This window comes from Paenibacillus sp. AGC31, from assembly GCF_057334655.1.
This window is the reverse complement of sequence record NZ_JBHFJH010000033.1, coordinates 1-115343: the sequence shown is the minus strand read 5'-3', so window position 1 is coordinate 115343 and position 115343 is coordinate 1. Positions and strand designations below refer to the sequence as shown.

The following is a 115343-nucleotide window of genomic DNA, read 5'->3' as shown; positions in this document are numbered from 1 at the left end:
GGGTTGTCTTCCGAAGTTCAAGAAAACATGGCTTTACAGAAAAAGTTTGAAAACGATGTCCGTAATAACGTAAAGCAATTCCTTTCCCAGATTGTAGGGGAAGACAAAGTTAATGTTTTGGTAGCCTCCAAGCTTAATTTTGACAAAGAAACACGTAAGGAAAATCTGGTCACACCTGTTGATGTAGATAATATGAAAGGCATCGAGATCAGTGTGCAGGAGATTCAAAAGAGCTACACTGGCGCAAGCAACCCAACAGGTGGTGTTGCTGGCACAGGACAAGAGGAAGTTCCGGGTTACCCATCATCTGATGCAACCGGTAATTCTACCTCTGAAGAATCATCAAGCACTATAAACTACGATGTTAATCGAATCGCCAAGGATATCATTTCCAGTCCATATACTGTAAAAGACTTAACCATTAACGTTGCAGTTGAACCACCAAATGGAGAAACAGAATTACAGGGACCGGTTCAGGACGCAATTGAAAACATTTTGGTTAACATTGTTCGTGCTTCACTGGCAGACTCAGGCACTGTAATAAGTGACGCCGATCTGACAAAGAAAGTTTCAGTCATGTCACAAGGATTCCAGTCTGCCTCTGCAGACAATACAGGTTTCCAGCTTTCCTCAACGATGATGTGGGGTGGAGGCGCACTCATAGCGGCATTGATCGCAGCGGTAGTTATTTTGTTAGTACGCCGTCGCCGCAAACAAAACGAAGTCGAAGAAGAAGAGATTCCTCTTCCAATAGCAACAGAGTTCCCGTCCATTACGCTGGACAGTGTAACGAACGAAAGTCAGGTGCGCAAACAATTGGAGAGTTTGGCCAAGAAAAAGCCAGACGAATTCGTCAATCTGCTGCGTACATGGCTGGCTGACGAATAGAGGTGAACGCATTGGCGAAGGCAAGCAGTCAAGGTTTGACTGGAAGACAAAAAGCAGCAATTTTGTTGATTACATTAGGTCCGGAAGTATCGGCTCAGATCTTCAAACATCTGCGTGATGAGGAGATTGAGCAACTTACGTTGGAGATTGCCAACGTTCGCAAGGTTGATTCTTCCGAAAAGGACATGATCATGGCCGAGTTTCACCAGATCTGTCTGGCGCAGGAATATATCTCTCAGGGCGGTATCAACTATGCGAGAGAAATCCTGGAGAAAGCTCTGGGTTCATCAAAAGCACTTGAAGTCATTAATCGTTTGACAGCTACGCTGCAAGTTAGACCATTTGACTTTGCGCGCAAAGCAGATCCGAATCAAATTTTGAACTTTATTCAGAATGAAAGCCCGCAAACGATTGCCCTGGTTCTGTCTTACCTGCAATTCGAACAGGCAGCAGCGATTCTATCATCCTTGCCACAAGAGAAACAGGCAGATGTCGCTCGCCGGGTGGCTGTTATGGATAGTACTTCGCCAGAAGTTATCTCTCAAGTGGAGCGGGTTCTGGAACAGAAGTTATCTTCTACCGTAACACAGGATTACACCAATGCGGGTGGTATCGAATCGATCGTTCAGATTCTGAACGGAGTCGATCGGGGTACAGAGCGTACCATTTTGGACTCGCTTGAAATTCAGGATCCAGAGCTTGCAGAGGAAATCAAAAAACGTATGTTTGTATTCGAAGATATCGTCAATGTGGATGATCGTTCGATCCAGCGTATTATCCGGGATATCGACAACGCAGATCTGCAACTCGCACTCAAGGTGGCAAGCGAAGAGGTTCGGGATGCTGTGTTCCGGAACATGTCGAAGCGGATGTCCGAAACATTCAAAGAAGAGATGGAGTTCATGGGGCCTGTGCGATTGCGTGATGTTGAGGAAGCTCAGACACGCATTGTAGGAACGATACGGAGATTGGAAGAAGCCGGTGAGATCATTATCGCACGCGGTGGAGGAGATGATATCATTGTCTAATTTGATTAAATCTTTCCAGTATGTACCGGTTGATGACCGCAAAAAACTTGAAAATCACCATCATTATGGTGGTGCTGAGGAGTCTGAAACGGAATTATACGGTGATAGTGCTGAAGGTTCTGAGGCAGAAACGCTTCAAGCACGCGTGGACGAAGAAACACAACGTCTTACCGCAGAAATGCTGGAAGATGCCAAGGAGTTTGCAGAAAAGCAAGTACGTGAAGCTTCAGAAGAGGCAGAACGCATGCTTCAAGAGGCCCGTGAACAGATCGACAGCTGGTGGCAGGAACAACGACAACAGGATGAACATCTGACCGAAGCGCTACGTTCACAAGGTTTTCAACAGGGTTTTGATGAAGGCAAAGTACAAGCTGAACTGGATCTCCAGGTGCAGATCGAAAAGATGATGATTGAAGCCCAGGAAGTGCTCAAGGAAGCTTATGTAGCTAAAGATCAGATCATTCAGGAAGCCGAACCGTTCCTCGTGGAGCTCGCTTGCGGGATCGCTGAGAAAGTCATTGATAAGCAACTTACCATTGAACCCGATCATACATTGGAACTGATTCGTCAGAGTTTGTCACGTAAACGGGAGCAGGGTTTGATCACACTCTGTGTGGCACCTGATCAGTTTACATTTGTACAGGCAGCTCGTGAAGAATTGTCTCTGTCTATTGACTCTCAGGCAGAATTGCAGATTTTGCCTGATTCAACGGTCAAAGATAAGGGATGTGTCATTCGTTCTTCGTTTGGAAGTGTAGATGCGAGAATTGATACACAGCTTGCTGAGATTAAAAAAGAACTGGTCCGCATAGCACTTGAGGATGAGGAGCGAAGAAATCAACATGAAGGTTCTTAGTTCACAGCGATATATGGAACATTTGCGCCAATTCGATCCTGTTCGTATTAACGGTAAAGTTACTCAGGTCATTGGTCTTATGGTGGAGTCAGAAGGGCCAGATGCAAGTATCGGTGACGTATGTTATATCTATCCTGGTAAATCGGCCAAGCCTCTTCAAGCCGAAGTTGTTGGGTTTCGAGATAACAAAGTGCTGCTTATGCCACTGGGTGAACTTCAATCCATCGGCCCTGGTTGTGATGTAGTAGGTACGGGTAAGCCACTTGGTGTTCAGGTAGGCTCCGAATTGCTCGGTAAAGTATTGGACGGACTTGGACAGCCGCTGGACGGTTCCCTCCTTCCATCCAGAATGCCGATGTATTCTACCTCCAATACTCCGGTCAATCCAATGGATCGTCCACGTGTACTTGAAACGATGGGTGTTGGTGTAAGGGCTATCGATGGATTGCTGACCGTAGGTAAGGGACAGCGTGTGGGTATTTTTGCCGGTTCTGGTGTTGGTAAGAGTACTTTGATGGGCATGATCGCTCGTAATACCGCGGCGGATGTCAATGTCATCGCGCTTGTAGGTGAGCGTGGACGTGAGGTTCGCGACTTTATTGAACGGGATCTGGGTCCGGAAGGATTGGAACGTTCCGTAGTCATTGTTGCAACATCAGATCAGCCTGCTCTGATTCGGATTAAGGGAGCAGTTATTGCAACTACCATTGCAGAGTATTTCCGAGATCGTGGAATGAACGTGATGCTTATGATGGATTCGGTTACTCGATATGCGATGGCTCAAAGGGAAGTCGGTTTGGCTGTAGGTGAACCTCCGGCAATGAGAGGATATACGCCATCGGTATTTGCGAGTTTACCCAAACTGCTTGAACGGGCAGGCACAGGGCCTACGGGTTCGATTACAGCCTTTTATACCGTTCTGGTTGATGGGGATGACATGAACGAACCGATCGCCGATGCGGTGAGGGGTATATTGGATGGCCACATTGTGTTAAACCGATCCATTGCGAATAAAGGTCATTTTCCAGCGATCGATGTACTAGCCAGTATAAGTCGTGTCATGAAGGATATTGCTCCGGAAGAGCAGCTGGAAGCCGTTAATAATATGAAACGTTTGATGGCTGTGTACAAAGAGTCGGAGGATTTGATCAATATTGGAGCTTACCAGCGGGGATCAAATGCAGCGATTGATGAATCCATAGACCAGATTGATAGTATATGGAACTTTACCAAGCAGAAAGTTGACGAGAAAGTCACCTTAAATGAAGTGCAGGAACGTTTGATTCTTGAATTTGCAAGGAGATGAATGGTTAAGCGATGAAATTTCGATATCATTTCCAGAAAGTTGTTGACCTGAAGAGTAATGAAAAAACACAGGCAGAGTGGATGTTATCCACAGCGATCGGTAAACTTCAGACGGAGGAAGAGCATCTGATACAACTTCTGAACGATAGAAATAATCTGGTCGGGATTATCCAATCTGCTACGGAAAATACAGCGTCTGTAAACAGTCTGCAGGAGATGCAGCGATATGTACATCATCTTGACGAGTGCATTTCACGTAAAAACAATGATGTTAAACATGCTCAGGTCAATGTGCAGCGGAATCAGACGTTTCTGAACGGTAAGATGGTTGATGAAAAAGTATGGCTTGGAGCGAGAGACAAGGCCAAGATCAAATTTCAGCAGGATATGCTCCTCCGGGAACAGAACGATCTGGACGAGATGGCTACTGTACGCTTCGCTGCCAAAGCCGGACGCGCGAATTGATGTGAGCCGGACGCGAAGTTGTCTCGTGAAGGAGGAATGAACGATGGCTGTTAAAGACGATAGCGACATGGAAAAAGAATCGGGAGGCGGCTGGGAAAAATTTCTCATGATTTCCATCCCGATTGTATTCACCGTAGTATTGCTGGGCGTATTGCTTACGCTTTTTAATGTAGATATTCGTAATAATTTGTTCGAATTCGCCAACAAGATCCCGGTAGTTAAGGAATGGGTACCTGATCCTGTGCTGGACCCTGAGAAAGATAAGCTGGAGAAAAGTGAGCAGCAGGTTGAAAGTGCTGAAGCCACAATCGAAAAGCTGAAATCCCAAGTAACTGCCAAAGAAACAGAACTTAAGGCAGCACAGGAAGCGACAACAACTGAAGCGAAGAAGGCCACGGACCTTCAGAAGAAGTTGGATGATGCGGAAAAAGCGGCTGAAACAGCTACGGCAGCAACGCCAGAAACGGAATCCGATTATCAAAAGCAAATCAAAGATTTAGCTAAAATGTATGCGGACATGAGCCCAAGCAAAGCTGCACCGATTTTGCAAAATATGACGAATGAGGAAATGGTATTGTTGTTGAATGCCATGCAGTCATCTGCTCGGACCAAGGTGCTTGAAAAGATGGACCCGAAAACAGCAGCCGATGTCACCATGATGATGAAGGATGCCAAACCGTCTGGGGATCTGGCGCTGGATGCGCTGCAATCCAGATTGAAGAAAGAAACCGCAGCAACTTCAACCGCATCCACAACCACAAGCAAAAACCTGGATAAAAACCAGCTTAGTCAAACATTTGCTTCGATGTCTGCTTCAAGTGGTGCCAAGCTATTATTGGAAACATACAAGCTAAGTCCTGACAAAACATTGACCATCCTGAATTCAGTAGATGATGCAACACGCTCTCAATTGCTTGAGAACATGTCTTCAGAGGACTCGGTTGAAACTGCAAAAATTTTGAACAAATTAATGGGCAACAAGTAGAACTGATTACACTGTAGAACCGAGAGGAGGTGAAAATAAATGTCGATTGTATATCAAATGGCATCCACAGCATCTGCAAAAGCAACAGGGGCAGTTCAGACAACCGGAGCACAATCGAAAGGTTCAGCTGCAGGTGCTAGCGGTGAATTTCTCCAAACTCTTGCACAATCGTTATCTGGAGGAAACACAGAAGGTGATAGTTCAAGCGCTACTGGAAGCTTAACTGCCAATCCGTTGGTCTTTTCCTTTGCTACAAGTGAAGAAGGAGAAGCGGCATCAATCACAGCTATACTGAATTCGTTGTTCACGGACTTGGATTCACTTGACGAAGCTTTGGAAAATGACCCAGCTCTACTTGCAGGTTTGCAAACTCTGATTCAACAGATGTATACACAATTAAGTAAACCTTCAGGTACTGATGCAGAAGGTTCCGACGAGTCTTCGAACGGAGCGGAAAGCGCAAAAACAGTACCCGCAATTGAACTGTCGCAGCATCCGGCAGCAGTACGTTTTGTTCTGCAAGATATGCTTACACAATTAGTAGCTGGAATGAATGATCCTGAGAGTAATGTTGCGAAGAACGCTCCTGAATTCAAACATCTGTTACAATCTCTGCAGAGTCAGCTTCAAGAGGCTGGAGTGGATACCACTAGTAACAAAGGATGGACTGAACTGAAATCCATACTGGATACATTGACTGCAGTTAAGGATCAGACTGCACAAGTCGCTACAAGTACTTCGCTTCAAACATCTAAACAGGATTCTGTTGTGCCACAAGTTATTGTTGCGGCAGTGGCGAATTCTGGAACCCAGGTGAAAGCTGAGGCTGAGACAACATCTGCTTCAAATGCAGGTGGAGAAGCGGAACACTCAACCATCATTACTGCAGGAGAGCTGTCTTTGCGTTCATCAGGTACAACAGCAGGAAAGCCGGCTGAACCTGTAATGCAAACATCACAGTTTGCCAAGGAAATGACACAGTTTGTTGTTAACAAGCTGGATATTGTCCAGCAAAAAGGATTTTCCGAGGCGACCATCTCACTTCGGCCTGAGCATTTAGGTAAGTTGGACGTTCAAATTACCATGCAGAACGGGCAGTTGGTTGCACGGTTTATGACTGAACATACGATGGCTAAAGACATGCTTGAACAACAAATGACGCAGCTACGTTCTTCACTTCAAGCCCAGGGAATTCAAGTGGAACGACTTGAGGTTACTCAGAACAGTTCAATCGGATCACAGATGTATCAGGACGGAGGCCGTCAGCCGGGAAGTAATTCTCAGCAACAACGCCGTTCGCGTGAGCGTGAGGAACAATCGGATGATGCTATAGCTACAGCAGGAATTCAAGAAGAATTGCGTAACTGGCGTAGCGAGCAAGTCGAAGGAAATGAATTACAGAGAGATACATTTAGTGCTAAGGCTTAAACAGAAATGAGGTGAGCAAATGGCTAATGAAATTGTTTCAACGAATAATACCTGGCCGAACTATTCGGCAGCCAATAAAGCAACTACAAGTGCTGCAACAAAAGAATTGGGTAAAGATCAGTTTCTAAAAATCCTGATTACCCAGCTGCAAAATCAAGACCCGATGCAGCCGATGGAGGATAAGGAATTTATCGCTCAAATGGCACAGTTCAGCTCAGTGGAACAACTGGTCAATATTTCTACCCAGCTCAAAACATTGAACCAGTCACTTGGTGCTGTATCCGGCATGATTGGCATGGAGGTAAGTTGGCTTTCTTCTAATAAAGATGATAACGGAACTCTTCGCCAGGGTATTGTAGATTCCATCATTGTAAGAGATAGCGTTCAATACGCAAAAGTGGGCAAAGACGAGATTAAGCTGGATGAGATCATTCAGGTGAATTATCCAAAACAGGCAGAAGAGAGTCAAACTCCGGTACAGAACGTTCAGGACGTAACCCCTGAAACGAACGAGAGCCAGCCAGTTGAATCATCCACTGAAACGGGTGACACGGAAGATAGCGGGAAAACGATATGAGTGATCGCATAACGGTTGGACAATTATACGCAGGCCCGATTACACCGAATATGCTTCAAAGACCCAAAACGGGAGAAGCTTCGGTCATACCCGAAAAACCTTTTGCAAAGGTGCTGGAAGATAATCTTCTGAAATTGAGCAATCATGCTGCCAAACGATTGGAACAGCGTGGTATTGAACTCAAGACCGAGCAAATGGAACAGATTGGTTCTGCTTTGGACAAAGCTGCTGCTAAAGGAGCCAAAGAGTCATTGATTTTAATGCAGGATATGGCTTTTATCGTCAATGTCAAAAATCGTACTGTGGTTACAGCTATGGATAGTGAGAGCATGAAGGATAATGTGTTCACTCAGATTGATAGTGCCGTAATCATTTCTTAACCGGCTGGCCCTTCTCGGGAGCCGGAATGCCGCTGACCGACTGATGCGGTAACCAAATGAAGACTGGGAGGATTTTTTAAAATGATAAAATCAATGTACTCAGGCGTTTCCGGGATGCGGGGTTTCCAAACAAAACTCGACGTAATAGGTAACAATATTGCGAACGTAAACACGGTTGGCTTCAAAGGCAGTCGGGTTATGTTCAAAGATATTATGAGCCAAACAACGGCAGGGGTAACTGCCCCTGGCGATGCAAGTGGTGGTGTCAATGCGAAACAAATCGGTCTTGGTGTAACGGTAGGTTCAATTGATACGCTGCATCTGGCAGGTAGCCCAATGACAACGAATAATCCAACAGATCTTCGGATTAATGGAGATGGATTCTTCTTGGTACGTTTGAGTGAAGATCAGGAAATACCTTACCTGACTCGTGCAGGGGATTTCCATGTGGATGCTGCACGTAACCTTTTGACTTCGGATGGATTGTTTGTTCTGGATAATGGTGGTGGAAATATTACGATACCGGATGATGTGGTTTCCTTCACGATAGGTCAGGATGGAACAATTAACCAAACCATGGCAGACGGAACCATCGAAGCAGGTCCACAGCTTGGAATAGGTAAAGTTGTCAATCCAGAAGGCCTTGAGAAAATTGGGGGCAACTTGTACCGTATGACAGCAAACGCGAATCCGGATGGGGCGCTGGAACCATTAACAGCGAACAGTGCTGAGGACGGAACAGGAGCAATCATTGCTGGACAGCTCGAGATGTCTAACGTGGATCTGACTGGAGAGTTTACTGAGATGATTGTAGCTCAACGTGGATTCCAGGCAAACTCCCGGATCATTACAACGTCGGATGAAATACTTCAGGAAGTTGTTAACCTGAAACGTTAATAGCTGATTAATGAATTTTTAAAACGTGGGGGAGCTTGCTCCTCCCACTCTGATCAAGGGGGCTTAGCATGATTTCGGTTACGCGGTTAAATGGTTCTCCCATGTGGTTAAATGCGCTGATGGTTGAAATTGTGGAAGAGACGCCGGATACGTATATTACTCTGGTAACTGGAAAGAGACTGATTGTGCTTGAAAAAGCCGATGACGTTATTTCCAAGATTAAAGATTACAACCGTGAAATCGGGGTTCAGGCAGCCACTATTAAAGTGCAGCAAACGGAGGAATCCTGATGAAAAAAATGATGCCCTGGCTTGCAACAATGTTGCTGGCGATAACACTCATTGTGGTGGTTGTGTTTGTATTTATGCAAGGACAGAACGGAAATAAGGACGACACACATACGGCGGCGGCTTCAGAAGCCAAGAAGATGACTGCGGATGAGATTGTAGAGGTTTCCTCTGAGCTTGGAGAAATTAAAACCAATTTGGCTGATACGGATCATGTTGTAGTTGTCAGCTTCTCATTCAAGTTGTCAGACAAAACAGCCAAAGAAGATTTCGAGAAAATCAAAGAAATTACAGTGAAGCCAATTATCATTCAGACGTTTGCGGATACAAAGTCTGAGGAGCTGGCTACAGCGAAGGGCCGCGTACAATTTAATGAGAGATTGACGGGACTAATTAATGAAGCTTTACCTGAAGGTAAGTTGAGCAGCACCAGTTTTTCAGCTTTTGTAATGGCGCCAATGTAATGAACAGAACACGCTGTAGACCTGTAAGGGGGTGAGAACATGGTGGATGTATTATCACAAAATGAGATTGACGCCCTATTAGCAGCCCTTTCTTCTGGTGAAATGGACGCAGAAGAATTGAAGAAGGAAGAAACTCAGAAGAAAATTAGATCGTACGATTTTAAGCGGGCAGTGCGTTTTTCCAAGGACCATATCAGAAGCTTGACTCGTATTCACGAAAACTTTGCACGCTTTCTCACCACTTATTTTTCAGCCCAACTGCGGACGTTCGTTCAAATCAATGTCGTTCAGGTCGAACAGTTGCCTTATGATGAGTTTATCCGTTCTATTCCTAAGATGACGATATTGAACATTTTTGAAGCGGAGCCACTACAGGGACGAATGGTGATGGAAGTCCATCCAAACGTGGGATATGCGATGTTGGATCGCCTGCTTGGTGGAACCGGAATTGCTCCAACCAAGATCGCATCCATGACGGAGATTGAGACGACCATCATGGAGCGGATATTCAGCCGAGCATTTGAAAGTTTGCAGGAAGCATGGAAGACTGTGTTGGATATTTCCCCAAGGATGGAAGCGCTCGAGACCAATCCGCAATTTATGCAGATTGTATCTCCCAATGAGACCATTGCTCTGATCTCGCTCAGTACCAAAATTGGTGACACGACAGGCATGATCAATCTATGTATACCGCATGTCGTTCTTGAACCTATTATGTCACGGTTGTCAACTCATCAGTGGTTTGTTTCGGAGAAGAAAACGAGAGCTCCGGAGGAGTATGATGCTCTAAAAGAGCGTGTAAACAAAGCCAAGTTACCAATCGTTGCGGAATTGGGAGAATCGAGAATTTCAATTGCAGAATTTCTGGGTCTGTCCGTTGGCGATGTCATTACGTTGAACAAACCAGTTGATGAGGGACTTTCCATAAAAGTGGGTGACAAACTGAAATACATGGGCAGTCCGGGGACAATCAAAGACCGTGTGGCTGTGCAAATAGACAAGATTGTCACCGAAGGAGTTGAAGAATTTGACGAGTAAGGATTATTTATCCCAAGAAGAAATCGATGCTTTGCTCAGGCAATCGGAATCGATAAACAGCTCGGAACCCGCTGAAAAGACGGTTGATGATTTTTTGACCGAGCTGGAGCAGGATGCCTTGGGGGAGATTGGTAACATTACATTTGGTAGCGCGGCAACAGCCTTATCCACGCTATTAGGCCTCAAAGTAGATATTACAACACCTAAAGTTTCTATCATTAGTCGAACGCAGTTTGAAGAAGCTTTTCCTAAGCCGCATGTTGCCGTTCATGTGAATTACGTGGATGGATTTGAAGGCATTAACTCACTTGTTATCAAGAAGAGAGATGCTCAAGTCATCGCTGATTTGATGCTGGGTGGCGAAGGAAATCCGGTCGATGAAGAACTGAATGAAATCCATATTAGTGCAGTACAGGAAGCGATGAACCAGATGATGGGTTCCTCTGCAACCTCAATGTCCACCATTTTTAATCGTTTTGTGAATATTTCCCCTCCGGGAATCGATATTCTCAATCTGGAGAGTGGAGAGGGTGTAAGTAATCTTCCAGCAGATGAGACACTTATCCAAGTTTCATTTCGTTTGTTAATCGGGGATCTGATCGATTCCAATCTGATGCAGTTGCTTCCAGTACATTTTGCCAAAAGCATGGTAGATATGCTGATTGGAGGCGCTCAGGAGTCAACTGCCAGCGCACCAGTGGCATCAACACCTGAACCTGCGCCAGCAGCTGTACCAGCAACGCCACCACCGATTGCGGAGCAGCCGCCCGTTCAGCACCAACAGGCTCCACAGGCTCCACAACAGCCTGCTCAGGACTATAACGGATATGGACAGGCCCCGATGGGTATGCCTCAAGGAATGCCGCCACAGCAGCCGTATGGCATGCCACCGCAGCAACCTTATGGTGCACCTCAGCATTACGGTGGAATGCCAAATAGGAATGTTAACGTACAACCAGTTCAATTCGCCAATTTGCAAAATGGGGCGTATGGTCAGGTAGACGAAAACAATTTGAATTTATTGATGGACATTCCCCTTAAGGTCACCGTAGAATTAGGAAGGACCCAGAAGCAAATTAAAGATATTTTGGAACTGTCACAGGGTTCGATTGTCGAACTGGATAAGTTAGCCGGGGAACCTGTCGATATTTTGGTGAATAACAAACTGATCGCCAAGGGAGAAGTTGTCGTTATTGACGAAAACTTTGGTGTTCGTGTTATAGATATCGTTAGCCAATGGGACCGAATTCAGAAATTACAATAAGCACAATTTAGGGAGGACTTGAATCAAGATGGCAAACCGAATTTTAGTCGTAGACGACGCTGCATTTATGAGAATGATGATCCGGGACATTTTGTCCAAAAATGGATATGAGGTTGTTGGTGAGGCACAGGATGGCTCACAAGCAATTGAGAAATTTAAAGAGCTTCGTCCGGATCTGATCACAATGGATATTACGATGCCTGAGATGGATGGCATTGCAGCTTTGAAAGAAATCAAGAAGATTGATGCTAACGCTAAAGTAATTATGTGCTCCGCGATGGGGCAACAAGCGATGGTAATCGACGCTATTCAAGCAGGTGCCAAAGACTTTATCGTTAAACCTTTCCAATCTGACCGGGTTATCGAAGCGATCAGCAAGACACTGGGCGTTTAAGAGACATGATGATGGCTCAGGGTGATATTCCAGGAGGAGCTGGCGTGGGAACCAATTATTATTTACAGCTTGTATGGGTGATTGTTGTCCTGGCCGTCATCCTGGCCCTTATTGTTTATCTGATCCGGTTCTTAAACAAACGGAATCAGCAAATGTTCCGGCACGGCACAATTCGTACCCTGGGCGGGGTTGGACTGGGGCAAAACAAGTCGCTGCAAATTATTGAAATTGGTGGAAGTGTATATCTGCTTGGTGTAGGTGAAGACATTCAGTTGGTAGATAAGGTTTCAGATCTGGAAGAGGCGCAAAGAATCATTGATTCCTTCGAAAGAGATGCTGCTGCACAACAAGGGAATCTCTCACCTCTCATTGCCAAGCTCACAAAACGTTTCCGTAGAGAAGAACCGCCGCGGGAAATGGAACTAGAGGACACAACTTCTTTTCACGAAATGTTTGAATCCAAACTTCGGCAGATGCCTAACCGTAAAGAGAAGATGGAAAAGCTCCTGGATAAAGACAATACTACAGATCGGTCGAGGGATTCATGAAGAAAAAGATTTGGTTAGCGTGTTGTTTATTAGGACTTATCAGTCTGGCATCTGTAACGGTTGCCTTTGCCGAACCCATTCCGAATATTGATATTCAGATTGGAAACGGTGATGGAGGGACACCAAGCACGAGTTCACTGTCCATCATTCTGTTAATTACGGTGCTTAGTATTGCTCCAGCAATGCTTGTACTGATGACCAGTTTTACTCGGATTGTAATTGTGCTCGGTTTTATACGTACATCTTTGGGTACACAACAAATGCCACCCAATCAGGTGCTGGTCGGTTTGGCGCTATTTCTGACACTTTTCATTATGTCGCCGACGTTGTCTTCCATAAATCAGGTAGCGCTTCAGCCCTATCTCCAGGGAGAGCTTACGCAAACAGAGGCACTTGAAAAAGCAGCTGATCCGATAAAGAAATTTATGTTTAGTCACACCAGAGAAAAAGATCTGTTGCTGTTTATGAAGTACAATCAGACTGAACAACCAAAGACCTACCAGGATATTCCAATCACTGTAATGGTACCGGCATATGTAATCAGTGAGTTGAAGACAGCATTCCAGATGGGGTTTATGATTTTTATTCCGTTTCTGGTTATAGACATTGTTGTCGCGAGTACACTCATGGCAATGGGGATGATGATGCTTCCGCCGGTCATGATCTCATTACCTTTCAAAATACTGCTCTTTGTCCTTGTAGACGGGTGGTATCTGGTTGTCAAGTCACTGTTACTGAGTTTTAATACTTGATCCGGAAAGTTAAAGGAGGACGGTCATGACTTCGGAATTTATTATCGGTCTGGCCGGGAAAGCGGTATACACGTCATTGCTGGCCAGCGCACCCATGCTTATACTAGCTCTGGTTGTAGGACTTGCAATCAGTATTTTTCAAGCGACAACTCAAATTCAGGAACAAACATTAGCTTTTGTACCCAAGATTGTTGCCGTACTTCTGGCAGTACTTTTGTTTGGACCTTGGATCTTAAATATCTTGGTCGATTTTACGTTTAACATTCTCGATAATCTATACAGATATATAGGGTAGGCTTTAGCAGATGGAGACATTATTGCAAAGTTTCCCTGTCGCTCTGCTTATGTTTTGTCGAATCACATCATTTTTTGTAACTGCACCAGTTTTTTCGGCTCGAAATGTGCCGGCTTCAGTTAAAATTGGTATCTCTGCATTTGTCACATTGTCTGTCTATCTGATCTATGGAATAGACCAGACCGTGCCTACAGATCTGAGCTATGTCTTATTGATCATCAGAGAGATTTTAATTGGCCTGCTTTTAGGTTTTGTGGCTTATCTGTTGATGACGGCTGTTCAGACTGCGGGGACCTTTATCGATCTACAGATCGGTTTTGGTATGGCTAATGTATATGATCCAATGACAGGTGCTTCAGCTCCACTTACAGGTAACTTGAAGTATGCATTTGCAATGCTTCTGTTTCTGACGATGAATGGACACCATTATTTGCTGGATGCGATAGTTTACAGTTACCGGTGGGTACCATTATCGAATGTGTTTTTCCTACGGTTGGCAGATGGAAGTATTGCTGAATTTTTGATTCAGACCTTAGGTCAATCATTTATGCTCGCTTTTCAGATGTCGGCTCCAATTGTAGTTGCGTTGTTTTTGACGGATGTTGGATTGGGTTTTTTGGCCAAAACTGCTCCTCAATTTAATGTATTTGCAGTTGGGTTGCCGCTTAAGTTACTCGTTGGTCTTGCTATTTTGCTTTTGCTGGTTCCCAGTTTCTCCTTTGTATTCAGTCAATTGTTCGAAGCGATATTCAGATCGATGGAAAAATTGCTTGGAACCATTGGACAAAGGCCCGGCTGAGTGAAACGGAGGAAAAGACACGGATGAAACTTCAACTCGACCTCCAGTTGTTTTCAGGGGAGAAGACGGAGAAAGCTACCCCGAAAAAGAGACAGGATACACGAAAAAAAGGACAGGTTGTAAAAAGCGCTGAACTATCTGGCGCCTCCATTCTCCTAATCGTGTTTTTGATCATGATGGTATTCAGCAATTTTTATAAAGAACGTATAGTTCGTCTGTTTACAGATATCTTCATCAATCGATTGAGTATGGATATCACCGGAGAGAATGTGATGGCGCTTATGATGCGCTATGGCATTGAAGTTTTGTTATTGATCGCTCCCGTTTTGCTGGGTGCGTTACTGGTTGCTTTGATCGTTAACTACATGCAAGTTGGTTTTCTTCTTGTAGGGGAAGGATTGAAGCCAAAACTTGAGAAACTGGACCCGATTAAAGGTTTCAAAAATATATTCTCTCTCCGCTCATTAGTGGAATTTGCTAAATCCATTTTGAAAATGTCGATTATCGGTTATCTCGTTTACAGTACAATTAAAGGCTACCAGTCAGATATTGCTTCACTTTCTCATTTTTCATTGGATGCTATTTTACATTTCGCTGCGTCGATCACTTTAAGTCTTGGTATCAAGATTGCAGTGGCATTAATGATACTTGCGATATTTGATTACATGTATCAGAAGTATGACCATGAGAAGAAGATTCGCATGTCCAAGCAGGACATTAAGGATGAGTACAAGAAAATGGAAGGCGATCCGCTGATCAAAGGTAAAATCCGGGAACGTCAGCGTCGTATGGCTATGCAGCGTATGATGCAGGAAGTGCCGAATGCGGATGTAATCATCACGAACCCGACCCACTTCGCGGTTGCGCTAAAGTATGAAGGTTCCGAGATGGAGGCACCGCAGATTATTGCCAAAGGTCAGGATTATGTCGCCTTGCGTATTAAGGAAATTGCCAAAGAAAACGGTGTTATTACGATGGAAAACAAGCCGTTAGCACGAGCATTGTTCCAGAGAGCCGAGATTGGTGACGCTATACCGGCCGATTTGTTTCAAGCGGTAGCCGAAGTGCTGGCTTATGTATATAAACTAAAGGGCAGAACGAAATAAAAGGGGATCGGAGGCCGTACATTCATTGAAGATTAAAGATATAGCTGTCCTTGCGGGTATCATTGGCATTGTGTTGATGATGATTCTCCCGATCCCGCCCTGGCTGTTGGACTTGTTGCTGGTCGTGAATATTTCAATTGCTCTGATGATACTCCTTGTTGCCATGAACAGCAAGGAAGCGTTGCAGTTTTCTATTTTTCCAGCTTTGCTGTTGATCACTACACTATTCCGACTGGCACTGAACATTTCGACAACCAAGCTAATCCTTGGTGATGGGGATGCCGGAGCTGTAGTTGCTACCTTTGGTAGCTGGATTGCTGGTGGGCAAATTGCGATTGGATTTATCGTGTTTTTGATCCTCGTTGTGGTTCAGTTTATCGTTATTACAAAGGGGTCTGAGCGCGTAGCTGAAGTTGCTGCCCGATTCACTCTCGATGCGATGCCTGGTAAACAAATGAGTATTGATGCGGATCTGAATGCGGGTTTGATCAACGAGCAACAAGCTCGTGAGCGTCGTTCCAAAATTGAACGTGAAGCCGATTTCTATGGAGCGATGGATGGAGCAAGTAAATTCGTAAAAGGTGACGCAATTGCAAGTATTATCATCCTCCTGATCAATCTCATTGGTGGATTTATAATCGGTATGACTGTGCATGGGATGGCTTTCGCAGATGCAATGTCAACATACTCTGTACTGACGATCGGAGATGGATTGGTAAGCCAAATCCCTGCTCTGCTTATTTCCACAGCAGCAGGCCTTATCGTCACAAGAGCGTCATCCGAAGGAAACCTGGCAGATGATATTACAGGGCAACTGTTTACATATCCAATACTTATTTATATCGTAGCTTTCGTTATCGCCATGCTCGGTTTCTTCACACCTATTCATGTTATTACTACGCTTCCGTTGGCAGGTGTGTTGGCATATGCCGCGTGGCGTATGCAGAATAATCTGAATTTGAAACAAGTAGCGGAAGAACAGTTGGAAGAAGAACAGCAGATTGAAGAGGTTAGAAGTCCTGAAAGTGTAATTAACCTGCTTCAGGTGGACCCTATTGAGTTTGAATTTGGTTATGGTTTAATCCCGCTTGCTGATAATCAGCAGGGTGGGGACTTATTGGATCGGATCATTATGATTCGGAGGCAGTGTGCTCTTGAACTGGGGTTGGTCGTACCGGTCATACGGATTCGAGATAATATCCAGCTTAGACCCAATGAGTATGTTATCAAAATCAAGGGTAATGTGGTAGGCGGAGGAGAACTGTTGCTGAATCATTACCTTGCCATGAGTCCTGGCTATGATGAGGAGTCTGTGACAGGTATTGAAACGACGGAGCCTGCTTTTGGACTTCCAGCACTATGGATTGATGAAGTAACCAAAGACAGAGCGGAACTTGCAGGATATACGGTCGTTGATCCGCCTTCCGTTGTGGCTACACATCTGACTGAACTGATTAAGAAACATGCGCATGAGTTACTTGGAAGACAAGAGACAAAAGCACTTGTGGATAATCTCAGAGAGAACTATTCTGCCCTTGTGGATGAACTGATCCCTTCGCTACTTTCGATTGGTGATGTACAGAAAGTTCTTGCCAAGTTATTGCGTGAGAAAATATCTATTCGGGATATGGTTACCATCTTCGAGACACTGGCGGACTATGGTACGTATACGAAGGATCCTGATGTGCTGACTGAATACGTCAGACAATCCCTCTCACGTCAGATTACTCAGCAGTTCTCTCAAAAAGGTGAGACACTTCGAGTGATCACGGTTGGACCTGGTCTTGAGAAGAAAATTGCTGAAAGTGTGCAACAATCGGATCAAGGCAGTTATCTTGCGCTGGACCCTGTATCTACACAAAGTGTATATCAGAAGCTCAGTGAACAAGTGAACCGTTTGATTCAATCAGGTCAGCAACCTGTTGTATTAACTTCTCCAACCATTCGGATGTATCTGCGTCAGGTTATTGAACGTACAATGCAGGACATTCCTGTGCTTTCCTACAGCGAGTTGGAGCCGAATGTTGAAATTCAAAGTATCGGGGTGGTGAACTTATGAGAGTAAAACAATACGTTGTTGAGACCATGCCCGAAGCTATGCTTCAAATTCGCAAAGACCTGGGAAGTGATGCCGTTATTCTGTCCACCAAAGAGATTAAGGTGGGCGGTGTAATGGGAATGTTTCGCAAAAAACGGATCGAAGTTGTAGCTGCAGTGGATAAGGAAGAAAACAAGCAAACAACAAAGCCAGTACAAAATCAATTCACACCTGTACCTCGTGCATTTGTACCTGAGGCTTATCGGCAAACAGCTCGTTCGTTTGTTGCGGCTTCTGATGAGTCGGCGACAATGAGTACAGGTGATCAAAGTGCACAGGACCAATCTGCGGCTGCGCCGTCTGTGTTTGAATCGCGTAATATCGGTTCAGACATAGACAGCGGCTCTGGTTCTTCGAGCACGGATCATAAACCGCGACCGCAAGGGGCGGATTTTTCGGGTTCAGCAACTGGTCCGAAGTCAACAGGTTCAGACCTGCAGCAGGATAAGTTGATGACTGAGTTGCAGGATCTTAAACAGATGGTAACCAGGCTTTCAAAGCAAGGTACTTCTGCGGATCCTGTGCCAGAGGAACTGCATACGATCCGAGAACGTTTGACAGAACAAGATGTTTGGCCTGAAGTATGGGAATCCTGGTTTGATTCAATTCAAGCAAAATGGTCTGAGGATGGATTGAAAGAACAGGATGTAGAGCAAATAGTGAAGCTTGAGGTTATGCACTTTTTGGAGCAACGTATTGAAGAAGGCATTCTTCCTACCACGCGAATCGTCTATGTAGCTGGACCAACTGGTGTAGGGAAAACAACGACAATTGCAAAATTAGCTGCTGAACAAATGTTCAAAAAACAGCGTAAAGTTGGATTCATTACATCAGATACGTATCGGATCTCGGCGGTAGAACAGCTTAGAACATATGCATCTATACTGAATGTTCCACTTGAGGTGGTGCAATCACCCGGTGATACACAACGTGCCATTTCTCGATTAGAGAATTGTGATTTGATCTTTATGGATACAGCGGGTAGAAACTACAGAAATGAATTACTTGTTTCGGAACTGCAAAGTTTGCTTGCTCCTGTAGAGAATAGCGAAACCTTTCTGGTCATGAGTATGACTTCCAAAAGTGCTGATATGGTTCAGATCACGGAACATTTCAGTAAATATGGTCTGGATAAGGTGATTTTCACCAAAATGGATGAGACTGGGAGTTGCGGTCCGCTATTTAACTTGTTACACCGTTTTCCACTCAAGCTCGCATATGTGGCAAATGGACAAAATGTTCCGGACGATTTGTTGAAGCCGGATGCAGATTCGTTGTCTAAACAGTTGCTGGGAGAATGGTCACAATGAAGGATCAGGCAGCTGCACTTCGAAGTATGGTCTCCGCGCCATTGGAATTGGAAGGCATTGAGCGAGATATTCGATCCTCGAAAATCATTACTGTGGCCAGTGGTAAGGGAGGTGTTGGTAAATCCAATTTTACACTGAACTTTGCCTTGGCATTGCAGGCTTTGGGGCAAAAGGTACTAGTATTTGATGCTGATATTGGAATGGCTAATATTGATGTTCTTATGGGTACGTCTTCTTCCTATAATCTTTACCACCTGTTATACCGACAAAAATCCATAAGGGAAATCATACAACTGGGTGCCAGTGGCTTGCCTTACATTGCTGGAGGATCGGGCATGAAAGAGTTGTTCTCATTGTCGGATCGTGATCTGGAGTTCTTCGCCAGTCAAGTCGAGGATATTGCCCAGGAAATGGATTATGTCATCTTTGACACTGGGGCAGGGCTTTCCAGAGAGAATATGAAGTTCATCGGTGCTGCCGATGAATGCCTGATTATAACCACACCTGAACCGACTTCTATAACCGATGCTTATGCTTTAGTCAAAGTTATGCACGGCCAGGAAAATGCTACGCCCTTTCGGATGATCGTTAACCGGGTGGAGGACGAACGAGAAGCGGAACGGGTGGCAGATAAAATAGCTGGAGTGGCGAGGCGGTTTTTGCAGACGGATATTCCGCTGCTTGGGTATATTTCAGAAGACGCCCAGGTAGTCAAGGCGGTTAAAAGGCAAATGCCCTATAGTCTGGCTTATCCCAATGCCAAAGCCTCCAAAGATATAGAGAAACTTGCTCTTCGTTATCTGGCTGTACCTGCAACTCCGGGATCCGGAACCTTGACAGGAATCAGGGGATTTATGAATAAGTGGCTTAAACGGACAACATGATTTCTGAATAAAGGAAACAGGGGTGACACAACATGGCGGCGTATCAAGTATTGGTTGTCGATGATTCCGCTTTTATGCGTAAGATTGTTACGGATTTGATCCAAGCGGATCCGGAATTCAAGGTAACGGCAACGGCATCAAACGGTAGAGAAGCGATTCAAAAATCACTGGAATTGAAACCCGATATTATTACAATGGACGTTGAGATGCCCGAAATGAATGGGTTGGATGCATTAAAATCAATTATGAAGGAATCTTTCGTTCCTGTAATTATGCTCTCTGGTATCAATGAACAAGGCATGAAAGAAACCATTATGGCGCTTGAAGCCGGGGCATTTGACTTCATTCGCAAACCATCTATTTCACATGACCAGGATATTGCTCAAGTTGGTAAAGCCTTGGTTGAGCGCATGCGTGCTGCGATGAATGAGATCAAAAGAAAAGCTGATCGTGAGTTATCCATGAAAAATAGAGACATGTTGCGAGGAGCAGTTGCTCCCCCAACTCAGCCAGTACAGAAAGAACTGCCGGCTAGGGATCGAGCGGAGCCTGTGAAAAAAACGATCGAACCTGTCGAGACGAGTCAACGCTCTCTTCGAGAACGGACTGAAGCCTTTCAGGCCAAATCAAAGAAACCAATTGAACCATTGTCACCTTCAAAACCAGGTCGCGTAGAGAATAAACCGGAGCCTTTGCCAAAGGCTGAGCGTATTTTGGGAACGAAGGCAGAAAAAGCAGTGAGGTCAGCTAATCCAGTACAGACTCCAAAGGAAGTTCGACTACCTAATGCAGCTAGAGTGGCAGCTGATCAAATAGCGGCAACCTCTGCCTCTGCAAAAGCCAAGGATGTAATCAAGCCCATTCCTGTCCCCAAAGGTGGAGGGGGGCTGGAAGGACCATTCAACAAACTTGTGGCAATAGGTTGTTCTACGGGTGGACCGAGGGCTCTCAAGACATTGCTTGAGCAGTTGCCTGCTGATTTGCCTGCACCGGTCATTATTGTGCAGCATATGCCGCCCAATTTCACACGTTCTCTGGCTCAACGATTGAATACATTCAGTCCACTGCATGTGGTTGAAGCTGAAGAGGGCATGGTTCTGAAAAAAGGAACCGCCTATATAGCACCCGGCGGATTCCATGTGAAAGTTAACAAAACAGCAGACGGGAAGTTTATCGTGAAGCTGACTGAAGATCAACCAGTGAATGGACATAGACCTTCAGTGGATACGATGTTTGAGTCACTTCTGCCGTTTACATCTTTACAAAGGCATCTTGTTTTGCTGACGGGAATGGGAAGTGATGGAGCACGTATGATGAAGAGATTATACGAAGCTGGAGTTACATCAACCTTTGCCGAGAATGAAGAAACATGTGTTGTATATGGTATGCCGCGTTCTGCTGTAGAGCTGCAATGCGTTCGTCATCTTCTGCCATTGCAGGAGATTGCGTCTAAACTTGTTCAAGCAGTGAAATAACGGAGTGTAACTCACGGAGGAGGTGCCTCACAATGGACATGAACCAATATTTATCCATGTTTATTGATGAGTCTAATGATCATCTGCAATCGCTTAACGAAAATATGCTTCAACTTGAAGGCAATCCGGAAGACCTGGGCATAGTTCAGGTTATATTCCGCTCTGCTCATACCTTGAAGGGTATGGCAGCAACTATGGGCTTTGAAGATTTGGCATCACTGACACATAAAATGGAAAATGTGTTGGATCTGGTTCGTAATGAGAAGTTGAAAATGCAGGATTACATTTTTGATACCATGTTCAAGAGTCTGGACGCTTTGGAAACTATGGTTCAGGATATTACCGAAGGTGGACAAGGTAAAGCAGATGTGTCGTCAATCGTAGCTTCACTTCAGGCCATTGAAAATGGTGAAATGACAAACGGAAAGGAACCTGCTACAGAAACAAACAAGCCGGCTAACGCTTCAATCTCTTCGGCTGTGGAGCTGGATGAATTCCAATATTCAGTGCTGGATCAGTCGATCGCCGAAGGTCATCGTGTGTTCTACGTGGATGTGCTTGTTAGCGAGCATAGCCAGTTAAAAGGTGTACGGGCTTATATGGTCTTTGATATGCTGGAACGTTCAGGTGAAGTCGTTAAGGCTTACCCATCCGTTCAGGATATTGAGCAGGAGAAGTTTGAGCGCAGTTTCTCGTTGTATTACATAACAACTAAAGAGGCGCACGAACTGGAAGAAGGCATCATGAGTATCTCTGAAATTGAAAGTGCGAAGCTCATTCAACTGGATCAGGAGACTCTTCAGCAGATGGCCAATCAGGTAGCAGCTACAGTTGAAGCGCCACCCGCACCAACAGCTGTAGCTGAGGTTGCTTCGCCGGATAAGAATTCTGTACCGAAAGAAGAAGCCACAACGGTACCAGCTAAAACAGCTGCACCGAAGCAAGCTGCTGCACCTTCACGTACCATTCGTGTGGATATTGAACGTCTCGACGTATTGATGAACCTGTTCAGCGAATTGTTGATTGACCGTTCACGTCTGGAGCAACTGGCCAGTGAAACAGGCAACAATGATTTATCCGATACAGTAGCTCATTTAAGTCGAGTTAGCACAGATTTGCAAAATATTGTACTGAAATTGCGGATGGTTCCGGTAGATACTGTATTTAATCGATTCCCGCGCATGATCCGTGATCTGGCTAAGACACTTGATAAAAAAATCGATCTGGTGATTACAGGTGCTGAGACGGAACTGGATCGTACGGTAATTGATGAGATTGGTGATCCGCTTGTGCATTTACTGCGTAACGCGGTTGACCATGGTGTGGAATCCATTGCAGAGCGTGTAGCTGCAGGTAAACCAGAGATGGGAACAGTAAACCTGCGTGCCTTCCACAGTGGGAATCACGTATTTATCGAGATTGAAGATGATGGTAAAGGTATCTATCGCGACAAGCTTTTGAAAACCGCGATCAAACGTGGTGTTGTAACCGAAGAACAAGGTGCCAAGATGAGTGACGATGAAGTAAATCAACTGTTGTTCGCACCTGGTTTTAGTACTGCTGATATTATCTCGGATATCTCTGGCCGTGGCGTTGGCTTGGATGTAGTAAAATCGAAGATCACTTCGCTTGGCGGTAATGTAACCATTCATTCAACTCCAGGCAAAGGCACGAACTTCTCTGTTCAGCTTCCATTGACTCTATCCATTATTGCTGCAATGCTTGTACGACTTGGTTCAGAGAAATACGCTGTTCCGTTGTCCTCCATTGTAGAGACGGCCATTGTACAACGTGAGCAAGTTCGTAATATTCACGGCAATAAAATGATCACGTTCCGTGAGTCACTGATTCCGTACTTGTCCTTGAGCGAAGTTTTCTCCGTACCGGATTTCAATGACGCTGATGAGCCGGAAACAGAAATTGTCGTGATTCGCAAAGGCGACCGTCTTGCAGCCGTAGCTGTTGAAGAATTTATTGGACAGAGTGAGATTGTTCTCAAATCAATGGGAACCTATCTTCCTGCTATTGAAGGAATCTCTGGAGCAACCATTCTCGGAGATGGACAAGTAGCCCTGATTCTTGATCCTAATGCATTTATTAAATAAGCATAGAGCTAAGTCTTACATTTAATAGGGAGGTTTTTTACATGGAAGAAGAGTTGAAAGTCATCGTCTTTAAATTGGGTTCCGAAGAGTATGGTATTGAGGTAGATAAGGTTCAGACGATTGAGCGCATGATGCCAATTACCCGTGTTCCCAAGACACTTTCCTTTGTAAAAGGAGTTATTAATCTACGCGGTGTTGTAATTCCGGTCATTGATCTACGCGGTCGTTTCTCCCTTCCGGAAACGGAATACACGGATCAGACTCGTATTGTTATCGTAGGTGTAGACGACATGCAAGTTGGCTTTATCGTAGATTCTGCCAATGATGTTATTGATATCAAGAGCAGTGCAATCGATAGCCCACCAGAAGTGGTTGGCGGCGTCAAAGCAAGATACCTGCGAGGTGTTGCTAAATTGGAGGATTCACGCTTGTTGATTATGCTCAACCTAAACGAAGTATTAAATAAAAGCGAGATTGTACAGCTGGAAAGTGTTGAGGGCTAGTACCGTGGAGATGTTCAACCGATTTGAGGTATTCCAGATGGATGTGCTCAAAGAGGTCGGTAACATTGGAGCAGGCAACGCCGCAACGGCGTTGTCTCAACTCCTCAACAGACCGATTGACATGGGTGTACCTACAGTACAAATGCTCCCTTTTGAAGAAGTTGCCGAAAAAGTGGGCGGAGATGAACGCATCGTGGTTACCGTGTTTCTTCGTGTAGAAGGCGAAGCACCGGGAAATCTTTTCTTTATGATGACACCAGAGGCTGCTAAAATGTTGTTGAATAGACTTGCCGGGTTTGATCTAAAAGAAGGACTCGCTTTTACAGATATGGAACAATCAGCGCTTTCCGAAATTGGAAATATTTTGGCTGGATCCTATCTTTCTTCTTTGGCAGATTTCACGAAGTTGTCTATGTATCCAACTGTTCCTGGACTTGCCATCGACATGGCGGGTGCCATTCTAAGTTATGGCTTGCTGCAATTTGGCGAGATGGGTGACGCTGCATTGTTGATTGACACATCTTTCTTTGAAGGTGAAGATCAAGTTGAGGGTCAGTTTTTCCTCATTCCGGATCCACCATCCTTTGCAAAGATATTTGAATCGCTAGGGGTGCCACTGAGCCATGATTGAGGACAAAAGCGTCGTTAAAGTCGGTATGGCGGATTTAAACATCGCTCATCTTCCTGGTGTAATCCGTACGACGGGCTTGGGCTCGTGTGTGGGATTAACAATGTATGACCCACATTTGAAGCTGGCTGGAATGGCGCATGTCATGCTTCCTACTTCAGAGATCGCCCGTGAAGGGAAACTGAACACTGCGAAATATGCGGATACGGCGTTGCCTGAGCTTTTGGAAAAGATGATAAAACTAGGCGCTTCTCACTCACGTATTGTGTCTAAAATGGCCGGGGGCTCTCAGATGTTTGCCTTTGCTGGCGCAGGAGATACAATGCGCATTGGACCAAGGAATGCAGATTCTTGTCGAGAGTGGCTTCAAAAACTCAATATCCCTCTTCTAGCAGAAGATACGGGTGGGAATTATGGACGAACGATTGAGATGGACTGTGAAACTGGACTTTTGACTATTCGAAGTGTACAAATGGGTGTAAAGGAATTATAAGACTATGATAGGAAACTACCGCATTAATCTTGGAGCAGGCATCGTTGGGTTTATTCTTACTTTTTTTGTAGCATACAGCAGCAATGTGCTGATGACCAGTTTAATTCGCGGATTGATCGGATTCGTAGCCTGGTTTGTCCTTGCATATGGTTTACGCTGGGGATTGGGATTGCTGCTGAACCCTCAGATCGAGGGAAATGGGTATGGTTATGATTCACCAAATGCTCAAGATCAAAGAGGTTCACAGGTGGACATTAAAATCGAAGACGATGGACAAGAGCTGAATGATTTGCTCAAGAGTGGACAGAACGCTTCATCTGGGGACGATCTTCCGCCATCTGAGACGAAAGCTCCAACGGGATTCGCCCCTTTGGATCCGCCTAAACTTGTCCGGACCAAGGATCCGGAGGAATTGGCGCAGGCCGTTCGTCACCTGACAGACAAATAAGGAGGGTGAAAGCAATTGAACGAGCGTAAAGCTTCACATTTGAACCATTCTGATCTGTGGGAAAAGTGGAAAGAACATGGAGATCTTGAAGCCAAGAAAACGTTGATTGAAAAGTATCTTCATATTGTAAATTATGTATCCGGTCGACTGGCTGTTGGTTTGCCCAAAAATGTTCCCAAGGATGACCTGGAGAGCAATGGCGTTATGGGGTTAATTGATGCATTGGAGAAGTTCGACTATGAACGTGGTCTGCAATTTGAAACTTATGCATCATGGAGGGTCCGCGGAGCCATTCTTGACGGTCTGCGTCAAGGTGATTGGGTTCCGCGTTCTGTGCGGGAGAAGGCCAAGCGAATTGAAGACGCCTACCAACAGCTGGAACAAAGTTATCTCAGGTCTGTTAGTGATGAGGAAATGAGCGAGTACCTGGACGTGTCCACTAAAGATTTTCAACATATGCTTCAGGAAGTGGCAGTCATGTCACTTTGCTCGCTGGAGGACCCAATTCGTGAGGAAGAGTCTGAGACTCGTCTGTCTTTGATGGTGGATGAGAAAGCCAAAAACCCGGATTATAAAGTGAATGAGTTTTATTTGAAGGAAGCTTTGGTGCAAGGGCTTGACAAGTTGACGGTAAAAGAGAGAACGGTTGTTTCACTCTTGTATTACGAAGATCTTTCTCTTAGTGAAATTGCTGAGGTTATGTCTCTTTCTCCGTCTCGTATATCCCAGTTACATTCCAAGGCAATATTACGATTACGCGGCACGTTGGACAAACAGAAAGATTTGTTGATGCGTAAAGATTAATAGAGAGAAGTAATATCATTGGAGTTTGGGGAGTGGAAAGTCTAAAAGGGGGAAGAATTGCAGTGACACAGCGGACTGCTTTGGAACAATGTTTAAACATTGTTTTATCGGACGACAAATGCACAGCCTACCTTGAATTTTCCAAAGAGGAAGAAGGCTTTGCCTGCACGATCGATGAACTTGAACAATTTGTGGCGAACAAGGGCATCAAACAAGGTGTATCGCGAGAGGCATTATTACTTTTTGTGAGCAACCCTGAAACCTACTTGAAAGATAAATACAAGATTGCAGAGGGTGTCGCTCCCATTCAAGGAACAGATGGCTTCATCAAGGTTCTGGTTGGAATGGACGATACGAATGAACGACGACCATTGGAATCGGAAGATGGAACCGTCGATTACAAAGAAGTGACCCGGTTAAACAATGTCCGTAGTGGTCAGATCATTGCAGAGCGGATCGCTCCTAGCGATGGCATACCAGGCAGGGCAGTAACAGGTGAGGAAATTCCTTATCGTCCGGGAAAAGAAGCTCGGTTTAAAGTTGGGAAAAACGTTGTGATTAACCCGGATGGTTCTGCGATGTATGCTGCACTGGATGGGCTGGTTACCAAAACGGACGGTAACAAACTGAATGTGTTTCCGGTCTATGAAGTCAATGGTGACGTTGACTACAATAACGGTAATATCGACTTTGTAGGCACAGTTGTCATACGAGGCAATGTACTTACCGGATTTAAAGTAAAAGCAGCAGGTGACATTCGTGTTGTCGGAGGTGTCGAAGGAGCTGAACTGGAAGCAGGCGGCTCAATCGAAATTACCGGTGGTATTATTGGTTATAACAAAGGACTGGTACAAGCAGGCCATAATGTTAAATGTACTTTCATTCAAGAAGGTAACGTAGATGCCGGTGAAGATGTTCTGGTTTCCCAAAGTATTATGCATTCCAATATTCGTGCTGGCCATGGTGTCATCTGTGCGGGCACCAAAGGTCTAATCGTAGGTGGCTCCATCCAGGCTGGTCAGAACGTCTCAGCGCGTGTTGTAGGCAACAGCATGTCCACGGTCACTTCCATTGAAGTTGGTGTGCTACCAAAGCTACGTAACGAACTCAATGATTTGCGCAAGGAAGTCAGAGAGCAGATGGATTCCTTGGATAAAACGAAGAAAGCTTTGACGTTGCTGGATCAATTAGCTGCCGCTGGACAACTCACTCCAGATAAGATGTCGATGCGAATCAAGCTGAATGCTACGCAGAAATCTGCTCTTCGTATAAGTGAAGAAACGAAAACGCGTATCTTTGAAATTGAAAAGGCACTTGAAGATACAAGTAAGGCTCGTGTTGATATTCTGAAGATGATTTATGGAGGCTCTAAAATAGTTATCGGCAGATACACGAAATTTATTAAAGATCCAGTGAGTCGAATTTCATTTTATTATCACGATGGTGATATTACGATGGTTCCATACGTTTAAGTACAGCATTCAGGCACAGGAAGAAATCCATTCGAAACCGTGAGGTGAGCGTATGAGTTTCAAAGCAGTGGAGTTGCAGATTGCGGTACCACGAACAAGTGAAGCGGGACGTTATCAAAGTGAAGCCCAGCAGCGACTGATTACGGATCAGAATCTTTTGGCAGAGCAAACATCGAAAGAAGCAAATGAAGCAAGGCAACGAAGTGAAGCAATGGACGAAACTTCACAGACTTCGGTGCGTGATGGTCATAACCATGATGGGGATCAGCAGAGTGGTTCCGATGGACAGGAGTCTGCTCAGGCTCAAGAAACTGTCAAACCTGCAGAGCACCCGTACAAGGGAAAACACATAGATCTGTCTTTATAATAAATGGTTGTTATGGATATGGAATCTTGCGCACCGATGGTTGAATCAGAAGGAGAGAACCCAATTTGTCACCATGGATCATTATTGTCATATTAGGGGCCTGCGCCATCGCCTATGCTTGTATTATGCCTCGGAAAAACAAGGCGCAAGAGCCTGGGCATCAACTGGTGCAGGAGATGGAATCTACGCTTGAACACTACATGACCGAGATCGAAAATGATAATGATGCTCTTATTCAACGTGTAGCTGAAATGAAGGGAGAAGCGACAGCAGCCGATCAACGTATGCAATTGCAACTTCAGGAATTACAGCAGCGGTTGGATCAGCTGGAACAGAGCAAAAAGAACGAACCTGTCGCTGCACCTGTTCCACACTCCGGTAATGTATCCGTACCATCTTCCGAAGGTTTGCAAGCACAAGCGCTCGTGAAAAGTGTACAAGCAGAGGCGGCCCAGCAGGCGTTAGAAGCAGACGAACAGACCAGTGAAGTCGAATCTTTGCCTGGGAGTGAGTCGATTAAAGATCGATATGCAGAACTCTTTAATCTACATGCTGAGGGTAAGTCGATGGATGCCATATCCAAGCAGACAGGCATTCAGCGTGGTGAGGTACAGTTAATACTGCAACTGGCAGAACGGGAGGAAAGCTAAGTCATGGACAAGCGATCCTTATGGATTGGTATAGGGAGCGGCTTGATTATTGGTGCGGTTTTGCTACAACTGGCCACAGTTGGACAAAATGCATTATCGGATAGTAATCTGGACCCTGAGCAGACCGCCAATATGACCAAAGAACAGCTTGAAACAGTCGCAAAAAGCCTGGATATGAAGGTGGTTGGTTCTGAAGAGGGATTGTTCACAGAAGCTGAGTGGGTAGAGAAGAAAAAGCAAGAAAGCAGTGAGTTGCAAGGGGAAACAGCAACACCGCCGGAGACAGTAACCTCTACGGAAACACCCGCAGAGCCTGAGAAGCCACAAGAGCCTGCTGCAAGTGAAGGTGAAGGGCAAAAAGAGATAACTGAGCCGAAGACAACAGAACCTGTAACGCCGAGCAATCCGAAAGGCGCAACAGTATCATTCAAGGTACGCTCAGGCAATAGTCTGGCGATCGTTGCAGCAAACCTAAAAACCGCGGGAATCGTAGATGATGCTCAAGCGTTCATCAAGGCTGGCAAAGCTGAGCGAATCAATACGAAAATCCAAGTGGGTACCTATGCGCTTGAAAAAGGCGAAAGTTTCAAATCCATTATCGCAAAAATTACGAAAGAACCGTCAAACTGAGCATGCTCGGACAGGACGGTTTTTGCGTATTAAACGGTGCATTTTCAAAGCTTGATAATAATTAGCGCCTGAGTTACATATCAAGTTTAAAATGATTCGATACTAGCAAAAAACGAAAAGTAGATTTTAGCTTTAAAGACTGTTGCATCGGACAGTCAATTATGCTATATTAGATAACGGTGTTAAAACACACGCATGTGCTAATTTTGTTGAGGGTGCTTTCCTTATGGAGAGTCTTGGCGAAAAATGATGCCGGCGGAGGACACAATAAAAACCATATTAGGAGGTGTGTGAAGATGGCAGTAATCTCCATGAAGCAGCTTCTCGAAGCTGGGGTACACTTCGGTCACCAGACTCGTCGTTGGAACCCAAAAATGGATCGTTATATCTTCACTGAAAGAAACGGAATTTATATCATCGACTTGCAAAAGACGGTGAAGAAAGTCGAAGAGGCTTACAACTTCGTTAAAGGAATCGCAGGAGAGAATGGTAAAATTCTTTTCGTGGGTACTAAGAAACAAGCTCAAGATTCCGTTAAAGAAGAAGCTGAACGTGCTGGTCAATTCTACATTAACCAACGCTGGCTTGGCGGTACCCTGACTAACTTCCAAACAATTCAAAAACGTATTGATCGTTTGAAACAGTTGGAAGCTTGGGAAGAAGACGGTACATTCGCTGTATTGCCTAAAAAAGAAGTTATCTTGCTTCGCAAAGAAAAAGATCGTCTGGAGAAATTCTTGGGCGGTATTAAAAATATGAAAGGCCTGCCAAGCGCCCTGTTCATCATCGATCCACGCAAAGAGCGTATCGCTGTTGCGGAAGCTCGCAAATTGGGTATCCCAATTGTAGGTATCGTTGATACTAACTGCGATCCGGACGAGATCGATTATGTTATCCCAGGTAATGACGACGCGATCCGCGCTGTTAAATTGCTGACAGGTAAAATGGCTGATGCAGTAATCGAAGCTAACCAAGGCGAAGAAACTTCCGCTTAATAGATTCGAACATATGTTATAAACTAAATGAAAAGGGTGGTTGGCAGGTGGATAACCTCTCACTGCCCTTTTTTTAGAGTGTACGTACAATACTTAATGTTGGAGGGAATTTATAATGGCAGTTAATGCGAGTGCGGTAAAAGAACTTCGCGAAAGAACGGGCGCTGGTATGCTCGATTGTAAAAAAGCACTGGAAGAAGCAAATGGTGATGTAACAAAAGCAGCTGAATTGTTGCGTGAGAAAGGTCTCTCTGCAGCAGCAAGCAAAGCAGGCCGTGCAGCCACTGAAGGCGTTGTAGAATCTTACATCCACGCTGGTGGACGCATTGGTGTCTTGGTTGAAGTTAACTGTGAAACTGACTTCGTTGGTAAAACGGATCAATTTAAGGATTTCGTTAAAGATGTAGCTATGCAAATCGCTGCAGCTAATCCTAAATTCGTTACACGCGAAGAAGTTCCTGCAGATGAGCTGGAAAAAGAAAAAGAAATCCTGAAAGCTCAAGCTCTTAATGAAGGCAAACCAGAGAAAATCATTGAAAAAATGGTTGAAGGCCGTATCGGTAAATACTACGAAGAGTACTGCCTGCTGGAACAAACTTTTGTTAAAGATCCAGACAAAACGATTTCTCAATTGTTGAACGAAAAAATCAGCCAAATTGGTGAAAACATCTCCATCCGTCGTTTCGTTCGTTACGAACTGGGTGAAGGTCTTGAGAAAAAAGTAGACAACTTCGTAGAAGAAGTAATGTCCCAAGTAAACAAATAAGACGGTTTCTATAAACCGGCGAGCAAAATTGATTTTCGAAGATATAAGAATGATGAAACTTCGAAGCGTAAACTCCCTTATATCTCAGAAAAACAGTGCCTTACCGGTTAAACGTTTTTCCTAAAAGAGCGGAACACAACTGTGTTCCTTTCTTTTTAAGCAGGAGGCCATGCGCGAGAAGTTTTGTTGGTTGAACACCAAGCGTGTTCAATTCAAAGTGGAGGGTGAATAATTGGAACAGCCAGTATTTAAACGTGTAGTCTTAAAGGTCAGCGGAGAGTCTCTTTCCGGTCAAAACGGCTACGGTATTGATGCAGATACGATCTCGTCGATTGCCCAACAGGTAAAAGAGGTTGTTGCACTTGGTGTACAGGTTGCTATTGTATGTGGCGGCGGAAACATCTGGCGTGGAATTGCCGGTAGCGAAAAAGGCATCGATCGTGCAACTGCCGATTATATGGGTATGCTGGCGACAGTGATGAACTCGCTGGCACTGCAGGATGCTTTGGAACAGATTGAAGTGCCTACGCGTGTACAGACATCTATTGCAATGCAACAGATTGCAGAGCCTTATATTCGTCGTAGAGCTATTCGCCATCTGGAGAAAGGCCGGGTCGTTATTTTTGCAGCAGGTACAGGTAACCCGTTCTTTTCCACGGATACAACAGCAGCACTGCGCGCAGCGGAGATTGAAGCAGAAGTTATCTTGATGGCCAAAAATAAAGTTGATGGTGTATACTCAGCAGATCCGTTTAAGGACAGTACAGCTGTGAAATTTGATCAGTTGACCTACATGGATATTCTTAACAAAGACCTTGGTGTAATGGATTCGACGGCATCCTCGCTTTGTAAGGACAACAACATCCCGTTGATCGTATTTGCCATTACGGAACAAGGTAACATCAAACGTGTTGTTCTGGGCGAACGTATCGGAACAATCGTTAAAGGGAGTGTAGATTAATGCCACAAGCGGTTAAACAACATGCCGAAGAGCGTATGGAAAAAGCAATTCAAGCATTGCGTCGTGACTTGGCTACTTTGCGTGCAGGCCGTGCAACTCCAGCTCTTCTGGACCGAATTCAGGTAGAGTATTATGGGGCAATGACGCCATTGAATCAACTCGCTAATATCAGTACTCCGGATTCCCGTACCCTGATGATTCAGCCTTGGGACAAATCCTCCATGGGTGACATCGAGCGTGCCATCATGAAATCGGATCTGGGTCTTACTCCAGCCAATGATGGTAGCATGATCCGTTTGTCTATTCCGGCATTGACGGAAGAACGTAGAGCGGAACTTGTTAAGCTGACGAAAAAGTTCGGTGAAGAAGGTAAAGTAGCGATTCGTAACATTCGCCGTGACGCGAATGATGACATCAAGAAAATGGAAAAGTCAGATATTTCCGAGGATGAATCCCGGAGACATCAGGACGATATCCAAAAATCGACCGACAAGTTTATTGCTGAAGTCGATAAGGTACTCGCTGCCAAAGAAAAAGAAATCATGGAAGTGTAAGACAAGCGCAGCCCCTCCAATACGGTGGGGTTTTGTCTCTTTTTCCAAGCTTCAGATAAAGAAACTTCAGGGATTTTGGAGGAACAGGAATGATCAAACGGGTTCGGTCGTGGTGGAATGGGGCTGACAAGCAGGAAACGCTGACTATATCCGAGGACAATATCCCGCAGCACGTCGCCATCATCATGGACGGCAATGGACGATGGGCCAAACGTTTGGGACTCCCGCGTATAGCCGGGCACCAAAATGGCATGAAGGCGGTCAAACGTGCGACCATCGCGGCGGATGAACTGGGCATCAAATATCTGACGATGTACGCTTTTTCGACAGAAAACTGGACGCGTCCAAAAGAAGAAGTGGATTTTCTGATGCGACTTCCGCAAGAATTTCTAGCCATAGAGCTGGATGAACTTATAGAAAAAAATGTGCGCATTCGCATGATGGGTCAAGAGGAACATTTACCTTCTCATACCATTAATGCCTTGCGGGAAGCCATTCGTCTTACGGAACATAATACAGGTCTCGTTTTGAACTTTGCAATGAACTATGGAAGTCGTCGTGAAATGACGGACTGTGTTAAACAGATCGCTCTGCAGGTGAAATCGGGGGAACTATCGGCAGAGGACATAACACCTGAACTCATTGATAGACATATGCTGACGGTTGACATGCCCGATCCGGATCTGCTGATCCGGACGAGCGGAGAGTTGAGATTAAGCAACTTTATGCTCTGGCAGCTTGCATATAGTGAATTATGGTTTACGGATATATACTGGCCCGAATTTGGCAAAAAGCATTTGCTTGAAGCAGTAGCCGAATATCAGCGCAGAACAAGGCGTTACGGCGGTTTGAAATAGATGGAGGATGAAGCCGTTGAAACAGCGATTAACGACAGGAATCATAGCAGGTGTGTTGTTTTTAGGTTTTTGCATGCTGGGCGGACCCTGGTACCATGGTTTGGTATTGCTTATGGCTCTCATCGGTTATTATGAATTTGTTAAAATGACCGGGGTGATGCCTTTTTCAGGTGTGGCCCTGATTGGATATGCTGGTGTTTTTGCCATTGTGTTTCCTTGGGAAATGCTTTGGGAGGCAAGACCGTTATCCTTATTTCAGGTCATCTGGATAGTAATGCTTGTGCTGATGACAGCTTCGGTTGTCACCAAAAATAAGCTTCCCGTGAATACAGTGGCGATGCTTTTCCTCGGCGTGTTGTATATAGGGATCGGTTTCTATTACATTGCAGAATCCAGACATCTGCATCATGGATTGTTCTGGACGTTCCTGTTGCTGGGTTCCATATGGGCCAGTGATGCAGGAGCTTATTTTGTAGGGAAACTCATTGGTAAAAACAAACTGTGGCCTTCCATCAGTCCAAACAAAACCGTGGAGGGTGCACTGGGTGGCATCGTGATTGCAATTGTTACTTCTGTTATTTTTGCATTAGTATCAGATGGTTTGCTTTCCTGGCAGAGAGCGATTGTGATCGGAATTGCCTGTGCAGTTGTAGGTCAGATGGGTGACTTGATCCAGTCTGCATACAAACGTGTATATAATATCAAGGATTCAGGCAGTCTTCTCCCAGGGCATGGAGGCATTCTTGATCGGTGCGACAGCTGGATTGTTGTTTTTCCATTCGTACATATACTAATGCTATTGCCCTACTAAAGAAGAACATGAGTCTGAGATAACAGCATTGTTCGTTGTAGGCATTGATAATTAAAGATGAGGTGCAGCATGAAAAAAATTGCGATTCTCGGGTCAACCGGTTCCATTGGAACCCAGACACTGGATGTAGTTGACATGCATCCAGAACTCTTTCAAGTGGAGGGACTGGCTGCCGGAGGCAATACAGACCTGCTGATCGAACAAACCAAACGTTACCGGCCGAAGAAAGTATCGGTGGGGTCCAAAGAATTGGCGGAGAAGGTAGCTCCACATTTGCCGGCAGGAACGCAACTGTTTTATGGCACTGAGGGACTCGTAGAAGTTGCGGCAGGAACCGATGCGCATACGGTTGTTACAGCGGTGGTGGGGAGTGTTGGATTGGAGTCAACGCTTGCTGCCATAGACGCAGGCAAACAGATCGGGCTGGCCAACAAGGAGACATTGGTTACGGCGGGGCATATTGTTACTACAAGAGCGGCTGCCAAAGGAATCTCTTTGCTACCCATCGATAGTGAGCACTCTGCGATATACCAATGCTTGAATGGTGAAAACAGAGAACGCTTGGCAGGCATTACGCTCACCGCATCAGGCGGATCATTCCGGGATCTTACACGTGAACAGTTGAAGAGCGTGACTATTGAGGATGCGCTTAAACATCCGAATTGGTCAATGGGGTCCAAAATTACGATAGACTCGGCAACGATGGTTAACAAGGGTCTCGAGGTCATTGAAGCACATTGGTTATTTGGTCTTCGATATGATCAGATTAATGTATTGCTTCACCCAGAGAGTGTTATTCATTCCTATGTGGAATTTGATGACACCAGCATCATCGCACAACTGGGGAATCCGGACATGCGAGTTCCCATTCAATATGCACTGACTTACCCTGACCGCTTGCCATCACCAGCACAGCGTCTGTCTCTTGCTCAAGCTGGAAAATTACATTTCCGTGAGATGGATATGGAACGGTTCCCGTGTTTAAGAATGGCGTATGAGTGTGGTAAAATGGGAGGAACCGCAACAACGGCGTTTAATGCAGCCAACGAGGTTGCTGTAGCCCGTTTCTTGCGTAAAGAGATTTCATTCCTTAAAATAGAAGATATTATTGCTTCTGTGCTGGAAGCACACCACAATGTGGACGAGCCTGATCTGCAGGAGATCGCGCGTTGTGATCAGGAGAGCCGTAAGCTTGCGGCCAGTCTGTAATCTCTTTTTTCATAACAAATTGGAAGAAGTGATTCTCTTGTGCGGCATCAGAGAATAATGATAATCTAGAGGGACAGACTGCGGTATGTGCCGTGAAGGAGGATGGATAGGGATTGGAAACCATACAAGTGGTATTTCTAACGGTGCTCATGTTCTTTGTCATCGTGACGGTTCATGAATGGGGGCATTATTATTTTGCCAAACGCGCCGGTATTCTTGTACGGGAGTTTGCGATCGGTTTTGGTCCCAAATTGTTCTCATATAAAAGAAACGAGACCCAGTTTACATTGCGTTTGTTGCCTTTTGGTGGATATGCACGAATGGCAGGGGAAGATCCGGAACTGGTAGAGATCCAGGAAGGACAGACCATCGCGGTAAGATCAGCGGATGACCAGGTGAAGATGATCTATCTGGATCAGTTGGATAACCGTAAAAATGTAATACGTGGTGAAGTCATCTCCATTGATATGGAGAACGCCCTGAAGCTTCAACTGGATGTAGATGGTGAGATTCAGGCGTATCGTATTCATCCTCAAGCAATGTTGGTAAGTCGTGGTAAACAAACGCAGATTGCACCGAAAGATCGTCAATTCGGCAGCAAAACTGTTGGACAGCGTGCATTAGCTATTTTTGCGGGCCCACTCATGAACTTTATCTTGGCCTTTGTGTTGTTTGCTGTATATGCGCAGATGGCAGGAGTTCCGGTGGAAAATCCAAAAAATCTTCAAATTGGTGAAGTGCTTGAAGGTGGGGCAGCCGATCAGGCGAACCTGCAAAAGGGCGATATTATCGAAACCATCAATGGTACTGCAATTGGTACGGATTCACAAAAAATGGTGTCGATGATTGCCGATTCCAAAGACAAGCCGATGGAATGGACGCTGCGCCGGGGTTCGGATACGTTTAATATAACGATTACTCCACGTGCTGTAGAAGGACAAGAGGGCGGTAAAGTGGGAATCGTACCTACGCTACCAACCCGATCTGTTGGATTTGTAGAGACATTTAAAGTCTCTGGCGTGGCCATGGTTGATACAACCAAGATAATATTTGAAGGTTTCAAACATCTGATCAATCAATTCAACATGGATGATATTGGTGGCCCAGTTCGTACATTTGAAGTGACAGGGCAAATTGCTAAACAAGGGATTGAGCAGTTAACGAGATGGGCAGCGATTTTGAGTCTATATCTTGGGATATTTAACTTGCTACCAATACCTGCACTGGACGGCAGCCGTCTGGTATTTTTGGGAATTGAAGCGCTGCGCGGCAGACCTGTTGATCCCAATCGCGAAGGCATGGTGCATTTTATCGGATTTGCGATGTTGTTTGTGTTGATGCTGGCAGTAACTTACAATGATATATTACGTTTAATTAACGGATAATTACGGTTGGACTACGCTCTGGAGATTCAGAGATAGTCGTTATGGGAGGACGCTGGAGTCTTATGTCAAAGGAAAATGATAAACAGTTCGTGACTGAAATCACACCACAGGGTGAGGATTTCTCACGCTGGTACATTGATGTTATCAAAAAAGCTGATCTCATGGACTATGCACCCGTACGCGGTTGTATTGTGTTCAAACCAGACGGCTTTGAAATCTGGGAACATATTAAGGATGAGTTGGATCGTCGTTTCCGGGAAACGGGTCATCGCAATGCGTACTTCCCGATGTTCATTCCTGAGAGCTTCTTTCAAAAGGAAAAAGAGCACGTGGAAGGTTTTAACCCTGAATTACCATGGGTTACTGAAGCTGGCGGAGAGAAGCTGGAAGAACGTCTGGCAATCCGTCCTACATCCGAAACGATTATCGGTCACATGTATTCAAAGTGGATTCAGTCTTATCGGGATCTTCCGGTACTGATCAACCAGTGGGCTAACGTAGTTCGTTGGGAAAAAAGAACGTTGCCGTTCCTTCGCACAAGTGAGTTCCTGTGGCAGGAAGGTCATACAGCGCATGAGACGGAAGAAGAAGCACGTGAAGAAACGATGAAAATGCTTGAAATTTATCGTGAAGTGGTTGAGGAATACTTGGCTATTCCTGTAATTGTGGGTCAGAAAACCAAATCCGAGAAGTTTGCGGGTGCGGTGGATACGTACTCGATCGAAGCCATGATGAAGGATGGACGTGCTGTACAAGCAGGTACATCTCACTATATGGGGACGAACTTTGCAAAAGCATTTGAAATCCAGTATCTTAGCCGCAATAATGTGCTGGAGCTGGCTTACACTACTTCATGGGGAGTAAGCACACGTTTGATCGGTGCATTAATTATGGTTCACGGAGATGACCGTGGTCTCGTACTTCCTCCTAAAGTGGCACCAACACAAGTGGTCATGATTCCAATTGGACCTCCGAAAACGCGTGATGCTGTTGTTGGGCGTGCAGATGAGTTGTTCACTGAGTTGAAAAAAGCTGGAGTCCGTGTGAAAATGGATGATCGCAGTGATGTTCGCCCAGGTTGGAAATTCAATGAATACGAGATGCGCGGTGTTCCGATTCGTCTGGAGATTGGTCCACGTGATATGGAAAATGGCGTTTGTGTACTCGTATCACGGATCACAGGTGAGAAGAAAGTGGTAGAACAAGCGAACCTGGTAGAGGAAATCCAGGCTATGCTGACACAGATCCAGGTAGATATGTTAGAGCGTGCTCGCACATTTATGTCGGATAACTTCTACTCCGTGGATACACTCGATGAGATGAAAGAACTGATGGAAAATAAACGCGGGTTTACACTGGCTGGATGGTGCGGTTCAGAAGCTTGCGAAGATAAAGTAAGAGAAGTTACAGGTGCAACAAGCCGTAACATTCCGTTCCAGCCTGCGGAAGAAAAGCATACGTGCCTGGCTTGTGGTGAACAGGCAGAACACACGGTTGTGTTTGCAAGAGCATACTAAGTCAGGATCACTTGACGAAAAGCACTTATTCACCGTTTAAGTAATGAATGGAGAGCTTCTGTCGGATAAAATGAGTCGGTGCGAGTTCGGATCGGTGACATTTTTGAATGCAGGGGCTTTTCATGCTTTAAGGGGGTACAAGGAGGAACACGATGAGCGGATTCGAGGAGAAGAGAAAACGGTTTGAGTTGCTGATGAAACAGGCAGAGCTTCCGGCTGGTCTGTTAGAGCCCTATTTTTTGGATGGATGGATTGAACAAGTAGAGACCAATCGAAGTAATCGGGAATGGAATATTCTGATTGCGAAGGATACGTTGGTACCAGCTCCAATCTATCGCACATTTTGCCTGCATATTCAAGAGAAGATGAATCATATCGCCAAAATTTCATTTGGCTTCAAATACACGGATCAAGTACAAAATGGTGATATCGTCAGTGAATATTGGAATCTGTTTCTGGAGTGGGTTACCCGTGAGATTCCATCTGTAAATGGTTGGATGAACCGGACAACCTTTGAATGTGAAGAGGATCTTCTACAACTGACAATGAGTGATGCAACGTCAATGGAGTTGGCTCGTAAGAAACAGATTGATCAGGCTATTACAAAATTCTATGATAAGTACTTTCATTTACCTCTTCGCATCAAGATGCAAGTGGGTGAAGTGGGAAGTAATAAAGAGGCCATGGAACAGTTCCAGGCCCAAAAACGTGTAGAGGAACTTGAGGTCATCGAGAAGATGATGAGTGAAGTGGACACAGAAATCCCGGTGGATGAGGAGCAGGGTGATCTGCGTTTGCAAATGGGTTACGATATTAAGGAGCCACCAGTACCCATGCAGGAAATCCAGGATGAAGAGAAAAAGGTCACGCTTCAAGGTTCTGTATTTGGTCTGGATCGCAAAGAATTGCGAAACGGAAATACGTTGTTTACCTTCTACCTGACCGACTTCACGGACTCCATGCAAATGAAGATGTTTGCCAAAACAAAAGAGGATGTTAAAATTCTCAGTTTGCTGGCTAACGGTAAATGGGTGAAAGTGCGTGGCCGTGTAGAGTATGACCGGTTTATGCAGATTCCTGAACTCGCCATGATCCCTTCAGATCTGATAGAAGTCAAAGCACCGCCGTCTCGCAAGGATAATGCACCAGAGAAACGGGTAGAGTTCCATTTGCATTCTACAATGAGCACGATGGATGCTGTAACTTCGATCGACAAATACGTGAAAATGGCAGCGGAGTGGGGACACAAGGCGATTGCTGTCAGTGATCATGGTGGGGTGCAGGTATATCCTGAGGCTTCCAAGGCTGCCAAGAAAAATGGGATTAAAATGATCTACGGCCTTGAGGCCAATGTCGTGAATGACTCTGTTGCTGTTGTAATGGCTCCTCAGCCATTGGATCTCCAAACAGCAACATACATCGTATTTGATATCGAGACCACAGGTTTGTCGGTAACACAGAACAAAATCATTGAGATTGCAGCAGTGAAGATGCAAGATGGTAAGGAAATCGATCGGTTTGCAACATTTGTGAATCCGCATGAACGCATTCCCTACAACATTCAGCAGTTGACCAATATTAATGATGACATGGTAAAAGACGCACCTGAGCTGGAGCCTGTTATCCGTGACTTTGTGCAGTTTGCTGGTGATGGTGTGCTTGTTGCGCATAATGCACGTTTTGACATGGGCTTTATCCAGGCTTCCCTGAAGCAAATTGGATTGCCAGAGCTTCCTAACCCGGTCCTTGATACATTGGAACTGGCGCGATTGTTATTTCCCAAAAATAAGAACCACCGTCTGAATACGATGGCGGATAAATATAAGGTTGGACTCGAAAGTCATCACCGTGCCATAGATGATACGGTTGCACTCGCGGGTATACTGATCGGATTATTAAATGATGCTGCTCAGATGAAAGGTTTAACAAGGCTTGATCGCTTGAATGATTATGTAGGTGTCGACTTGTCGAATACAAGACCTTTCCATTGTGGAATCTATGCATTGAATGATGTCGGCAAGAAAAATCTATATAAGCTGGTATCTCTCTCTCATACGGAACATTTCAAGCGGGTACCGTGCATTCCCAAATCGAAACTGATTAATTTGCGTGAAGGTCTTGTTATTATTTCGGGCTGTGAAAAAGGGGAATTTTTCGAAGCGGTGCTTAACAAATCGCTCGAAGAAGCAGAAGAGATCGCTGAGTTCTATGACATACTGGAGATCCAACCGCTTACCATGTATATGCATTTGGTGGATAAAGGGTTGGTGGCTACGCCCGAAGAAATCAAAACAGCGATCCGTAAAGTTATCGATATAGGTGCAAAACTGAATAAACCGGTCATAGCCACAGGTAACGTGCACTATTTGGAACCACGTGACAAGTTATATCGGGATATCACCATTCACGGAATTACAGGATTTAGTCCACTGAAAGATCAGCGTAAACCGGATGCACATTTTAGAACGACAGAGGAAATGCTGGAAGAGTTCCAGTTCCTGGGCCAAGATAAAGCTTACGAAGTCGTTGTTACAAATACGGTGGAGCTGTCTGATCGATTTGAGGAAATTAAGTTATTCCCGGACAAACTGTTTACTCCGATTCTGGAAGGTGCAGACGAAGAGATCCGTAATACCTGCTATGAAACTGCCAAGTCCATCTATGGCGAGGAGTTACCGGAAGTAATCGTGGCACGATTAGAGAAAGAACTCATTCCAATTATTAAATACGGTTTTTCTGCCAACTATCTGATCTCGGAGCGCTTGGTTAAAAAATCGAATCAGGATGGTTACCTCGTAGGTTCACGGGGATCAGTAGGCTCCTCTGTTGTTGCTACATTCCTGGGGATATCCGAGGTTAATCCACTACCTGCTCATTATATTTGTGTGAATTCGGAATGCAAACACAGCGAGTGGTTCCTGGACGGCAGTGTACGGAGTGGATTTGACCTTCCAGAGAAAGAGTGTCCGGATTGTGGTGGCACACTTAAAGGAGAAGGCCAGGATATTCCGTTTGAGACCTTCCTTGGATTTAAAGGAGATAAAGTTCCCGATATTGACTTGAATTTCTCTGGTGATTATCAGCCTCATGCCCATAACTATACGAAAGTACTCTTTAGTGAGAAGAGTGTTTTCCGTGCGGGGACCATTGGTACGGTGGCTGAGAAAACAGCATTTGGTTTTGCCAAGAAATATGAGGAAGAACATCACAAGAAATGGCGCGGAGCTGAATTGAATCGTTTGGCTTCGGGATGTACTGGGGTGAAACGGAGTACTGGACAGCATCCCGGCGGTATTGTCGTGGTACCTGATTATATCGAGGTGGAAGACGTTACACCTGTTCAGTTCCCAGCTGACGACGTTAATGCGGAGTGGAAAACCACACACTTTGATTATCATGCTTTTGAAGAAAACTTGCTGAAACTTGATATTCTGGGGCATGATGATCCAACTATGATGCGGATGTTGCAGGATTTGACAGGGGTCGATCCAACGAGCATTCCGATGAATGATCCCAAAGTCATGAGCATGTTTAACTCAACCGACGCTCTGGGTGTTACACCGGAACAGATTAGGTCGCCAGTCGCGACGTTTGGCGTACCAGAGATGGGAACGAAGTTTGTACGTCAGATGCTTGTCGAATCCCAGCCGACGTCTTTTGCCGATTTATTGCAGATTTCCGGACTCTCCCATGGTACAGGGGTATGGCTTGGAAACGCTCAGGATCTGATTAAGAACGGAACGTGTAACATTAAGACGGTAATCGGTTGTCGGGATGATATCATGTTATTCCTGATCTATAAAACGGGAATGGACGCAAGTCTGGCATTTAAGATTACCGAGAGTGTTCGTAAGGGACGGGGCCTGCCGCAGGAATGGATTGACGAGATGAAGAATTGTAAAGTGCCTCAATGGTACATTGATTCATGTCTCAAAATCCAGTACATGTTCCCGAAGGCACACGCGGCCGCTTATGTTATTTCGGCAGTACGTACGGCGTTCTTCAAGCTGTATCATCCGATTGAATATTACGCAACTTACTTTACCGTTCGGGCGGATGAGATTGATATCGAACTGATGTGTCAGGGATATGACGCGATCTATCGCAAAATTACGGAAATTGAGCAATTAGGTTTCCAGGCACCTCCAAAAGAGAAAAACATGTTACCTGTTCTGGAAATGGGTCTGGAAATGGCAGCACGCGGATTCTCGCTGAAATCCATTGACTTATACCGTTCGGAAGCGACAAAGTTCATCGTTGACGGAAAATCACTAATCCCTCCATTTTCGGCGTTGGCAGGAATCGGGGATAATGCTGCTCGCAACATTGCTGCAGCAAGAGATCATGGTGAGTTTCTATCGGTTGAGGACTTCCAGCAGAAGTCGAAAGCAAGTAAGACCATTGTTGAACTCCTGTCCAATATGGGATGTTTCCGTGGCTTGCCAGAGAGCAATCAGCTTTCTCTTTTCTAGGATTGAATTTGGATCTAAACATCGCGATTGCTGGGGGAACGTAATTTTTCCTTCATTAGTAAGTAAACTGCCAGAACCATCGCTTACTTGTCACTATTACCAGACTATGTTATAATTTTTGAAGTGAACGAGATAGTACGAATTTCTAAAGAGTGGGGAAACCCACTCTTTAGTCTTTGGTATACAAGAATCTTGGGTATTGAATAATCTGCCAGTGCTTTTTTGCTGGTGTAACCTAAGTTGGAGGTTATTGGTTTTGAGCACAACGAACATTAAATCTACCGTGGAAGAAATGATCCAACCCTACTTGAACGAACAAGGCTTCGAGCTGGTTGACATCGAATACGTCAAAGAAGGCAGCAACTGGTTTTTACGGGTGTATGTCGACAAAGAGGGTGGCATCGACATCGACGATTGCGTCTTGATCAGCGAAAAGCTGAGCGCCAAGCTGGATGAGAACGATCCGATTCCAACCATCTATTTCCTTGAAGTGTCTTCTCCCGGTGCGGAGCGTCCACTGAAAAAACCTGAGGACGTTACCAAAGCTGTAGGCAAAAATGTTTTTGTTACAACCTACGAGCCGGTGAACGGATTGAAGGAATTTGAAGGCAAGCTGCTTTCCTTTGATGACGAGGAACTCGTGATCGAAGCAGGCAAAAAACAGCATGCCATTTCTTATGATAAGGTTGCCAGTGCGCGCCTAGCTATTTTGTTTTAAGTGCCTTGTTCACTTTATTAATGAAAAAGACACATCTCACGATAACGGCAAGGTGCTCATGAGTTCAGAGCCTTTCGCCGTTTTACGTATGAGATGCCATGTTTGAAAGGGGGATCAACATTCATGAGTATGGATTTTATTGAAGCAATGAATGAATTGGAACGGGAAAAAGGGATCAGCAAGGATGTGCTGTTTGAAGCGATCGAGGCTGCACTAATTTCCAGCTACAAGCGGAATTTCAACACGGCCCAGAATGTGCGTGTTGACATGAACCGTAATACGGGAGTTATTCGAGTGTATGCCCGTAAATTGATCGTGGAAGAAGTCCTGGATTCACGTACCGAAATTTCATTGCCTGCTGCACGAGAAATCAACCCACACTTCCAGCTGGAAGATATTGCGGAGATTGAAGTTACGCCGCGTGATTTCGGACGTATCGCGGCACAAACTGCCAAACAGGTAGTGACCCAGCGGATTCGTGAAGCCGAACGCGGCCTGATCTACAACGCTTTCGTAGATAAGGAAGAAGATATCGTTACGGGAGTGGTGCAGCGTCAGGATTTGCGCAATATCTACATCGATCTGGGCAAAATCGAAGCGGCTTTACCGCTGACCGAATTGATGCCGAACGAGAAGTTTGTTCATGGTGACCGTATTAAGGCGTATATCACCAAGGTCGAGAATACGACGAAAGGGCCGCAAATCATTTTGTCCCGTACCCATCCGGGCCTCTTGAAACGTCTCTTTGAACTGGAAGTGCCTGAGATCTTTGACGGTGTAGTTGAAATTCGCTCCGTCGCTCGCGAAGCAGGGTTCCGCTCCAAGATTGCCGTACATTCCCGCAACGAGGAAGTGGATCCAGTTGGATCTTGTGTAGGTCCTAAGGGAATGCGCGTGCAGACCATTGTGGGTGAGCTGCGCGGTGAAAAAATCGACATTGTTCGTTTCTCCGATCAGGTAGACGAATATGTTGCTAATGCACTGAGTCCTTCCAAAGTATTGGAAGTTCATGTATTTGAGGAAGAAAAGATGGCTCGGGTTATCGTTCCGGACTATCAACTGTCGCTCGCAATTGGTATCAAAGGCCAAAATGCCAGATTGGCAGCCAAATTAACCGGCTGGAAAATCGACATTAAGAGCGAGAGCCAGGCGGAACAGGAATTCGGCAGAGAAAAAGATTCTTCTTCTGAAATGCATCAGGATTCCGTCTCCGTCGACTAAAGTAAAGTACGGGGGGCGCTGACGTATGAAACCAAAAAAAGTGCCGCTGCGCAAATGTGTGGCATGCCAAGAAATGATGCCCAAAAAGCAGCTGATTCGCATTGTTAAAACGCCAGAGGATGAAGTGCTGATCGATTTGACTGGCAAAAAATCCGGACGTGGTGCCTATTTATGCGGCAAAGAGTCCTGTTTTAAGCTCGCACTCAAAAACCGGGCTTTGGATCGGGCGTTGAAAGGCAAAGTCTCACCTGAAATTTACGAGCAATTAGCAGCTGACTTCATCGCGGTTGAGGATGAATTCAAAGCAGCACAGGAGCGTGAACATGACTAATATTAAAACGCTGTCTTATTTGGGACTCTCTATGCGTGCAGGTAAACTTGTAACAGGTGAAGAAATTGTACTTAAAGCGATCCGTTCTTCCGAAGCTAAAATGGTTATTGTTGCGGGTGACGCCTCAGCCAATACACAAAAGAAATTTCGCGATAAATGCGGAACTTATAAGGTTCCTCTGTTGATCGGATTTGACCGGGATAGTTTGGGTTCAAGTATCGGTAAAGACACGCGTGTTGTTCTTGCAGTAACGGATCGAGGGTTTGCAAAAATGATCTCCAAGCAAGTCGGTATAATGTCGGAGGTGGAGTATATTGAGTAAACAGGAAAACAAGGATAAATTGCGAGTTTATGAATATGCGAAGTCCCTTAATATGAGTAGTAAAGAAATTATAACCATTCTTAAAAAGCTGGAAATTCCCGTAAACAATCATATGAGTGTCATGGAGAATGGTTCAGTCGGTAAGGTGGAACAATTTTTTAAAGATATAAAATCCACTGCTGCTTCGAAACAAAGTAACGATGCAAAACCAGTTGCTACTTCGGCAGTGCGCAGTGACAAACCAGTGGACAGCAACAAGCCGGCCGGCGGAGTGAACACGCCGAAGAGCAGTAACCCATCCGGTAGTCCCGTACAAACAAAAATACAACAGGAAAAGCAGGTAGGTATGAACAATAGACCAAATTCCAACAATAACAATGGCACCCAAAGACCCAGCGGCCAAGACAGCCGCAACAGAACGAACTCTTCCCAAGGCTCAAGCCAAGGAGGACAATCAACTAACCGTCCAAGACCAGCTCAAGGTGGACAAAGCAGTACTGCATCCCGTCCGCAAGGATCGGGTCAACGTCCGAATAACAGCGGTGGCGGTCAGGTAAGAACTTCAGGACCTAACAGCGGTGGTAATACAGGTACTGCTGGCAACCGTAGCGGTGGCCAAGGTCAGAGCCAAGGACAAGGCCAACGTAGAAGCGGCCCAGGTGGCACTACTGGCAGCAACAACAATAGTGGTAACCGTTCGAACAGCGGTGGCGGTGGACGTCGTTATGATGACAACCGTGGCGGCAACTTCCGTGGTAACCGTGGTGGCAAGAACAACCGCAACAGAAATCAACAACAGTACCAACAACGTGAAAAAATTGATAACACACCTAAGAAAATCATCGTTCGTGGTGATATGACTGTTGGTGAAACAGCGAAGTTGCTCCATAAGGATGCTTCCGAAGTTATCAAAAAGCTCATCGCTATGGGCGTTATGGCAACAATCAACCAAGAGCTTGATATCGAAACGATCCTTCTGCTTTCAGGTGAATTCGGTGTTGAGGTTGAAGTGAAGATTGTGCTTGAAGATGACCGTTTCGAAACACTGGAAGAGAATGATGATGCTGCTGACTTGCAGGCTCGTCCACCAGTAGTTACGATCATGGGTCACGTTGACCATGGTAAAACTACTTTGCTGGATGCTATTCGTTCAACGAATGTATCCGATGGCGAAGCAGGCGGAATCACGCAACATATCGGTGCATATCAAGTTGAAATCAACAACAAAAAGATCACGTTCCTGGATACTCCGGGTCACGAAGCGTTTACAGCGATGCGTGCACGGGGCGCACAAGTTACGGATATGACGATTATTGTCGTAGCTGCGGATGACGGTGTTATGCCACAGACAATTGAGGCGATTAACCATGCCAAAGCTGCTGGGCTACCAATCATCGTGGCTGTCAATAAAATTGACAAGCCGGGTGCTGATCCAGACAAAGTGAAACAAGAACTAACTAGCTATGAACTCGTTCCTGAAGAGTGGGGCGGAGATACCATCTTTGTTAACGTGTCAGCGAAACAAAGAATGGGTCTGGAAGGTCTGCTTGAAATGATTCTGCTGGTTGCAGAAGTGAACGAATACAAAGCGAACCCGGACAAACGTGCCCGTGGTACAGTGATTGAAGCCGAGCTGGATAAAGGACGTGGCCCAGTTGCACGTATCCTCGTACAGCACGGTACATTGAAAGTCGGCGATGCTTTCGTAGCAGGTAACTGCTTCGGTCGTGTCCGTGCGATGGTCAATGACAAAGGTCGTCGTCTGAAAGAGGCTGGACCTTCAACACCTGTTGAAATCACAGGTTTGACTGAAGTTCCAGGTGCGGGAGATCCATTCATGGTGTTTGAAGATGAGCGCAAAGCGCGTTCCATCGCTGACAAACGTGCGATTACGCAACGTGAATCCGATCTGGGTACACATACTCGCGTAACGTTGGATGATCTGTTCCAACACATCAAAGATGGCGAGATCAAAGATCTGAACGTAATCATCAAAGGTGACGTACAAGGTTCGGTTGAAGCATTGAAAGGTTCCCTTGCGAAGATCGAAGTTGAAGGTGTACGCGTGAAAATCATTCATAGCGGCGCTGGTGCAATCACGGAGTCCGACATCATTTTGGCAGCAGCATCCAATGCCATCGTGATTGGTTTCAACGTTCGTCCTGATAACCAGGCGAAAGCAACTGCAGATCAAGAGCAAGTAGACATTCGTCTGCATCGCGTAATCTACAGTGTTATCGAAGAAATTGAACAAGCGATGAAAGGTATGCTTGATCCGATCTACAAAGAAAAAGTTATCGGTCATGCTGAAGTTCGGAGCACGTTCTCCATCAGTAAAGTGGGTACCATCGCTGGTTGTATGGTTACCTCGGGTAAAATTACGCGTTCTGCGGAAGCACGCCTGATTCGTGATGGCATTGTCCTTTACGAAGGTAAGCTGGATTCCCTGAAACGTTATAAAGATGATGCCAAAGAAGTAGCCCAAGGTTACGAGTGCGGTATTACACTGGATAAATATAATGATCTCAAAGAGGGCGACGTTATCGAAGCCTTCATTATGGAGACAGTACAACGATAAGCAAGGAAGCATGAGGTGAACAACGATGGCTAAGATTCGTACAGGTAGAGTGGGCGAGCAGATCAAGAAAGAAATCAGTCTGCTCATCCAGTCTGAACTGAAAGATCCACGTATCGGCTTTATTACGGTAACGGGAGTCGAAGTGACAGGAGACTTGTCGCAAGCCAAAGTTTATCTGAGTGTCTTCGGTGAGCAGGAACAAAAAGATAACACGCTCAAAGCTCTGGCAAAAGCAAATGGATTTTTGCGTTCCGAGCTGGGCAAACGTATCCGGTTCCGGCATGTTCCCGAGTTGATATTTAAGATTGACGAATCCATCGCTTATGGCAGCCGAATTGAGAAGCTGCTTGGCGATATTGGTTCCGACAAGAACGAATCCCAGTAACAGAATAGAGGAGACGGCAATGCACACTTATGAACAGGCGCTCCAGGCCGGAAAGCAATTTCTGCTGGAGCATGATGATTACCTGGTCGTGTCGCATGTACAGCCGGACGGTGACGCAGTCAGCTCGACGGTAACGGTGGGCTGGCTGCTGTCATGTCTGGGTAAGACATTCACGATGATTAATGAAGGCGAAATTCCCGGGCGTATGCATTTTTTGTGGGAAGCAGGCAACATTGTGAACATGACCGAACAACCACCGCAGCGAAAATATAAAGCTGTTATTTGTGTGGATTGTGCAGACTTTGCCAGAGTAGGTTTGACACGTCATTATTTCGAAGACGATGCTGTTATTTTGAATATTGATCATCACCCTACAAATGACGGTTATGGTACAGTCAACATCATTAAGTCAGATGCTGCTGCAACCGCTGAAATTTTGTTCGATTTTCTTAACCTGTTCCAAGTAACATGGGATAAAGATGTTGCGACGGCAGTTTATACAGGATTGCTTACGGATACAGGTGGCTTCCGCTATGCCAACACCAGCCCAAATGTAATGACAACGGCCTCCAGACTGCTTGAACATGGCGTGGATGGACCCTATCTTGCCCAGACCTTGTTGGAGCAGGTGACTCTTCCGCAAGTTCGGATTTTGAATCAGGCACTATCAAGCCTGCAGATGACGGATGATGGAAAGATAGCCTGGGTTGTTATTACACCAGATGATATGGTGGCTTGTGGAGCAGCTAATGAAGATCTTGAAGGGGTAGTGAATTATCCGCGTAACATTCAGGGCGTGGAAGTTGGTATCTTTTTCAAAGTCATCAACGAGAATGCGGTCAAGGTTTCTTTGCGTTCAGCTGGCAAGATTGATGTTGCTGCACTAGCCCAGACCTTTGGCGGAGGCGGGCATGTGCTTGCAGCCGGATGTCGTCTGGAAGGCAGACTTGATGATATTGTCACAAAAGTACTGAAGCAGGTGAACTCACAATGGTAAAGCCATTTGAAGGTGTACTTCCGGTATATAAACCGGCGGGATTTACTTCTCATGATGTTGTAGCCAAAATGCGTCGCATTCTCAAAATGAAGCGCATTGGGCATACGGGCACACTTGACCCACAAGTTACAGGCGTTCTGCCGCTCTGTCTTGGACGGGCGACACGTGTGGTGGAGTACATGCAGGAGCTTCCGAAGGAATATCTGGCTACGCTCAGATTGGGACTCTCTACTGACACAGAGGATATGACAGGGGAAGTCATTGAGCGGGCTGAAACGACTGTGGAAGTAACACAGGAACAGGTTCAACAGGTGCTAGAGCAGTTTCTGGGCACGATCTCTCAAGTACCACCCATGTATTCTGCGGTAAAGGTAGACGGCAAACGTCTTTATGAGCTTGCTCGTGAAGGTAAGACGGTAGAGCGTAAGAGTCGTGAGGTCACAATCTATGAGCTCGAACTTACAGGGATTGAGACTCAGGGTGAGACCACCGATATATCTTTCCGGGCTTTATGTTCAAAAGGTACCTATATTCGGACATTGTGTGTAGACATTGGCCGGCAACTCGGATATCCATCGACCATGGTTCAACTGGAGCGTACAATATCGGCAGGTATCTCTGCAGATCGTTGTCTTCGTATTGAAGAAGTGGAACAACTTATGGCTGACGGGACTTTAGCGGAGGCGCTGATTCCTGTTGACGAGGCTATTTCTTCAATTCCGGCCCACAAGGTTGGAGAAGAACAGACCAAAGGAGCACTTCAAGGTCAGAAACTGTCTGCACGTCTTCTGGAACCACCTGTAGAGCAACCTGGGTTAATGCGGTTGTATGCTCAGGATGGTACGTTTCTGGGGATATTTGAGCGGGATGAACTAAAACCAACGGTGAGGGCAGTTAAAGTCTTTTTGCCGGAATAAAGAGGTTTCGGGCTTGGAGTTGTGGTGATGCTCAAGCTTGGCCTATCTAGTGAAATGCAGGTGAATGATTGTGAAAACCGTAATGCTAACCTATCCGCAGACGTTACATTCGACTGAGCTGAGCACACTGCCCCAAGTGCTTGCGATTGGTCAATTCGACGGACTGCATCTCGGACATGCAAGTGTCATTTTATCAGCTGTCCGCATTGCGCGGGAAACGGGCATGCAGGCAGCGGTCATGACCTTTCATCCACATCCGAAGGAAGTTATGCGCAAAGGGGATTACGAGGGTTATTTAACTCCCTTGAGAGATAAAGAAGATATCTTGGCAGGAATGGGCGTTGATGTACTCTATGTGGTGGAGTTCAATGAAGATTTCTCACGGTTGACGCCGCAACAATTCGTACACGACCTGTTGATTCCTCTTCAGACACGAACAGCGGTGGTGGGTTTTGACTTCCGTTTTGGTCACAAGGGTGCAGGGGATGAACAACTTCTTCGTACTTTGGGAGAAGGAGAGATGACGGTGGAAACCGTTCCTCCGTTCTTGTTAAATGGTGAAAAAGTGAGCAGTTCTCTCATTCGTGGCCTGTTGAAGCGTGGGGAGATGGATGAGGCCAGTCAGTGGCTTGGTCGACCTTACAGCATCAGAGGAACCGTCATTCATGGGGAGAAGCGTGGACGAACGATTGGATTTCCTACAGCCAACCTTGAACTCACGGATCATTACGTTACCCCGTCGAAGGGTGTTTACGCTGTTCGTGTGCAGTATGGCAAACAGGAACTGCATGGCGTAATGAATCTTGGTGTGAAACCTACGTTTCACGAAAGCGGGATGAAACCTACGTTTGAAGTGCACCTGCTTGATTTTGATGGACACTTGTATGACCAGGAACTAAAGGTTGAGCTCGTTCACTATATTCGTGCAGAACGAAAGTTTGACTCCATTGATGCATTGATTAGCCAAATTCGTGAAGATGCATTAACTGCCGGCCGCCTGTTATCTTAAAGGTTCAGGATTAAATGCATGTTTACATTTACTTTAACTAGGCAATTATGATATACTATACTACGTTGTCGATTAAGACAACATTAACCTTGGCTTGGTTGCTTGCTCTCACCGGCGGTGACGAGGCTAATGGCGATTATATTGAAGGAGGTGAACAGGATGGCATTGACTCAAGAACGTAAACAACAACTGATCGACGAGCACAAAACTCACGAGTCCGATACAGGATCTCCAGAGGTGCAAGTTGCTATCCTTACGGAAAACATCAGAAGTTTGACAGACCACTTGCGTACGCATAAGAAAGACCACCACTCACGTCGTGGACTTTTGAAAATGGTAGGTCAACGTCGTAAGCTTTTGGCTTACGTGAAAAACAAAGATGTTAAACGTTACAGCGCACTGATCGAAAAACTCGGATTGCGTCGTTAATTATCGTACATGTTTTCAAAACCAACCTGGCTGTTATCCGTCATTCTTTTGTCTAAAAGGACAAGCGGAACCTACAGCCGGGTTGTTTTGTAGATGAACATGTTGCCATATATTTGTAGATGGGGCTCCGTGAGGAGCTTTTGTTGTGCAGGTTAGCATGTTGAAAGTTCCATACATAGCTAATGAATGCAGGACAAGCAGGAAATACTGTAAATATGCAGAATCCATTGAATTAGGAACGAATATAAGGAGGGGTTTCATGGAACAGCGTGTTGAAATGCAGCTTGGTGGAAGAAAGCTTACGCTTGAGACCGGGCGTTTGGCCAAGCAGGCTAATGCTGCCGTTAAGGTAACATACGGGGATACCGTGGTATTGTGTACCGTGACAGCATCAAGTGAGCCGAAAGATCTGGACTTTTTCCCATTAACGGTGAACTATGAAGAAAGATTGTACGCCGTAGGTAAAATCCCGGGAGGATTTATTAAACGTGAAGGCAGACCGAGTGAGAAAGCCATTCTTTCAAGCCGTCTGACAGACCGTCCAATTCGTCCTTTGTTCCCGGAAGGCTTCCGGAATGATGTACAAGTTCTGAATATCGTTATGAGTGTGGATCAGGATTGCGAACCGCAAATTGCTGCAATGATTGGTACATCGGCAGCATTGAGTATTTCGGATGTTCCATTCAGCGGACCGATTGGTGGCGTGAAAGTTGGACGTATTGATGGCGAGTTCATCATTAACCCAACGATTGCACAGCTTGAAGTCAGTGATATTGAACTGGTCGTTGCAGGAACCAAAGATGCCATCATGATGGTTGAGGCGGAAGCAAACGAAGTGCCGGAAGAAGTGATGCTCGAAGCAATCATGTTTGGACATGATGAGATCCAAAATATTATTGCTGTAATCGAACAACTTGTGCAAGTTGCTGGAAAAGAAAAAATGGCTGTTAAGTTGCGTACCGTTAATACTGAAGTTAACAGCAGCGTGCGTGAATTCGCCAGCGCTCGTCTGGTCGAAGCGGTTAAAATCGCCGAGAAACATGCTCGTCAAGATGCAATCGATGTAGTGAATGACGAAACCGTTGCTCACTTTGAAGAGAAATATATTGAAAGTCCGGAATTGTTCAAAGACGTGAAGGAAGTTCTGCACGATATCGTCAAAGAAGAAGTGCGTCGTCTGATTACGCATGATAAAGTTCGTCCGGATGGACGTGGACTTGCTGAAATTCGCCCAATTGAATGTGATACATCTCTGTTGCCACGTGCACATGGTACAGGACTGTTTACGCGCGGTCAAACGCAAGCACTTAGCGTTTGTACACTGGGTGCACTGGGTGATGTTCAGATTTTGGACGGAATCAGTCTTGAAGAAACGAAACGATTCATGCATCACTATAACTTCCCACCATTCAGCGTAGGTGAAGCTCGTCCATTACGTGCTCCAGGCCGTCGCGAAATCGGACATGGTGCTCTGGGTGAGCGCGCGCTTTCCAAAGTGATTCCTTCCGAAACGGATTTCCCATACACGATTCGTTTGGTATCTGAAGTTCTGGAATCCAACGGTTCATCATCTCAGGCAAGTATCTGTGCCAGCACTTTAGCTATGATGGATGCAGGTGTACCAATCAAAGCTCCAGTTGCGGGTGTAGCTATGGGTCTGATCAAAGATGGAGATCATGTATCCATTCTGAGTGATATTCAAGGTATGGAAGATCACCTCGGTGACATGGACTTTAAAGTAGCTGGAACACCTGAAGGTGTAACTGCAATCCAAATGGACATCAAAATTGCTGGTATTAATCGTCAAATTTTGTCTGATGCATTGGCGCAAGCCAAAGAAGGTCGTATGCACATTTTGGGCAAAATGAACGAAATTTTGAAAACTCCACGTGAGCAGTTATCACAATATGCACCTAAAATTACAACGATGCATATCAACCCGGACAAAATCCGTGATGTTATCGGTGCAGGTGGTAAAATTATCAATAAAATCATCGAAGAAACCGGTGTTAAAATTGATATTGAACAGGATGGACGTGTCTTTATCGCTTCTTCCAACCAGGAGATGAATGATAAAGCCAAAGCGATCATCGAAGGTATTGTGCGCGAAGTATTGGTCGGCGAGATTTATGTCGGCAAAGTAAAACGCGTAGAAAAATTCGGTGCATTTGTTGAAGTACTTCCGAACAAAGAAGGTCTGGTACACATCTCGCAACTGTCAACTGAACGTGTTGCCAAAGTGGAAGATGTTGTAGCTATCGGTGATTCCATTACGGTAAAAGTAACGGAAATTGACCCACAAGGTCGAATCAACTTGTCCCGTAAAGCAGTTTTGACTGCTGAAGCTCCGGCTCAATCCTAGGATACCGAAGCGACAGGTTATAAATGGATAGATTGAATGAAGAGACAGAATGTGAATTTCTGGCTCTTTTTTTAACGTTTAAATACGTAAAGCAAGGATGAAAACATGGCTTAGCATTCATATTCTTGCCCTTGTCCTCATATGATGGGGACAAAGACGGCGGGAGGATGGAGCTGTGGGAAACCAATCCAAAAAGCTGGCGGCTGTTCTGGCGGGTGTGACTGCGGTCATATTGATCGGACAAGTTGGCAGTGTACGTACATACATTACGGAGATCCGTGATGGGCCAGGTACGCAAAATGCTTTTGACATGTTTAAGGAAGCAACTGGAGAAGATGCGCTGTTGTCTGCGATTCGGGATAAAGCGGCTGAAACGAAAATTGCTCCGGTGAATGCCAGAGTGGATCGGGTATGGAAAGCAATTCCTGGTTATAATGGCATGGAGATTGATGTGGAAGCGACATACCGTAAGGCGCTGAGTGGAACGTTGAATACCAAAATAGCGTATGTCTACCGTCAGATTGAGCCGGAGATTCAGCTTAAAGATTTGGGTGCACATCCGATCTATCGGGGAAATGCAAACAAACCGATGGTTTCTTTTATGATTAATGTGGCCTGGGGGAACGAATACATTAAACCGATGCTGGATACGCTCGATGCCGAGAAAGTGAAGGCTACTTTTTTTCTGGATGGAAGTTGGTTAAGCAAAAACGTTGAACTGGCCAAAGAAATTCAGAAGCGTGGGCATGAGATGTCCAATCATGCGTATTCTCACCCGAATATGAGTCGATTGAGCGCAGAACGGGCCAAGCTGGAAATTAGCAAAACCCAGGATCTGCTCCATAAAACACTGGGTGTAGAGAATCGTTGGTTTGCTCCGCCTTCCGGTGACTTTAATCAGAAGACCGTTGACATTGCTTCATCCATGGGGCTGCAAACCGTGTTATGGACAGTAGATACTGTGGATTGGCGTAAGCCAAGCCCGGATGCCGTTGTTGCTAAAATTGCAAAAAATACCGAGGCAGGCACGTTAATTCTAATGCACCCTACAGCTGCTTCTTCGGGAGCTTTAAAGGGCATGATTCAATCCATACGGGCCAAAGGTCTGGTGCTCGGAACAGTAAGTGAGACGTTGTCTTCGGAACGTGTAAATACGTCTGCGGTTGAGTGAACGTTGTTTTTTTGTTAATATCAAACAGTTGGAACCAAATGTCGATTTCAATTTCAAGGTTGAGATCAAGGCAATTATAGAGATGTAGGAGGGCCAACCATGAAAAAAATTCAGCTGGGCAATGGCCTCAGAGTTGTCATGGAACAGATACCGACCTGCCGTTCTGTGTCTTTCGGAATATGGGTCAAGACAGGTTCGCGCAATGAGCAACCTGCAAGTAACGGAGTATCACATTTTATTGAACACATGTTGTTCAAAGGAACAGATCGTTATGATGCCAAGGCGATTGCAGAGCAGTTCGATGCGATTGGCGGTAATGTGAATGCGTTCACTTCCAAAGAATACACGTGTTATTATGCTAAAGTGTTGGATGAACATTTGCCGATTGCGGTTGATGTATTGTCTGATATGTTTTTCCGCTCCAAAATGGATGATGGTGAATTGATCAAGGAGAAAAACGTCATTCTGGAAGAAATCTCAATGTATGAAGATACGCCGGATGATATGGTTCATGATCTGATGGCCTTGGCCGCCTATGGTGAGCATCCACTCGCATACCCAATCCTGGGTACGGAAGAACGTCTCAAAGCGATGGATTCCAGTCATCTGCGTGCATATATGAAGGAGCACTACACGATTGAGAACACGGTCATTAGTATCGCGGGTAATATTGATGACAGTGTAATCGATCTGATGGAGAAGCATTTTGGTGCTTTTGATGTAAATGGGGTAACGGAAGCAGTCACGATGCCAGCCTTCCAAAGTGGACAGCTCTTTCACAAAAAGAAAACGGAACAGAATCATATCTGTATTTCGTTCCCGGGCTGTAAAATCGGAGATCCGCTGCAATTCGCTATGGTTGTTCTGAATAACGCCATTGGTGGAGGCATGAGCTCCAGACTGTTCCAGGAAATTCGTGAGAAACGGGGTCTTGCGTACTCCGTGTATTCCTATCATAGCTCTCATGCGGACAGTGGACTTTTCACGATATACGCGGGTACAGCACCGAAACAGACCAAAGAAGTGCTTGACCTGACCAAAGAGGTTCTGCGCGACCTGGCTGTAAACGGCTTGTCCGAAGATGAACTTCGTAAAGGAAAAGAACAGCTGAAAGGCAGCTTGATTCTGAGCTTGGAAAGCACAGGCAGTCGCATGAATCGTTTGGGTAAAAACGAACTCATGCTGGGCAGACACCATACGCTGGATGAGATGATCACCAAAATTGAACAAGTTACCATGGACGATATTAACGCGGTACTTGATCTGATGTTTGCTGAGCCTTTTGCACTTGCTATGGTTGGCGCTTCAGATAAGACGATCGCTGGATTGAGAAGGGATGATTTTGTTGCATTACGTTCAAATACAGAAACTGCCGGGCAATGAAGATATTAAACTGCCTCAAAAAATGTCGGAGCTGGCATCCGGCTTTGATGTAGTAGCTGCACTTCAGGAAGATGTTGTATTGCACCCGGGTCAGCGTACGCTGATTCCTACCGGACTTGCGATGGCAATGCCAGCTGGATTGGAAGCACAGATCCGTCCTCGGAGCGGACTGGCATTCAAACATGGCATTACCTGCCTTAACACACCGGGGACCATTGATGCGGATTATCGCGGAGAAGTTAAAGTGCTGTTGATTAATCTGGGTCAGGAACCGTTCACGATTGTACGGGGAGAGCGCATCGCACAGATTGTCTTCCAGACCGTGCCTGCGGTTGAATTGACGGAAGTGAATGAACTTTCGGAAACGGTACGTGGCGAAGGCGGATTTGGTCATACCGGGAAATAAGCAGCGTAAATATACCCATTCTTTAGAGTCGTCCCTGACAGGGGCGGCTCTTTTTTACATTCGAGAAACGGACGGTGGAATGCAATTATTGTTTTCACCCCCCTGTGGGCCCTTGCATACGATAAGGCATACATGTGGTGAAAGGAGTGACGTCCCGATGCTGACCGGAGTCCGGATTGTAGTCCTGGGCGGAGATGCGCGGCAGCTTGAAGTCATTCAAAAGTGCGCTGAGCTGGATGCAACGGTAAGTGTGGTGGGTTTCGATAAAATAGAGCGTTCCATTCCAGGGATTGAGCACCAGGAACTGGAGGACGAAGTGTTTGCTTCCGCAGATGTACTGGTACTGCCTGTCGTCGGTTGCGATGATCAGGGGAAAGTAAGTACTTCATTCAGTGACACACCGATCTATTTGAAAAAGGAACATATTGCAGCATTACCAGAGCATTGTATTGTGTTCACAGGTATGGCAAAGCCGTTCCTGCGCGAACTTTGTCTTGAAAATGGGCTGCGACTTGTTGAAGTACTTGATCGTGATGATATTGCACTTTACAACTCTATTCCAACAGCTGAGGGAGCCATCGCCATAGCTATTCGGGAGACGGACTTCACAATCCATGGTTCGGAATGCATTGTGCTTGGCATTGGTCGAACAGGATTCACAATGGCCAAAACATTGCAGGGACTTGGAGCAAATGTACGGGTGGGAATCAGGCGGGAAGAGGATGCTGCCCGCGCTACAATAATGGGCTGGAAGCCTTTCATGACAACGGATTTGGCCGCTCAAACCGGGGAAGTTGACTTGCTTTTTAATACGATACCGACTATGATAATCACAGCACAAATCCTGTCCAGAATGCCGCAAAAGGCTGTCATTATCGACCTCGCATCCGCTCCTGGCGGCTGTGATTTCAGGTATGCTGACAAACGCGGTATCAAAGCGCTACTTGCGCCTGGCCTCCCCGGCATTGTTGCTCCCAAAACGGCTGGCGGCATTATTGCCGACGCGTTGATCCGTTTGCTTTTGGAAGAACAGAACGCACGGGAGGTTAAATCATGAACTGGCAGGGAAAAACGGTAGGTTATGCAATTACGGGTTCTCATTGTACGTTTGAAGAGGTTATGCCGGTAATTAGCCGCTTCGTAGCTGAAGGTGCCAACGTCATTCCGATTATTTCGAATTCGGTTCTGACGACGGATACACGCTTTGGTACGGCGCAAAATTGGCAAAAACAGTTGAAAGATATAACAGGTAATGATATCATTTCTACAATTGTTGAAGCGGAGCCATTAGGGCCTTCCAAGTTGCTTGATGTGCTGGTGATTGCTCCATGCACAGGGAATACAACAAGCAAGCTGGCTAATGCGATGACCGACAGTCCAGTGCTAATGGCCGCCAAAGCGCAGATGCGCAATCAGCGTCCGCTTGTGCTCGCGATTTCCACGAATGACGGTCTGGGCTTGAATGCTGCGAATATCGCCAAATTGCTCGTGGCCAAATATTTGTATTTTGTGCCATTTGGGCAGGACGATCCAATGAAAAAACCAAACTCGTTAGTCGCCAAAATGGAATTGATTCCAGAGGCTTGCTGGAGTGCTCTTGAGGGCAAACAGTTGCAGCCGATGATTGTGGAGCGTTCTTCACAGGCTTGATGGAACAATGATTCGGTGACAACGTTTATGCGCTTGGAGAAATGAAGGGGTTCGAGAGACAAAGAAAATCATGGGGGACGATATGCTGGATTGAACAGCTACTATGTCCACGTTCCTGTATATAAGGCATTCCTGCTTGCGGGCAGTACAGGTTAAGCAAGCGGGAGAGGTCTATTGTGAATGTATGCGTCATGACCTCGTATAAAATGCTGAAATTATCGCATCAGAACGCTCCCTAGAGTGATCCATTTGTTGATTTGACCCGTGTCCAGTCTTCTTGCGTACACAAATGGAGGAATAAAGATGCGTATCATGGTACAGAAATTCGGAGGCACGTCTCTCTCCACTGTTCAGGCGAGAGAGCATGTGCTCCGTCACGTTAAACGTGAACTTGAAGCAGGATTGAGTCTGGTCATCGTTGTGTCTGCGATGGGCCGCCGCGGCGAGCCATATGCGACTGATACATTGCTGGACTGGGCTGCACAGAACGGAAACGCACTATCCGCACGCGAAAAGGATTTACTGCTGTGCTGTGGTGAAATCATATCTGCGACAACGTTGAGCAGTTTACTCGAACATGAAGGCATTCCAACTACAGTGCTGACCGGCGCACAAGCAGGTTTTGTGACGGACGACAATTTCGGGAATGCCCGGATATTGGATGTCCGTCCTGTTCGTGTGTTGGAGCAGCTTCAGCTCGGCCGTGTCGTTGTTGTAACCGGATTCCAGGGGCAGACAGAGAACGGAGACTTCACGACACTGGGTCGTGGGGGAAGTGATACGTCTGCTACAGCTCTCGGTGCAGCATTACGTGCTGAAATGGTGGATATCTACACAGATGTGAACGGGATACTTACCGCTGATCCGCGAATTGTTGAGGATGCACGTCCACTGACTGTTGTGAGTTATGCAGAGATCTGTAACATGGCCCACCACGGGGCCAAGGTAATCCATCCACGTGCGGTTGAGATTGCGATGCAATCCCAAATTCCAGTGCGGGTAAGATCTACTTTTGCAGACACGGAAGGAACGCTGGTTACGCATCCGGAAGGATTTCAGGATGTGCAGACAGGCATTGTTGACCGTTATGTAACAGGCATCGCCTACGTGAGCAATGTAACGCAAATTACGGTGGATGTGCCTGGTGGTGCAGATCGATTGCAACTTAAAGTGTTCAAAACCATGGCAGAGAATTCAATCAGTGTTGATTTTATTAATGTTACCCCCTCGGGAGTTGTCTATACGGTTTTTGACAGTGATTCCGAGAAAGCCATACAGGTATTGCAGGAGATAGGTCTCAAGCCACAAAGCTTGTCCGGTTGTGCCAAAGTGTCCGTCATTGGCGGAGGCATTAATGGTGTACCTGGAATTATGGCTCGAATCGTGGAGTCCTTGACACTGGCAGACATTCAGATCCTGCAATCGGCAGATTCGAATACAACGATCTGGGTACTCGTAAAAAAAGAAGATATGGTTCAGGCCCTGAGGGCACTTCACGCCTCATTCGAACTTCATTTGTAAATAACTGAAGTTAGAGGAGCCAAACCTGTTTTGAAGGAGGAATCGAATTGGACTTTGGAAGATTGATTACAGCAATGGTCACTCCGTTCAATGAACAAGGAGAGATTCATTGGGAGGAAACGGCACGTCTAATCGACTATCTGATTGCAGATCAAAAGTCGGAGACGCTTGTGGTTTCTGGAACAACAGGGGAGTCTCCAACACTTAGTGATACTGAGAAAGTTCAATTATTCGAATTTGCAGTGAAACATGCGGCCGGTCGGTGCAAAATTATAGCCGGAACGGGAAGCAATAACACGGCACATTCCATCCATTTGACACAGGAAGCTGAACGTGCCGGAGTGGATGGCATATTGTTGGTTGTTCCGTATTACAACAAACCTAGCCAAGAAGGTTTGTTCAAACATTTTGAAGCGATTGCAGGCTCCACCAAGCTGCCAATTATGCTCTACAACGTGCCTGGGCGGACTGTAACCAGCCTGTCAGCAGCGACAACACTTCGTCTTGCGCAGATACCTAATATCGTCGCTACGAAGGAATGTGCGTCTATGGAGCAGGTTACGCTGATTGCAGCAAGTGCTCCAGAGAATTTCAGAGTCTATTCCGGTGATGATGCTTCAGGCTTACCAGCGATTGCGGTTGGAGCACATGGAATTGTCAGTGTGGCCAGTCATGTCGTAGGGGCAGAAATGAAGAAAATGATTGACGCCTTCTATGGCGGAGCACCTCTTGAGGCTGCTCAGATTCATCAGCAGTTGTTCCCAGTGTTCAAAGGCCTGTTTGAGTGTCCACAGCCTCTACCAAACCCGGTAGCGGTGAAATATGCGCTGACATTGCGTGGTCTAGACGTTGGTTCTGTACGATTGCCCCTTATTCCACCAACGGAAGAGGAGCAGGTTTATATCAAAGGTTTGCTTAATTTGTAATCATTTTGGCTGCATAAGGACTATTTTATTAATCATGGGAATATTCTTCAGATCAGCAAAAGAACCGCTCCTCTTCGTCGAGGCTGCGGTTCTTTTTTTTACGAGTATTGTGAGGTTTCTTTTCGAATGCTAAGGGGAAACCTACAGGTTAACGAGAGAGTGACTTGTTTTTTTTGTTTTTAATCATGTATAATGATGTCAAGTGACTGGGTGCGGTATTTTTTTGAAATTGAAAGCGACATCGTTTCGTGGTGTAGCTTTGCGGTGAAAAAGGAAGGAACGGCTAAGAGGGAATTTCAAATCCAACTTGTTGGTCAAAGGGAATAACTTCGAAGAACTTCTTCCAAATATCGTGAATAAAGGTGTTCTTTTGCATTCATCCCGATAGGTGGGTATGTGATGTATGGACTACTTTTCTTAACTTACAATAAATAATAAGGTACGACGTCCAACTACCATAGGAGGTTTAGATTCATTTGTCTAAGAAAAATAATAACGATAAACTGATGATTTTTGCTTTGGGCGGCGTAGGCGAGATTGGTAAAAATATGTACGTCATCCAATACGCCAACGACATTGTAGTCGTAGATGCTGGTCTTAAATTCCCGGAAGAAGATATGCTTGGTATTGATATTGTCATCCCTGACATTTCTTACCTGACTGAGAACCGTGACAAAGTAAGAGGAATTATCCTTACTCACGGACATGAGGATCACATTGGTGGTCTGCCATATGTTCTCAAACATCTGAATGTTCCTGTATACGGAACAAGACTTACGCTTGGACTTGTAGAAAACAAGTTGAAAGAAGCGAATCTGCTGGGTGAAACAAAACGTATTCTGATTGATGCTGATTCCGAGATCCAACTTGGATCTGTTCTGAAAGCATCGTTCTTCGCTACTAACCATAGTATTCCGGATTCTGTTGGTGTATGTGTCGAAACACCGGAAGGTGCAGTTGTTCACACAGGTGACTTCAAATTCGACCATACTCCAGTCAATGGTCAATATGCAGATCTTCAGCGTATGGCACAGATCGGAACAAATGGCGTGTTAGCGCTGTTGTCCGACAGTACAAACGCTGAGAAACCTGGATTCACACCATCGGAGAAAAATGTGGGTATCGTTCTGGAAGATATCTTCCGTAAAGCTAGTCAACGTGTTGTTGTAGCGACATTTGCTTCCAACGTACACCGTATCCAACAAGTGATCAATGCAGCAGAAGTGACTGGACGTAAAGTTGCAGTTATCGGACGCAGCATGGTGAATGTGGTTGGTATTGCTTCAGAACTGGGTTATCTTGAGATTCCGGATGGCATGATCATTGAACCTGAAGAAGTAGGTAAGATGGCAGCTGATCGTGTCGTAATTCTCTGTACAGGAAGTCAAGGAGAGCCAATGTCAGCACTGACACGTATGGCTCGTTCCACACACCGTAAAGTGGACATCCTGCCAGGTGATACCGTTATTATCGCAGCAACACCAGTTCCAGGTAATGAAAAATATGTAGGCCGTACGATTGATGAACTGTTCCGTCTGGGTGCTAACGTGCATTACAGCGGTGCTAACAGTGGCGTCCACGTATCTGGTCATGGTAGCCAGGAAGAGCTGAAACTGATGCTCAACCTGATGAAACCGAAATTCTTCTTGCCAATTCACGGTGAATTCCGTATGCAGCGTCGCCACGCGGTTCTTGCTGAATCTGTAGGGGTAGAACCTGAGAACATTTTCATCACGGATATCGGTGAAGTGATTGAAATTCAAGGTGGAGCAGCACGTAGAGCGGGTAAAGTTACTGCAGGTAATGTGTTGATCGATGGCTTGGGTGTAGGCGATGTGGGTAACATTGTACTTCGTGACCGCAAATTGTTGTCACAAGATGGTATCCTTGTTGTTGTGGTAACCCTGAGCAAACAGGATGGAAAAATTGTTTCCGGTCCTGACATCATCTCTCGCGGATTTGTGTATGTACGTGAATCGGAAGGACTACTGGATGAGGCCAACCGGATCGTTAGCAGCACATTGCAGAAGTTGATGAGTGAGAACGTTAACGAGTGGGCTTCACTCAAAACGAATGTTAAAGATGCATTGGGACGCTTCCTGTATGAGCAAACTCGTCGTAGACCGATGATTTTGCCAATCATTATGGAAGTTTAAAATAAGCTAAACAAAAACATATATTCAGGCACACAGTCGCCCCTTCTCTACGAGTAATATTGGACGGTTCCTCGTAGAGAAGGGGCTTTTTTTGCGTTTTCAGGAAGATCTGCAATAGGGTCAATATGTGAAGCAATTTGATGTAGCGGGTATAAGGCGGTTGGAAAAATCCCCATACTAAGGAAATACATTAAATGTTTCTGGAGAAGGGGATTATTGAAATGAATGAACGTATGAATGGCAAACAGGCGTCAAGATCCAATCAACCGGAAGTTGAAGCGCCGGAGATTCCGATTCAGGAGGACAAGGCCATCTCTCCCGTGACAGAGACTATTCAGCAATTTGGGCAGACACAGTCGCCTGCAGGTGAGTCGAATATTTTCTGTATGACCATTATTGGACAGGTCGAAGGGCATTTGATTTTGCCGCCACAAAATAAAACAACAAAGTATGAGCATATCATTCCACAGCTGGTGGCTGCGGAACAGAATCAGCGCATTGAAGGTATACTGATCATTTTGAACACGGTAGGTGGGGATGTAGAGGCGGGTCTGGCCATTGCAGAGATGATTGCTTCTCTAAGCAAACCTACGGTTACTGTGGTCATTGGAGGTGGGCATAGCATTGGAGTACCGATTGCTGTTGCTTCAACATATTCCCTGATTGCGGGAAGTGCAACGATGACGATCCATCCGATTCGGATGAACGGCCTTGTCATTGGTGTACCTCAAACGTTTGAGTATATGGAGAAAATGCAGGAGCGGGTTGTTCGGTTCGTGACTTCGCATTCGAATATCTCTGAAGAGATGTTCAAAGAACTAATGTTTAAGACCGGTGAGTTAAATCGGGATATTGGTACAGCTGTAGGAAGCGCAGATGCAGTGAAATATGGATTGATGGATGCGGTAGGCGGAATTGGACAAGCCATTGCTCAGTTAAATCAGCTCATAGGAGACAAGAGACAGACTCTGCAAGCGGGAGGTTACACCCAATGACATTATATACCGTGATGCCCCCTGAACAATTATGGTCAGGCATGTGGAAAGAGAGTGAAGATACGAGAGAGATCAAGATGAATGGATTATTAATGCAGGTGAGACCTGTTAATGACAATGAAGCCGTTATTGTACGTTTGCTGGATTGTCCACTTGAAGCCTATCTGAATCCTGCTAATATGCCCGGTTCGACCATTCCGCTTTCGGGTAACTTGGGACCAGCATAACGCGACGAATTCAGACAAATTGAGCAGAAAAAGAACATATGTACGGATTATATTTGTATGGTATAATATTCTTCTGGGGGTGACCTGATTTTGGCCAGAAGAAAAAAGAGGAAAAAAAAGGGCGCTGGTTTTAGTGGCGTTTTAAAATATGAAATTTACGGGATTGTGCTTATTACCCTTGCTGTCATAGCATTATCGGGTGAAGCCACCGTTGGACGTTCGCTTTCCAAGATGTTCGGACTGATGCTTGGTAAGTTTTATTTTGCGATTCCACTTGTTGGTATTTATTATGGTCTCATGGTGATGATTCACCGGAAATGGCCGAGTGGCTGGACCACACGCAAGACAGGACTTGTTTTGCTGGTCTTTGCTTTAACTCTCATGAGTACTGTTTCTGCAATGCACCAGAAGCTCATTCCGGTTGGTGCGCTTGAGCCTGGTGCTGTGATTACGCAGGTACATAATGATATGCAAACCGAGTTGCTAACCCCTGCTGCGCCAGGTGAGAGGGACTCCATGCTGAACAAGGACATCAGCGGTGGTTATCTTGGAGCTGGGCAATTTGCTCTTTTCCTGTGGCTGTTCGGCAGTCTTGGGGCGAGACTCATCATGATTGTCATGTTTATCATCAGTTTTATGCTGATTACAAGTCTATCTTATGTGGATCTGATTCGAATATTCCGAACCAAGATTTGGGATGCCGGGAGTTCGATGTACAAGAAGCTGGAGTCGAGGCCCTCTGCACGTTCTGCTTCAGCATCTGATGGAAGGAAGAAAGGTAACGCTCGTAAAGTGGTGCCTGTTCCTGTTGAAGATGACGAAGACGAGTATGAGGATGAATTAGAGGAACAGCATCTGCCAAAACGAAAAGCGCCCATATTCTTCCAACTTTTCGGAAAATGGGGAGCTAAACGGGAACAGGCGACATCAGGACGTGAAATGGATGAGGTCGATTCGGCAGAAACAGAACAGATTGTGTACCGCGCCGAACAAGATCACAATGTAGAGGCGTGGCAGGATGCGACCGAAGACGTAGTGAACAAATCAGCTTCATCACGTGTTCCTGTTCAGGCTAAACCTAACTCAGCGCCGATCATTCGAGACTTTTTCGAGCACGTCAGAACAGAAGAGGCAAGCATTGAAGATGATCTGGACGATGCTTATCCTTTCCCGGATAATCTGGCCGATCCAAACGTAGTACAACAGGACGAGCATGCCATTAAAATAACGGATGAACTGGTAGAGACGGAGTGGTCTGCATCCGATGCGGGTACAAACGGGATGAATGCTGTGGATGAGATTCAGAGTGGAGAAGAAGTACCTAATGATGCAATGCAGGGAACAGATACTCCAACTCCTGAAGGGCAGGACACACAACCGGTGAAACCACCACCGCCACCTCCTAAGCCGTACAAGCTGCCATCATTCCGTCTCCTTGCCAAGCCAAACAATGGGGGCAAGGCGGGTGACCAGAAGGATTATATGCAGACAGCACGCAAGCTGGAAGCTACACTGGAGAGTTTTGGTGTTCGTGCCAAAGTGCTTGAAGTGGTACGGGGCCCTGCTGTTACAAGGTATGAAATTCAACCTGATATTGGTGTTAAAGTCAGCAGAATTGTCAGCCTAACTGATGATATCGCGTTGGCTCTGGCGGCAAAAGATATTCGGATGGAAGCACCGATTCCCGGAAAGTCTGCGATTGGTATCGAAGTACCTAATGGTGAAGTATCGGTTGTAACGATGCGTGAAGTAATGGAGACAGCAACGTTCCAGGATGCAGAATCCAAAGTGACCATTGCCTTTGGCCGAGATATCTCGGGACAGACGATTATTGGTAACTTGGCTCGTATGCCCCATTTGCTGGTCGCGGGTGCTACAGGTTCCGGTAAGTCGGTGTGTATTAACGGAATTATTACCAGCATATTGTACAAAGCCAAGCCGGATGAAGTGAAGTTTCTGATGGTCGATCCCAAGATGGTTGAGTTGAACGTATATAACGGAATTCCACATCTGATGGCACCAGTAGTAACTGATCCTAAACGAGCGTCACTTGCTCTTAAAAAGATTGTGGTTGAGATGGAGAAACGATATGAACTGTTCTCCAAATCAGGCACACGTAACGTCGAGGGTTACAATAATCTGATGAAAGATAATCCTGCGGCTGTTCTGCCTTATATCGTTGTCATTGTGGATGAGCTTGCAGATCTGATGATGGTTGCAGCCGGAGATGTAGAGGATGCCATTGCACGACTTGCTCAGATGGCTCGTGCAGCCGGAATCCATCTAATTATTGCCACACAACGTCCTTCTGTTGACGTTATTACCGGGGTAATCAAGGCTAACATTCCATCGCGGATTGCCTTCGGCGTATCCTCCCAAGTCGATTCCCGAACGATTCTGGATATGGGTGGGGCTGAGAAACTGTTGGGCCGTGGAGACATGTTGTTCATGCCAATGGGCGCATCAAAACCGGTTCGTGTACAAGGTGCATTTATGAGCGATGAAGAAGTCGAGAATATTGTAAACTACGTACGTGGTCAAGGTGAAGCACAGTATGATGAGTCCCTTGTACCTGAAGTGGATGATTCCATTCAGGCAGCAGATGAAGTACAGGATGAGTTATATGAGCAAGCTGTACAGATTATTTTGGAGGCAAAACAAGCTTCAGTCTCCCTGTTGCAACGTCGTATGCGGGTTGGTTACACACGTGCAGCGCGTTTAATTGACTCCATGGAAGCCCGGGGTGTAATCGGTCCTTACGAGGGCAGCAAACCAAGGGAAGTACTGGTTTCACTTGAACAGTATCAGCAGAATAAAATAAGCTCGTAGTGTAACATATAACATGGATACAACGAATCGTTTAAGCCCTCAACCTCATTGGTTGAGGGCTTTTTGCTTGCTCAGCAGACTGAAGTTTTGCCATCTACTCCAAAGATCGGATGATTTGGTGCATAGGAAACAAGCAGGCTTGTCATAATAACCTTAGCGATTCTGTTAATCCCACAAGAGAAAGGTAGAGCACAGTCGATGCGAAAAATGAACCTATGGCTTTTCACTGCTATTTTGCTGATATCCGCATTGGGAATTCGTTATTTGCTTCCTGGGAATACAGCAACTGAAAGTTCAGCCGAGCGTACACCGCAGGTAGAAGAAAAGGCCTTGCCTACGTTTAGCAGCAATACAGTGAAATATGGAAGTTACGGTCAGGATGTATATGAGCTTCAGGGGCGTTTGAAGTACCTGGGATTTTACAATGGTAAAATCGACAGTAATTTTGGCAGCAGCACACTGAAATCCGTTAAATGGTTTCAATCCGAGTTTGGCATGAAGGCAGATGGTGTGGTTGGAGCTGAGACCAAGCTCAAGCTGTACAATGCGTCAACCAAATGGTCGCCAACAGAGCCGCCGCTACACAAGGAATCCTCAGGTGGGGGTGGAGGCAGCAACAATACGGCAGATAAAGAGCAAGATAATATGGGATCTGCCAATGCCCTTGGTCTCTCAGAGAATGAACTCAAGATTATGGCTAACGCTGTATATGGTGAAGCCCGGGGTGAACCGTTTGAAGGTCAAGTCGCAGTAGCAGCAGTAATTTTGAATCGCGTAAATTCACCAAGTTTTCCAAGTACACCTTCTGGTGTAATTTTTCAACCAGGTGCATTTACGGCTGTAGCGGACGGACAGATCTATCTGGAACCGAACGCACAAGCCAAAAAGGCAGTTGAGCAAGCCCTGAATGGATGGGATCCGTCCGGTGGATGTCTCTATTATTTTAACCCGAAGACAGCAACATCCAAATGGATCTGGACCCGTCCACAAGTGAAAACAATCGGACAGCATATCTTTTGTATGTGATGATGTTGGAAGCAACCAGAAGGCGTGACTTCGGTTGCTTCTTGCCTTTTGAATGGGTTAAAATGGTTGTTACGTTTAGCTTAATATGATTGCATGATAAATGACGCCGTAAAGGGGTTTTAACATTTGAATACATCAGGATTCGAACGAGGTAACAAGAGAGAGTTTCGTATACATGTGCTTCCGACTAAACGTTTTAAAACGTTTGCTATATCGTTATATGCAGGAGTTCCCTTACGGGAAGATACAGTAACCAAAGTAGCGCTGACACCTTTTGTTCTGCGACGCGGCACGGAGTCCTATCCGGAAACAACACAATTTCGTGAGCAACTGGAGCATCTGTATGGAGCGGGTTTTGGTTTTGATGTCTATAAACGCGGGGATTATCAGATTGTACAGTTCCGAATGGATACCATTAATGATTCCTTTGTTGGAGGGGATGAGCAGCTACTGGATCGTTCATTTGCCTTCCTTGGAGAGGTTCTTACACGACCTGCACAGGAGAATGGGCATTTCAGGACGTCTTATGTACAAGCAGAGCGAGAGACTGTTCGTAAAAAGCTGGAGTCTATCGTGAACGATAAAATGCGCTATGCCGCTGAACGCAGTATTGAGGAAATGTGTAAGAACGAGCCGTACCGTCTTCATCCACTGGGTGAGCGAAAAGATCTGCCCGGAATTGAGCCTGACACACTGACTGCGTCTTATCAGGAGTGGCTGCAACAAGCGAGTATGGATCTGTATGTGGTAGGGGATACGACACTGGAGGAGGTCGAGAACCTTGTTCAGCGTCATTTCAATGTAGATCGAACGTCCTCCTCTGATTATCAGACACAGGCAGCGGTTCGAGGAGATAAGGAAGTGGAGACCGTTGTGGAGCGACTGAATGTGAGTCAAGGAAAACTCAATATGGGACTCCGTACATCTATCACTTATGGAGATCCTCTGTATGCCGCAGCACTAATGTACAACGGGATTCTCGGTGGTTATCCTCATTCCAAACTGTTTGTAAATGTTCGTGAAAAGGAAAGTCTGGCGTATTACGCGTCTTCGAGATATGACGGACATAAGGGCATTGCAACGATTCAATCCGGGATTGAAATCCCTAATTATGAGAAGGCTGTCACTATCATCAAGCAGCAGCTGGAAGAAATGAAAAGTGGTACAATCAGTGATCTGGAAATGTCTCAGACCAAAGCAATGATCCGTAACCTGCTTAAGGAAATGCAGGATTCTGCTTTTGAGATGATCGCTTATGACTTCAATCGACAGTTGTCCGGCAAAGAGAGAACGGCTGAAGAACTGTTGGCTCAGGTAGAACATATTAGCAAGGAAGATGTACGTGAGGCGGCAGAACAATTCCGTCTGGATACGATTTATTTCTTGCGGGACGAGAAGGAGGAATAATCGGTGGAGAGCATTCGGTATGAGCATTTGCAGGAGACACTATATTACGAAGTAATGGATAACGGACTGCATGTCTATATTTTGCCTAAACCGGGATTCCAGAAAACGTATGCTACGTTTGCAACCAAGTATGGATCGGTGGATAATCATTTTCAGGTTGAAGGGCAGGAAGAAGTGAAGGTCCCGGATGGGATTGCTCATTTCCTGGAGCATAAAATGTTTGAAGAACCAACAGGTGATATTTTTGCAACATTTGCGTCTCATGGTGCTTCAGCTAACGCGTTTACGAGCTTTGATCAGACGGTTTATTTGTTTTCAGCGACCGAATATGTGAATGAAAATATACAAACATTAGTCGACTTTGTGCAAAATCCTTACTTCACGGATCAGAACGTGGAAAAGGAAAAAGGCATTATTGGACAGGAAATTGACATGTATGCTGATAATCCGGATTGGCGTGTTTATTTTGGATTGATTGAGGCCATGTATCAGAAACATCCGGTGCATATCGATATTGCAGGAACGGTGGAATCCATCCGTACAATCACCAAAGAGATGTTATATGAGTGTTATAACACCTTCTATCACCCGAGTAACATGCTCTTGTTTGTGGTGGGTGGTGTAGATCCACAGGAAGTCATTGATATGGTTCGATCGAACCAGAAGCAGAAGGATTATAAGCCACAGGGGAGTATTCAACGTTTCTTCGAACCGGAGCCTGAGCAGGTAGGAGAAGCCAGACGGGAAGCAAAACTGGCTGTTTCACTGCCCAAATGTCTGTTTGGATTCAAGGAGACGGACGTTGGTCTTACCGGAGAACAATTGTTACGGCGAGATATGACAACGCAGCTGATGATGGATCTTTTGTTTGGCTCAAGCACACGATTATTTCAGAAGCTTTACGATGAAGATCTGATCTCGGACAGCTTTGGACATGAGTATAACAGTTCACCGCAATATGCATTTTCAGCCATTGGTGGGGATACCAAAGACCCGGATCAACTGCTCGCGCGTATACGTGAAGAAGTGAATGCCATTGTAGAAAAAGGGTTCGAATCTAAGGATTTTGAACGTGCACGTAAAAAGAAAATAGGCGGATATTTGCGTATGCTCAATTCTCCGGAGAACATTGCGCATGAATTTACACGTCAGCAATTCCGTGGCGGTGATTTTTTCAATATGCTCCCGCTCTATGAATCGATTACACTGGAAGATGTAAATCTCAGACTGAGAGAGCATATTCGCTGGGATCAACTGGCTGTATCGCTAGTCGTGAGTCCTTGATATGGAGAGGGGAACAGGACAATTGAAGGCAATCGGGGAAATGACTGTACTGGTAACTGGCGCAAGCGGTGGCATTGGAGCGGCGATCGCAGAACGCTTCGCCAGAGTGGGAATGAATGTTGTTATACACTATATGAAATCGCATGAAGCAGCCAATGAAGCCGCCAGACGGTGTATGGAACAGGGGAATGGAAAAATCATGACCGTGTCTGCGGATCTTCGCAGCCGGGAACAGATTGAACGCATGCGTGAGAAGCTCGAGTCGCATAATCTCATGCCAGATATCCTTGTGAACAATGCAGGAATCTCGCATTATGGGATGTTGTCTGATGTTACAGAGGAGATCTGGGATGAAGTGATGGCGATTAATCTCAAAGGCACGTTTATGTGTACACAGGAAATGATGCCTCACATGATCTCTCAAAGGTATGGCCGAATCATTAATGTATCGTCGATCTGGGGACTGTCTGGTGCTTCTTGTGAGGTGCTGTATTCCACAACCAAGGGTGGGGTGAATGCATTCACCAAAGCGCTTGCGAAAGAACTCGCACCTTCCGGAGTAACCGTAAATGCCGTTGCTCCTGGTGCCGTTCAGACATCCATGCTGAATCATCTGGATCATAGTGAACTGAAGATGCTGGAAGAGGAAATTCCGGCAGGAAGACTTGCTCAACCTGATGAAATCTCATCACTGGTTTATTTTCTGGCCCTCCCTGAATCGGGTTATATCAATGGGCAGATCATCAGTCCAAATGGCGGTTGGTTAACGTAAGAAAAGCAAGAAAACTTGACTGGCTGTGAACGAAACAGGTGAAGGTTGCTGAGAAGCAGCCGTCTTCCGGATTATTTTCAAAATGTCCGTATATAAAATGCCTCGAAAGCACATATTACAACTGTTGATTTTAAATCTCAAGCGTCATCTAAGGAGGATTTATCATGTCAACAGAAAAAACAGTGCTCTCCAGTTTTGACACATGGAAGAAGTTCTTGGGTGACCGCGTACTGCAAGCAGAGAAGATGGGGATGAGTGAAGAAACCATCAACAAACTTGCGTATGAAATCGGCGACTTCCTTGATGAGAAAGTCGATCCGGCGAACCATTCCAACCGGGCATTGAAAGAGTTATGGGATGTCGGCGATGCAGATGAGCGTCGTACGATTGCGACCCTGATGGTCAAATTGGCCAAACAAAACGCATAAGATTACAGATGAAGAGCTCCCGCAAGGGGGCTTTTCTCTAATGATTACAAACGGATTACAGAGCTGTTCTTGTAATTCATTTTCATTTTATATATCATTAACGTGACCCATTTTTAGAAGATGTCTCAGATTGTTGTCCAGTGGACACGTTCTGTTGCTGTCGAATAATGTGGAATAATGCATTACGGGGTGTTGAAATGGAATCTAAACAATGGTACATGGAATATAAAATACATAAGAACAGACCTGGTTTGTTAGGCGATATTGCGTCTATGCTGGGGATGCTTGAAGTGAATATATTGACCATTAACGGTGTTGAAGGCAAAACTCGAGGCATGCTGCTTGAATCGGATGATGATGAAAAGATCCGTTTGCTTGGTGAAATGCTTGGCAAAGTAAACAGCATCACCGTCTCGGCTTTGCGTCAACCTAAATTGGTGGATATTCTGGCCGTGCGTCATGGCAGATACATTGACCGTGACTCGGATGATCGCAAGACATTTCGTTTCACACGAGATGAACTTGGGTTACTTGTGGACTTTTTGGGTGAAGTATTTAAGAGGGAAGGCAATCAGGTCATCGGTTTGCGCGGAATGCCTCGTGTTGGCAAAACGGAGTCTATTATTGCGGGCAGCGTATGTGCAATGAAGCGATGGACGTTTGTTTCCTCCACACTTCTTCGTCAGACGATAAGGAGTCAAATGTCCGAAGACGAATTGAACCCGAACAATGTGTTCATTATCGACGGAATTGTAAGTACGATTCGTTCAAGTGAGCGGCATTACAATTTGTTGCAGGATATTATGTCCATGCCTAGCACCAAAGTTATTGAACATCCGGATATTTTTGTTCAGGAATCCGAATATGATTTTAATGATTTTGATATTATAATTGAACTTCGCAACAATCCGAATGAAGAAATTATTTATGATACGTTTACGGCTAGCTACACCGATGAATTGTAAGGAACCGTACGGAATCATGGAATAGATTAGCAACAACTCAAGAGATAAACATAAGGAGGAGATGGCATGTCTGAACTGGGTCAGCAGTTAAGGGAGGCCCGGCTGCAAAAAGGGATGAGTCTTGACGATGTACAGGAAATGACAAAAATTCGCAAGAGGTATCTGGAGGCCATAGAAGCAGGAGACTATAAAGTGCTGCCGGGCAGCTTCTATGTGCGTGCTTTCATCAAAACCTATGCGGAGACTGTGGGACTGAACCCTGATGAGCTGCTGGAGGGACACAAAAAAGACGTACCCGCAGAAGAGACGGAAGCAACGATGGAACCGGTTATTCAGAAGCGTTCCAGCCGTCCGGTTGAGCGAAGTAATCGGTGGATGTCTGTTGCGCTGATGTGGACATTCCCTGTTTTGATCGTAGTGCTGTTGTATGTATACGTGGTGTATAACAATGGTGATGAATCAGATAATCAGGGGCTTGATTCAGTCAAAATTACAGACAGTCAACAACAGCCTGAAGATAAACCGGATCAACCTGCCGACAACGGACAGGCATCTAATCCGCCTGCGACAGATTCAGGTACTGACGGTACTGGTGAAGGCGACGCTGGCGGTAACGGTGGCGGTACTGACACAGAAGGACAGACGGACGGTCAAACTGATGGTCAAACGGACGGACAGACGGATGAAACTGAGGAAAAACCAACTGACAATTCACCGTCTAATGTGACTGTTGCAGAAGATGGGAAATCAGGGAATATTACGAACTTTAAAGTTAACGGTAGTGCAGGGCAACCTGTAACGGTTACGATCAAAGCAACAGGTAATAGCTGGCTGGAAGTGTATAAAGGCGAAAACTCCAGTGGAGAGAAGTTGGAGTATGGTAACACAGCCGAAGGTGACAGCTATACCTTTGAGTTGGATAGTGTAGGCATGTATATTAAGTCTGGTTACGCTGCAGCGACCACGATTGAAGTTGGCGGGCAAGTTGTTACGGATGGCAAGGCGACCAATCGGATCCGTTTGAAGCTTGGTGAAGACAGTAGTAGCACTACTTCTTCCACAGGTGTTGAAAATGGATCAACGGATGCTACAGGGGGTACCACGGGTAGCGAATAACCCGGTCAACTGCAGGAGACAATAATCGTGTCTTAACTTGCAGTTAACTTTTGGTGAAGTGAGGTGGATGGCTGTGACAGTCAGCTGGATCGTAACAGGTTTAGGGATCATTGTCAGCCTCCTGGGTTATTACCTGACTCCAAGTGCTTGGGGTTACGGAATATTGGGTTTTGGACTTGCACATGTACTTTTGGGTGTGCTCGATATGTTCAGACAGCCCAACCGCAGCCGCTATTAGTTGGAAGCTGGACCAGCAAAGCATTTTTGGCAGCCACTTCAAGTGGAAGCCAAAAATGCTTTTTTTCTTTGTGTAAACAGCTTGAAATTAGACTTTTGCTTAAGGTATCCTCTATAATGTTACAGAACATACGATTAACTGAAAGGGTGACTGGTTTGAGCTCAGAAAATTCATTTGATATCGTGTCCAAAATGGACTTGCAAGAACTGACAAATGCCGTTACACAAACCGAGAAGGAAATTGGCACTCGTTATGACTTCAAGGGCAGCAAGAGCAGCCTGAAACTGGATAAGGATGCGTTAACGATCGTATCTGATGATGAGACCAAACTCAAGGCTGTCATTGACGTGCTGCAATCCAAAATGGCGAAGCGTGGTCTACCATTGAAAAACATCGATTACGCAAAGGTAGAGCCAGCGTCTTCTGGTACAGTCCGCCAGCGTCTGAATTTTAAACAGGGGATTGATCAGGACATCGCCAAGAAAATCAATATCCTGATTCGGGATTCCAAGATGAAGGTGAAGAGTCAGATTCAGGGAGACCAACTCCGGGTAACTGGTAAGAGTAAAAATGATTTGCAAGCTGTCATGCAGCTGTTAAATGGTGCTAACCTGCCTCTGGATTTGCAATATACAAATTTCAAATAATATGGCCTTTCTGTAGCCAACGTGTTTTTTGACACGGTATTGGGCGTATATTATACTAAGTGTGCATTGCTGGCAGTCAAGCATCAAGTCCAGTCCTCATCGTTTGCTGACTTTGTGAAAAGCAGTACATCTTCTGGAAGTCACCGGAACGTTTAAAGCGTTTTGCTTTTAAGCGGTTGACTTTATTTTTTGCGTTTCTACATAGTGGGATCATGTTAATATGGATTGACATTGAAACTTGTACATTTCATGTTCCGGATGATGATAACGGGATTATGATGATTGTTTGGAGTAATGGAGGATATGAGGGAGGGCGTCTTGTGAATTTACCCAACCGGATTACGCTTGCACGAATTTGCTTAATCCCTTTTTTGATGGTGTTCCTGCTCGTGGATTTTCCATTTTATCCAGAGCCGTTGCAGCTTGGAAGCTTGTCGCTTCCGTATAATCAACTGATTGCTGCTGTTATTTTTATCATCGCCGCAAGCACAGATGGAATTGACGGATACCTTGCGCGGAAAAATAACATGGTTACCAATCTGGGGAAACTGCTCGATCCACTCGCAGACAAGCTGCTGGTTACTGCAGTTTTGATCTCGCTTGTGGAGATGGGCAAGCTGGATTCCTGGATTGCAGTTGTGATTATTAGTCGTGAATTTGCAGTTACCGGCTTGCGTCAAATTGCATTGCTGGATGGTTCAGTTGTTGCCGCCAGTGCTTGGGGCAAGCTGAAGACTGTAGTACAGATTGTGGCGATTGTGCTGTTGCTGTTGAACAATTTCCCGTTTTCATACACGGGTATTCACGTCGATATTATCGCGGTATGGGCAGCAGCGCTTATTACCATCTGGTCGGGTATCGATTACTTTATCAAAAACAAAAACCTGCTTCATTTTACAAAAGCATAATGGTTTGTTCTTAAATGGGTAATCATGAAGGAAGCATTGGGTCAGGGGCAATAGGAAATTATCCTATTGCCCTTTGATCACTCACCACGTGTACAGGAGGATGCTCAATGAAGGCAGAAATCATTGCAGTTGGCACAGAGCTACTGCTTGGACAAATCGTCAATACCAATGCCAGATACCTATCCCGTGAATTGGCTGCGATGGGGATCGATGTATATTTCCAAACGGTGGTTGGGGATAACCTGAACCGGCTTAGTGAAGCTATTCGCATTGCGCAGGGCCGTGCAGACGTTATTTTATTTTCCGGTGGCATCGGACCTACCCAAGATGATCTGACCAAGGATGCGCTCGCAGCTGTTCTTAACCGGAAACTGCATACAGATCGAATGGCTATGGACAAAATTGAGAGCTTTTTCGGAGATCGTAATGTGGACATGACAGAGAATAACCGACGTCAGGCGATCGTTATTGATGGCGGAACACCTCTGGCCAACGAAACAGGCCTTGCGGCAGGAAATGCGATTTCTGACAATGACAAATATTATGTTGTGATGCCTGGACCACCTAAAGAGTTGATTCCAATGTTTGAACAGGAAGTCAAACCTTGGCTGTTCCAGCATGTACTCACTGAAGAGATGCCGATCTATTCCCGAATGCTGAAATTCGCAGGTATTGGTGAATCTGCTCTGGAAGATCGACTTCTGGATCTGATTGACGCGCAGACAGACCCTACGATTGCTCCTTACGCGAGCGAAGGCGAAGTTACGGTACGTGTCTCCACAAAGGCTGCGAGTGAGGGAGAGGCGAAGCTGAAGCTGGATGCGATGGAGGTTCAGATTCGGGAGCGTTTGACAGAACATCTCTACGCGAACGAGGATGTGCCTATAGAGTACACGATTGTAACCATGATGTCTGACATGGGGCTGACGCTCAGCGCTGCTGAGAGCTGTACAGGAGGGCTTGTCATGCAAAGTCTGACCTCTGTACCCGGAAGCGCATCAATGCTCAAAGGTGGAATTGTTTGTTACTCCAATGAAATTAAAGAAAAGCTGCTGAATGTGCCTCATGATTATCTGGAAGGTGAAGATGCACCTGGGGCGGTAAGCCCTGAGGTTGCAAAAGTGCTTGCTGAGCAGATCCGCATGATTGGCGATGCTGATTTTGGCCTGGCTGTTACCGGTGTAGCTGGACCGGGATATTCGGAACGCAAACCACCCGGACTTGTCTTCATCGCTCTTGCTGAACGTGGAAAAGAGACGGAAATTCATGAGCTGCGTATTAATGGTAATCGCGAGACGGTTCGCATTCGTTCAGCCAAAGCGATTCTCTATCGCTTATGGCAAAAACTTGTGGCGATGGATTGATTAGTTAATAGCTTCGATTGCATTTACAGTTTCAAGCAAGTATAATTAAGGAAGACGGAAGAACCGTAGAATTAGGCTTTACAGCCTTGTTTACGGTTCTTTTTTCTGTTTAATGGAAAGTTTCCTTGAGGAAGAGGCGCCTCGGCCTTTACAAAAAAAACGAATGTATGTTCGAAAAAAAGCTTGGCAAACGTGTTAAAACAAGGTATCATTATCTTATAAACAGTAAAGGGTGTGAGCTTATTGTCAGACCGTCGTGCCGCGCTTGATATGGCGCTCCGTCAAATAGAGAAGCAATTTGGTAAAGGATCCATCATGAAACTGGGTGAGTCCACTCATATGAATGTGGAAATTATTCCCAGCGGTTCCTTGGCTTTGGATATTGCATTAGGAACAGGCGGCTTGCCTAAAGGCCGTATTGTTGAAATATATGGACCTGAATCCTCTGGTAAAACAACCGTAGCATTGCATGCTATCGCTGAAGTACAAAGAGCGGGTGGACAAGCTGCATTTATCGATGCCGAGCATGCTCTTGACCCACAATACGCAAGCAAACTTGGGGTTAATATTGATGAATTGCTTCTGTCTCAGCCAGATACGGGTGAGCAAGGGCTGGAAATTGCAGAAGCTCTTGTACGCAGTGGTGCAGTAGATATCGTCGTTATTGACTCTGTAGCCGCATTGGTTCCAAAAGCAGAGATTGAAGGCGAAATGGGTGATTCACACGTTGGTTTGCAAGCGCGTTTGATGTCTCAGGCGCTGCGTAAACTGTCTGGTGCAATCAGCAAATCCAAAACAATCGCAATCTTCATTAACCAGCTTCGTGAGAAAGTCGGCGTTATGTTTGGTAACCCGGAAACAACACCTGGTGGTCGTGCTCTGAAGTTTTATTCCACAGTACGTCTGGATGTGCGTCGTATTGAGAGTATCAAATCAGGCAATGACATGATTGGTAACCGTACTCGTATTAAAGTTGTGAAAAACAAAGTGGCACCTCCGTTTAAACAAGCGGAAGTGGATATCATGTATGGCGAGGGTATTTCGAGAGAAGGCAGTATCATTGACATTGGTACAGAGCTGGACATCGTTAATAAAAGTGGTGCATGGTACTCCTACGAAGGCGAGCGTTTAGGACAAGGTCGTGAGAACGCCAAGCAGTTCATGAAAGAGCATAAAGATATTGCTGACATCATTGAACAAAAAATTCGTGTAGCCAGTAACTTGGTTACTGCAGTTCCTGCGCCAACGAGTGAAGAGCAACAAAAAGAAGCAGCAGAAGAACAAGAATTGTTTGAAATCAACGAGTAATCTCTCAAAACCTCCCTTGTAGGGAGGATCCTGAGGGTGTTCCCCACTGGACTCCGTAAACTTATCTGATTGAGCTTGGATCAATCTGGATAATGGATTGTAGTGGGGTACTCGTGCTGTCCAACAGCCCCTGTCCCAATGGACAGGGGCTGTTGGCACGCTAACTGTGGAGTAAAGGCCGGGCAGAGTTCCCGGTCTTTTGTATTATTAGTGTTCTATGTCTTATGTGAAGATGTGCTTGGCGTAGTCAGAATGAAAATGTTATGAAAGGGGAGACCAGAATGGATCAACATGACGAGGATTTATATGAAGAAGCAGAACAGGACGGCCTATCCCAATTTCCGGACAACGAAGAACTGATTATTACACGTGTAGAACGAACGAAGAGCAGGCAAGCTCGTTATCGAATCACTTTTGGCATCCACTCCATTACGGTTCTTGAAGATGTGATGATTAAATACAGGATGACTCAAGGTAATACGTTTATGAAGAAGGATCTGGAGGAAATCATTGTAGCTGATGAGCGACAGCGGACGTATGCACAGTCTCTGCGTTTTTTGGAACATAAGCCACGTACGCGCCATGAATTAAGTCAGAAACTTCGTCAGAAGGAGTTTGCTGCACCTTTGATTGAAGAGGCGCTGGATCGGCTAGAGCGGGAGAACCTGGTGGATGACGATCTATTTGCGAAGGAATGGACAAGACAGCGTATGGAGGGCAAGCGGAAGGGAAAACTGTGGATAAGGCAAGAGCTGCGTCAAAAGGGCATTGCCAATGATCTCATTGTTGAGGCACTAGAAGGGATCAGTACAGATGCGGAATTTGAGACTGCCTTGAGTGCCGGACGCAAAAAATGGAATCAGGTCAAAGGGGACGTCAAAGAGAAGAAAAATAAAACGCTTCCCTTCCTAATGAGACGTGGTTTTTCAATGGATATGGTGCGCCGGGTCGTGAATTGTTTAATTGAAGAAGATGAGGCTGGGGACCCTGAAGATGACGAAGCGTTGTTATGGGATTAGCAGACTAGAGTCTCTATACTGCATTCTCTTGACAATTTCTTTCGTCAAATACTAAAATGGACATGAGTCTGTAAGAAATGGACAACCCTTTTTCCTTCCAAAAAAGCGGTTTCGGTTTCTTAAGATTTATACCATTCTTAATTATGGGTTCGCTGGAAACAGTGAATAGTACGTGGAAACATGTACATGTGAAATGAAAATCGGCGGGGGATCGCCGTGAGTATTCGTTATTCCCAAACATATGTAAGGTTTGAAAACTGCAAATTGACCCAAGGAATGCCTTGGAGGAACCAACGAGGAGGTGAACAGTATGAATCCTGCAATCACGATCGCTCTCGTTGTGGCCGCGCTAATCATTGGGTTCGGAGTAGGGTATTTTATTCGCAAATCTCTTGCAGAGGCTAAAATCTCTAGTGCGGAACAAGCTGCCGTACAAATCGTGGAGAACGCGAAGAAAGAGGCAGAGGCACTGAAGAAAGAAACGGTGCTGGAAGCGAAGGACGAAATCCATCGCATTCGTGCTGAAGCTGAAAAAGACACTCGTGAACGTCGGAATGAAATTCAACGACAAGAAAGACGATTGTTGCAAAAAGAAGAGTCGCTGGATAAAAAATTGGAATCACTCGAACGTAAAGAAGAGCAAGTGGCTAACAAAGAGAAACGAATTGATGAGACTCAGCAGCAGATCGAAATGATTTACAAAAACCAGGTGACCGAGTTGGAACGTATATCCAACCTCACCATGGAAGACGCACGCAGTATCATACTGTCCAACGTAGAACAGGAAGTTCGTCATGAGACGGCTCAAATGATCAAGGACATTGAACAACAAGCGAAGGAAGAAGCGGACAAAAAGTCCCGCGAGATTATTACACTCGCCATCCAACGTTGTGCGGCTGACCACGTAGCGGAAACAACGGTTTCTGTTGTTACCCTACCAAATGAAGAAATGAAAGGCCGGATTATCGGTCGTGAAGGACGTAACATCCGTGCGCTTGAAACCCTTACAGGGATTGACCTCATTATCGATGATACGCCAGAAGCTGTTATTCTGTCGGGCTTTGACCCGATTCGCCGTGAGATCGCCCGTACTGCCCTGGAGAAACTGGTGGCTGATGGACGTATTCACCCGGCACGGATTGAAGAGATGGTTGAGAAATCCCGCAAAGAAGTGGATGAGCGCATCCGTGAATACGGTGAGCAAGCTACCTTTGAAGTGGGCGTGCATGGTCTCCATCCGGATCTGATCAAAATTTTGGGCCGGTTGAAGTTCCGTACAAGTTACGGTCAGAACGTCTTGAAACATTCCATGGAAGTCGCTTATCTGGCTGGATTGATGGCTGGCGAACTCGGAGAAGACGTAACTCTGGCAAGACGTGCAGGTCTATTGCATGACATCGGTAAAGCGCTGGATCACGAAGTGGAAGGATCACACGTCGAAATTGGCGTGGAACTGGCGAAGAAATACAAAGAACATCCGGTTGTAATCAACAGTATCGCGTCCCATCACGGAGATTGCGAAGCGACTTCGGTCATTGCCATGTTGGTTGGCGCAGCAGATGCGCTCTCCGCAGCAAGACCAGGCGCACGCCGCGAAACGCTGGAAACGTATATCAAACGACTGGAGAAGCTGGAAGAAATCTCAGAATCCTTCGAAGGTGTCGAGAAATCGTACGCCATTCAGGCCGGACGCGAAGTTCGCGTTATGGTACAGCCTGAGAAGATCGATGATGCTGAAGCCTTCCGCTTAGCCCGTGACATCACGAAGATGATTGAGAATGAACTCGACTATCCGGGTCACATCAAAGTCACCGTCATCCGGGAAACCCGTGCGGTTGAATACGCAAAATAGAGTATTACGGAAAAGTGGCCGCAGTAGTGGGCCACTTTTCCTGTTGATAGCCTGTTAAAAGGCAACTACACATCATGGAGCATGAGATAGAGTCCTGCAAAGGTTCCACATTTGAAGTAAGAGGACTTTGCAGGAATTGAGGAGGCAGTAATCAATGAAAGTTTTGTTTATTGGTGACATTGTAGGTAACGTGGGACGTAAGGCATTAAAGGAAAATTTACCGTATCTGAAATCGAAGTATAAGCCACATGTGGTGATTGTGAATGGTGAAAATGCGGCAGCAGGTCGTGGTATTACCGGTGCAATCGCAAATGAGTTTTTCAACTGGGGAGTACATGGTATTACACTTGGTAATCATACTTGGGACAATAAGGATATTTTTGATTTTATAGATGATGAGCCCCGCATGATTCGTCCAGCGAACTTTCCACCAGGCACACCAGGACGAGGGTACACGGTTGTCAAAGGCGAAGGGAAAGAGCTAGCGATTGTCAATCTTCAAGGAAGAACGTTCCTGCCTGCTCTGGATTGTCCATTCCGTGTAGCTGATGAAATTGTAGATGAGCTGCGCCAAGACCATAAATGTATTTTAGTCGATATGCATGCTGAAGCGACGTCAGAAAAGATTGCCATGGGATGGCATCTGGATGGACGTGCGTCTCTCGTTGTAGGTACACATACGCATGTACAGAGTAATGATGATCGGATTTTGCCTGGAGGAACGGCTTACTTGACGGATGCAGGCATGGTAGGGCCTCGTGACGGTATATTGGGTATGGAGCGTGAGGCCGTGCTGCGTAAGTTCTACACCCAGCTTCCTGTACGTTTCGTTGTAGATGATGGCAAATGGCACTTCCATGGTGTTTTTGTTGAAATTGATGAAGCCACAGGTGCGGCAACACGCATCGAAAAAATTCGTCTGACGGAGGACGAGTGGCGCATGGAATAGGGGTATTGTCCCAATTTGCAGGGAAACCCGTCTAAAAAGAAGGAATTTTTTTGCCTCCCGCGAATAACATCTAGTAAGTGGAAACAAACTTTCAACATTCCCAGGGAGGTACTTACCATGGATGTATTAAAAGTTTCAGCAAAGTCCAATCCTAATTCTGTAGCCGGCGCTCTTGCAGGGGTTCTTCGTGAACGTGGAAATGCTGAACTGCAGGCAATTGGAGCAGGAGCACTGAACCAAGCCATTAAAGCGGTAGCGATAGCCCGGGGATTTGTAGCACCAAGCGGAGTTGACCTGATTTGTATTCCAGCTTTTACAGACATTGTGATTGACGGCGAGGACCGAACGGCCATTAAGCTGATTGTGGAGCCCAGATAATACATGCAGTATGCATTGAACCTGTTTACGATGTAGACAGGTTTTTTTGCGTTTTTTTGCAATAACATATGGAGGAGGGTTTAAGATGTCCATGTCTGATTGGCGTGTAGCTGATTTTCACTGTGATGCACTGAGCAAAATTTTGATGCAGCCTGCTCTTTCATTCCAAGATGCTCCACAACTGGATGTGAACTTGCAACGTTTGAAAGAGGGGAATGTAGGGTTGCAGGCGTTCGCCATCTATTTACCCGAAGTGCTGGGAAGAGGCAAGTTTGAACATGTGATGGGACAGTTGGAGATTTATCGTAGACGTGTAGAGGGAAGTCAGGAGCGGCCTGACGGCACACAGACGTTGTTATGGCGTGAACAGGTGGCTCAGGTGGGGCAAACAGAGGGTCCGTGGGGATTAATCACACTGGAGGGTGTGGATGGCCTGGAGGGCAACCTGTTCTATCTGGAGTTATGTTATCAGATGGGCGTTCGAATTATTGGACTAACGTGGAATTATGCCAATTGGGCGGCTGACGGAGTAATGGAGAAACGTGGAGCAGGTCTGACCGAGAAAGGGAAGCAGCTGGTGCACCAGTGTAATGAAATCGGAATGCTGCTCGACGTGTCACATCTGACAGAGAAAGGTTTCTGGGAACTGGCTGATTTGAGCAAACGTCCTTTTATCGCCTCCCATTCCAACAGTTATAGCGTGTGTCCCCATGTGCGTAATCTGAAAGATGATCAGATTCAGGCTATCATTGCCCGGGAAGGGCGGATCGGACTGACGTTTGTACCCTGGTTTGTAAAGCAGGAGGGGGAAGTACGTATAGAAGATCTGCTGCCTCATATTGAGCAATTCTGTTCTCTCGGCGGGCAGCATCATCTGATGATGGGGTCTGATTTTGATGGAATTTCAACGTATATTCAGAAACTTGAACATTCAGGACATTACCCGAGACTGACGGAAATCCTGCTCAAACACTATGATGAACATCTGGTTCGTGGTTGGTTGTGGGGGAATGCAATGAGTTATCTGGGGGAACACTTGCCAGAGAGCAATCCAAAGATGAAGGGGAAATCCATGAAATAGTGAACTGGTGCGGCGTTGAATGTGTTGAATTGAAACTAGTTTTCCAAATAAAGGAGGGGAATGATAGTGAAATAAGTGTATTTCATGAATTTTCACCAGTTCGTTTTCATTTCACTCCAAAAAGGGGTATAATACCATTGGATTGTTAAGAGCCTGAGTACAGGCCATAGATAAACAAGGAGTGAAATTTACAATGAGTAAAACAGTACCTGTGGGCGTATCTGCCCGTCACATTCATGTATCCCAAGAGCACGTTGAAATTTTGTTTGGCAAAGGTTATGAACTGACTGAATTTAAACCACTGTCCCAGCCTGGCCAATACGCTGCTAACGAAACTGTAGCGGTAATTGGTTCGAAAGGACAGTTTGATAAAGTGCGTATCCTTGGACCTGTTCGCCCTGAAACGCAACTGGAGATCTCTATGACAGATTCATTTGCGATTGGTGTTAAAGCACCTGTACGTGAATCTGGAAGCATTGAAGGTACACCAGGAATCACAATTAAAGGTCCTGCTGGCGAAGTTACAATTGATAAAGGTGTTATCGTTGCTGCTCGTCACATTCACTTCCATACTTCTGATGCTGCAAAATGGGGTATCGAGGACAAACAAATGCTGAAAGTTCGCCTTGGCGGAGATCGCGGTCTTGTACTGGAAAATGTACTGGCTCGTGTATCCGATTCTTTTGCACTGGACATGCATATTGATACAGATGAAGCTAACGCTGCTGGCGCTCGTAATGGCGACACTGCTGAAATCATCGATTAATTACATGTAATAGCTTCAGCCGCCAATTGGGGCGGTCTGAATAACATATAAACCTGAGCACAGCCAACAGAGGCCGGTTAATTACGGACCTGATGGCAAGGCTCAGGTTTTTGTGTTTTCTGAGTGTTCTTCTGCGCATGGCATGTTTCGGATTAGACGAAGGTACATACGGTTTGGATGTGGAACTACAGCCCAATTCATGCTATAATTTGCTGTAATGCTCTTTTAATGTTCCACGCAAGAAATTCATGTGGAACAGGGATGAATGTACGATTTTTTATTAATAGAGGCTGTAAGGAGTGACCGAAGGAAATGGCTAAAGACTCAAAAAAGGATTACTCCCAATATTTTGATTTCTCGGATGCCAAAGTAATTTCGCAAGATGAATTCAGCAAAAAGATAAGAATCCGGGGCCGTGAGATTAACATCAAATCGGAACCCAATCATCGTCAGGAGAAACAGCGGGGTAAGGAAGACGTTCAGGTGCTTTACGAAAATGCCGTTCCCGATGAACTGAAAAACATAGGGAAAGGCAAACATTATATTGTATATACGTATGGATGTCAGATGAACGAGCATGACTCGGAAACCATCAAAGGACTGCTTGAGTCTATGGGATATCAGGCTACAGAGAATCGCAAAGAAGCTGATATTATTCTGCTCAATACGTGTGCCATACGGGAAAATGCGGAAGATAAAGTATTTGGTGAGCTTGGTCACCTGAAAACGCTAAAACTCGAACGTCCGGGATTGTTACTTGGCGTATGCGGTTGTATGTCCCAAGAAGAAGGCGTCGTCAACCGAATTATGCAGAAGCATGGATTTGTGGATATGATCTTTGGTACACATAATGTGCATCGACTGCCACATCTAATCCAGGAAGCGCTGTTCAGCAAAGAAATGGTTGTTGAGGTATGGTCCAAGGAAGGCGACATTATCGAGAACCTGCCGAAGAAACGTGAGGGTATGCGCGGCTGGGTGAACATTATGTATGGCTGCGACAAGTTCTGTACATATTGCATCGTTCCCTTTACCCGGGGCAAAGAACGCAGCCGTCGTCCTGAAGATGTCATTGCCGAGGTTAGAGATTTGGCACGACAAGGCTTTAAGGAGATCACGCTACTTGGTCAAAATGTGAATGCGTACGGCAAGGACTTAACCGACCTGAACTACAGCTTTGGTGACTTGATGGATGCCATTCGCCAGATTGATATTCCAAGAGTACGGTTTACAACCAGTCACCCACGTGACTTCGATGATCGCTTGATTGAAGTGCTGGCCAAGGGTGGAAACCTGGTGGAGCACATTCATCTTCCGGTGCAATCTGGCAGTTCGGAAGTACTCAAACGTATGAGCCGCAAGTATAGCCGGGAACACTATCTGAAGCTGGCTGACAAAATTAAAAAGGCCATCCCGGATGTTGTGTTGACAACGGATATTATTGTTGGTTTTCCGGGGGAAACGGAAGAACAGTTTGAAGATACACTTTCCCTTGTCCGTGAAGTAGGGTATGATTTTGCCTATACCTTTATTTATTCCCCACGGGAAGGTACACCGGCTGCGGTGATGGAAGACAACGTACCGATGGAAGTGAAGAAGGAACGTTTAAAGCGCTTGAACGAAACGATCAACGAATACAGCCACCGAAGCAATGAACAGCAACGTGGCAAAATCGTTGAAGTGCTCGTTGAAGGCGAGAGTAAGCGGAATTCCGAAGTTCTGGCAGGACGTACGCGCAGCAACAAGCTGGTGCATTTTGAAGGACCTAAAGAATTGATCGGTACTTTTGTACAAGTGGAAATCACCGATCCGATGACTTTTTATATTCGGGGCAACCTGCTCTCTGAGCCGGTAGCTGCCAATCAGTAATACACACACCAATAAGATGAATGATTTTTGCACTTGGCGGGGTTACGGTTGAGCGTAGCGAAGGTGACGGAATCGATTCTGTAGAAGCGAAGCGTTCGCCTTTGTCTCCAAATTTTAACCTTGAACATTTCAATCGAAAAAATTCGGAGACAACAGCGATCAAAAGAACGATCCGACACCGCAGCGGTCACTCAGCAGTCAGCTGAACTTAGAGCAACAGTGAGTATTCATCTTATATCATCTCATAGAATGGAGCGATTTCAGTGGCGCAGGAAGAAGTGCAGTACAACCATTATGGAATGCCAACCTACGATACGCGCAATCTGGTCATACGCGACGACATTATGGGAAAAGCCAAAGAATTGGCTGATATGCTCGGAACGAGTGAGGAAGTTAGACAGTTTCAACAGGCTGAAACCAAAATTCGGGATCATGAGCGCATCCAGCAGTTGATTGCAACGATCAAGAAAAAACAAAAAGAGATTGTTGCTTTTGAAAGCTTCAAAAATGTGGAGATGGTCAGCAAAATTGAACAGGAAATTGATGATCTGCAAAGCGAACTGGACAGTATTCCATTGGTTACGGAATTCCAGCAGAGCCAGAGCGACATCAACTACTTGCTTCAACTAGTGATCTCCGTAATCCGGGATACGGTTTCTGAAAAAGTAAACGTGGAGGCTGGAACGGATTCACCTCCGACCAGTTGCGGTTAAATGACGGAAGGGTGCGGACGCTGTCCGCGCCTTTTTTGACATTACATAACCGTTAACGTGGAGTGGCTATCGCCAAGTACTCGGAATATAATTCCAAGCAAAGCTCCACGCTGTGGGGTTATTTTGTGTGGCGCAGCTGATTTTTAATGATAATGGCACATGACATCAAGAGAGCTTGATACGTACAGTGAATAAAGGAGAAATGAATAATGAGTATTTTGGACAAAATGGTGGAAGACGGAGACGGACGATTCTGGGGATTTCTCGGCTGTCGTTATATTAAAGGAGACGGAAAAGAAGTACAGATCGCATTGACAGCAGGCGAACATCATACGAACTCCATGGGGATTATTCATGGGGGTGTATTAACTTCACTGATGGATCAGGCGATGGGTATGGTTGCAACAGCAGCAATGGAAGTAGACGGCTGTGTGACAACGAATCTGAACGTACATTTTCTTGCACCAATGAAACAAGGGGAATTAACGGTGACAGCTACGGTACTGCATCAAGCAGGACGCAGTGTTACGACTCAATCGGAGGTTCGTGATGAATCGGGCACATTGGGATGTATGGCTACGGCGACATTCCGCATAGCACGCCCTAGAACGTAACGCACGAATCCCGCGGTTGACAAAAGATATTATTATGTCATAATGAAATTATCAAAATGAAAATAGTCGGTGGTGCCCATGAGCGAAAACAACGAACACTTCAATGCAGAGAGCGACGAACAAGCAGCACGTGCTTATAGTTCCCAAAAATATCGTACCCCCGATGGTGTTCCTGCGGATATCGTTATGTTCACCTTGACCAAGCGGGAACGCAAGACAGTGACGAAGACACTTCCCATCCGGGAACTGAAAGTGATGCTGATCAAGCGCAAAGGCTGGCCTTTTGCAGGCAGATGGGCATTACCCGGTGGATTTTGTCAGGAGAATGAATCCATCTACGGTGCAGCTAAGCGTGAGCTGATGGAAGAGACAGGTGTAGATGGTGGACATCTGGAGTACTTAAATGTATACAGTCAGCCGGGTCGTGACCCGAGGGGATGGATTATCTCTCACGCATTTTTCGCGCTTGTGGAAGAATGGATGCTGGATCAACGCCAAGCAGCAGATGATGCTGAGGATGTTGGATTGTTCACGATCCAGGAGGCGCTGCAAGAACTGGAACTGGCCTTTGATCACAGAACAATCATTGAAGATGCTTATCGACGTATTCAACAGCAGATGCTGGAAACGACGATTGCTCGTCAGTTTCTGCCACGTGATTTTACATTAAGTGAATTATATCAGGTTATTCAAAGTGTTGTGCCGGATTTTGAAGAACCAAACTTCATTCGCAAGATTACGTCTACCCGCAGCCGTAAAGGCATTGTGGAAGAAGTACGGGATGAAGAGGGGAACCTGGTGAGTTCCAATCAGTACTCGCAGCGTCCGGCACAGCTATATCGTTTTACAGAACTGGTACCACGTCTTTCCATCTATACGTAATAAGGTGTAGATGTGTCAATCTGATTGAATCAGGATCAACCATTTCTGGGCTAAGGGAGTGTTGACGATGAAAGCACTGATTGTCATTGATTTTACGAAGGATTTTGTGACAGGCTCTTTGCCTGTAGGTCAGCCGGCAATAGAGATCGAAGAGACGATTGCGGCTGTAACTGAGGCCTATTGTAAGAATAAACATGAAGTGATTATGGCTGTGGATCTGCACGAAGAGAATGATCCGTATCACCCGGAGACGGTACTTTTCCCACCTCATAACATCCGTAATACGGAGGGAAGACAGTTATATGGTCGTCTTGCCCAAGTGATGGAAGAACGGAAAGCGGATATTCGGTGGATGGATAAGACAAGGTACAGCGCATTCTGTGGTACAGACCTGGAACTCAGACTGCGTGCACGTGGCATTACAGATATTGCACTCATTGGGGTATGCACGGACATTTGCGTACTGCATACTGCAGTGGATGCTTACAATAAAGGGTTTCATATTACGGTATATGAAGATGCTGTTGCCAGCTTCAATCCGGCAGGACATGAGTGGGCACTTGGACATTTTCGTTCCAGCCTTGGTGCTTCGGTGGTTAAGGCGAGCGAGACAGTCCTGGCTTAATTTACTCGACAATCATGTCTGTCTGACCTAATGTTAGGAACCCGATGAATGTGCTGAATGGTGTATAGAGTTTGTACGGGAGACTTGTTTGTTAATACGATGAACAGAATCATGAAGAATAAGTCTCCTTATGTTAACCCGTGTCCACAGGTGAAATCTGCGGGCGCGAGCGGAAGTCAGAGAGGATGAGACAAATGCAGACAACTAGCCTGGCTTTACATACGGATAAATATCAGATCAATATGATGTACGCCCATTGGGTGAATGGTACACACAAACGGAAGGCAGTATTTGAAGCCTATTTCCGTAAGCTTCCATTTGGCAATGGATATGCGGTATTTGCCGGATTGGAACGGATTGTGAACTATATCAGTCAGCTTCGGTTCACGATGGACGACATCAAATTTTTATCCAAACAAGAGGAAAATTACGATCCGGTCTTTCTGGAAGAGTTGCTCCAGTTTTCATTTCAGGGGACAATTCATTCCATGAAGGAGGGTGCAATTGTTTTCCCTGACGAACCGCTCATTCGGGTAGAAGGCTCCATTATGGAGACACAATTGGTGGAGACGGCGATACTTAACTTCATGAATTATCAGACGTTGATTGCAACCAAGGCTTCGCGGATCAAACAGGTGGCACAACAGGATACCTTACTCGAATTCGGTACACGGCGTGCACAGGAAGCGGATGCTGCTATCTGGGGCGCACGTGCCTCGTATGTGGCAGGCTTCCATGCAACGTCCAATATGCTGGCCGGAGAGCGCTTCGGCATCCCAACAGCAGGTACACATGCCCATTCCTGGGTACAGAGCTTTATGAGCGAGCAGGAGGCGTTTGACGTGTATGCCAAAGTGTTGCCTGATCAGGTTACGCTGCTGGTTGATACCTTTGACACGTTGAACAGTGGGGTACCTCACGCGATCAAGACAGCCAAGAAGTTGGAGAGCCAGGGTAAAAAGATGAATGCCATTCGTCTCGACAGTGGTGACCTTGCGTACTTGTCGATTCAGGCACGTCAGATGCTGGATGAGGCTGGCTTGGATTATGTGAAAATTGTTGCATCCAATGATCTGGATGAGAATACGATTTTCAACCTGAAGGCTCAAGGAGCGCGGATTGATACATGGGGTGTCGGTACACAGCTGATTACCGCTTCTGACCAACCATCTTTGGGTGGAGTATACAAATTGGTGGAGCGTGAAGTAGACGGTACTATGCTGCCTACGATCAAGATATCTGCCAATCCAGAAAAGGTATCTACACCAGGTAAAAAGGAAGTGTTCCGGATCATTGATCCGAAACATGGCAAAGCGATTGCAGATTATATCTGCTATCCAGATGAAGAGCAGCCGCTACAGGGCGGACCGCTCAAGCTGTTCAACCCGCTACACCCTTACCTGAAAAAGACCGTTACCCGCTACGAAGCGGTAAATATGCTGGAGCCGATCTTTGTGAACGGACGTAAAGTGTATGAACTGCCTAATCTGGATGAGATTCGGGCGTATCATCGAGAGCAGATGGACCTTTTCTGGCCTGAATACCAGCGGAAGCTCAACCCAGAGATCTACCGTGTGAACATCAGCCCTGCGGCATGGAATATGAAGCAGAAGCTCATTGCGGAACATGTGAAATCCACAGAGGAATGATCTACACATAAGAATTACAGAGAGGCATAACCAGTGAGGTATACTGGCTTATGCCTTTTTAATATGATCCGAATGAGATGGACCATTGATGTAAGAAATCTCATGGACAGACTGCCAAGGTAACAGGCTATACTGGAAATAGTCATGCCCAATTCAAGAAGTTGTAGGGGAAAAGCAGTAATTATTTCTCGGGAAAGCGCAGGAGCCGCCAAATTCTGCATCGCATTGTTTCAATCCCATAGCTGTAGGGGATGAAAGTAAGAGGAGGTGCAGACATGAGATGGATATTAGGACTGGTCTGGATCGCTTTTATTGCCTATGCATTGTTGTTGGCACCGGGGCAGTCACCTGGAAGTGATCTGATATTCAAAGAACTGATCACAATGCAAAGCAAAGAACCTTGGTTACTTACGGTGTTTTCGTGGTTAGGTATTTTTCCGGCAGTGTATGCTTGTATGCTGTTAAGAACATCTGTGAAAGAACGAGGTGGCCGTGTACCTGCTTGGCCTTTTGTTATACTTTCTTTCGGACTGGGTGCTTTTGCCTTGCTTCCCTATTATGTATGGTCATCGTCCGCAAATAGAGCTTCGGGTTACGCAAGCTTACATTTTGGTCGTCAGCGAAAGTCAGGAATTGGACGGGTAGCAGCCCACAAGCTGACACATGTAGTCCTTCTGCTGTTGACGCTGGGGACGGCATTCTATGCCATGACGCAAGGTCATCCGGATGTATATATGGAAGCATTCAATCAATCTGCCTTTGTACATATCATGACGATTGATTTTGTACTGCTGACCTTACTTTCCATGATTGCGATATACAGGGATACTAAAGTGAGTCGACGTTCAGCAGCTTGGACCGCGGCAGGCATCTTCCCTATTGTGGGTCCACTAATCTATCTGTTGACGCTCAGGAGAGACAGAGCTTGATCATCAACATCTGAAGAATCCAGAAGTAAAAGGTAGCCATTAAGCTTGAATGCGAACAATTCATGTGCTTAATAGAAAAATATATAAAATCCAAAGAAGGAGTGGCTATCGATGAAAAATCATTTTAACGCATATGTTGTCCGTAAAGAAGAACAGGGCGGAGTGAAAGCTGCTATAGAGCAACTGAAGAAGGAAGATCTGCCAAATGGAGATGTAACGGTACAGGTGCAGTATTCCAGTGTCAATTATAAAGACGGACTCGCTACCCTTGAGAAAGGCGGCGTCGTTCGTGAGTACCCAATGGTACCGGGAATTGATCTGGCCGGAACGGTAGAGGAGTCGGTCAGTGGACGTTTTGCACCAGGAGATCGGGTGATCAGTACAGGATTTGAACCTGGCGTATCTCATTACGGAGGGTACAGCGAGTATGCTCGTCTGCGCAGTGAATGGCTGGTGCCTCTGCCACCGGGGCTCAGTGAGAAAGAAGCCATGGCAATTGGAACTGCAGGATTTACGGCTGCACTTTCGGTAGATGCGCTGTTACAGGCTGGAGTGACACCGGAGATGGGCAAGGTTCTGGTTACGGGTGCAACGGGTGGCGTTGGCAGTATGGCAGTTGCCATTCTGGCGAAACTTGGTTTTGAAGTAACAGCCAGCACAGGCAAGAAGGAGCAGGAGGAGCCATTGCTTAGAAACTTGGGCGCCTCAGAGGTCATTACTCGTGAAGAAGCTGATGCTCCAGCTAAAGGAGCCATGGGGAAACAGCTATGGGCGGGAGTTGTTGATCCAACAGGAGGACCAGCTCTTGCGGAGCGATTGAAACAGATTCAATACGGAGGTGCGGTAGCGGTATCCGGGTTAACTGGAGGCACAGCTTTTGAATCCACGGTACTTCCGTTTATTTTGCGTGGCATCCAGCTTATGGGTATAGACTCTGTATATTGTCCGATGGAACGTCGGGAACGATTGTGGAAACTGCTCGGCGGAGAATGGAAACCGGAGCGTGCGCTGGAACTGGGAATCCGAGAGATTTCTCTAGATCAATTACCTCATACACTGGAGACGATACTCCAAGGAGGTGCAGTAGGTCGTACGGTGGTCAATACAATATCAGATCTGCCATCCGCATAAGATTCTAAGTCCTTAGACATGCTAATTCTACCTGATTGGGTCACAGTACACGTGGCTGGAAAGGAAGGATTGGCATGTGGTTTGGTAGAAAAGGGCGAGGTCTGGTTGGAAAAACAATGAAGTCGGTACTTGTAAGTGGCGTGTTGATCACAAGTGTCTGGTCCCTGGTAGCGTGTTCGGCATCATCCATTGAACAGGAGCGGAAGGTCTATACCCGCGAAGCGACAGATGAAGGAAATATGCGGGCACAGAATCAAGGACACGGATTAAACGGTGAATTGGTGAGTGAGATCAGTAAGAGTTTTGAATCAAAAGGCATTCAGCTGATGAATAATATGTCTGCCGATGACGGCCATGGTGGGATCTCTTATATGTATTTGTTGAATGGAAGTGGCAGACACATCGTGAAAGTTCATATTTTCAGTGATAAGGCTGCACGAGCTGCCAGCATGAAACAAATGTATAGTGAGAATCGTGATGAGGCTGTCTTGGAGAATGCGCTTGGCCGGACAACGATTCGCAGCAAAGGGTACGTCTCACTCGTATATACAGCTTCTGGTGGGGAAAAGGACAAGTATGAACAGGATGTGATGCAGGTGTTCCAACATGTGCTGGGGCAACTAAGGTAAGTAGAGCGAGATACCCTTCGTACTTTACCGTACAGCTGAAAATAAACCCGAAAAACCCGTCTGATTCTTCAGACGGGTTTATATATTTCACGCATCACATGCCGTAACTCGGGCAAAATGAGTTTTTCCATGGCCAATTTGACGGCTCCTTTGGAACCCGGCATGGAGAATACAGCTGTGCGTCCAATCGTTCCAGCGACGGCTCTGCTCAGGATGGCAGCGGAACCGATATCTTCGGTGTAACTGAGAAAACGGAAGATCTCACCAAAGCCCGGAAGTTCTTTGTCCAGCAGTGAAGACACCGCTTCGTAGGTTGTATCTCGGGGTGCAATCCCTGTTCCGCCGCTAAGCAGCACGGCTTCGATATCATCACGAACAGCTGCATCTTGCAGGATGCTTCGAATGTTCTCCGTTTCATCTGGTGTGATGATGTATTCAACAATCGGATAACCCGCTTCATTCAGAAGCTGGTGCATGAGCTGGCCACTGGTGTCAGTGTCTTTAGTGCGTGTGTCCGATACTGTAACAATCATGCACGATACCGTGGTCGGAGCTTCCTGGCGATGTTGTTCCACTGAATTAGTCATGAAACTTCCTCCTTCAATCAACATGTCCTCATAGCATAGACCATCCGGTAGAATCAGGCAATGTACTGGGGAAGAGTTGAACGTTATTGCACAACGAATGCGGGATGGTGTACACTCGCTAGATATAGATAGATCAGGTTACAAGAAGGACAATCAGAGAGGTGTATACGCATGAATGAAACGATTTTAAAAGAACAATCCATACCTGTATATATACTGTCAGGTTTTTTGGGGAGTGGCAAAACAACACTGCTTGTTCAGTTGATTGAACATTGGCAACAGCAGGGTTTGCGTCCCGCAGTGGTTATGAATGAGTTAGGCGAAGTTAATCTGGATGGTCAGATTGTGGATTCCACCGTTCCGATGACAGAGATGTTAGGTGGATGCATCTGTTGTACCGTACGTGGTGACTTGGGATTGCAACTTGCTGATCTCGTTCAGGATGAATCACCGGATGTGATCATCATTGAAGCCACCGGTGCGGCGAATCCAATGGAGATTCTGGATGCGGTAACGGAGACCTCACTCTACATGCGATTGGAACTGAAAAGTCTCATTACCGTTGTGGATGCAGCACATCTATCTGGTCTGTATCAGGAGCAGAAGGGGCAGACGTTCAAACTGATGCAGGAGCAGATTCGTTGTGCGTCTGTGCTTCTCTTGAACAAAACGGATCGGGTGAGTGCACAGGAACTGCAAGATCTGGAACAGCTTTTGGCAAAATGGAATGGCTTCGCACCTGTAATTCCTACAGTGAAATGTGAGGTGGAGATGGATCTGCTGCTTCGCAGCGGGGCAGACGTGCATGTACGTGATTCAGCTTCTGAAGCAGGCAAGCCGGCTCACCAAGAGCATCATGTGCATACGGAAACCTGTGGTACACATGGCTGCAATCATGGACATGAGCATACAGATCATACAGTCCAAGGCGATGCTACGAATACTGACGCATCTCATAACCATAGTCATGACCACGGTCATGAGCATTCTGCTCCTCATGCCTCACACGAACATGTTATGGTGTATACGCATTATTTCAGTCATCCGGTGAACAGCGAAGCGTTTGAACAATTTGTATCTGCTTTGCCACGAGACGTGTATCGAGCAAAAGGCATTTTATCGTTTAGTGACACGGCGAGCCGTTTCTGGTTCCAGTATGCTTACCGTGAATCGGATTATATGAAGATCACACCTCAAGGAGATGTTCCTAATGTTGCTGTGTTTATAGGTGAACATTTTGACCAAACTGTCATTCGTGACCAATTACTGGAATTGGAAGCGATAAAGTAGGTTAGATGATTCAAAATCCCTCCGAACTGGGTATTAAGATGCATAGCAAACTTTGCCTGGGAGGTAACTTTAAATGACACAACAACAATATCAACAATGTATCGATGCTTGCCTGGAGTGCATGAATGCTTGCAACGTATGTTACATATCGAGTCTGAAAGAATATGATCTGGCGATGCTTCGTGATTGCATTCGTTTGAATCGGGAATGTGCGGAGATCTGCAGTTTTGCTGCACAAGCGATGACACGTGGAAGTGATTTCATTGCTGAAATATGCGAATTGTGTGTGAAAGCTTGTGAAGCTTGCGCTGCAGAGTGTGGCAAACACCACCATGATCACTGCCAGGCATGTGCAGAGGCTTGCCGCAGATGTGCAGAAGCTTGCCGGTTGATGGCAGCAGTGGCGTAAATATTATTTCACTGGAATATATAATTAAAACCGATAATGACCGTTGTCCCCTAAGGGAAGGCAGTGAACACAGGCATCTGAGACGATGTGCCTATGTGTTGCCTTTCAGTAGGGGATTTTTAATGCAGGTTGCCAAGTCTGATCGTGGTATGTATAATGATGGCAATGAATTGAAACGAAGAACATCAACGATCGGGAGAGTAGCCAGATCCATACATGACAGCGAGCCGGGAGAGGTGGAAGCCGGTATGACATGACCTGAGTGAACCGCACCCGTGAGATGGTTATCCGAAAAGATGAATTTATCCCGACCGGGGATAGGTCATATCTGTCTGAGGGTAATTCGGCTTGCGACCGTTATACGCATCGAGCGGAACAGGTTCTACTGGTATGCATGTTGATGCATATTAGGAGTAGCTGTTCACCTAGAGTGGTACCGCGGGAACTGTTAAGTCAGCTCTCGTCTCTTATTTAGAGACGAGAGCTTTTTTGTGTTTATTTTCAGCCAATCATGAATGGATAAGGAGTGTTTGACATGTTGATGAAGAAGGCTGCGGCCGATATTGCCCCTTTAACGGGATTGAATGAAGAAGAGGTTCTGAGATTACTGGAAGTCCCACCACAGGCGGAGATGGGGGATGCAGCATTCCCTTGTTTTGCATTGGCGAAGTCATTAAAAAAAGCACCGGCAGTCATTGCGACCGAGCTCGCAACAGGTCTGCAGGCAGCAGGAATTGAAGCGACTCCCGCTGGGCCGTATGTAAATATCCGATTCAATCGGGAGAAGCTTGCGCCGAATCTGCTGAAAGAACTGGTGAATGCCGCATTTGGTAAGCTGCAGCTTGGTCAAGGTTCACGTGTTGTGATCGATATGTCTTCCCCTAACATCGCAAAACCCTTCGGAATTGGACATTTGCGTTCTACTGTAATCGGTGCAGCGCTGTATCGGTTGTATAACGAAGCCGGTTATACCTCTGTAAGTGTGAATCATCTGGGAGACTGGGGAACCCAGTTTGGCAAGCAGATCGCAGCGTATAAACGGTGGGGCAATGATGAAGCATTGCAGGCAGACCCGATCCGTACGTCTCTTGAGCTGTATGTGCGTTTCCACGATGAGGCGGAGAACGATCCTTCACTGGAGATTGAGGCACGCGAGTGGTTCCGCAAGCTGGAGCAGGGAGATGATGAAGCACAGCGGTTATGGGCGTTCTTTGTGGAAGTGAGCATGAAGGAATTCAATCGGATGTATGAACGTCTGAATGTACAGTTCGACCATACGCTGGGAGAGAGCTTTTACAATGACAAGATGGGTGCAGTGGTTGAAGAACTCAAGGCAAAAGGTTTACTTGAAGAGAGTGATGGAGCACTCGTGGTACGTTTGGAGGACGAGAACATGCCCCCGTGCCTGATTATCAAAAAAGATGGAACAACAATTTATCCTACACGGGATTTGGCTACGGCGGTTTATCGTCATGAGGTGATGAAGGCAGATCGGTTGTTATACGTGGTCGGAGGCGAGCAGAAGCTACATTTCCGTCAGGTATTTGCGGTCCTATCCCGGATGGGTCATGAATGGTCTGCGAAGTGTGAACATATCCCGTTTGGATTAATGCGTTTTGAGGGACGGAAAATGTCTACCCGCCGCGGTAAAGTCGTCTTCTTGCAGGAAGTGTTGGATGAGGCAGTCGCTCGTGCTTTGCAGATTATTCAGGAGAAAAATCCGAATCTGGAGAACCCTCAGAAGGTGGCTGAGGCGGTCGGTGTCGGTGCCATTATCTTCGGTGATCTGCGTAATAATCGGTTAAACGATGTGGACTTCTCCTTGGAGGATGCGGTGAGTTTTGAAGGGGAGACCGGACCTTATGTGCAATATACCCATGCCCGGATTCAAAGTGTACTTGCCAAGGCAGAAGAGGCGATCCGCGTGGAAAATGAAGACCCTTTGACTAAGCCTAACCTTGCGGAAGGTGAAAATAACACAGTAACCACTCCATCCCTTATCGGAGATACCTCATGGGCATTGCTGAAACTGCTTGGTGAATATCCCGAGTATCTGGAAAAAGCAATTCATCGGAATGAGCCTTCGGTCATTGCCAAATATACAATAGATGTCGCTCAAGCGTTCAACCGCTTCTATCACGCCGAACGCATTGCGGATGCGTCATCTGATGTAAGATCCTTCCGGGTGGCATTGGCCAAACGGACTGCCGAACGCCTCGCGTACAGTTTACATTTGCTAGGTGTGCAAGCTCCAGAACGGATGTGATCCCAGGTGATATGGAGTACACGTGGACTTTTCAAGAAAGCCAATCAAGATGTACCAGACTCATCAGGTCGAGGTATGTTGCTTCAACGAGTGAGCAAGCGATTAGGTAATGCTCAAGTACTTGATGAAATTAATCTGGAAGTGAAGCAGGGAGAATGTGCTGTACTTGTTGGCAGAAACGGTTCTGGCAAAAGTACGTTGCTACGTATGTTGGCAGGTATTTTGTTACCCGATACAGGATCGATCCAGCGCACAATGAAGGGTTCTGATGGGTATGCAGTAGATGGCTTGCCACGTTTACCCTTTACTTCTGGAGAGTACTTGTGGGACATGGGACGGATTCGGGGCATCCGCCCCGAAATACTGCGTGAGCGGATTAGAGAACTTAGTGAACTTTTATATCTGGATACCGCGATCGATCAAAAGTTAACCTTATTATCGAAGGGCACACTGCAAAAAGTAAATTTGATTCAGGCCCTGTTACCTGGACCGGGTGGTCTTTTGCTGCTGGATGAACCTTTATCAGGCTTGGATATTCCAGCTCAAGAGGCAGTTGTATCCTTATTGGGACAATGGAAGGGTGAAGGGACATCCATCGTTACAGCTTGCCATGAACCGTTGCTTATTGAACGTTTGGCAGACCAGGTAATTGTGTTGAAAAAAGGCAGCGTGCTCCGCTACTGGAGTCGTGAAGATATACTTCAAGCTGGCGAACCCGTTGTACGTATTCAAAGTCTGATGGAAGCTGGAGAGGATCTGGCTGACGATCCATCCATTTTACAACAACGGGGAGTCCTGTCTTTAGTCCGTAATACGAGCTTGGAGAAATCCAATGCTTGGTTGTGGGATTGGAAAGTGGTTCAACAATCAACAGATGATGTCCTCAGAATGATTCTGGCATCCGGAGGTTCGGTTGTGTCTGTGCAACAGGAAGAAAGTCAATTACATATGGAAAGTCTGCTGGAAGGACAACATCCAGCTGTACATGCGAGTCGTGGAAGTGTCACAGGATCTGTGGACTTTAGCTCTTCCATGGATGATGCGGGGGGAGAAGCCGAATGATCTATCTGACCCGATATTTGTTAAGGCATCACATTCGCTCACAGAAATATTTTGCACCGGTTATCTTTTATATCATCGCCATGCTGCTGATCTATTCCTACAAACCCAACCCTATTGCGGACAGTTACAGTGTCACGGCTATGCTGTTATTTCTGGCAGCTGCTTGGCTCGGAGTAATGGTGATGAATACCGAACCTGCAAAGCAGTATCAATTACTCGTCCTTCATACAGGAAGCAGGCGTAAGGTTGTAACAAGTCAACTCATCTGTGCCTGGATAATGCAATTCATGCTCACCGTAATCACTGTGCTGTATCCCGTGTTCGCGGGAATGTTCGAGAGACAACCTACAGGTGAGGAGTGGATGATGACTTGGTTAGGACATCTGGGGTTATCGTTGCTGGGATTGGGCATTAGTGTATTTTTTCAAAAATCGTACATTCCCTTGCTTAGTCGAAGTATGCCTGCCCTCATTATTGTATTATTACTATCGTTTATCCAAGGTTCCTTAAGTGAACGGTTGCCTGAATCGTTAGAATGGCTTGGCCGCATTCTTCCACCAGCCTTTTATCTGGTTCGTGAGATGATGTTATTTGATGAATCAAAGATGGACTCTTTTGTCTCGGTTATGCTGTGGACTGTGCTCTATGCATTAGGGTTACTAATCATCCATGTGTGGCTGTCCGGAAGAAGAGATCTGCGGAGTTAGGAGACGCGCTTCCCGATAACTTGAATGTTGCTCTTGGTTTGGTTAGGATAGAGGGACATGGAATGGTTAACATTGTACGGTTGAAGGGGGCGCTCGCATATGCAAAATACAGATATCCAGAATGGTGACATGCTGGACAGCGAACACTCCAGGGAATTGTTTGCCTATTACGGATTGGCAGTGTACTACGGGCAGGCGCTTGAACAGCAGCTGGTCAATCTGATTTTATTAATGAAAATGTCTCAGGGCAAAGCCGTGTCTGAAGAGGATCTGGAAGATTTGTACGAACGAAAGATGAGCAGTTCACTGGGGCAGCTCATTCACGAAGTGCGCCATCATTTTACATTCTCTGAGGAAGAGACTCGCCAGTTGAATGAGTTATGGCAGCAACGTAACCGTATTGTACATCATTATTTCAAGGAACGAATTCACGAGACATTCAGTCCGGAAGGACGCTCACGCATGATTAAGGAATTGGAGGATTTCAAAGACCGTGCACAGGAGTTGGAGATCCGTCTTCAGCAATATACGGGTGTTTGGATTGCAGAGCTTGGTCTGGATGCCGAATCCGCAGCAGCTCTGCAAACGCTGGAGCGGATGCATACCGAGAGTATGCAAGCAAGGGCTTTGGAAGAGGATGAATGACAAGCAAACGGATAACGAAACGCTGGATATTAATGACGGTTCTGGCTGTAGTATTGGTTGGAATCCTGTGGACTGTGGTTACCGCAATCCGTATATCTGCATATACGGATGAGGATTCATCCAGGATATCGGATGCAGCAATCATTCTGGGTGCAGCCGTGGCGGGGGATAACCCTTCACCTGTATTTCGCGAACGTATTGAACACGGGATTGAATTATACCGTCAGGGTACCGTTCGTAATCTGCTTTTCACAGGTGGATCAAGTGGTGATGGAGAACATACGGAAGCTGAAGTGGGTCAGAAGTATGCCATCGCACATGGTGTAGATCCTGCGGACATTCGCATAGAGACCAAATCCAGAATTACCGAGGAGAACCTGGTCAATTCAATTCCAATTGGTGAACAGGCCGGTTATCAAACCTATACGATTGTGAGTGATCCGTTACATATGAAACGGGCCATGAAGCTGGCTGCCGGACTGGGTATGGATGCCGTACCCTCTCCGACACGAACTACGGCGTATCGAACCTGGCGCAGCAAGTTTCCTTTTCTCGCAAGAGAGACCGTGATGTACATGGGATATACGATCAAAGGATGGATAGACAATCCGCAGCAGCCATGAGGTTGCACGCGGATTGTTTTTTTGTCTGGACGAAATCGAAATAAACAGTCGGAACCTGAATCCCGGATGAAAATACAAAAAACCGATCTACACCGCAAACCCTGAGGTAGCTGTGTAGATCGGTTTTTGTGTTGCCGTCGAGTACATCATTTTGATTGGTTACTTAAAGAGCTTTCTCTTTTACTCTGTTATGCATTGCCACCGGCAAAGGAGGTTGAGGTTGGAACGGAATCACCTGACGGATTCTCGAGAGTTGCGACCGCTGCTGCTTGCGCACCTTGTTGAAGCTGATACATCTTATAATAGCGGCCTTTAAGCTCCATCAGCTCATCATGTGCACCTTGCTCAACGATACGCCCACGATGCAGAACCAGAATCTGATCTGCTGAACGAATGGTGGAGAGACGGTGAGCAATGATGAAGGTGGTACGTCCTTTTTTGAGGACTTCGAGTGCGTTCTGAATTAATGCTTCCGTTTCCGTATCAATATTGGCAGTCGCTTCATCCAAAATGAGGATGGCGGGATCAAACGCCAGTGCACGAGCAAAGGAGATCAACTGACGCTGTCCAGCAGACAATGTGCTTCCTTTTTCGATGACAGGTTCGTCAAAGCCTTGAGGCAAATGAGCCAGTATGCGTTCAGCGCCTACATCACGCAGCGCCTGTTCAATTCGTTCACGGGAGATCTTCTCATCGCCGAGACTGACGTTGGAAGCAATGGTGCCTGTGAACAGATACGGGTCCTGCAATACAATCCCCATATGCTCGCGAATCCACTGTTTAGGCAGATCTTTGACGTTCTGACCGTCAATCGTGATCTTGCCTTTTTGCGGGTCATAGAACCGGAACAGCAGGTTGATAATTGAGCTTTTACCTGAACCGGTGTGACCGACCAGAGCGACTGTCTGACCTTGGGATGCTTTAAACGAGATATTGTTGAGCACATAATCCTTTTTATAGGCAAAGGATACATCGTCGAAGACAACATTCCCTTTGTATCTTGGCATAGAGCCATCGGTTACGGCTTCTCCCTTTTCATCCATCAGCTCAAAGACGCGACCAGCGGATACGAGGGAGGAGTCCAGGTTGGCGAGCTGATTCACCATGCCGGTAATCGGCTGGAACAAGCGACCCAGAACATCAACGAAGGCATACAGAACACCTAATGAGATAATACTTGTGCCATCCAGCACACTGGAACCGAAGTACCACAGGACCACCGCAAATGCGATATTCCGTAATACGTTAACCAGGTTGTGTGAGGTGAAGGCATTTAGGTTCAGCATTTTGTTCTGGTGTTTCATATAGTCATCATTCAGATCTTCGAATTCCTGTTTGGTTTGTTTCTGATGGCGGAATACGCGGATAATGGACATCCCCTGAATGGACTCGTTAATGATTGCATTGATCTCACTCAGTCGGGATCGAATAATCGTATTGTAACGAGTGGCGAATTTACGATAGAGCACAATCCACGCAATGAGCATCGGCACGACGAATAATGAGATCAGGCCCAGGCGAAAATTAAGCAGGAAGAGTGCGACATATACACCTGTAATTGTGATGATTCCTGAGAAAAAGTTCGAAAGAACGGCAACGAACAGATCCTTGACGGCTTCTGTATCGTTTGTGACCCGAGATACAACTTTACCTGCGGGCAGGTTATCAAAAAAGTGCACCGGCAGTCGCTGAATATGGGCATACACATCGTTACGCAGTCTTTGAATGACCTTGTTGGCCGAGGACTGCAGCCAGAATGTTTTACCAAACTCCATAATGACCGAGATCACGAGGAAGATCATGTAATACACAATTAATTGATAGATGCTGGGCATCTCCGGTTTGTAAAAAGCAAACAGTTCACCAGCGGACAGCGGTGTTGCCGCATATTGGCCTGTCACTTCACCTGCGCGTGTAACCGTGAGGGTTCCATCCGTATATGTGCGGTCCCCGTCAGGTGCGCTTACCGGTTCGTTTACAAAATAAAAACTTCTACCGGCTTGTAAAACCCGCACTTCCGAGCCTTTGTTTTCATCCGGTTCGAACAAGCCTTCGCGTTTGTAGTTCTTACCGTTGTAGACTGCGGCTTCATCTGAAGCTGTTGTCTCATAGAAAGGCTGCTCAATCGCGAGCAAGTGATTGTCGATCATGGATTTGGCGATGAACGGCCCGGCAAGCTCGGCCGCAACACCAATGGTAAGCATAATTAATGCAGCGATAAATGTTCCTTTGGCTTTCAAGGCGTAATCAAGCAGCCTTTTGCCTGTATTAGACTTCAATGAATTGACCTCCTACGTGGACAGATTGGACTCGACCTGTTGCCGTTCATACTGTTCACGGTACCAGCCGTTCATGGCTAACAGTTCCTGGTGAGTGCCTTCTTCCGTAATTTTCCCGTGCTCCAGTACGATGATTCGGTCAGCATGTTCAATAGCAGACAGGCGATGGGTCGAGATCAGCGTGGTTTTGCCCGAGCGTTTGTTGCGTATATTTTCAATGATTTTGGCTTCAGTACGTGCATCGACAGCAGATAAGGCATCATCCAGGATCAGAATATCAGGATTGGCAATAAAGGCACGCGCCAGCGATACCCGCTGTTTCTGTCCACCGGACAAAGAGATTCCTTTTTCACCAACGAGTGTATCCAGTCCATCGGACAAGGTTCCCAGATCCCCGTCAAAAGCGGCGGTACGAATGGCTTCCATGATAACTTCATCACTGGCCCCAGGTTTACCAAATTGAATGTTTTGACGAACTGATTTGGAGAACAAAACTTGTTCCTGTGGTACGTACCCAATCCAGCTGTGCAAGTCATCTTTGGCGATATCCTGAATCGGATGACCCGAGATGCTTAATGTGCCTGAACCGGCAGGGTATTCATGAAGCAGTTGTTTGAGCAAAGTAGACTTACCGCTACCCGTACGACCCACAACACCCAATGTTTGACCCCGTCGCAGCGAAAAGCTGATGTGACTGAGATTGTCGACAGTGGAACTTGGGTAACGGAATGTAACATCCTGCATCGCAATTTCTTCCGGATTCGTAACGTGGGCAGGTTGCTCCACATCTTGTACGGCAGGTTCTACCGATAAAGTCTCGTTGACCCGATCAAGCGAAGCGCTACCACGTTGCATCAGGTTAATCAATTCGCCGATGGCAAACATGGGCCAGATCATCATCCCCAGGTACATATTGAACGATACGAGATCTCCCAGGGTAATTTCATTATGAAATACAAGATATATGCCGTAGGCAAGTGCAATCACATAACTGAGTCCAACGAAGAGGCGGATGGTAGGTTCAAATAGGGCATCCATTCTGGCAACAGCCAAATTTTTGCGATACACATCTTCGGTCACATCGGCGAACCGTTTCTCGTCCAGACGTTCCTGCACATAGGCACGCACGACGCGAATACCAGCGATGGATTCCAGTACCTGGTCGTTCATATCTCCGAATGCATCCTGTGCCAGGGTGTAACGTTGATGTACAGCTTTACCATAGATCATCATGGCAATGGCGATAAAAGGTAATGGCAGGATTGCCGCCAAGGTCAGTTTCCAGCTGACCAGGAAACCCATGGCGAACAATACAGTGGCCAGAAAGGCTGTAGAGTCTGTTAAGGTCAGCATGCCGAAGCCTGCTGTAGTGGCAATGGAACGAAGATCATTGGTGGCCCGAGCCATCAGATCTCCTGTTCTGTTTTTCTCAAAAAAGGGAGGAGTCATCCGTAACAAGTGGTCCATAAAGCGTGAACGAAGCAGCCGCTCCACTAGGTTGGCACCACCAAACAGTTTGTGCATCCAAACGTATGTAACCAGATAGATAATGATGACCGTTCCTAGAATAAGCAAAATATAACGCGTAAGTGAGGTGCCGGTAATGGAACCGCGCACAATCTCGTCGATGGCATTACCAAGAAGACGAGGAGGCAGCAGTTCGGCAATGCCCACCAGAATAAGCAAAATGACACCGGTTAGGTATCGTTTGCGTTCCAGCCGGAAGAACCAGGCCAGGTTTTTAAGTACAGAGAACAAGTGTTATCCCTTCCTTTCGATGTCCGAGAAATGCAAATTCCGTTCATGAATGCCGAAATGTACCCACAAAAAAAGACATACCGCACGCAGGCGGTATGTCTTCATATAATCATACGGCAGCATGGCTCAGAGAACAGAGCCGTCACCATATATAAGTTCGATTGTGAGTATACATCACAGAGGTTCTAATGAAAGATCGCCTGTCATGCCGACTTATGAACGGAATAATGATTTCGGGTGTGCTCCGGTATTTAGTTGTGTGCTGAATTGACCTATCATATGTTTGTTAAACACCGTAATCACCCTTTCTTTTTTTGGAAATAAATACAATGTAGACCTCGTATGTTTGCATCTTAACACCGGCTTTTACAATCTGTCAAACATTTTTCACAACTTATTTTGTCTTTATGTGGTCACTCGGGTTTGTATTCAAGTCCCTGTCGAGATATGATGGAACATATATATACAGAAGGAGCTGACACCAAATGAGTACCATACATGTATCCGATCAAGCTGCTCGCTGGTACAAGGAAGAGCTGAATTTGAACGAGGGAGACAGCATTCGATTTTTTGCACGTTATAGCTCTGGCGGAGGTCTTCACCCTGGATTTTCGCTAGGTATTGCTGTAGAGAAACCAAGACATCCTGCGGATCAAACCGAAGTATCGGGGATTCAATTCTTTATGGAAGATCACGATTATTGGTATCTGAAAGGGCACCAACTGCATGTGGACATCGTTGATGAAGGTCAGGATATCGAATATCGTTACACGGAAGTCTAAGCAATAGATGGATTACAGGTCGCCACCGGCTTCCGAGTAGGAGGAGGGGATAAGCAGTGAATCTGCCACCACGAGATTTGGCCCAGTATATCGCAAAACGCTCTCATATTGTTGTAAAAGCGGCGGTGCGGGCTGAGAACGAACAAGGTGAATTACTGCTGATTCAGCATGTTGAACATGGTCACTGGCGGTTGCCAGCAGGTGAGATGCGCCCGGGTGAGGCTATTGAAGATGCTGCACATCGGGAGTTATGGGAAGAGACAGGTTGGACTGCTGATACCATGACACTGGAAGGTCTCTATTCGGGGCCTGACCTTCGGTATCTGCATTCAAGCGGAGATGAAGAGTATTATGTCATTGCCCTGCTTCGGACAGTGATCATTCAGGATGACCTTGTGGAGTCGCGTGTAAATAGTGATGCAGGTCTGAAGTTTTTTGCGCTGGAGTCGTTACCACCTCTTAATCAGATTAGCCGAATCCTGTTAGCGCGGGATATTGCAGAATAAAATAAGTGTTGACCGCAAAAAAATGACCTTGGCATGCACGATTAAGTGGATGCCAAGGTCATTTTTTTAAAAATCCGATTCAGGTGCTCGGAGCATGAATTACACCTGATCCAGTGGTTCATCATCCATCGCAAAATCAAAATCATCAATATCGAATACCTGTACAGGCGATTCAGACTCAATTATGCGTGCAATCAGTTCAACCTGATCGGTGAGAATCGGGATACTCAGGCGCTGAGATGTCAGCAGCAGTTCAGTTTCAATGGGATCAAAATACTCCCCGTACTGTGCCGTATCTATTGCATTGATAATGGCAATGGATACTTGGTCACCAAATAAAATGGAGGGGCTTTTGGCCCATGGAACAAGTAACGCACGCTCTATTTTTTTCTTATTCAGCGGTTCCTCGAAATAAGAAATCATTTCATTGATTTTGGATTTCACATGCTGATCATCTGCCGGGTTATCCATCATGGGATCAGGACTGGTCTGGAATTCATATAGCTCAAGGATGGTGGTATAAGGAACAATATATTCAACAGGCGCGGGCGGCGCTAACAATTGACCGTAAATGGCCACCATCACGGCTTCTGTAATAAACTGACGTGACATGGTTCCTGAATCCTCCTGCGCCATTAATAGTTGCAAAGTGAATCTATATTTCATGCAACAGCATAACCACAATATGCATTATTCTGCTGTAGACTCGTGTACATAATTTGCATGAATAGAAGTATATCACACAACGGTGGGAAATACAGCCAATCTGCATAGCATGTCAGGTCACAACCTTTACAACTTGAATCAGGATTTGCCCAAGAGCAATGATAAAATTCCCGCCGCAATCAATGGACCCACAGGTACACCCTTGAACAGGGCAACCCCAAGTACCGTTCCGATTAACAGCCCTGCAACGACAGTTGGCTGTGTACCCATCAGCGTAGCGCCACGTCCTCCAAGATATGCCACCAGTAATCCTACGCCAATGGCGAGCAGTGATTTCCAGTGCAGGAAAGACTCACCGATCGTCTGCAGACTCATCTTGCCACTGGCAAGAGGTGCCATCACGCCAATGGTCAGAATGATAATGCCCAGTGTAAGTCCGTATTTTTCAAGCCATGGAAATGCCTGATTCAGGTTCAGGACTCGTAGCAACAACAGAAATACCATCGCTACGGTCACAGGTGTGTTACTGCTGATAATCCCGAGAGCTGCAAATACGAGCAACAGCAGGGAAGTTATATCCATTGTTTTCATTTCCCTTCAGTCTGTCCACGTTGTTTGCTAACGATATGTTCCGCAATGTAACGTCCATGCCAGCGCCCGGATTCAATAAAGACTTCATTGGCATTACGACCCGAAGCGATGACTCCGCCTACATATACACCAGGTACGCTACTTTCCATCGTTTGTGCATCATATAGAGGTTTATCCATATCATCAGACATCTCCACACCTACCGAAGTGAGTAGTTGACGATCCGGGCGGAAGCCGGTCATTGCCAGTACGAAGTCATTATCCAGCTCCCGAGTGGAACCATCCGTGTGTATCAGACGAATCGAATCATCCAGTATTTCATTCACGCGTGATTCCAGGTGCAGTGTGATACGACCTTTTGTCACCATGCTCTCGAATAGCGGACGTACCCACGGTTTAATATGCTGGGACAGACCACTGCCGCGATAAACCATATCAATATGTGCTCCGACCCGAACCAGTTCCATGGCCGCATCCACGGCTGAGTTGCTTCCGCCAATAATGGCGACACGTGTACGGGTATAAGGGTGGGCTTCCCGGAAGTAGTGGGTTACTTTATCTTTATCTTCTCCAGGGATGCCCAGATAGTTAGGATGGTCAAAATAACCGGTAGCTACAACTACATTGCGTCCAACATGTATGATGGCTTCCCCGCGGCGATTGAGCGTATGTACCTCAAACGTACCATCATCCTTGCGTTTAATTTCACGGGCTTCCTCATAGTTATGAACACGCAGACCAAAATGTTCGGCTACCCTGCGATAATAGGCAAGTGCTTCATAACGAAACGGTTTATCATTAGGTGTGCTGAACGGAACGTTTCCGATCTCAAGCAATGGGGCTGTGCTGAAAAACTGCATATGGGTTGGATACAGATAAATAGATTGAACGATATTGTATTTCTCAACGATCACAGCGGACAGTCCCAGCCGCTCACATTCAATGGCAGCAGACAGACCGCATGGGCCTCCGCCGATAATAATGACATCTTCCATGTTCTTAATCCTCCTTATTTCAAGCAATATAATCCTACCGTAAATAACGAGCCAATGCCAGTTCAAGCGTGGAGTTTAATTAGACAAGCTTACTTGAAACCAAAGGAGTTGACGTACAGAGAAGAAAAGACTAATATCAAATTAGATATATATCTAATTGAAAGCGAGATGAACGATGATGCAGCTGGAGAAAATTGTGGCTTATCATAAAGCGTTGGCTGACCCGACCCGGCTTCGCATGCTGCTGTTATTGGCACGGGGTGAACTGCACGGACAGGCACTTGCCGAGCGGCTGAATCTGTCACAGCCAACCGTGACACATCATGCATCCAAGCTGAGAGAGGCGGCGCTGATTAAGGAACGACGGGAGAAAAATACAGTGTATTTCACACTCAATCCTTCGTTTATCCGCGAGAATGCACAGGCTTCGGTTGATTTTATCTTTAATCGAGAGGAGGTTACGGATATGAGTGATGTGAACGAAACATTGAAAGCGTCGGTCATGAGAAATTTTTTCTCCAAAGATGGACGACTGCGTCAGATTCCGGCTCAATACAAGAAAAAACTGATTGTACTTGGTCATCTGGTCGAGCAGCTTGAATTTGGTCGGAAGTATACGGAAAAAGAAATCAATATATTTATAAAGCAATACCATGAAGACTTTGCCACGATTCGGCGGGAATTTATCATGCATCAGTTCATGTATCGGGAAGAGGATATCTATGAATTGAATCCGAAGGAAATGTGGACACGCTGGGATCAGGTCAAATAAAGTGGGCTGGTGGTAAAAAAAATTTGGGCTTGACAACTGTAAAGCTCAGTGTGTAACATAATGGATAATTCTACAAGGGAGGCGATTGTTTATGACAAACTTAAATGCAGTATACGTTAATTTGAATATGAACAGCGTCTCCGGAACGGATCAAAGCATGTAATTTTGCGTTAGCTGGATAGCAATATCCATTGTAACGTGAAGTATCACATGCTCATATGAAGCCACGGGTGACGCACCCGTGGCTTTTTTGTTTGCCGATAAAAGGGTGTTCCTGAATGGTTTATATCGGATGGTTAAGTATTCTGTCCGGTAGATCTACAAGAAGGGATGATCTTTGATTCGGCTAACTACTTATTGCCACGGGTGTATTTCTACTCGTGTTTTTTTGTTTTGATCTGAACCGGAGATGATTGTTCACTCGGTTTGAACGAAGTAAACAAACTTATTTTGGGAGGAATTTTTATTTTAGATAACCATATTGAGAAGTACGGCTGGTCTGCAAAGTGGCAGGAACTGTGGCAAGAGACAGGGATGGAAGAGCAGGAGAGAAAGCCAGCCAGAATTATCGCAGACCATGGACATCTGCAACGTTTGATTACAGAAGAAGGCGAATGCTGGGGAAGGATTTCGGGCCGACTGCGTCATGATAGTCTGGAGACCAGCTTGGTTCCAGCGGTTGGAGATTGGGTGGCGATTACAGGTCAGGCAGGTGAAGAAGCAATTATTCACAATCTGGTGCCACGTCGAAGCAGGGTATCGAGACAGGCGGCAGGTCCAGTGACCAAGGAACAATTAATCGCCGCAAACGTAGATACACTGTTAATCGTGGCTGCACTTAATCATGATTTCAACCTTAGACGACTCGAAAGATACGTGATGATGGCTTGGAATGGTGGCGTAAGGCCAGTCATTGTCTTGAGCAAGAGTGATCTGTGCAACAATGTGGAAGAACAGATCCGAAGTGTAGAAGGAATTGCTCCAGGTGTTGAAGTGCTTGCGATATCTGCAGTAGAGGGCCAAGGGAAATCCTTACTGGAACGATATTTGCAGCCTGGGCTGACTGTTGCGCTCACAGGATCTTCTGGCAGTGGCAAGTCTACGCTGGTGAACTGGATGATGGGTGAGGATGTGCAGCTTACGCAATCCGTCCGCGAGGGAGACAGCCGTGGGAGACATACGACAACACACCGGGAGATGTTTGTACTTCCACAGGGAGCCGTATTGATCGATACTCCAGGAATGCGCGAGCTTAATCTCTGGGATGAGGGTAATGATGGGCTGTCGCATGCGTTTGGAGAAATTGAAGAACTTGCCGCCACGTGCCGATTTCTGGATTGCAGTCATACACTGGAAGCTGGATGTGCAGTGAAAGAGGCCATACAGGATGGTTCATTGGATGAAAAAAGACTGAATAATTATCTGAAAATGCAGAAGGAATTGCAATATCAGCAACGCAAGGAAGAAGTGGCATCCAGAAGGCGTACCGCCTCCAGCAAACCGGCCAATAGTCGCAAACCCAAGCACTCCCGTAGTGTGAAAGAGTGGGAGGAAGCCTGAAATCAGGCGGGCATCATCCGGTATCTTGCATAAGATAGGTCAGGAGGGATGTCATTATGCCAGATTACAGGATTATTGTAGATCTGTCTGACCACATGTTATATCTTTTGGACGGCAATCAGGTGATTAAGGGCTATCCTGTGGCCACCGGCAAGATGCTCACGCAGACTCCAAACGGGGAGTTCACTATTATTAACAAACAATCCAATCCAGGTGGGCCATTTGGCGTGTTGTGGATGGGGCTGTCTGCTCCCCATTATGGCATACACGGAACCAATGAGCCTTGGTCTATTGGCAAATCCGTCTCCCATGGTTGTATACGCATGTACAACTCGGATGTATTGGATCTGTCTTCCAAGGTATCTGTAGGCACGAGAGTAACGATCCGGCCGTAGGGCCGGATTTTACTTTTATAAGAGGTAGTTCAAAAAGTCCACTTTTGATTACGAATCATGTCTAACGGCATCAGGACTGAAGTGGATGAATTTGGAATTAAAGAAAGAAGAACATATAATATGGTAAAGCTGCGGCAGTTACGTGAGAAAGCGAGTGATAGCTATGCTGATCAGGCGGGCGCGTGAAGGGGATGCGCAAGGAATAGCCCATGTACATACAGAGAGTTGGAAAACAACGTATCGGGGAATTGTGCCTGACGATTTTTTGGATCATTTGACTATAGAATCAAGATTGTCCCAGTGGGAGAAGACCATTCGTTCTGGCGAAAAGGATCAGATCCTGGTGGTAGCTGAACAGGATCATGGGAACATTGTCGGATTTGCTTGTGGGGGTAAGGAGCGTGAAGGCAAATTACCTTATGATGGAGAGTTGTACGCTATATATTTGCTGAAGGAAGTACAACAAACGGGGATAGGTCAGCAACTGGCGACACATGTCGTTCATCATCTGCAGACCCACAATATGAAACGTATGATCATATGGGCTTTGGAGCGTAATCCAGCTTGTCGCTTCTATGAAAAGATGGGAGGTACTCCAGTCGAGACACAGTCTCTCCGCATTGGTGGTCAAGATCTGATCGAAGTTGGCTACGGATGGGAAGACTTGAGCCTCTTTGGAGAGAAGAGTCTGCCTGACTGTTGAAAGACGTGCAGATGGTGAGAGAATAGTGTGGAATGTATTGTTTCCCTTAAGCTTAAAGAATGGAATAGCTAATTCAGGTCTGCACGTTTGCGTAATTCTGAACAAGGTTAATGATGTATTACACCGTTGTGCAGGTGCGACATTTTATCTTGATCAGGAGGCGTATTCACATGACTTTAATGGACACTGAACATACAACATGGACGAAACAATATATTAATGGCCAATGGGTAGATGGCTCCGGTGAGAAAACAATGGAGAATATCAATCCTTATACGGGAGAAGTTATTGCCACATGGCGCTCTTCCAATAAGAAAGACATAGATAAGGCTTATGAGTCAGCTCAGAAAAATTCGATTGAATGGTCGAAGTCATTACCTGCTGCGAAAGAAGAGGTATTGCGCAAAGTTTCATCCCTGATGACGGAGCGAAAAGAGGAGATCATTCAACTGTTGATCACGGAATCCGGGAGTACCCGAATCAAATCGGAGGCGGAGTTTGCAGCGGCTAAACGCATTGTGGACGAAGCATCATCTTTTCCTTATCGCATGAAGGGTGAGATCATCCCGTCCAATACCCCTGGCAAAGAGAACCGTGTGGTTCGTGAGCCGAAGGGAGTAATTGGTGTTATCGGGCCATGGAACTTCCCTTTGCATCTATGCCTGCGATCTGTAGCTCCAGCGATTGCTCTTGGTAATGGTGTGGTGATTAAACCGGCATCAGACACTCCGATTACGGCAGGTTGGCTCATTGCCGATTTGTTTGAACAGGCTGGTCTGCCTGAGGGCGTGCTGAATGTCGTTGCCGGAAGTGGCAGCGAGATCGGGGATTACTTTGTCGCTCATCCGGTTCCCAAAGTAATTTCATTTACGGGTTCCACAGAAGTTGGACAAGGGATCGGTAAACTGGCGGGTGAACATTTAAAAGAAACAGCACTGGAACTAGGCGGCAACAACGCCATGGTTGTGCTGGAAGATGCGGACATTGAACGTGCTGCCGAAGCGGCGGTCTTTGGCAAGTTTCTGCATCAGGGACAGATCTGCATGGCGCTGAATCGTATCATTGTGCATGCCGATATTTATGATAAGTTCGTCGATTCATTTGTAGCCAAGACGAAGAATGTTCAGGCAGGTGATCCGGTGGATGCCAAAACACTGGTTGGTCCTCTCATTCGGGAAAAAGAGGTAGAACGATTACAGGAGCTTGTGAACAAAACCAAGGCCGAGGGCGCACGGTTAATGCTCGGGGGGACCAGTAAAGGCAGTGTGCTGTCTCCTACTGTACTTGCCGATGTTAAACCTGAACAGGATATCGTGCAGCAGGAATTGTTTGGCCCAGTAGCAGTGATCATGAAGGCTCATGATGAGCAGGAAGCTGTACGTTTGGCGAATGATACGCCTTATGGACTTAGTGGTTCCGTATTTACCAGAGATCTGAATCGAGGATATCAGGTTGCCCAGCGCATTGAATCTGGTATGGTGCATGTAAATGATCAGTCTGTGAACGATGAAGCGCATGTGATGTTTGGCGGTGAAAAAGCTTCAGGGATTGGACGTTTCGGTGGGGATTGGGCGATTGAGAAGTTTACACGTACTCGTTGGATCAGCATTCAGCACCAATATCGGGAATATCCGGGAGTGAAATAAGTCGAAAAAGAGTGAACTAGCAGAGGCATTTATGAATGATTAGAGTGGATTGCAAAAAGATCGACAAATCATGTGAAAGTCCGTCTCCAGCTTGGTGAGACGGGCTTTTTGCACAATTTTACACCTCGGCAAAATATGGCTTAACATAAGAGTGGAAAAGCTGTTTGGGGCTGACGCTATCTGGTTATTTATGGATACACGGAGGAATCGATCCGTAAATCCAATGGCAAAGGGGCTTTAAATTCATGTCCATTGACCGCTTTATTCTGAGGAAACTGAATACCTGTCAGGAAGAACATACACGTGCCAATTTGGTTCGGCTGTTTGTCATTCGTATTCGTAAAGCCGAGATTGCGGAAGAACATGATGCCGCCTATGTCCTGAGCAAACTGCACTGAGTGATGGCTGATAATAATTGCGATCCGCTGTTAACGTGTATACAACTCAAAAAAGGAAGCTTGTCTATATAAACTGTACCCTATAGAGTAGATACTTTAAAAAAGTCTCTCTATGGGGTATTTTTGTTATATACCATGTACGAGACAAGGACGGAGAACGATTAATGAGTAAGAAAACATTTACAACAAGCGAACTAGAGCAACTTGCTACAAATCCCTATGTGAAGTCTGTTTCGACCAAGGGAATCACTTATACGGACGAGTTCAAACAACTCTTTATTACATTAAATCAGCAAGAAAGGCTGCCTAGAGAGATCTTTGAGACTTGTGGATTTGACGTTCAGATCATTGGAATGACTCGGGTCAAAGCCGCAGCCGACCGATGGAGAGCCAGTTACAACGAGCAAGGGGCTATAGGCTTACAAGATACACGAGGCAAACATTCAGGAGAGTCTCTAAAACGAGAGTTAA

At 45.9% G+C, this 115343-nt stretch carries 117 protein-coding genes (1 of these 117 running past the window's edge); 111 read left to right on the top strand and 6 right to left on the bottom strand.

Going from position 1 to position 115343, the window contains the following annotated elements:
- From fliF to ACE04G_RS20985, 94 genes are all read left to right on the top strand, one after another.
- Positions 1-888 carry the 3' portion of a flagellar basal-body MS-ring/collar protein FliF gene (gene fliF / locus ACE04G_RS21450; RefSeq protein ID WP_076208903.1) on the top strand. Its footprint begins 696 nt before the window's first position, so 888 of the gene's 1584 nt are visible here — the last part of the coding sequence; the start codon falls outside the window, past its left edge; it ends in the stop codon at positions 886-888.
- Positions 889-899: 11 nt separating this feature from the next.
- Positions 900-1916, top strand: coding sequence for a flagellar motor switch protein FliG (gene fliG, locus ACE04G_RS21445; RefSeq protein ID WP_047842476.1), 1017 nt, complete (start codon positions 900-902; stop codon positions 1914-1916).
- Complete coding sequence (locus tag ACE04G_RS21440) at positions 1909-2772, top strand: FliH/SctL family protein (RefSeq protein WP_221824183.1); 864 nt, start codon at positions 1909-1911, stop codon at positions 2770-2772. The genes fliG and ACE04G_RS21440 overlap by 8 nt, the downstream gene beginning before the upstream one ends.
- Complete coding sequence (gene fliI, locus ACE04G_RS21435; RefSeq protein ID WP_221824182.1) at positions 2759-4078, top strand: flagellar protein export ATPase FliI; 1320 nt, start codon at positions 2759-2761, stop codon at positions 4076-4078. Before ACE04G_RS21440 ends, fliI begins: the two co-directional genes overlap by 14 nt.
- A gap of 11 nt (positions 4079-4089) precedes the next feature.
- Positions 4090-4542 carry a flagellar export protein FliJ gene (gene fliJ / locus ACE04G_RS21430; RefSeq protein WP_076208901.1) on the top strand — a complete coding sequence of 151 codons (453 nt, stop codon included), beginning with the start codon at positions 4090-4092 and terminating at the stop codon, positions 4540-4542.
- Between the two features lie 43 nt (positions 4543-4585).
- Positions 4586-5527: a MotE family protein gene (locus ACE04G_RS21425; protein WP_221824181.1), complete on the top strand. Its 942-nt coding sequence runs from the start codon at positions 4586-4588 to the stop codon at positions 5525-5527.
- A gap of 39 nt (positions 5528-5566) precedes the next feature.
- The gene (locus tag ACE04G_RS21420) at positions 5567-6955 is read left to right on the top strand and encodes a flagellar hook-length control protein FliK (protein ID WP_221824180.1); all 1389 of its coding nucleotides are present in this window, start codon (positions 5567-5569) and stop codon (positions 6953-6955) included.
- 19 nt (positions 6956-6974) lie between these two features.
- Entirely contained in the window at positions 6975-7532 is a 558-nt protein-coding gene (locus tag ACE04G_RS21415) for a flagellar hook capping FlgD N-terminal domain-containing protein (protein ID WP_221824179.1), read from the top strand.
- Positions 7529-7912: a TIGR02530 family flagellar biosynthesis protein gene (locus ACE04G_RS21410; protein ID WP_221824178.1), complete on the top strand. Its 384-nt coding sequence runs from the start codon at positions 7529-7531 to the stop codon at positions 7910-7912. The genes ACE04G_RS21415 and ACE04G_RS21410 overlap by 4 nt, the downstream gene beginning before the upstream one ends.
- A gap of 81 nt (positions 7913-7993) precedes the next feature.
- A complete protein-coding gene (gene flgG, locus ACE04G_RS21405) occupies positions 7994-8809 on the top strand; it encodes a flagellar basal body rod protein FlgG (RefSeq protein ID WP_047842482.1) in 816 nt (271 codons plus the stop codon).
- Positions 8810-8877: 68 nt separating this feature from the next.
- Positions 8878-9099: a flagellar FlbD family protein gene (locus ACE04G_RS21400; protein WP_076208897.1), complete on the top strand. Its 222-nt coding sequence runs from the start codon at positions 8878-8880 to the stop codon at positions 9097-9099.
- Entirely contained in the window at positions 9099-9560 is a 462-nt protein-coding gene (locus tag ACE04G_RS21395; protein WP_036609360.1) for a flagellar basal body-associated FliL family protein, read from the top strand. Before ACE04G_RS21400 ends, ACE04G_RS21395 begins: the two co-directional genes overlap by 1 nt.
- A gap of 39 nt (positions 9561-9599) precedes the next feature.
- The gene (gene fliM / locus ACE04G_RS21390; protein ID WP_036609359.1) at positions 9600-10598 is read left to right on the top strand and encodes a flagellar motor switch protein FliM; all 999 of its coding nucleotides are present in this window, start codon (positions 9600-9602) and stop codon (positions 10596-10598) included.
- Entirely contained in the window at positions 10588-11862 is a 1275-nt protein-coding gene (gene fliY / locus ACE04G_RS21385) for a flagellar motor switch phosphatase FliY (RefSeq protein WP_449004595.1), read from the top strand. The genes fliM and fliY overlap by 11 nt, the downstream gene beginning before the upstream one ends.
- A 28-nt stretch (positions 11863-11890) precedes the next feature.
- Positions 11891-12256 (top strand): response regulator, encoded by a 366-nt coding sequence (locus ACE04G_RS21380; RefSeq protein ID WP_017689175.1) that lies wholly within the window; start codon positions 11891-11893, stop codon positions 12254-12256.
- Between the two features lie 11 nt (positions 12257-12267).
- Positions 12268-12804, top strand: a complete 537-nt coding sequence (locus tag ACE04G_RS21375) for a flagellar biosynthetic protein FliO (protein ID WP_143760270.1) — start codon at positions 12268-12270, stop codon at positions 12802-12804.
- On the top strand, positions 12801-13556 hold the full coding sequence (fliP, locus tag ACE04G_RS21370) for a flagellar type III secretion system pore protein FliP (protein WP_017689173.1): 756 nt from the start codon (positions 12801-12803) through the stop codon (positions 13554-13556). Before ACE04G_RS21375 ends, fliP begins: the two co-directional genes overlap by 4 nt.
- Before the next feature lie 25 nt (positions 13557-13581).
- Positions 13582-13851 (top strand): flagellar biosynthesis protein FliQ, encoded by a 270-nt coding sequence (gene fliQ / locus ACE04G_RS21365; RefSeq protein WP_047842485.1) that lies wholly within the window; start codon positions 13582-13584, stop codon positions 13849-13851.
- 10 nt (positions 13852-13861) lie between these two features.
- Entirely contained in the window at positions 13862-14650 is a 789-nt protein-coding gene (gene fliR / locus ACE04G_RS21360) for a flagellar biosynthetic protein FliR (RefSeq protein WP_036609353.1), read from the top strand.
- Positions 14651-14673: 23 nt separating this feature from the next.
- A complete protein-coding gene (gene flhB, locus ACE04G_RS21355) occupies positions 14674-15756 on the top strand; it encodes a flagellar biosynthesis protein FlhB (RefSeq protein WP_176872693.1) in 1083 nt (360 codons plus the stop codon).
- Positions 15757-15781: 25 nt separating this feature from the next.
- The gene (gene flhA, locus ACE04G_RS21350) at positions 15782-17815 is read left to right on the top strand and encodes a flagellar biosynthesis protein FlhA (RefSeq protein WP_091017288.1); all 2034 of its coding nucleotides are present in this window, start codon (positions 15782-15784) and stop codon (positions 17813-17815) included.
- Positions 17812-19164, top strand: a complete 1353-nt coding sequence (flhF, locus tag ACE04G_RS21345; RefSeq protein WP_449004594.1) for a flagellar biosynthesis GTPase FlhF — start codon at positions 17812-17814, stop codon at positions 19162-19164. Before flhA ends, flhF begins: the two co-directional genes overlap by 4 nt.
- Entirely contained in the window at positions 19161-20048 is an 888-nt protein-coding gene (locus ACE04G_RS21340; RefSeq protein ID WP_237175956.1) for a MinD/ParA family protein, read from the top strand. The genes flhF and ACE04G_RS21340 overlap by 4 nt, the downstream gene beginning before the upstream one ends.
- Before the next feature lie 32 nt (positions 20049-20080).
- Positions 20081-21523, top strand: coding sequence for a chemotaxis-specific protein-glutamate methyltransferase CheB (gene cheB / locus ACE04G_RS21335; protein WP_449004593.1), 1443 nt, complete (start codon positions 20081-20083; stop codon positions 21521-21523).
- A gap of 32 nt (positions 21524-21555) precedes the next feature.
- Complete coding sequence (locus tag ACE04G_RS21330; RefSeq protein ID WP_449004592.1) at positions 21556-23628, top strand: chemotaxis protein CheW; 2073 nt, start codon at positions 21556-21558, stop codon at positions 23626-23628.
- 41 nt (positions 23629-23669) lie between these two features.
- Entirely contained in the window at positions 23670-24131 is a 462-nt protein-coding gene (locus ACE04G_RS21325) for a chemotaxis protein CheW (protein ID WP_036609340.1), read from the top strand.
- 10 nt (positions 24132-24141) lie between these two features.
- The gene (locus ACE04G_RS21320) at positions 24142-24762 is read left to right on the top strand and encodes a chemotaxis protein CheC (RefSeq protein WP_091034987.1); all 621 of its coding nucleotides are present in this window, start codon (positions 24142-24144) and stop codon (positions 24760-24762) included.
- Positions 24755-25252, top strand: a complete 498-nt coding sequence (locus ACE04G_RS21315) for a chemotaxis protein CheD (protein ID WP_017689162.1) — start codon at positions 24755-24757, stop codon at positions 25250-25252. The genes ACE04G_RS21320 and ACE04G_RS21315 overlap by 8 nt, the downstream gene beginning before the upstream one ends.
- A 4-nt stretch (positions 25253-25256) precedes the next feature.
- Positions 25257-25700, top strand: a complete 444-nt coding sequence (locus tag ACE04G_RS21310; protein ID WP_076208888.1) for a hypothetical protein — start codon at positions 25257-25259, stop codon at positions 25698-25700.
- Positions 25701-25715: 15 nt separating this feature from the next.
- Complete coding sequence (locus ACE04G_RS21305; protein WP_017689160.1) at positions 25716-26504, top strand: FliA/WhiG family RNA polymerase sigma factor; 789 nt, start codon at positions 25716-25718, stop codon at positions 26502-26504.
- Positions 26505-26566: 62 nt separating this feature from the next.
- Positions 26567-27976 carry a flagellar assembly protein A gene (locus tag ACE04G_RS21300; RefSeq protein ID WP_221824169.1) on the top strand — a complete coding sequence of 470 codons (1410 nt, stop codon included), beginning with the start codon at positions 26567-26569 and terminating at the stop codon, positions 27974-27976.
- A gap of 52 nt (positions 27977-28028) precedes the next feature.
- A complete protein-coding gene (locus ACE04G_RS21295) occupies positions 28029-28343 on the top strand; it encodes a hypothetical protein (RefSeq protein ID WP_449004591.1) in 315 nt (104 codons plus the stop codon).
- Positions 28344-28408: 65 nt separating this feature from the next.
- The gene (locus ACE04G_RS21290) at positions 28409-28993 is read left to right on the top strand and encodes a hypothetical protein (RefSeq protein ID WP_221824167.1); all 585 of its coding nucleotides are present in this window, start codon (positions 28409-28411) and stop codon (positions 28991-28993) included.
- Between the two features lie 3 nt (positions 28994-28996).
- Positions 28997-29623: a hypothetical protein gene (locus ACE04G_RS21285; protein ID WP_221824165.1), complete on the top strand. Its 627-nt coding sequence runs from the start codon at positions 28997-28999 to the stop codon at positions 29621-29623.
- 296 nt (positions 29624-29919) lie between these two features.
- Positions 29920-30618, top strand: coding sequence for a 30S ribosomal protein S2 (rpsB, locus tag ACE04G_RS21280; protein WP_017689155.1), 699 nt, complete (start codon positions 29920-29922; stop codon positions 30616-30618).
- Between the two features lie 115 nt (positions 30619-30733).
- Positions 30734-31384, top strand: coding sequence for a translation elongation factor Ts (tsf, locus tag ACE04G_RS21275; RefSeq protein ID WP_036609326.1), 651 nt, complete (start codon positions 30734-30736; stop codon positions 31382-31384).
- Between the two features lie 232 nt (positions 31385-31616).
- The gene (gene pyrH, locus ACE04G_RS21270; protein ID WP_076208883.1) at positions 31617-32345 is read left to right on the top strand and encodes a UMP kinase; all 729 of its coding nucleotides are present in this window, start codon (positions 31617-31619) and stop codon (positions 32343-32345) included.
- Positions 32345-32899, top strand: a complete 555-nt coding sequence (gene frr, locus ACE04G_RS21265) for a ribosome recycling factor (protein ID WP_017689152.1) — start codon at positions 32345-32347, stop codon at positions 32897-32899. The genes pyrH and frr overlap by 1 nt, the downstream gene beginning before the upstream one ends.
- A gap of 89 nt (positions 32900-32988) precedes the next feature.
- Positions 32989-33756 (top strand): undecaprenyl pyrophosphate synthase, encoded by a 768-nt coding sequence (gene uppS / locus ACE04G_RS21260; protein ID WP_017689151.1) that lies wholly within the window; start codon positions 32989-32991, stop codon positions 33754-33756.
- Between the two features lie 16 nt (positions 33757-33772).
- Positions 33773-34567 (top strand): phosphatidate cytidylyltransferase, encoded by a 795-nt coding sequence (locus tag ACE04G_RS21255; protein WP_221824163.1) that lies wholly within the window; start codon positions 33773-33775, stop codon positions 34565-34567.
- Between the two features lie 69 nt (positions 34568-34636).
- Positions 34637-35776: a 1-deoxy-D-xylulose-5-phosphate reductoisomerase gene (locus tag ACE04G_RS21250; RefSeq protein WP_221824161.1), complete on the top strand. Its 1140-nt coding sequence runs from the start codon at positions 34637-34639 to the stop codon at positions 35774-35776.
- Positions 35777-35889: 113 nt separating this feature from the next.
- Positions 35890-37161, top strand: coding sequence for an RIP metalloprotease RseP (gene rseP / locus ACE04G_RS21245; protein ID WP_221824159.1), 1272 nt, complete (start codon positions 35890-35892; stop codon positions 37159-37161).
- A 62-nt stretch (positions 37162-37223) separates the two neighbouring features.
- Positions 37224-38678 (top strand): proline--tRNA ligase, encoded by a 1455-nt coding sequence (gene proS / locus ACE04G_RS21240; RefSeq protein WP_091031854.1) that lies wholly within the window; start codon positions 37224-37226, stop codon positions 38676-38678.
- A gap of 152 nt (positions 38679-38830) precedes the next feature.
- The gene (locus tag ACE04G_RS21235; RefSeq protein WP_221824157.1) at positions 38831-43150 is read left to right on the top strand and encodes a PolC-type DNA polymerase III; all 4320 of its coding nucleotides are present in this window, start codon (positions 38831-38833) and stop codon (positions 43148-43150) included.
- A gap of 256 nt (positions 43151-43406) precedes the next feature.
- Positions 43407-43868: a ribosome maturation factor RimP gene (gene rimP / locus ACE04G_RS21230; protein WP_047842499.1), complete on the top strand. Its 462-nt coding sequence runs from the start codon at positions 43407-43409 to the stop codon at positions 43866-43868.
- A 123-nt stretch (positions 43869-43991) separates the two neighbouring features.
- Positions 43992-45089 carry a transcription termination factor NusA gene (gene nusA, locus ACE04G_RS21225; protein WP_062833827.1) on the top strand — a complete coding sequence of 366 codons (1098 nt, stop codon included), beginning with the start codon at positions 43992-43994 and terminating at the stop codon, positions 45087-45089.
- Positions 45090-45114: 25 nt separating this feature from the next.
- Positions 45115-45420, top strand: a complete 306-nt coding sequence (gene rnpM, locus ACE04G_RS21220) for an RNase P modulator RnpM (protein WP_017689143.1) — start codon at positions 45115-45117, stop codon at positions 45418-45420.
- Positions 45413-45742: a L7Ae/L30e/S12e/Gadd45 family ribosomal protein gene (locus ACE04G_RS21215; protein ID WP_017689142.1), complete on the top strand. Its 330-nt coding sequence runs from the start codon at positions 45413-45415 to the stop codon at positions 45740-45742. The genes rnpM and ACE04G_RS21215 overlap by 8 nt, the downstream gene beginning before the upstream one ends.
- Positions 45735-48320 carry a translation initiation factor IF-2 gene (infB, locus tag ACE04G_RS21210; RefSeq protein ID WP_221824155.1) on the top strand — a complete coding sequence of 862 codons (2586 nt, stop codon included), beginning with the start codon at positions 45735-45737 and terminating at the stop codon, positions 48318-48320. The genes ACE04G_RS21215 and infB overlap by 8 nt, the downstream gene beginning before the upstream one ends.
- A 25-nt stretch (positions 48321-48345) precedes the next feature.
- Positions 48346-48705, top strand: coding sequence for a 30S ribosome-binding factor RbfA (rbfA, locus tag ACE04G_RS21205; protein ID WP_017689140.1), 360 nt, complete (start codon positions 48346-48348; stop codon positions 48703-48705).
- A 19-nt stretch (positions 48706-48724) separates the two neighbouring features.
- Positions 48725-49702, top strand: a complete 978-nt coding sequence (locus ACE04G_RS21200) for a DHH family phosphoesterase (RefSeq protein ID WP_221824153.1) — start codon at positions 48725-48727, stop codon at positions 49700-49702.
- Complete coding sequence (gene truB / locus ACE04G_RS21195) at positions 49696-50619, top strand: tRNA pseudouridine(55) synthase TruB (RefSeq protein ID WP_221824151.1); 924 nt, start codon at positions 49696-49698, stop codon at positions 50617-50619. The genes ACE04G_RS21200 and truB overlap by 7 nt, the downstream gene beginning before the upstream one ends.
- A 70-nt stretch (positions 50620-50689) precedes the next feature.
- Positions 50690-51628 carry a bifunctional riboflavin kinase/FAD synthetase gene (locus ACE04G_RS21190; protein WP_397376292.1) on the top strand — a complete coding sequence of 313 codons (939 nt, stop codon included), beginning with the start codon at positions 50690-50692 and terminating at the stop codon, positions 51626-51628.
- Between the two features lie 159 nt (positions 51629-51787).
- A complete protein-coding gene (gene rpsO, locus ACE04G_RS21185) occupies positions 51788-52057 on the top strand; it encodes a 30S ribosomal protein S15 (protein ID WP_056700672.1) in 270 nt (89 codons plus the stop codon).
- Positions 52058-52316: 259 nt separating this feature from the next.
- Positions 52317-54419, top strand: coding sequence for a polyribonucleotide nucleotidyltransferase (pnp, locus tag ACE04G_RS21180; protein WP_101313440.1), 2103 nt, complete (start codon positions 52317-52319; stop codon positions 54417-54419).
- A 175-nt stretch (positions 54420-54594) separates the two neighbouring features.
- Positions 54595-55590: a polysaccharide deacetylase family protein gene (locus ACE04G_RS21175; protein ID WP_047842504.1), complete on the top strand. Its 996-nt coding sequence runs from the start codon at positions 54595-54597 to the stop codon at positions 55588-55590.
- Between the two features lie 99 nt (positions 55591-55689).
- On the top strand, positions 55690-56973 hold the full coding sequence (locus ACE04G_RS21170; RefSeq protein ID WP_062833834.1) for a M16 family metallopeptidase: 1284 nt from the start codon (positions 55690-55692) through the stop codon (positions 56971-56973).
- Entirely contained in the window at positions 56933-57379 is a 447-nt protein-coding gene (dut, locus tag ACE04G_RS21165) for a dUTP diphosphatase (protein WP_221824149.1), read from the top strand. The genes ACE04G_RS21170 and dut overlap by 41 nt, the downstream gene beginning before the upstream one ends.
- 157 nt (positions 57380-57536) lie before the next feature.
- Positions 57537-58436, top strand: a complete 900-nt coding sequence (dpsA, locus tag ACE04G_RS21160; protein ID WP_076208873.1) for a dipicolinate synthase subunit DpsA — start codon at positions 57537-57539, stop codon at positions 58434-58436.
- Positions 58433-59029, top strand: a complete 597-nt coding sequence (locus tag ACE04G_RS21155) for a dipicolinate synthase subunit B (protein ID WP_076208872.1) — start codon at positions 58433-58435, stop codon at positions 59027-59029. The genes dpsA and ACE04G_RS21155 overlap by 4 nt, the downstream gene beginning before the upstream one ends.
- Positions 59030-59332: 303 nt before the next feature.
- On the top strand, positions 59333-60550 hold the full coding sequence (gene dapG, locus ACE04G_RS21150) for an aspartate kinase (protein ID WP_017689129.1): 1218 nt from the start codon (positions 59333-59335) through the stop codon (positions 60548-60550).
- A 47-nt stretch (positions 60551-60597) separates the two neighbouring features.
- Positions 60598-61476: a 4-hydroxy-tetrahydrodipicolinate synthase gene (gene dapA, locus ACE04G_RS21145; RefSeq protein ID WP_221824148.1), complete on the top strand. Its 879-nt coding sequence runs from the start codon at positions 60598-60600 to the stop codon at positions 61474-61476.
- Between the two features lie 476 nt (positions 61477-61952).
- Entirely contained in the window at positions 61953-63632 is a 1680-nt protein-coding gene (locus ACE04G_RS21140) for a ribonuclease J (protein ID WP_076208870.1), read from the top strand.
- Between the two features lie 221 nt (positions 63633-63853).
- A complete protein-coding gene (locus ACE04G_RS21135) occupies positions 63854-64627 on the top strand; it encodes a ClpP family protease (protein ID WP_223869123.1) in 774 nt (257 codons plus the stop codon).
- Positions 64624-64854, top strand: coding sequence for a YlzJ-like family protein (locus ACE04G_RS21130; protein ID WP_221824146.1), 231 nt, complete (start codon positions 64624-64626; stop codon positions 64852-64854). The genes ACE04G_RS21135 and ACE04G_RS21130 overlap by 4 nt, the downstream gene beginning before the upstream one ends.
- Positions 64855-64944: 90 nt before the next feature.
- Positions 64945-67683: an FtsK/SpoIIIE family DNA translocase gene (locus ACE04G_RS21125; RefSeq protein WP_449004590.1), complete on the top strand. Its 2739-nt coding sequence runs from the start codon at positions 64945-64947 to the stop codon at positions 67681-67683.
- Between the two features lie 198 nt (positions 67684-67881).
- Positions 67882-68709, top strand: coding sequence for a spore cortex-lytic enzyme (gene sleB, locus ACE04G_RS21120; RefSeq protein ID WP_047842506.1), 828 nt, complete (start codon positions 67882-67884; stop codon positions 68707-68709).
- Between the two features lie 126 nt (positions 68710-68835).
- Complete coding sequence (yfmF, locus tag ACE04G_RS21115) at positions 68836-70116, top strand: EF-P 5-aminopentanol modification-associated protein YfmF (protein WP_449004589.1); 1281 nt, start codon at positions 68836-68838, stop codon at positions 70114-70116.
- A 3-nt stretch (positions 70117-70119) separates the two neighbouring features.
- Positions 70120-71400, top strand: coding sequence for an EF-P 5-aminopentanol modification-associated protein YfmH (gene yfmH, locus ACE04G_RS21110; protein WP_339184118.1), 1281 nt, complete (start codon positions 70120-70122; stop codon positions 71398-71400).
- Position 71401: 1 nt separating this feature from the next.
- Entirely contained in the window at positions 71402-72172 is a 771-nt protein-coding gene (ymfI, locus tag ACE04G_RS21105; RefSeq protein ID WP_339184120.1) for an elongation factor P 5-aminopentanone reductase, read from the top strand.
- Between the two features lie 164 nt (positions 72173-72336).
- The gene (locus ACE04G_RS21100) at positions 72337-72600 is read left to right on the top strand and encodes a DUF3243 domain-containing protein (RefSeq protein ID WP_076208865.1); all 264 of its coding nucleotides are present in this window, start codon (positions 72337-72339) and stop codon (positions 72598-72600) included.
- A 197-nt stretch (positions 72601-72797) separates the two neighbouring features.
- Positions 72798-73565 carry a DUF3388 domain-containing protein gene (locus tag ACE04G_RS21095; protein ID WP_047842510.1) on the top strand — a complete coding sequence of 256 codons (768 nt, stop codon included), beginning with the start codon at positions 72798-72800 and terminating at the stop codon, positions 73563-73565.
- Positions 73566-73631: 66 nt separating this feature from the next.
- A complete protein-coding gene (locus tag ACE04G_RS21090; RefSeq protein ID WP_339184124.1) occupies positions 73632-74681 on the top strand; it encodes a RodZ domain-containing protein in 1050 nt (349 codons plus the stop codon).
- Positions 74682-74754: 73 nt separating this feature from the next.
- Positions 74755-74919: a hypothetical protein gene (locus tag ACE04G_RS21085; protein ID WP_167350848.1), complete on the top strand. Its 165-nt coding sequence runs from the start codon at positions 74755-74757 to the stop codon at positions 74917-74919.
- 155 nt (positions 74920-75074) lie between these two features.
- Complete coding sequence (locus ACE04G_RS21080; RefSeq protein ID WP_017689115.1) at positions 75075-75566, top strand: YajQ family cyclic di-GMP-binding protein; 492 nt, start codon at positions 75075-75077, stop codon at positions 75564-75566.
- A 320-nt stretch (positions 75567-75886) separates the two neighbouring features.
- Positions 75887-76474 carry a CDP-diacylglycerol--glycerol-3-phosphate 3-phosphatidyltransferase gene (pgsA, locus tag ACE04G_RS21075; RefSeq protein ID WP_221824136.1) on the top strand — a complete coding sequence of 196 codons (588 nt, stop codon included), beginning with the start codon at positions 75887-75889 and terminating at the stop codon, positions 76472-76474.
- 107 nt (positions 76475-76581) lie between these two features.
- A complete protein-coding gene (locus tag ACE04G_RS21070) occupies positions 76582-77838 on the top strand; it encodes a competence/damage-inducible protein A (RefSeq protein ID WP_405132047.1) in 1257 nt (418 codons plus the stop codon).
- 243 nt (positions 77839-78081) lie between these two features.
- Positions 78082-79146, top strand: a complete 1065-nt coding sequence (gene recA, locus ACE04G_RS21065; protein WP_036609261.1) for a recombinase RecA — start codon at positions 78082-78084, stop codon at positions 79144-79146.
- Between the two features lie 281 nt (positions 79147-79427).
- Positions 79428-80165, top strand: a complete 738-nt coding sequence (locus tag ACE04G_RS21060; RefSeq protein ID WP_076208863.1) for a regulatory protein RecX — start codon at positions 79428-79430, stop codon at positions 80163-80165.
- A 310-nt stretch (positions 80166-80475) separates the two neighbouring features.
- On the top strand, positions 80476-82017 hold the full coding sequence (gene rny, locus ACE04G_RS21055; RefSeq protein WP_036609258.1) for a ribonuclease Y: 1542 nt from the start codon (positions 80476-80478) through the stop codon (positions 82015-82017).
- Positions 82018-82171: 154 nt separating this feature from the next.
- Positions 82172-82966: a TIGR00282 family metallophosphoesterase gene (locus ACE04G_RS21050; protein WP_036609256.1), complete on the top strand. Its 795-nt coding sequence runs from the start codon at positions 82172-82174 to the stop codon at positions 82964-82966.
- 117 nt (positions 82967-83083) lie between these two features.
- Entirely contained in the window at positions 83084-83344 is a 261-nt protein-coding gene (locus ACE04G_RS21045) for a stage V sporulation protein S (protein WP_007430104.1), read from the top strand.
- 85 nt (positions 83345-83429) lie between these two features.
- The gene (locus ACE04G_RS21040) at positions 83430-84425 is read left to right on the top strand and encodes a dipeptidase (protein ID WP_449004588.1); all 996 of its coding nucleotides are present in this window, start codon (positions 83430-83432) and stop codon (positions 84423-84425) included.
- A gap of 193 nt (positions 84426-84618) precedes the next feature.
- Positions 84619-85191, top strand: coding sequence for a phosphate propanoyltransferase (gene pduL / locus ACE04G_RS21035; protein WP_017689107.1), 573 nt, complete (start codon positions 84619-84621; stop codon positions 85189-85191).
- 312 nt (positions 85192-85503) lie between these two features.
- The gene (gene miaB, locus ACE04G_RS21030; RefSeq protein WP_449004587.1) at positions 85504-87060 is read left to right on the top strand and encodes a tRNA (N6-isopentenyl adenosine(37)-C2)-methylthiotransferase MiaB; all 1557 of its coding nucleotides are present in this window, start codon (positions 85504-85506) and stop codon (positions 87058-87060) included.
- Between the two features lie 20 nt (positions 87061-87080).
- Complete coding sequence (locus ACE04G_RS21025; protein WP_221824127.1) at positions 87081-87266, top strand: hypothetical protein; 186 nt, start codon at positions 87081-87083, stop codon at positions 87264-87266.
- Between the two features lie 93 nt (positions 87267-87359).
- The gene (locus ACE04G_RS21020; RefSeq protein WP_272907590.1) at positions 87360-87773 is read left to right on the top strand and encodes a YlbF/YmcA family competence regulator; all 414 of its coding nucleotides are present in this window, start codon (positions 87360-87362) and stop codon (positions 87771-87773) included.
- Positions 87774-87982: 209 nt separating this feature from the next.
- Positions 87983-88387: a PaaI family thioesterase gene (locus tag ACE04G_RS21015; protein ID WP_047842517.1), complete on the top strand. Its 405-nt coding sequence runs from the start codon at positions 87983-87985 to the stop codon at positions 88385-88387.
- A 78-nt stretch (positions 88388-88465) separates the two neighbouring features.
- Entirely contained in the window at positions 88466-89269 is an 804-nt protein-coding gene (locus tag ACE04G_RS21010; protein ID WP_449004586.1) for an NUDIX hydrolase, read from the top strand.
- 67 nt (positions 89270-89336) lie between these two features.
- On the top strand, positions 89337-89894 hold the full coding sequence (locus tag ACE04G_RS21005; protein ID WP_449004585.1) for a cysteine hydrolase family protein: 558 nt from the start codon (positions 89337-89339) through the stop codon (positions 89892-89894).
- Positions 89895-90088: 194 nt separating this feature from the next.
- Positions 90089-91543, top strand: a complete 1455-nt coding sequence (locus tag ACE04G_RS21000; protein ID WP_449004584.1) for a nicotinate phosphoribosyltransferase — start codon at positions 90089-90091, stop codon at positions 91541-91543.
- 275 nt (positions 91544-91818) lie between these two features.
- A complete protein-coding gene (locus ACE04G_RS20995) occupies positions 91819-92472 on the top strand; it encodes a hypothetical protein (RefSeq protein ID WP_449004583.1) in 654 nt (217 codons plus the stop codon).
- Between the two features lie 111 nt (positions 92473-92583).
- Positions 92584-93603 (top strand): oxidoreductase, encoded by a 1020-nt coding sequence (locus tag ACE04G_RS20990; protein ID WP_237175932.1) that lies wholly within the window; start codon positions 92584-92586, stop codon positions 93601-93603.
- 74 nt (positions 93604-93677) lie between these two features.
- On the top strand, positions 93678-94232 hold the full coding sequence (locus ACE04G_RS20985) for a hypothetical protein (protein ID WP_449004582.1): 555 nt from the start codon (positions 93678-93680) through the stop codon (positions 94230-94232).
- A gap of 68 nt (positions 94233-94300) precedes the next feature.
- On the opposite strand, the gene ACE04G_RS20980 is transcribed toward ACE04G_RS20985, so the two are convergent.
- A complete protein-coding gene (locus tag ACE04G_RS20980) occupies positions 94301-94819 on the bottom strand; it encodes a MogA/MoaB family molybdenum cofactor biosynthesis protein (RefSeq protein ID WP_237175930.1) in 519 nt (172 codons plus the stop codon).
- A 171-nt stretch (positions 94820-94990) separates the two neighbouring features.
- Between ACE04G_RS20980 and ACE04G_RS20975 the strand changes: the two genes are divergently transcribed.
- The 8 genes from ACE04G_RS20975 (at position 94991) to ACE04G_RS20940 (ending at position 101821) form a co-directional block, all read left to right on the top strand.
- Positions 94991-96109 carry a CobW family GTP-binding protein gene (locus ACE04G_RS20975; protein ID WP_237175929.1) on the top strand — a complete coding sequence of 373 codons (1119 nt, stop codon included), beginning with the start codon at positions 94991-94993 and terminating at the stop codon, positions 96107-96109.
- Positions 96110-96182: 73 nt separating this feature from the next.
- Positions 96183-96518: a four-helix bundle copper-binding protein gene (locus ACE04G_RS20970; protein WP_036609230.1), complete on the top strand. Its 336-nt coding sequence runs from the start codon at positions 96183-96185 to the stop codon at positions 96516-96518.
- A gap of 122 nt (positions 96519-96640) precedes the next feature.
- Complete coding sequence (locus tag ACE04G_RS20965) at positions 96641-96775, top strand: hypothetical protein (protein ID WP_260632956.1); 135 nt, start codon at positions 96641-96643, stop codon at positions 96773-96775.
- 278 nt (positions 96776-97053) lie between these two features.
- Complete coding sequence (argS, locus tag ACE04G_RS20960; RefSeq protein WP_237175928.1) at positions 97054-98784, top strand: arginine--tRNA ligase; 1731 nt, start codon at positions 97054-97056, stop codon at positions 98782-98784.
- 6 nt (positions 98785-98790) lie between these two features.
- Positions 98791-99846, top strand: coding sequence for an ATP-binding cassette domain-containing protein (locus ACE04G_RS20955; RefSeq protein WP_449004581.1), 1056 nt, complete (start codon positions 98791-98793; stop codon positions 99844-99846).
- On the top strand, positions 99843-100553 hold the full coding sequence (locus ACE04G_RS20950; protein WP_449004580.1) for a hypothetical protein: 711 nt from the start codon (positions 99843-99845) through the stop codon (positions 100551-100553). The genes ACE04G_RS20955 and ACE04G_RS20950 overlap by 4 nt, the downstream gene beginning before the upstream one ends.
- Positions 100554-100652: 99 nt before the next feature.
- Positions 100653-101198, top strand: a complete 546-nt coding sequence (locus tag ACE04G_RS20945) for a hypothetical protein (RefSeq protein ID WP_347399026.1) — start codon at positions 100653-100655, stop codon at positions 101196-101198.
- The gene (locus ACE04G_RS20940; protein ID WP_449004579.1) at positions 101195-101821 is read left to right on the top strand and encodes a YdcF family protein; all 627 of its coding nucleotides are present in this window, start codon (positions 101195-101197) and stop codon (positions 101819-101821) included. The genes ACE04G_RS20945 and ACE04G_RS20940 overlap by 4 nt, the downstream gene beginning before the upstream one ends.
- Positions 101822-102009: 188 nt before the next feature.
- Here ACE04G_RS20940 and ACE04G_RS20935 read toward each other — a convergent pair whose 3' ends face one another.
- Together ACE04G_RS20935 and ACE04G_RS20930 are read right to left on the bottom strand one after the other, a co-directional pair.
- Complete coding sequence (locus ACE04G_RS20935; protein ID WP_449004578.1) at positions 102010-104100, bottom strand: ABC transporter ATP-binding protein; 2091 nt, start codon at positions 104098-104100, stop codon at positions 102010-102012.
- A gap of 12 nt (positions 104101-104112) precedes the next feature.
- On the bottom strand, positions 104113-105858 hold the full coding sequence (locus tag ACE04G_RS20930) for an ABC transporter ATP-binding protein (protein ID WP_091031779.1): 1746 nt from the start codon (positions 105856-105858) through the stop codon (positions 104113-104115).
- Positions 105859-106343: 485 nt separating this feature from the next.
- On the opposite strand from ACE04G_RS20930, the gene ACE04G_RS20925 reads away from it, so the two are divergent.
- Positions 106344-106640, top strand: a complete 297-nt coding sequence (locus ACE04G_RS20925) for a HesB/YadR/YfhF family protein (RefSeq protein WP_036609218.1) — start codon at positions 106344-106346, stop codon at positions 106638-106640.
- Between the two features lie 56 nt (positions 106641-106696).
- Positions 106697-107146, top strand: a complete 450-nt coding sequence (locus tag ACE04G_RS20920; protein WP_449004577.1) for an NUDIX domain-containing protein — start codon at positions 106697-106699, stop codon at positions 107144-107146.
- A gap of 99 nt (positions 107147-107245) precedes the next feature.
- Here ACE04G_RS20920 and ACE04G_RS20915 read toward each other — a convergent pair whose 3' ends face one another.
- From ACE04G_RS20915 to ACE04G_RS20905, 3 genes are all read right to left on the bottom strand, one after another.
- Entirely contained in the window at positions 107246-107758 is a 513-nt protein-coding gene (locus ACE04G_RS20915) for a hypothetical protein (RefSeq protein ID WP_036609214.1), read from the bottom strand.
- A gap of 192 nt (positions 107759-107950) precedes the next feature.
- A complete protein-coding gene (locus tag ACE04G_RS20910) occupies positions 107951-108394 on the bottom strand; it encodes a DUF441 domain-containing protein (RefSeq protein ID WP_449004576.1) in 444 nt (147 codons plus the stop codon).
- Between the two features lie 5 nt (positions 108395-108399).
- Positions 108400-109398, bottom strand: coding sequence for a YpdA family putative bacillithiol disulfide reductase (locus ACE04G_RS20905; RefSeq protein WP_449004575.1), 999 nt, complete (start codon positions 109396-109398; stop codon positions 108400-108402).
- A 178-nt stretch (positions 109399-109576) separates the two neighbouring features.
- Here ACE04G_RS20905 and ACE04G_RS20900 point away from each other — a divergent pair, with 178 nt between their 5' ends.
- From ACE04G_RS20900 to ACE04G_RS20870, 7 genes are all read left to right on the top strand, one after another.
- Positions 109577-110170: a DUF2087 domain-containing protein gene (locus tag ACE04G_RS20900; RefSeq protein WP_449004602.1), complete on the top strand. Its 594-nt coding sequence runs from the start codon at positions 109577-109579 to the stop codon at positions 110168-110170.
- Positions 110171-110704: 534 nt separating this feature from the next.
- Entirely contained in the window at positions 110705-111730 is a 1026-nt protein-coding gene (gene rsgA / locus ACE04G_RS20895; RefSeq protein WP_449004601.1) for a ribosome small subunit-dependent GTPase A, read from the top strand.
- A gap of 56 nt (positions 111731-111786) precedes the next feature.
- Positions 111787-112125 carry a L,D-transpeptidase gene (locus ACE04G_RS20890; RefSeq protein WP_076318547.1) on the top strand — a complete coding sequence of 113 codons (339 nt, stop codon included), beginning with the start codon at positions 111787-111789 and terminating at the stop codon, positions 112123-112125.
- 163 nt (positions 112126-112288) lie between these two features.
- Positions 112289-112828, top strand: coding sequence for a GNAT family N-acetyltransferase (locus ACE04G_RS20885; RefSeq protein ID WP_486094695.1), 540 nt, complete (start codon positions 112289-112291; stop codon positions 112826-112828).
- Positions 112829-112998: 170 nt separating this feature from the next.
- Positions 112999-114474 carry an aldehyde dehydrogenase family protein gene (locus ACE04G_RS20880; RefSeq protein WP_449004573.1) on the top strand — a complete coding sequence of 492 codons (1476 nt, stop codon included), beginning with the start codon at positions 112999-113001 and terminating at the stop codon, positions 114472-114474.
- Positions 114475-114719: 245 nt separating this feature from the next.
- Entirely contained in the window at positions 114720-114872 is a 153-nt protein-coding gene (locus tag ACE04G_RS20875) for a hypothetical protein (protein ID WP_164783094.1), read from the top strand.
- Between the two features lie 164 nt (positions 114873-115036).
- Positions 115037-115343, top strand: a 307-nt coding sequence (locus tag ACE04G_RS20870; protein ID WP_449003630.1) for an HTH domain-containing protein, incomplete at its 3' end; no start/stop codon positions are given.

Coding starts and splice junctions, on each gene's coding strand:
- ACE04G_RS21060 (WP_076208863.1), top strand. CDS start 79,428: ATGGATCAACATGACGAGGATTTATATGAAGAAGCAGAACAGGACGGC.
- ACE04G_RS21010 (WP_449004586.1), top strand. CDS start 88,466: ATGAGCGAAAACAACGAACACTTCAATGCAGAGAGCGACGAACAAGCA.
- ACE04G_RS21170 (WP_062833834.1), top strand. CDS start 55,690: ATGAAAAAAATTCAGCTGGGCAATGGCCTCAGAGTTGTCATGGAACAG.
- ACE04G_RS21000 (WP_449004584.1), top strand. CDS start 90,089: ATGCAGACAACTAGCCTGGCTTTACATACGGATAAATATCAGATCAAT.
- ACE04G_RS21215 (WP_017689142.1), top strand. CDS start 45,413: ATGACTAATATTAAAACGCTGTCTTATTTGGGACTCTCTATGCGTGCA.
- ACE04G_RS21420 (WP_221824180.1), top strand. CDS start 5,567: ATGTCGATTGTATATCAAATGGCATCCACAGCATCTGCAAAAGCAACA.
- ACE04G_RS20910 (WP_449004576.1), bottom strand. CDS start 108,394: ATGGATATAACTTCCCTGCTGTTGCTCGTATTTGCAGCTCTCGGGATT.
- ACE04G_RS21285 (WP_221824165.1), top strand. CDS start 28,997: ATGGACAAGCGATCCTTATGGATTGGTATAGGGAGCGGCTTGATTATT.
- ACE04G_RS21380 (WP_017689175.1), top strand. CDS start 11,891: ATGGCAAACCGAATTTTAGTCGTAGACGACGCTGCATTTATGAGAATG.
- ACE04G_RS21410 (WP_221824178.1), top strand. CDS start 7,529: ATGAGTGATCGCATAACGGTTGGACAATTATACGCAGGCCCGATTACA.
- pduL (WP_017689107.1), top strand. CDS start 84,619: ATGAGTAAAACAGTACCTGTGGGCGTATCTGCCCGTCACATTCATGTA.
- ACE04G_RS20995 (WP_449004583.1), top strand. CDS start 91,819: ATGAGATGGATATTAGGACTGGTCTGGATCGCTTTTATTGCCTATGCA.
- uppS (WP_017689151.1), top strand. CDS start 32,989: ATGATCAAACGGGTTCGGTCGTGGTGGAATGGGGCTGACAAGCAGGAA.
- ACE04G_RS20985 (WP_449004582.1), top strand. CDS start 93,678: ATGTGGTTTGGTAGAAAAGGGCGAGGTCTGGTTGGAAAAACAATGAAG.
- ymfI (WP_339184120.1), top strand. CDS start 71,402: ATGGAGAGGGGAACAGGACAATTGAAGGCAATCGGGGAAATGACTGTA.
- fliR (WP_036609353.1), top strand. CDS start 13,862: ATGGAGACATTATTGCAAAGTTTCCCTGTCGCTCTGCTTATGTTTTGT.
- fliJ (WP_076208901.1), top strand. CDS start 4,090: ATGAAATTTCGATATCATTTCCAGAAAGTTGTTGACCTGAAGAGTAAT.
- pnp (WP_101313440.1), top strand. CDS start 52,317: ATGGAACAGCGTGTTGAAATGCAGCTTGGTGGAAGAAAGCTTACGCTT.
- ACE04G_RS20915 (WP_036609214.1), bottom strand. CDS start 107,758: ATGTCACGTCAGTTTATTACAGAAGCCGTGATGGTGGCCATTTACGGT.
- ACE04G_RS20885 (WP_486094695.1), top strand. CDS start 112,289: ATGCTGATCAGGCGGGCGCGTGAAGGGGATGCGCAAGGAATAGCCCAT.
- ACE04G_RS21095 (WP_047842510.1), top strand. CDS start 72,798: ATGGAATCTAAACAATGGTACATGGAATATAAAATACATAAGAACAGA.
- rpsO (WP_056700672.1), top strand. CDS start 51,788: ATGGCATTGACTCAAGAACGTAAACAACAACTGATCGACGAGCACAAA.
- rbfA (WP_017689140.1), top strand. CDS start 48,346: ATGGCTAAGATTCGTACAGGTAGAGTGGGCGAGCAGATCAAGAAAGAA.
- ACE04G_RS21320 (WP_091034987.1), top strand. CDS start 24,142: ATGTTCAACCGATTTGAGGTATTCCAGATGGATGTGCTCAAAGAGGTC.
- ACE04G_RS21315 (WP_017689162.1), top strand. CDS start 24,755: ATGATTGAGGACAAAAGCGTCGTTAAAGTCGGTATGGCGGATTTAAAC.
- nusA (WP_062833827.1), top strand. CDS start 43,992: ATGAGTATGGATTTTATTGAAGCAATGAATGAATTGGAACGGGAAAAA.
- sleB (WP_047842506.1), top strand. CDS start 67,882: ATGCGAAAAATGAACCTATGGCTTTTCACTGCTATTTTGCTGATATCC.
- ACE04G_RS21235 (WP_221824157.1), top strand. CDS start 38,831: ATGAGCGGATTCGAGGAGAAGAGAAAACGGTTTGAGTTGCTGATGAAA.
- ACE04G_RS21200 (WP_221824153.1), top strand. CDS start 48,725: ATGCACACTTATGAACAGGCGCTCCAGGCCGGAAAGCAATTTCTGCTG.
- rnpM (WP_017689143.1), top strand. CDS start 45,115: ATGAAACCAAAAAAAGTGCCGCTGCGCAAATGTGTGGCATGCCAAGAA.
- rsgA (WP_449004601.1), top strand. CDS start 110,705: ATGGAAGAGCAGGAGAGAAAGCCAGCCAGAATTATCGCAGACCATGGA.
- truB (WP_221824151.1), top strand. CDS start 49,696: ATGGTAAAGCCATTTGAAGGTGTACTTCCGGTATATAAACCGGCGGGA.
- cheB (WP_449004593.1), top strand. CDS start 20,081: ATGGCGGCGTATCAAGTATTGGTTGTCGATGATTCCGCTTTTATGCGT.
- flhF (WP_449004594.1), top strand. CDS start 17,812: ATGAGAGTAAAACAATACGTTGTTGAGACCATGCCCGAAGCTATGCTT.
- ACE04G_RS20980 (WP_237175930.1), bottom strand. CDS start 94,819: ATGACTAATTCAGTGGAACAACATCGCCAGGAAGCTCCGACCACGGTA.
- ACE04G_RS20880 (WP_449004573.1), top strand. CDS start 112,999: ATGACTTTAATGGACACTGAACATACAACATGGACGAAACAATATATT.
- ACE04G_RS20950 (WP_449004580.1), top strand. CDS start 99,843: ATGATCTATCTGACCCGATATTTGTTAAGGCATCACATTCGCTCACAG.
- ACE04G_RS20905 (WP_449004575.1), bottom strand. CDS start 109,398: ATGGAAGATGTCATTATTATCGGCGGAGGCCCATGCGGTCTGTCTGCT.
- ACE04G_RS21015 (WP_047842517.1), top strand. CDS start 87,983: ATGAGTATTTTGGACAAAATGGTGGAAGACGGAGACGGACGATTCTGG.
- ACE04G_RS20990 (WP_237175932.1), top strand. CDS start 92,584: ATGAAAAATCATTTTAACGCATATGTTGTCCGTAAAGAAGAACAGGGC.
- fliM (WP_036609359.1), top strand. CDS start 9,600: ATGGTGGATGTATTATCACAAAATGAGATTGACGCCCTATTAGCAGCC.
- ACE04G_RS21130 (WP_221824146.1), top strand. CDS start 64,624: ATGACATTATATACCGTGATGCCCCCTGAACAATTATGGTCAGGCATG.
- flgG (WP_047842482.1), top strand. CDS start 7,994: ATGATAAAATCAATGTACTCAGGCGTTTCCGGGATGCGGGGTTTCCAA.
- ACE04G_RS20940 (WP_449004579.1), top strand. CDS start 101,195: ATGACAAGCAAACGGATAACGAAACGCTGGATATTAATGACGGTTCTG.
- ACE04G_RS20975 (WP_237175929.1), top strand. CDS start 94,991: ATGAATGAAACGATTTTAAAAGAACAATCCATACCTGTATATATACTG.
- fliQ (WP_047842485.1), top strand. CDS start 13,582: ATGACTTCGGAATTTATTATCGGTCTGGCCGGGAAAGCGGTATACACG.
- ACE04G_RS21155 (WP_076208872.1), top strand. CDS start 58,433: ATGAACTGGCAGGGAAAAACGGTAGGTTATGCAATTACGGGTTCTCAT.
- ACE04G_RS21070 (WP_405132047.1), top strand. CDS start 76,582: ATGAAGGCAGAAATCATTGCAGTTGGCACAGAGCTACTGCTTGGACAA.
- ACE04G_RS21025 (WP_221824127.1), top strand. CDS start 87,081: ATGATTTTTGCACTTGGCGGGGTTACGGTTGAGCGTAGCGAAGGTGAC.
- ACE04G_RS21400 (WP_076208897.1), top strand. CDS start 8,878: ATGATTTCGGTTACGCGGTTAAATGGTTCTCCCATGTGGTTAAATGCG.
- ACE04G_RS21325 (WP_036609340.1), top strand. CDS start 23,670: ATGGAAGAAGAGTTGAAAGTCATCGTCTTTAAATTGGGTTCCGAAGAG.
- flhB (WP_176872693.1), top strand. CDS start 14,674: ATGAAACTTCAACTCGACCTCCAGTTGTTTTCAGGGGAGAAGACGGAG.
- ACE04G_RS21005 (WP_449004585.1), top strand. CDS start 89,337: ATGAAAGCACTGATTGTCATTGATTTTACGAAGGATTTTGTGACAGGC.
- ACE04G_RS20875 (WP_164783094.1), top strand. CDS start 114,720: ATGTCCATTGACCGCTTTATTCTGAGGAAACTGAATACCTGTCAGGAA.
- ACE04G_RS21250 (WP_221824161.1), top strand. CDS start 34,637: ATGAAAAAAATTGCGATTCTCGGGTCAACCGGTTCCATTGGAACCCAG.
- ACE04G_RS21045 (WP_007430104.1), top strand. CDS start 83,084: ATGGATGTATTAAAAGTTTCAGCAAAGTCCAATCCTAATTCTGTAGCC.
- ACE04G_RS20900 (WP_449004602.1), top strand. CDS start 109,577: ATGCAGCTGGAGAAAATTGTGGCTTATCATAAAGCGTTGGCTGACCCG.
- ACE04G_RS21020 (WP_272907590.1), top strand. CDS start 87,360: ATGCCAACCTACGATACGCGCAATCTGGTCATACGCGACGACATTATG.
- proS (WP_091031854.1), top strand. CDS start 37,224: ATGTCAAAGGAAAATGATAAACAGTTCGTGACTGAAATCACACCACAG.
- ACE04G_RS21395 (WP_036609360.1), top strand. CDS start 9,099: ATGAAAAAAATGATGCCCTGGCTTGCAACAATGTTGCTGGCGATAACA.
- miaB (WP_449004587.1), top strand. CDS start 85,504: ATGGCTAAAGACTCAAAAAAGGATTACTCCCAATATTTTGATTTCTCG.
- ACE04G_RS21050 (WP_036609256.1), top strand. CDS start 82,172: ATGAAAGTTTTGTTTATTGGTGACATTGTAGGTAACGTGGGACGTAAG.
- ACE04G_RS20945 (WP_347399026.1), top strand. CDS start 100,653: ATGCAAAATACAGATATCCAGAATGGTGACATGCTGGACAGCGAACAC.
- ACE04G_RS21415 (WP_221824179.1), top strand. CDS start 6,975: ATGGCTAATGAAATTGTTTCAACGAATAATACCTGGCCGAACTATTCG.
- ACE04G_RS20970 (WP_036609230.1), top strand. CDS start 96,183: ATGACACAACAACAATATCAACAATGTATCGATGCTTGCCTGGAGTGC.
- ACE04G_RS20890 (WP_076318547.1), top strand. CDS start 111,787: ATGCCAGATTACAGGATTATTGTAGATCTGTCTGACCACATGTTATAT.
- ACE04G_RS21310 (WP_076208888.1), top strand. CDS start 25,257: ATGATAGGAAACTACCGCATTAATCTTGGAGCAGGCATCGTTGGGTTT.
- ACE04G_RS21295 (WP_449004591.1), top strand. CDS start 28,029: ATGAGTTTCAAAGCAGTGGAGTTGCAGATTGCGGTACCACGAACAAGT.
- frr (WP_017689152.1), top strand. CDS start 32,345: ATGCCACAAGCGGTTAAACAACATGCCGAAGAGCGTATGGAAAAAGCA.
- rny (WP_036609258.1), top strand. CDS start 80,476: ATGAATCCTGCAATCACGATCGCTCTCGTTGTGGCCGCGCTAATCATT.
- fliP (WP_017689173.1), top strand. CDS start 12,801: ATGAAGAAAAAGATTTGGTTAGCGTGTTGTTTATTAGGACTTATCAGT.
- ACE04G_RS21340 (WP_237175956.1), top strand. CDS start 19,161: ATGAAGGATCAGGCAGCTGCACTTCGAAGTATGGTCTCCGCGCCATTG.
- dpsA (WP_076208873.1), top strand. CDS start 57,537: ATGCTGACCGGAGTCCGGATTGTAGTCCTGGGCGGAGATGCGCGGCAG.
- argS (WP_237175928.1), top strand. CDS start 97,054: ATGTTGATGAAGAAGGCTGCGGCCGATATTGCCCCTTTAACGGGATTG.
- tsf (WP_036609326.1), top strand. CDS start 30,734: ATGGCAGTTAATGCGAGTGCGGTAAAAGAACTTCGCGAAAGAACGGGC.
- ACE04G_RS21040 (WP_449004588.1), top strand. CDS start 83,430: ATGTCCATGTCTGATTGGCGTGTAGCTGATTTTCACTGTGATGCACTG.
- ACE04G_RS21425 (WP_221824181.1), top strand. CDS start 4,586: ATGGCTGTTAAAGACGATAGCGACATGGAAAAAGAATCGGGAGGCGGC.
- ACE04G_RS21090 (WP_339184124.1), top strand. CDS start 73,632: ATGTCTGAACTGGGTCAGCAGTTAAGGGAGGCCCGGCTGCAAAAAGGG.
- ACE04G_RS20965 (WP_260632956.1), top strand. CDS start 96,641: ATGCAGGTTGCCAAGTCTGATCGTGGTATGTATAATGATGGCAATGAA.
- fliI (WP_221824182.1), top strand. CDS start 2,759: ATGAAGGTTCTTAGTTCACAGCGATATATGGAACATTTGCGCCAATTC.
- ACE04G_RS20925 (WP_036609218.1), top strand. CDS start 106,344: ATGAGTACCATACATGTATCCGATCAAGCTGCTCGCTGGTACAAGGAA.
- ACE04G_RS21330 (WP_449004592.1), top strand. CDS start 21,556: ATGGACATGAACCAATATTTATCCATGTTTATTGATGAGTCTAATGAT.
- dapG (WP_017689129.1), top strand. CDS start 59,333: ATGCGTATCATGGTACAGAAATTCGGAGGCACGTCTCTCTCCACTGTT.
- ACE04G_RS21135 (WP_223869123.1), top strand. CDS start 63,854: ATGAATGAACGTATGAATGGCAAACAGGCGTCAAGATCCAATCAACCG.
- ACE04G_RS21100 (WP_076208865.1), top strand. CDS start 72,337: ATGTCAACAGAAAAAACAGTGCTCTCCAGTTTTGACACATGGAAGAAG.
- ACE04G_RS21375 (WP_143760270.1), top strand. CDS start 12,268: ATGGCTCAGGGTGATATTCCAGGAGGAGCTGGCGTGGGAACCAATTAT.
- rpsB (WP_017689155.1), top strand. CDS start 29,920: ATGGCAGTAATCTCCATGAAGCAGCTTCTCGAAGCTGGGGTACACTTC.